This is a genomic window from Pseudarthrobacter scleromae (assembly GCF_014644515.1).
GTDB classification, from domain to species: Bacteria; Actinomycetota; Actinomycetes; order Actinomycetales; family Micrococcaceae; genus Arthrobacter; species Arthrobacter scleromae.
The window spans coordinates 1-91,459 of sequence record NZ_BMKV01000010.1; the positions used below are offsets into that span (position 1 = coordinate 1).

Sequence of the window (91,459 nt, forward strand, 5' to 3'; positions counted from 1 at the left end):
ACACACCCGACACCACCACCAGCACAAAAACACCGTGGATCGCTCCGGAGCAACTTCACAAACTTACCGGCTGCCTTCTCACTTGTCAAACCGGCGTCCGCGAGTCTCTTTAGCCAGAGGCTTGAGTGTCGGTTTTTCCGTCTGACTCCGTGGAGCAGCGCGGAAATAAACTCTACCACCACTTTTTCCAGAAGGCCAACCGGGCGTCGACCCCTGCCCCACACCCCGCCAACAGGGCATGAAAAAGCCCGGAATCACGCGGATTCCGGGCCTTTCCACGAGCAAGGGCTAACTTGCGGCGGAAGCTCCGGGCTTGAAGTAGGCGGCGCCCAGCGGAGGCAACGTGACGCTGAGTGTTGCCGGCTGTCCGTCCTGCCCCTTCTCCGTAGCCTTCAGCTCACCGGAGTTCAGAACACCGGATCCGCCATAGGTTGTTGCGTCTGTATTCAGCACTTCCGTCCAGGCCCCGGCTTCAGGTACACCAAGGGTGTAGCCAACGTGGGGTGCTCCCGAGAAGTTGATGGCGCAGACCAGCGGGTTGTTCTCCTTGTCCCAGCGGATGAAGGAGAGGACGTTCCGGTCGGCGTCTCCTCCGTTGATCCACTGGAAGCCGCCCGGCTCGTTATCGCGGGTATAGAGCGCAGGGGTGGATGCGTACAGCTCGTTGAGGTCCTTGGTCAGCAGCTGCAGTCCCTTGTGTGCCGGGATGTCGGCGAGCCACCAGTCAAGCCCGTGCTGTTCGGACCACTCCGCTTCCTGGCCGAATTCCGTGCCCATGAAGATGAGCTGCTTGCCCGGGTGCGCCCACTGGTATGCAAAGAAGGCACGCAGGTTGGCAAGCTGCTGCCAACGGTCGCCCGGCATCTTGCGCAACATGGAGCCCTTGCCGTGAACTACCTCGTCGTGGCTGATGGGCAGCAGGAAGTTTTCCGTGAAGGCGTAGACCAACGAGAAGGTGACTGTGCCGTGGTGCCATTTGCGGTTGACTGGCTCCTCGGCGACGTACTTGAGCGAGTCGTGCATCCAGCCCATGTTCCACTTCAGGCCGAACCCCAGCCCGCCGTGGCTGGTCGGCGCGGTAACACCGGGGAAAGCCGTGGACTCCTCGGCGATCATGACAGCGCCGGGGTGGGTCTTGTAGACCGTGGCGTTGACTTCCTGCAGGAAGGAGATGGCCTCGAGGTTTTCCCGGCCGCCGAAGCGGTTGGGCTGCCACTGCCCTTCTTCCCTGGAGTAGTCCAGATACAGCATGGAAGCCACAGCGTCCACGCGCAGGCCGTCGATGTGGAACTCGTCCAGCCAGTACAGGGCATTGGCCACCAGGAAGTTCCGGACCTCAGTGCGTCCGAAATCGAAGATCAGCGTGCCCCAGTCCGGGTGTTCGCCCAGGTTGGGATCCGCGTGCTCGTACAGGGGCTCGCCGTCGAACTGGGCAAGCGCCCAAGCGTCCTTGGGGAAATGGGCAGGAACCCAGTCCAGCAGCACACCGATGCCCGCCTGGTGCAGGGTGTCCACCAGGTAGCGGAACTCGTCGGGGTGGCCGAAGCGTGAAGTGGGCGCAAAGTAGGAGGTCACCTGGTAGCCCCACGACCCGCCGAACGGGTGCTCGGCCACGGGCATGAACTCCACATGGGTGAACCCGAGCCACTTGACGTACTCCACCAGTTCCTTGGCCAGTTCCCGGTACCCAAGGCCCAGGCGCCAGGAACCGAGGTGAACCTCGTAGACGCTCATTGCAGAGTTGTGCGGGTCCCGCTGGGCGCGGGCCTCCATCCACTCCTGGTCCTTGAAGGCGTAGGAAGGCTCCACCACCCTCGACGCAGTCAACGGCGGCACTTCGGTTCCGAAGGCCAGGGGGTCGGCCTTCTCCACCCAGTGGCCGGCCTTGGTCCGGATTTCGAACTTGTAGCACGCCCCTGCTACAACACCCGGGACGAAGATTTCCCACACTCCCGAGGAGCCCAGCGAGCGAAGGGAGTTTTCCCGGCCGTCCCAGGCGTTGAAATCGCCCTTGACCCGGACAGCCTGTGCGTTGGGCGCCCAGACTGCGAAGGAGACACCGTCCACATCCCCCATCGCGGACTTGTAATGCTGGACGTGGGCGCCCAGGACTTCCCACAGTTTTTCGTGGCGGCCCTCACCGATGAGGTGCAGGTCCACTTCGCCCACGGTGGGCAGGTAGCGGTAGGGATCGTCCACGGTGACCGGATCCGCGCCCGGGTACGTGACGGAGAGCCTGTAGTCGGGAACGTGTCCCTGCTGCAGCGGCTCGAGGACGGCGACCCACACGCCGTGTGCCTCATGCTCCATAGGGACCTCGCCTGCCGGTGTGAGGACGGAGATTGCTTCCGCGAGGTGCTTCACCGTACGGATAGTGACGTGGCCGTAATCGTCAAGGTGCGCGCCCAACACAGAGTGGGGGGCGTGGTGTTCACCGTTGGCGATCCTGCCAAGGGTGCCTTCGTCGACCTTCAGCGGCACCCCCGGCCGGTCAGTTTGTGCTGAGCCTGTCATTTCGTTACCTTCCGATGCTGCCCCGGCGTTGCCGCCGGCGCCATTGCTGCCCAGGAGCCGCCTGGAGGCGTTCACGGGGATCGCCAGCCAGTCGGGCCTGTTACGCATTTCATAAACTACTTCGTACAGTGCCTTGTCCAGCCACAATGCCACAAAGAGCGGCGACTCCCTGTCCACCGTTCCGGGAGTGACCCCCGCGTACCCGGCCAGGAAGGCCTCCGCGCAGTCGTCAACCCAGTTTGCGGGCACCTGCGCGCCCTCCTGTTCGCGCTGGGCCGCGCCGGCCGCGTAGTCGAAGGACCGCAGCATGCCGACGACGTCCCGCAGGGGAACATCCGGGACGTTCCGCTCGGCGACGGGCCGCAGCGGTTCACCCTCGAAATCGAGGATGGCCCACCGGGCAGGGCTTCCCGAATGCCCGGGAACCTGGAGTATCTGGCCCAGGTGGAGGTCCCCATGGATACGCTGCAGCGCGCCTGCGGGCGCATGGTCAAGGCGGTCCAGGAGCGCGTTCAAAGCGTCGTCGTAAGGTCCGACGGCGGCACCGGCTTCTGCCCACGCTTGGCGGACCCGCTGGGCTACTGCGGGCGCAATGACCTGTCCGGGTTGCGGCTCGGCGGAGTGCCCCAGCGCCTGGGCCAGACGCTGGTGCACAGTGGCCGTGGCTGCACCCAGGGCATGCGCTTCTGCCGTGAAGTCGGTGCCCGAGCGGGCGGCATCAACAGCAAGGCGCCATGCATCGCGGCCGCCGGCCAGGAACTCGTGCGCTACCGCCAGCTCGCCCTGGACGTACCGGGGCCCCTTGGCCGTGGTGGACGCGGGCAGGCCCTGGCCGAGCCACTCGCCGCGCACCCAGCCAAGGGTGGCTGGAACTTCAGACGTGCCTGCAGCCGTGAGGGCGGCACCCACCTCAACCTCGGGATTCGTCCCCTCCGAAAGCACGCGGAAGAATTTCACGATCGCCGCGGAGTCGCCGTCGTCCACAATGACTGAACTGTTGGACTGCTCACCGGACAGCACCTTCACAACTCCGCGGGCAGTAGGGAGCCGGAGCTCCCCGGGGACGCGGAAGCCTGCTGCAATGCCGTTGGGGGCCTTTTCCTCCTGCCGGATGAGTTCCAGCCAGCTGCCCACGAAGTCGGGGTCGTGGACGGCGTCGTAAACCCAGGTCCTGGACGGGTCCATCCCGGCGGCCTGGCCAACCAGCGCCCGCTCCATCCCGGCTGCCGGCGCGTGCCGGAAACTCAAGGGAACCTGGACAACGGCGGTCCGGGTGCCGCCGTCGGGCGTTTGTATGGTGACGCGAAGGAGGAACACTGCCAGCCCGGCGTGGCCGGACGGATCTTCCAGCCCGAGGCTGCCGGCCTGGGACATCTCGAAGTCGGGCGTCTTGACCGGGAACCAGCGCTGCCGTGGCAGCCATTCCTGGAGCAGGGCGGTAAGGGCGGGGGTAAGTATGGGCTGGTTCATATCAGTTCTCGATCGACAGAATCGGCATCGCCTGCGTGTACGGAGACGATGGGTTGGAAGCTGCTGAACGGATCCGCAGCCAGAAGAAGTCGTGGCTGCCGAGCGTCAGGGTGAGGGTTCCGTCCTCGCTGATGCCGGGGAACGGCTGGCCGCCGAACACGTCGCGCAAACCGCGCCCGGCGAACTGCGGGACCCGCAACTGGGCCGCCACCGGATGCTGGGAGAGGTTGAACGCACACAGGATGGCCTCCCCGTCGACGCCGGCCGAATTGTCCTTGGGCAGCTCGCGGAGGTAGGCCAGCACGGCGTCATGGTCCGCCTCAACGTGTTTGAAGGCACCCAGGCCGAACGCGGGGTGGTTCTTGCGGACACTCAGGATCTGCCTCGTCCAGCGCAGCAGTGACCCTGAATGGGCGGCCTCTGCCTCCACGTTGGCCATGGCGTAGTTGTACACCAGGGACTGGATGGGAGGCAGGTAGAGCTTGCCCGGGTCCGCGTTGGAGAAGCCGGCGTTCCGGTCCGGGTTCCACTGCATGGGCGTGCGCACGGCGTCGCGGTCTTCAAGCCAGATGTTGTCCCCCATCCCGATCTCGTCCCCGTAGTAGAGGAACGGGCTGCCCGGCAGCGAGAGCAGGAGCGCGTTGATCAGTTCGATTTCGGCGCGGGAGTTGTCCAGAAGGGGCGCGAGCCTGCGCCGGATTCCGATGTTGGCCCGCATGCGCGGGTCCGGGGCGTACCAGCCCAGCATGGCGGCGCGTTCATCTGCCGTGACCATTTCCAGCGTGAGCTCGTCATGGTTCCGCAGGAAGGTGCCCCACTGTGCCCCGTCCGGGATTTCCGGGGTGTCGTGCATGGTTTCGATAATGGGGGCGGCCTTCTGGTCCCGCAGCGCGTAGTACAGGCGCGGCATGATCGGAAAGTGGAAGGCCATGTGGCATTCGGGCTCTTCCTCCGTCCCGAAGTACTCCACCACTTCGTTCGGCGGCTGGTTGGCCTCGGCAATGATGACCCGGCCGGGGTAGCTTTCGTCCACCATGGTGCGGAGCTTGCGGAGGAACTCGTGCGTGGCCGGAAGGTTCTCGCAGTTGGTCCCTTCCTCCTCAAACAGGTATGGAATGGCGTCGGCACGGAAACCATCGATGCCCTGGTCGAGCCAGAACCGGACAACATCGAACAGAGCCTCAATGACCTTGGGGTTCTCGAAGTTCAGGTCCGGCTGGTGGCTGAAGAACCGGTGCCAGAAGAACTGGCGGCGGATGGGGTCGAAGGTCCAGTTGGATTCCTCGGTGTCCACGAAGATGATGCGCGCGTCTTGGTACTTCTCGTCGGTATCGCTCCAGACGTAGAAGTCGCCGTAGGGGCCGTCCGGGTCCTTTCGCGATTCCTGGAACCAGGGGTGCTGGTCCGAGGTGTGGTTGAGGGGCAGGTCGATGATCACCCGCACACCCCTCGCATGGGCCTCCGCCACCAGGCGCTTGAAGTCGCTGATGGTGCCGAACTCATCAAGGACCGAGTTGTAGTCCGAGATGTCGTAGCCGCCGTCGCGCAGTGGCGACTGGAAGAACGGCGGCAGCCACAGGCAGTCCACACCCAGCCACTGGAGGTAGTCAAGCCTGTCGATGAGTCCGGAGAAGTCACCGGAACCGTCGCCGTTCGCATCCGCGAAGGCCCTCACAAGTACCTCGTAGAACACCGCCTTCCGGTACCACAGCGGATCATGCTGCAGGCCCGGGGCATTTAACTCAAACGTGCTCTTTGGGGTGAAATGCTGGCCGGAACCCTGCGGGTTGAAATTCACTGATGCATTCTCCTCACGCGCAGGATGTGTGCGGGCTCGACATGCGGATCAAGGCGGACGTAGTTGTACTCGCCCCATTCCCAGCTCTCCCCGGATACGAGGTCATCAACGTGGAAGCCTCCATTGTGGGTCAGGTCCTGGGGATCGAGTTCCAGCGCGGCCAGGTCAAGCGAGACGGTGCTTTCCCTGGTTCCATGCGGATCAACGTTCACCACAATGATGAGGGTGTCCTTGGACCCGTCCGGAAGGGTCTTGTGCTTGGAATAGACCACCGTGGCGTCGTCGGTGCTGTGGTGGACCGTCAGGTTCTGCAGGTCCTGCAGCGCCGGGTGGGCGTGCCGGACCTCGTTAAGCCTGGTGATGTACGGGGCAAGGGTCCGCCCGGAGTGGGCGGCAGCGTCCCAGTCACGTGCCTTGTACTCGAACTTTTCGTTGTCGATATACTCCTCTGCACCTGGCCGGGCCACGTGCTCGTAGAGTTCGTAGCCGGCGTAGACGCCCCACAACGGGCTGGCCGTTGCCGCCAGCGCGGCCCTGATCTTGAACGCCGCAGGCCCGCCGAACTGCAGGTATTCCGTAAGGATGTCCGGGGTGTTGACGAAGAAGTTGGGACGGAAGAACGCCGGGGACTCATGGCTTACTTCCGTAAAGTACGCCTCGATTTCCTTCTTGGTGTTGCGCCAGGTGAAGTAGGTGTAGGACTGCTGGAACCCTGCCCGGCCGAGTGCGTGCATCATGGCCGGCCGCGTGAAGGCCTCGGCCAGGAAAACCACCCCGGGAACCTCTTTGTTGACCTGCGCAATTAGCCATTCCCAGAACCACACGGGCTTGGTATGCGGGTTATCCACCCGGAAAATCTTTACGCCGTGGCTTACCCACAGCAGCACAATCCGCAGAATTTCATTTGAGAGGCCCTCCGGATCATTGTCGAAATTCAGCGGATAAATGTCCTGGTACTTCTTCGGGGGATTTTCCGCGTAGGCGATAGAGCCGTCCACGCGGGTGGTGAACCACTCGGGGTGGGACTGCACCCAGGGGTGGTCCGGGGCGGCCTGGAGCGCAAGGTCCAGGGCCACCTCCAGGCCCAGCCCGTTGGCCCGCGCCACGAAGGCATCGAAGTCATCGAACGTGCCAAGGTCGGGGTGGATGGCGTCGTGGCCGCCTTCCGCTGCCCCGATGGCCCAGGGTGACCCGGGATCGTTCGGCCCTGCGATCAGCGTGTTGTTGGGACCCTTGCGGTGCTGCACGCCGATCGGATGGATGGGCGGCATGTAGATGACGTCAAAGCCCATGGCCGCCACAGCATCAAGCCGCTGGGCAGCGGTGCGGAAGTTGCCGGAGGTCCAGGCGCCCGTGGTGTGGTCCTTGACGGCGCCTTCGGAGCGGGGAAAGAACTCGTACCAGGCACCGCGCCCGGCGAGGTCACGCTCAACCAGCAGGGGGAACCGCCGGGACACGGTCACCAGTTCCCGGATTGGCTGGCGGGCAACAATGTCCGCCACCTCCGCGCTGAACCCGGCGCCCAGGCGTTCCTCGGTTGTCAGCGACGCATCAGCAAGCGTGCCTGCAGCCCGGCCCAGGGCTTCCCGGTCCGCTTCGTTCCGGGAGTCGTCGCCGGATGCCTCGGCCAGCAGCGCCGACCCTTCGGCTAGCATGAGCTCCACGTCGATCCCGGCGTCCACCTTCACCTCGGCATTGTGGTGCCAGGTGCCGTAGCGGTCGTGCCAGGCTTCGATCGCAAAGGACCAGTCACCGGCGTCCGACGGCGTGAGCACGCCTTCCCAGCGGTCCGTCCCCATGCCGCGTTCCCCGCGCGGCGGTGCGAGCCTGACCCGCTGGCGTTCGTTGCCTTCGGGGTCAAAGAGCACGGCGCTGACGCCCAGCTGGTCGTGTCCCTCGCGGAAGGCGGTGGCTCCCACCACGATTCCTTCGCCCGGCAGGGCTTTGGCAGGGAACTTGCCATCCTCCACGACCGGCTGCACGGCGGTGATCGGAAATCGTCCGAACCGCAGCCCGTCAGTGATGGGGCCCTTCGACATTTCCATTGATGCGGCACTGGTTCCTGATGTAGTCGTCACAAGCTCGACGTTAGCGAGAAATGGGCAGGAATGCTAAGGCTGCGCACTAAATTCGGCGCGTCAGTCGTCATTTCCTCCGCGCCATCTGTCATTTACCCAAAAGAGACCCGAAGCTGGTTCCGGCCGCGCATGTTGTCGGTTAGTGTGACGCAGGTGAAGGCAATCCGCAGATTTACCGTCCGTACAGTCCTCCCCGAGCCGATCCGTCCGCTGGCCCGCCTGGCAAGCAACCTGCGCTGGTCCTGGCACCGCCCCACGCGGGAACTTTTCGAGGGTTTGAACCCCCGCCTCTGGAAGGAAAGCGGCCAGGATCCGGTGGGCTTCCTGGGGATGGTGAGCCGCGAGGAATTCCAGCAGCTCGCTGCTGACCGCGCGGTCGTGGAGCGGGTAAGGGCAGCCGAGCAGGACCTGGACCGCTATCTTGAGGAACCGCGCTGGTACCAGGGCCTGGGTCCCGATGCGCCTGCGTCGATCGCGTACTTCTCCCCGGAGTTTGGCATCACCGAGGTGCTGCCGCAGTACTCCGGCGGACTGGGGATCCTGGCCGGCGACCACCTTAAGGCAGCCTCGGACCTGGGCGTGCCGCTGATCGGTGTGGGCCTGCTGTACCAAGCGGGCTACTTCAAGCAGTCGCTGTCCCGGGACGCGTGGCAGCAGGAGACCTACCCGGTCCTGGACCCGGACGGCCTGCCGCTCACACTGCTGCGGGAGCCTTCCGCGGACGGCATTGGCCGCCCCCTGCAGATCGCACTCCCCCTCCCCAACGGCAGGCGCCTGCTGGCACACATCTGGCGCGCCGACGTCGGACGCGTTCCCCTGCTGCTCCTGGACTCCAATGTCCCCGGAAACGACGACGCCGCCCGCAGCATCACCGACCGCCTCTACGGCGGCGGCGGCGACCACCGGCTGCAGCAGGAGCTGCTGCTCGGCATGGGCGGGGTCAAGGCGCTGCGCGCCTTCCAGCAGCTCACCGGCACTGCCGCTCCGGAAGTGTTCCACACCAATGAGGGGCACGCCGGCTTCCTGGGCATCGAACGCATCCAGGAGCTTATGGCCGGGGAGCAGGCGCTGACGTTTGACGAAGCCCTTGCCGCCGGGCGGGCTTCCACTGTGTTCACCACGCACACGCCGGTTCCCGCAGGCATCGACAGGTTCGAGATCGCCCAGATCCACCACTTCTTCCAGGCCGGCCTGGCACCGGACGTGCCGGTGGACCGCATCCTGGAACTGGGGCGTGAAAACTACGCTGAGGGCAACCCCTCGGTCTTCAACATGGCCGTGATGGGCCTTCGTCTGGCCCAGCGCGCCAACGGCGTGGCCAAGCTGCACGGGGAGGTTTCCCGCGGCATGTTCTCCGCACTGTGGCCGGGCTTCGACCACTCCGAGGTGCCCATCACGTCGGTGACGAACGGGGTGCACGTGCCCACCTGGGTGGACAGCCGCATCTCCAAGCTGGCCCGGGACCAGTTCGGCAGCGAGGCCGAAGCCAACGGCCGCTGGGACCTCGCCTATAACGTCAGCGACGCGGACGTGTGGGCGCTCCGGCGTGAGATGCGGTCAGCGCTGGTTGACGATGTCCGCCTCCGCCTCCGCGCTGCCTGGAAGAAGCGCGGCGCGGCAGATGCCGAGCTGGGCTGGACGGACAAGGTCCTGGACCCGGACATCCTGACCATCGGCTTTGCCCGGCGCGTGCCCACCTACAAACGACTCACCCTGATGCTGCGCGAACCGGAACGGCTCAAGGCGCTCCTGCTGCACAAGGAACATCCCATCCAGCTGGTCATCGCGGGCAAGTCCCACCCCGCCGACGACGCCGGAAAGAAGATGATCCAGGACCTGGTCCGCTTCACGGACGATCCTGCTGTCCGGCACAGGATCGCGTTCCTGCCCAACTACGACATCGCCATGGCCCGCACACTGTTCCCTGGCTGTGACGTCTGGCTCAACAACCCGCTGCGGCCCCTGGAAGCATGCGGCACCTCCGGCATGAAGGCCGCGCTCAACGGCTCGCTTAACCTGTCCGTCCTGGACGGCTGGTGGGATGAAATGTACGACGGCGAGAACGGCTGGGCGATTCCCACCGCCAACAACGGTGCGTCCCCGGAGGAACGGGACGACATCGAGGCCGCCGCGCTGTACGAACTGCTGGAAACGCAGGTTGCCCCGCGTTTCTATGGCAGCACGGTGTCCGCGGGCGCGGGTGCTGCGGGTCCCTCGACGTCGGAGGCAGAGAAGGTGCCGACGCACTGGGTCTCCATGATCAAGCACACCCTCTCGCACCTTGGACCGGCAGTTTCCGCGGAACGCATGCTGCGCGACTACGTGAACATCCTCTACCGCCCGGCGGCGGAGGCGGGGCGGAGCGCCTCCGCCAATTCCTACTCGCAGGCCCGCACCCTGGCGGCCTGGACGGCGAAGGTGCGTTTGGCCTGGCCGCTGGTACACGTGGAGCACGTGGACTCTGTTGGTGTGTCCGAGGATCCCCAGATCGGGGACATCCTCCAGGTCAACGCCTATGTGGCCCTGCACAACCTCACCCCGGAGGACGTCTCCGTCGAAGTAGCCTACGGCCGGGCCGAGGAGAGCGACAGCCTGACGGACATCACGGTCATGGAGCTGAAAATGCAGGAGGACCTGGGCAGCGGGCGCCACCTGTTCAGCGGTTCCCTGGTGATCGACCGCTCGGGACCGTTCGGCTACACCGTCCGGGTCCTGCCGCGGCACGACGCCCTCGCCTCCAAAGCCGAACTGGGACTGATCGTCAACGCCTAGACAACAGCAAGCGCCTACGCCCAGTGCCTGACCACCCGGGAGGACCTCATGACCGAACGCACGGTGGCCGATGTCATTGTGGAACGCCTCGGAACTTGGGGGGTCACCCGGGTTTTCGGCTACAGCGGCGACGGGATCAACGGTTTCATGGGGGCCCTGCGGAGGGCCGAAGGACGCGTTGAGTTCGTGCAGGCGAGGCATGAGGAAACCGCTGCCTTCATGGCAGTGGGCCACGCCAAGTACACCGGCGGGGTGGGGGTGGTCACCTCCACCCAGGGGCCTGGTGCCGTGCACCTGCTGAACGGGCTCTACGACGCCAAGCTCGACGGCGTTCCGGTAGTGGCTATCGTCGGGCAGCAGAGCCGCACGGTGCTGGGCTCGGCCTACATGCAGGAAATCGATCTCATGTCCCTGTTCAAGGACGTGGCTTCACAGTTCGTCCAGCAGGTCAACGTTCCGGAACAGCTGCCGATGGTCCTGGACCGGGCGTTCCGCACCGCCAAGGCGACCTCCTCGCCGTGCGTGGTCATTGTTCCGCATGACATCCAGTCCGCCCCGGCGCCGGAACTGGACCAGGAGCACGGCATTGTGGTCACCGCACCGTCGTGGAGCACGTCTGCCAAGACTCCCCGGGACAAGGACCTGGAGGTGGCGGCAGCACTGCTGAACTCCTCGCAGCGCGTTGCGCTGCTGGTGGGCCAGGGAGCCCGGCACGCTGTGGACGAGGTTGTGGCAATCGCGGAAATGCTGGGCGCCGGAATTGCCACCAGCCTGCTGGGCAAGCCCTATGTGGACGAGACCCTTGCCTTCGCCGCGGGCACCATGGGACACCTGGGGACCACCGCCAGCGCGTACCTGCTCGGCAACTGCGATGCGCTGCTCATTGTTGGCTCCAACGATCCATGGACGGAGTTTTATCCGCCGCCCGGGGCAGCGCGCGCCGTCCAGGTCGACATTGACGAGCGGAAAATCGGCAACCGGTACCCGGTTGAGGTTGGCCTGGCGGGTGATGCGGCGCTGGCGCTCCAGGCCCTGATGTCGCGGCTGCGCCCGCGTCCCCGCGGGCAGTGGCAAACGGACGTTGAGCAGGAAGTTACCCGCTGGCGGGCCTTGACTGAGGAACGGGCGGCCGTGCCGGCCGTGCCGGTGAATCCTGAACGGGTGGTCCGCGAGCTGAACGGACGTCTGCCCGGTGAGGCCTTGTTGAGTGTCGACGTCGGCAGTTGCGTTTACTGGTATGCCCGGCAGCTGGTGCTCCCGCCGGGTGTCCCGGCCCATCTGTCCGGGACGCTGGCCAGCATGGGGTGCTCCCTCCCCTACGGCATTGCGGCAAAACTCGCCCACCCCGACCGTCCGGTCGTGGCCCTGGCCGGCGACGGCGCCATGCAGATGGCGGGCATCGCCGAACTGGTGACGGTGGCCCACCGGTGGCGGCAGTGGACGGATCCCCGGTTCGTGGTCTGTGTGTTCAACAACCGGGAACTCACGGAGGTGACGTGGGAGCAGCGGGAGTCGGAGGGCGAACCACGCTTCGCAGCAAGCCAGGAGCTTCCTGACTTCCCGTTTGCCGGCTACGCCGACCTACTGGGCCTTAAAGGCATCCGGGTGGAGGATCCGGAGCTGATCGGGGACGCCTGGGACCAGGCCTTCGCGGCAGACCGCCCCGTGGTTATTGAAGTACTCACGGACCCCGAGGTCCCGCTCCTGCCGCCGTTCCCCGCCGGCAGGGAGAAGGCGGAAAACATGCGCAAAGGCCTGGCGGCAGAGGACGACGGCGGCCGGGCAACGGAACTGCTTAGCACCTACGTCTCGCATGAGGAGCGCGGCGGGTAACGCCGGGCAGCCGCGTTCAGAGCAGGACGGCGGTAACGGCCAGGTCTTTGCCGGCGTAGCGTTCAGCGTCCTGGAGGATTTCGCACATGATCCCGAAGGACCTGTCGCTGCGGAAGGGAGCGGCCACCAGCCATAGCACGGTAACGGGAGGATTGCCGTTGTCCGTGATGCTGTCCGCAAAGTCGTGCAGCGAATCGTTCAGCGCATCGAGGTTTACCCCGTAGTGTTCCGGGAAGTCCAGGACCTCGCCGAAGGCCTCCAAGACCGCTTTCCTGCTGTCCGCAGCGGGGACCACCAGGCTGCGGCGGCCGGCGTCGGCCACCTTTTCCTGCAGTTCCTCCAGGGTCCAGGTGTCTCCGGAGTAGATCTTCATGGTTCTGCTCAGCTGCCTTCCACAATGAACTTGAACGACTCGTAGTGGTCGTCGGTGTAGTACTTGTCGCCGCCGGCCCCGGCCACGATGCGGCGTGCTCCCCTGTCCGACTCGCCAGGCGTTGGCACGGTGTACTCACGGTAGTAGCCCCTGTCCTGCCGCGGCAGGATGCGTTCAAAGTTGCCGAACGTCTGGTCGTCCTGGCCGTAGCGGTACGGTCCGCCGGCACGAATCAGGTTAAGCACCCTGCGGCCCTCGGCCGGAAGCGCCGATTCCCTAACCTCCGGCAGGCCGGAAGGATTCTCCGGCGCGGCCATGGGCGGAGCCGGGGTTTGTGGCGCCGCCGGCTCTCCGGAAGCTGCACTCGGCGCAGGCACGGAACTGGAGGTGGCCTCCGGCGTCGCGCCTTCCGTCAGCTGGTCCAGGAATCCGGTGCCGCCGAAAGCAAGCAGCGCCAGTACCACCAGGCCAGTCAGCAGCAAGGGCAGGATGGAGCGATTGCGCATTCTCGTGGTCCCCGGGGCCTAGGTGCGGTAGATACTGATGGAATGGGCCTCGACGAGGTCCTTCTCCCCTGACGCAACCCGGCCGCCCTGGCGCAGCTCGTGGAGCGGCGAGGTGGTCAGGCGGAGCTCGAACATCTGAGGGTGGGTGCCTTTTGCGGTGACCCGGGGCAAGGAGATCTGGACGTCGGTGTTACTGCCGTTCACCACCATCAGGCCGGCGAGGGCGCCGTTGTCGGATCCGAGCAGGAGCTGCACCACGCGGTGATGGGGATCGTTCCAGCGTTCCATGGACATGGGATGGCCGTCCTGGTCGAACCAGTGGAGGTACGACTGCTCGTCCCGGACGGGGAAGTCGTGGGGCTGCGCGGCCAGGAACTCCTTGCGCAGGCGGATGTACCGCTTGGTGCTGCGGAGCATTTCGTGTGATTCCGGCGTCCGGGTCCAGTCCAGCCAGGCGATGGGGTTGTCCTGGCAGTAGGCGTTGTTGTTTCCCTGCTGGGTCCGCGCCAGCTCATCGCCGGCGGTGATCATGGGCACGCCCAGGGAGATGAGCAGCGATGCCATGAGGTTGCGGCGGGACTGGGCCCTCCTGGCCAGGATGACGCCGTCCTCCGTGGGGCCTTCGACACCATGGTTGTAGCTGCGGTTGTCTCCGTGCCCGTCCCTGTTCTCCTCGCCGTTGTCCTCATTGTGCTTGCGGTCGAACGAGACGAGGTCATTGAGCGTGAAGCCGTCGTGGGAGGTGATGAAGTTGACCGATGCCAGGCGGGAACGGCCGGAGGCCTGGAACAGGGCAGCGGAACCGGACAGCCCGTCCGCGAGTTTGGACAGGGACCCGCCGTGGCCCCCGGCTTCCAGGGCAGCCCGGTCCGCCAGCCAGAATGACCGCAGCGCGTCACGGAAGTGATCGTTCCAGTCAACCCAGCCGCCCGGGAACCGCCCGGTCTGCCAGCCGCCGTAGCCCACGTCCCAGGGCTCTGCAATCAGTTTGACGTCCGAAAGGACAGGGTCCGCGGCAATGGCAACGAGGAATGGGTGCCGGGGGTCAAAGTCGTTGGCTGCATTCCGGCACAGCGTGACGGCAAGGTCGAAACGGAAGCCGTCGATGTGGAACTCGTCCACCCAGTAGCGAAGGGAGTCCAGCACCATCTGGACCACGCGGGGTTCACCAAAGTTCAGGCTGTTTCCGCAGCCCGTGGTGTCCACGTATTTTCCGTGTCCGTCCGTCCGGTAGTACGCCTGCTCCCCCAGCCCGCGGAAACTGATGGTCTGGCCGTCGGGGCCGCCCTCCGCCGTGTGGTTGTAGACGACGTCGAGGATGACTTCCAGCCCTGCGGCATGGAGGAGTTTAACCATGCCCTTGAACTCGTCCTGGACGGCCTGGGGGCCGGCTTCCTGGGCTGCACGGGTGGCGTAGCCAGGATGCAGGGCGAAGAAAGCCGCCGTGTTGTAGCCCCAGTAGTTGGTGAGTCCCAGGTCCTGCAGGTGGGGTTCATCCATGTGGAAGTGCACGGGCAGCAGCTGCACCGACGTGATGCCCAGGCTGGTGAGGTGTTCGATGATGGCAGGGTGGGCCATGCCGGCGTAGGTGCCGCGGAGCTCCTCCGGAACATCGGGGTGGAGCATGCTTTGTCCGCGGACGTGCGCTTCGTAGATGATCGTGTTGCGCCACGGCAACCGGAGGCGTTCGTCAGTTCCCCAGTCAAAGTCCCCCGCCATGCGCACGCTGGTCAGGAAGCCATCGCGCTGGTCCACGGCCCTGCCGTACGGATCAAGCAGCAGCGGCTGGCCGCCGTCGTCATCAACGTCCGCGGTGGGCACGGCAAAGGGCAGGGACTGCTCGCTGGACGCCGCACGGAACCCATAGCGGGATCCGTACGGCAGGTCCTCAACGATCCCGTGGTGGACGCCATGGGTGACGTTGGGCAGCGACTGAAGCTTCCACTCCCCGCCAGGTGCGATGTATGCGATTTCCAGGCTGGAGACACCCGGCGCGTAGCAGGCCACGTTGGCACGCCCGCCTGCCCGGTGGCGTGAGCCTCCAGAATCGGCGCGCGGAACACTCACACCGAGCGGAACGGCCGTGGAGGCGTCCATGGTGGAAGCAGTGTCGAAGAGCGGCATGACCATCACCTAAATATTAGCCGCCAGCGGCACGTGTCCTGCCCGGACGCCTTGGCTGCGCCGGGTACTGCTCAGGGAAGGGATTTTGCAGCGGGGAGGTGCCCGCCCGCTCCTACTTGGCTGCCCGCTGCCGGGAGACTTCGTAGAGCGAGATGCCCACGGCCATGGAGGCGTTCAGCGATTCCATGGCGGAATCAATGGGAATGGACACGATCTGGTCGCAGTTCTCGCGGACCAGCCTGCTGAGGCCCTTGCCTTCCGAGCCCACCACGATGCACACGGGTTCGGTGGCAAGCGTCAGGTCAGGCAGGGAAACGTCGCCGTCGCCGTCCAGGCCGAGGACGAAAATCCCCATGTTCTTGAACTGCTTCAGGGCGTTGTTCAGGTTCGATGCCCGTGCCACGGGTACGCGGACTGCGGCACCGGCACTGGTCTTCCACGCCGAGGCGGTCACACCCACGGAGCGGCGTTCGGGGACGATGACGCCGTGGCCGCTGAAGGCGGAAACCGAGCGGATGATGGCGCCGAGGTTGCGGGGATCGGTAATGCCGTCCAGCGCCACGAAGAGCGGCGCATTGGAGATGTGCCCCTTCTTCCACTTATCGACCGTGTCTTCAGCCAGTTCGTAGGCATCCTGGTAGTCATAAGGCGGAATCTGCAGCACCAGGCCCTGGTGCACGGCGTCATCGGTCATTCGGTCCAGTTCAGGCTTGCCTGTTTCCAGCAGCGGGATGCCGCGCTCGGCCGCGAGCTTCAGCGATTCCTTGACGCGGTCGTCCATTTCGATGCGGATGGCGACGTGCAGTGCCTTGGCCGGGATGCCGGCGCGCAGGGCTTCCACGACCGAGTTGCGGCCGGTGACGACTTCCTCGGTGGCGCGGCCCTTGGGACCGGACCGGGCTGCCCCGGCGCTGCGGGCGCCCGGGTTGCGCTTGGCTGCGGACCGTTCCGAGAGCTGCTTGGCCTTGTGCGCTTTGTGGTACGGGCGGTCCTCCGCCTTGGGCGTGGGGCCTTTGCCTTCCAGGGCCTTGCGGCCGTGGCCACCGGTCCCGATGGTTGGGCCCTTCTTCGCTTTAACCGATCGGCGACCATTGTTGGCCATTGTGTTCCACCCTTGATTGTGTTGACTGAGTCTGCCTACCAGTCTACTGAACCAGGAAAAATCGCCCGCTCCGGAGCCAAGTGCCTGCGGGCGGCAACCCGGTCAGTCCCGCTTCAGGCTCCAGGTGGGACCGTCCGGCCCGTCTTCCACCACCACGCCGGCGGCGGCCAGGGTGTCCCGGATGGCGTCCGAGGCGGCCCAGTCCTTGGTGGCCCGTGCTTCGGCGCGGGCGGCGAGCTGGGCTTCAACGAGTACACCCAGGGCGGCGTGTTCCGTGCCGCCGCCCTCGAGGGGCTGCTGGACGGCGTCGAGCCCAAGGACTTCAGTCATGGTCATGACCGCTGCCAGGGCGTCGCGGCCGTCCTGGTCGGAGCCTTCGGCAAGGGCCGTGTTACCGGCGCGCACTGTCTCATGCAGCGCAGCCAGGGCCCGCGGGACGTTGAGGTCATCGTCCATGGCCTCGGAGAACGCCTGCAGCGCGCCGGCGGCGGTGCCGGTGTTGCCCTCGACGAGGCCGGCGCCGGATCCAAAGCGTGTAGTGGCTTTGGCAATGAACCCATCAATGCGTTCGACGGCGGCCGCGGCCTCCTGCAAGGAAGTGGGACGGTAGTCCAGGACGGAGCGGTAGTGTGCCTGCCCCAGGTAGTAGCGGACCACCCGCGGCGATGCCAGTTCGAGCATCTCGGCCGGGCTGATGGTGTTGCCGATGGACTTCGACATCTTTTCGCCCTCGTACGTCACCATGCCGTTGTGCATCCAGAAGCTGGCGAACGGGTGGCCTGCGGCCTGGGACTGGGCCATTTCGTTCTCGTGGTGCGGGAAGCGAAGGTCAAGGCCGCCGCCGTGGATATCGAACTCGGTGCCAAGGTATTTGGTGACCATTGCGGAGCATTCCAGGTGCCAGCCCGGACGGCCGGCGCCCCACGGGGAGGCCCAGCTCGCCGTCGTCGGCTCTCCCTCTTTGGAGCCCTTCCACAAGGCGAAGTCGCGGGGGTCCTTTTTCCTGTTGCTGAATTGGGCCTCGACGTCCGGCGCTGCCTGCATATCGTCAATGTTCTGCCGGGTCAGGGCACCGTACTTGCTCCAGGAACGCACATCGAAGTACACGTCTCCGGAGCCATCCAGGGCGGGGTAGGCGTGGCCGCGGTCGATCAGCTGGCTGATCAGGGCGTGCATCTCGGGGATGTGGCCGGTGGCGCGCGGCTCGTAGGTGGGCCGGGAGACACCCAGGGTGTCGTAGGCCTTGAGGAATTCCTGTTCGTAACGGTAGGCCAGCGCCCACCACTCTTCCTCGCGGACCGAGTCAGGTCCGGAGTCGAAGCCGGGTTCGAAGGATTCTGCGGACTTGGCCAGGATCTTGTCGTCGATGTCCGTGACATTCCGGACCACCGTGACCCGGAAGCCGCGGTAGGTCAGCCAGCGGGTGAGCTGGTCGAAAGCGATGGCTGAGCGGATATGGCCCACGTGGGGCATGCCCTGCACCGTGGCCCCGCAATAGTAGAGGCTGGCCTTGCCCTCGACGAGGGGCACGAAGTTCCGGACTTCGGCGGAGGCAGTGTCATAGAAGCGCAGGGTCACCGCTCCAGATTAGCTGATGGGAAGGTGCGGCCTTGGATACACCAAAGCGGTGGCCACTGCGGAGATGCCTTCTCCCCGGCCGGTGAATCCAAGGTGGTCGCTGGTGGTGGCCGTGACACTCACCGGCGCGTCGGCGGCGTCGCTCAGGACCTGCTGCGATTCCTCCCGGCGCGGCCCGAACTTGGGCCGGTTGGCGACGAACTGGACGGCAATGTTGCCGATCTCGAACCCGGCAGCGCGGACAATCCGCGCAGCCTCGGCCAGCAGCGTGGTTCCTGCGGCGCCGGCGAACTCGGGCCGGTCCGTTCCGAAGTGCGTGCCCAGGTCCCCCAGCCCGGCGGCGGAGAACAGCGCATCCGCAGCCGCATGGGCCACTGGATCACCGTCGGAGTGCCCGGCGAGGCCGCGCTCCCCCGGCCACAGCAGTCCGCCAAGCCACAGCGGGCAGGGCTGGTCTTCGGGGGCATAGGCGTGTACGTCCAGGCCGATGCCGGTGCGGGGAATAATCATTTCCGCAGGTTCCATTTCTAGCCTTCCACCCAGCGCGCACCAAGCGGGCCCTCCAGGAGCCCTTCGGCGAGGATGAGGTCCAGCGGAGTGGTGATTTTCAGGGATTGGGTGGACCCCCTGACCACGTGGACGGGGATCCCGAGCATTTCCACGAGCATTGCGTCATCGGTGACCGCTGCTGACTCGTTCTTGTCCAGGCTCCGCGCAGCCTCGTGCGCTTTCAGCAGCGTGTCGAGGTGGAACCCCTGGGGAGTCTGCACCGCACGGAGTTCCTCGCGGGGCGCTGTTCCCGTCACCACCTCCGGCGCCAGGTCGGCGTCCTTCCCCGTGGTGGCCGCGACTGTCTTGACGGTGTCCACCACCGCTACGGCAGGAATCACTGCAGCGGCCCCTGCGGCAAGTGCGTCAGTGACGCGGTGGAAGACCGACTCGGGCGTGAGGGCACGGGCGGCATCGTGCACCAGCACTGCCTCTATGCCGTCCATCAGGGCCGCCATGCCGGCGCGCACCGACTCTGCCCGGGTGGCGCCGCCGTCCACAATGGAAAGGAAGGGAGCGCCGTCGGCCAGTTCCTGCCGGAACTCCTCGCACAGCCTGCGGAGCGTATCCTCTCCGGGGGGCAGCGCGATGCACACCTGGCTGCCGGTTCCGGAGGCCACAATGCCGCGGAGGGCATGCATCAGGATAGGTTCGCCGCCCAGCGGAACCGCCGCTTTCGGGATGCCGTAGCCCAGCCTCTGCCCTGAACCTGCTGCCACCAGGATCACTGCGGTGACCGGGCGGGTGGGTGTTTCGCTCATGCGGACTAGCCTACGTCCCTGCAGGCCGCCGGCGCCTGAACACCTGGGGTTGAATCTTCAGGGGCAGGATTTTGGGCAAAAAGAAGCCCCGGCACCACGTGGGTGACACCGGGGTTCAATTCTTAGGAAGCCAGGACCTCGTCGAGAACGCTTGCAGCCTTCTCTTCGTCGGTCTTCTCAGCCAGCGCCAGTTCTGAAATCAGAATCTGCCGGGCCTTGGCCAGCATTCGCTTCTCGCCTGCGGAAAGGCCCCGGTCGTGATCGCGGCGCCACAGGTCGCGGACGACCTCTGCAACCTTGATGACGTCACCGGAAGCAAGCTTCTCCAGATTTGCCTTGTACCTACGTGACCAGTTGGTGGGTTCCTCCGTGAACTCAGCACGAAGCACATCAAATACGTGCTCCAGGCCTTCCTTGCCCACTACGTCCCGAACCCCAACAAGGTCAACGTTCTCTGCTGGAACTTCAATGGTCAGATCACCCTGGGCCACCTTGAGCTTGAGATACATTTTCTCTTCGCCCTTGATGGTGCGCATCTTGATTTCTTCAATCTTCGCAGCACCGTGGTGAGGGTAAACTACTGTCTCGCCGACCTCAAATACCATGTGGACATTTCCCCTTTCCCGCTGACCAGTTTATCACGATTCAGGCATATGACCGGCCGGGAAGAGGGCCGGGAACCGCAGAAATACGCGGAAAATAGGCCTAATCGGACCCCTCCACCCCCTTGACGAACACGGATAATAGTGCATGCAGGGGGCCTGAAGGAAGGGTGATGTGACACCGCCGAATCCTCGTTTGGCCCGCTTTGCGGATAGGCTATGCGTGATTAATGTTTCAAGACTCTTGAGGAGTACGCGACGTGCGTTTCACTGCGATGACCCGGGCCCAGCGCGGCAAACTGGCACTGACGGCAGCCGCCCTTGGCGTGGGCCTGCTGACGGCGGGCTGCGGGTACACCAATTCCCAGCAGACCACCGCCCGGTACCAGGCGTCTGACGGCATCATCGCCGACCTCGGTCCGCTGGAGCTGCGCAACATCCTGATCGTCTCCGCAGGCGAGGACCAGCCGGGCCGCCTGATCGGCGCCGTGTACAACTCCTCTTCCCAGGACGTGACCCTCACGGTCAACGGTGCGGAAGGTTCGCAGACCGAAGTTCCCGTCAAGGCCAACTCGTACACCCTGCTCAACGAGAGTTCCGACGAAGCCATCCTCAGCACCACGGGCGGAATCCCGGGCTCGCTCGTGGACGTCAAGATCAGCGAGGACGGCACCAACGTCAGCAACACGGTGAAGGTTCCCGTGCTGGACACCACGCTGCCCGAGTACAAGGAATACCTGCCGGCCGGGAGCACTCCTGCACCCACCTCTGCCAGCCCGTCGCCGTCGGAATCCGAAGAAGCCGCCGGGGGCGACGACCACTAGGCAGCCGCGCTGGCCGCCAGCAGTCAAGCACACAAAAGGAGGGGCCTGGCGGCCCCTCCTTTTGTATGTCATTCGTAACCTGTTTCCTGTCCTGCGGCACGTCCGCCGGACGCCGGCGCCGGCGCCTTACGGCTCGAACTTGTAGCCCAGCCCCCGCACGGTGACCAGGAACCGCGGGGCTGAGGGATCCGGCTCGATCTTGCCGCGCAACCGCTTCACGTGGACGTCCAGGGTCTTGGTGTCCCCCACATAGTCGGAACCCCACACACGGTCGATCAGCTGGCCGCGGGTGAGCACCCGGCCCGAGTTGCGCAGCAGCATTTCGAGGAGCTCGAACTCCTTCAGCGGCAGCAGCACCTGTTCTCCGCCCACGCTGACCACATGGCGTTCGATGTCCATCCGCACCGGCCCAGCCTGCACGGTGGAGGAGACGAGTTCCTCCGGTTCGCCCTGGCGCCGCAGTACTGCCCTGACCCTTGCCACGAGCTCGCGGGACGAATAGGGCTTGGTGACATAGTCGTCGGCGCCAAGTTCCAGGCCCACCACTTTGTCGATTTCGGCGTCTTTGGCCGTCAGCATGATCACCGGGACGCTGGACCGCTGGCGGAGCTGGCGGCACACTTCCGTGCCGGAGAGTCCGGGAAGCTGCAGATCCAGCAGCACCAGGTCCGCGCCGTTCCGGTCGAATTCGGTGATGGCGTCCAGGCCGTTGTCCACGACCTCCACCTCAAAGCCTTCCTTGCCCAGCAAATAGGACAGGGGATCGCTGAACGACTCCTCATCCTCGACAATCAAGATCCTGCTCAAGCTGTTGCTCCTCGTTCTGTTGCGCCGGCGGCGCCGGGTCCTTGGGTGACATGTGGCTCGTCCGGGCTCTTCCGGGAGCCCGCGGCGGCGGGGGCAGTGGGGGCGGAGGCAGGATCCGGCTGTTCCCCGCCGTCCTGGCCTTCCATTTCGGGAAGCCGGAGGGTGAACGTGGATCCCTGCCCTGGCTGGGACCACAGGGTCACCTCGCCGCCGTGGTTGGAGGCCACATGCTTGACGATGCTCAGGCCCAGGCCGGTGCCGCCGGTATGGCGGGACCGTGCCGAGTCCACCCGGTAGAACCGTTCAAAGACGCGTTCCTGGTCCTCGGGGCTGAGTCCCTCACCCTGGTCCGTCACAGAAATGGAGACCAGGCCTTCCCTGCTGCGGACGCCGATCCCCACCCGGGTGTTTTCCGGGGAGTAGCGGATGGCGTTGTCGATCAGGTTACGGAGCGCGGTGACCAGCAGGTCCTGGTCCCCGAAGACCTTCGCGTCGGTCCGCCCGCCCACCACGATCCGGATGTTCTTGCTCTCCGCCGGAAGCTGGGAGCGGTCCACCGCCTCGGCTATGACGGCATTGACGTCAACCGGCCTGCCCTGCTGCGCCACGCTGGCCCCCTGCAGCCTGGACAGCTCGATGATGTCCTGCACCAGTGCGGCCAGCCGGCCTGACTCCTTGTGCATGCGTTTAGCGAAGCGCCTGACCGCAAGTTCGTCATCCGCCGAGGACTCCAAGGCTTCGGCGAGCAGCGAAATGGCACCCACGGGGGTTTTCAGCTCATGGGAAACGTTGGCTACGAAATCGTTCCGGATCTCTTCGGTCCTGGTGATCTCCGTGCGGTCATCCGCGAGCAGCAGGATGTATTCCTCACCGAGCATCGCGGCCCGGATCTGGACGATGATGGTTCCCTGGCCGAGCGGGCCGCGGGGAAGCTCCAGCTGCTTCTCCAGGATGACGCCGTCGCGCCGGACGCCCGCCGTCATGTCCAGCAGTTCCTTGTGGACCACGGTGTGGCCGCGGACAAGGCCGTAGGCGTAGGCTGCCGGGCTGGCCCGGACCACGCCGTCCACGGCGTCCACCACCACGAAGGCGCGGCCGACGACGGCCAGCACCTCGGCAGCGCCCGGCGGCAGGGCCGGTTCTTCGGTGTCCACGTCCAGCAGTTGCCGCTGCCGCTCGCTGACCCGGTACGCGAGCACGCCGAACGTGCCGAGCGCCAGGCCGACGAGGCCGGCCACCAAGCCGATGAGCATAGGATCCACAGCTCCACCTTATGCTCTGGAAGACGCTGATCGGCGCGTCCGGGCCTCCTCTTGCGACGGTTCAACTAACGTTCACCTTCAAGGGCCTCGCCGTTCACCCGGCGCTGGCAGAGTAGCCAGTTGGAGTGCCGATTGGCGACGCGATTCCCGCTGCCCGGACTTGGGCCGGCGGGAGTTACAAGGAAAGGACGCCCACGTGCGTAAGGTTTTTCAGGAAGAGCTGACCCAGGTCGGCGACCAGCTCGTGGAGATCTCCCGGCTGGTCAGCGAAGCGATGGACAAGGCCACCACATCCTTCGAAGTGGCTGACGTGGACCTTGCGCAGGACGTCATCGCTGCGGATGCCCGCATCGACTTCCTGCAGAACAGCCTCGATGAGCGCGCCATCGACATCCTGGCGTTGCAGGGGCCGGTGGCCAGCGACCTGCGGATGATTGTGGGCTCGCTGCGGATGAGCGCTTCCCTCGAGCGGATGGGCGACCTTGCCCGGCACATTGCCCAGCTGGCACGCCTGCGCTACCCGTCCACTGTCATTCCGGAATCCATGACCGGCACCTTCAAGCGCATGGCCGAGCTGGACCAGGAAATCGCCGACAAGCTGACCGTCCTCCTGGAAACCCGCGACCTTGAGGTGGCGAGGGACATCCTGAAGGCGAATACGGCCATCAACGACCTCCACCTCAGCGTCTTCAAGGCCATCGCGGCACCGGAGTGGAATGAATCGCCCGCCACCACGGTGGATGTTGCACTCGCCAGCCGCTACTTCGAACGCTTCGCGGACCATGGCGTGTCAGTGGCCCAGAAGGTCACCTACCTGGTGACCGGCGCCTGGCAGCCCACCGGGACAGAACACAGCTAAACGCTCTAAACCCTCGGGAGTTTTACGGGAACAGACGACGGCGGGCTGGTCACCTGAGGTGACCAGCCCGCCGTCGTTGTTTAATGCCCTATTTCTTGCCCTGGTTCGCTACCGCCAGGATGGCCTGCTCCGCGGCTTCCGGGTCAAGGTAGGTGCCGCCAGGCTTGATCGGCTGGAAGTTCTCATCGAGGTCGTACACCAGCGGGATACCGGTGGGGATGTTCAGGCCGGCGATGGCTTCGTCGCTGATACCGTCCAGGTGCTTGACCAGGGCGCGCAGGGAGTTGCCGTGGGCCGTGACCAGGACGGTCTTGCCGGCTTTGAGGTCCTCCTTGATGTCCGATTCCCAGTACGGCAGCAGGCGGACCAGGACGTCCTTAAGGCATTCCGTGCGCGGGAGTGCGTCGCCCAGGTCCGCGTAGCGGGGATCGTGCGCCTGGGAGAACTCGGAGTCGTCGTCCAGGGGCGGCGGAGGGGTGTCGTAGGAGCGGCGCCATTCCATGAACTGCTCCTCGCCGTACTCTGCAAGGGTCTGGGCCTTGTCCTTGCCCTGCAGGGCGCCGTAGTGGCGTTCGTTCAGGCGCCAGTCGCGCTTCACCGGGATCCAGCCGCGGTCAGCCTTGTCCAGGGAGATGTTCGCAGTGTTGATGGCCCGCTTCAGCAGGGAGGTGTAGAGGATGTCCGGGAGAACATTGTTCTCAACCAGGAGCTCGCCGCCGCGTGCTGCTTCCGTGCGGCCCTGGTCGTTGAGGTCTACGTCCACCCAGCCGGTGAACAGGTTCTTGGCGTTCCATTCGCTGTGGCCGTGGCGCAGCAGAATCAGCTTGTAAGTCATGATTTTCATCCTAGCCGAGCGCTGCCGCCGCCTGCCCAGCGTTACAAGCCGGTCCGGTGACGCGCCACCTCCGGCTGCAGGGATAAGGTGGGGCCGTGGTGCAAAAAGCTGAACGGGTGACTGCCCCGCAGATTTCCGGCAGGAACAGCACCGGCAGGCCGGGCAGGCCGGTGGGCAACGTGACCCGCGGAACCACCAATCCCAACCGGATGCGCCGGGTGGACCGCTGGTTGGCCGGGCCTCAGGCCTGGCGGCTCCGGAACGCCGTCGATCCCCTGGTGGTGGACCTGGGCTATGGCGCGACGCCCGCCACCGCCGTCGAACTCTTTGACCGGCTCGCTGCCGTCCGCCCGGATGTGCAGGTCTTTGGAATCGAGATTGAGCCCGAACGCGTCCGCGCCGCCCTCCCCCTGCAACGGCCTGGCTTGAGCTTCCGGGTGGGCGGCTTCGAACTGCCCGTGCCGGGACGGCCGGTCCTGGTGCGGGCGTTCAACGTCCTGCGGCAGTACGAGGAAGCTGACGTTCCCGGTATCTGGCGGCTGGTGCAGGACCGCCTGAGCCCTGGCGGCCTGTTCATCGACGGCACCTGCGATGAGATCGGGCGGCGCGTCACCTGGGTGGCGCTGGACGCAGAACGGCCCCTGTCCCTCAGCATCTCTGTCCGGTTCGGCAGCTTCGAACTGCCCTCGGACGTTGCCGAAAGACTGCCCAAGGCCCTGATCCACCGCAACGTTCCCGGAGAACCGGTGCACGCCCTGATGCAGGCCATGGACCGGGCCTGGCTGGAGTGCGCGCCGCTGGCTTCCTTCGGGAACAGGCAGCGGTGGCAGGGCATGTGCCGGACGTTGCGGGACGCGGGCTGGCCGGTGCAGGACGGGCCCGCCCGGTGGCGGCTGGGCGAGTTCACCGTGGGCTGGGATGCCGTAGCTCCCCTGGCCTGACGGCGCCGGAAGCAGGGTTCCCGCGGGCAGGCTCCCTGGCCTAGCTAACCTGTGGGGCTTGTGGTGTGAAAGGCGCAGTCAGCCACGCGGCAGGCTTACCAGGGACCATAGGGGCCGGTGTTGCGGCTGCCGCCCCGGCCTGCGTCCTTGACTGCCGGCCGCACGTCCGCCAAGTAAACGGACGCGGCCACCACGGCCGCGAGTCCGAACAGGCCCAGCGTGCCGAAAAAGCCGCCTCCGCTGCTGAAGAACGAGATGACACCGATCAGGGCTGCTCCGCCGGTCAGTGCCAGCCAGAAAGCCTTGGTCCTCTTGCCCGTGGCCTCGAACGCGTTGGAACGGTGCCGGGCGCAGTCGGCCACAGCCCACAGCTCAAGGCCCAGCGCCACCAGGGCAAGAATAAAGAACACTGCCTGCTCTACAGGCCGAATAATCAGTTCACCGTCCACAAGCCCAGCCTAGCCGCCCAGCGAGTCCAGCGCCCGCTTCAAATCGGCCCAGAGGTCCTCCACGTTTTCGATTCCCACACTGAGCCGCACCAAATTCTCCGGAACGCTCACCGGCTCGGCGGTGTGCCGCCGTCGTCGTTCAATGAGGGACTCAACGCCGCCCAGGGACGTCGCGGGGAGCCACAGCTGCAGCGCGCGGACGAGTTTGTCAGCAGTGTCAGCGCCGCTCAGCCCTGCGGCAGGGGCAACCTGCACGCAGATGATGGAGCCAAACCCCTTCATCTGCGCCTTTGCGCGTTCATGGCCGGGATCCGCGGGCAGGCCCGGGAAACGGATGGACTCGATGGCCGGGTGTGCGCCAAGGCGTTCAGCCAACACCATGGCAGAAGCCTGGGAGCGTTCTATCCGCAGCGCCAGGGTCCGCAGGCCGCGCAGCGCCAGCCAAGCCTCGAAGGGTCCCGCAATCCCGCCGTGGATGGTCCGGTTGTGGAGCAGGGCCGAGCGGATGTCCGCGTTGGACGTCACCAGGGCGCCCAGGACGACGTCGGAATGGCCAGCCAGATACTTCGTCACCGAGTGCAGGACGACGTCGGACCCCAAGGCCAGGGGCTGCTGCACCAGGGGTGTGGAGAAGGTGTTGTCCGTGACGACGATAGCGCCGACGGCATGCGCCGCAGCCGTCAGGGCCTGGACGTCGGCGATGCCGAGCATCGGGTTAGTGGGGCTTTCCAGCCACAGCATGGAAGCAGCCCGGGCGTTGGGTCCGTTCGGTGCCAGGGCGGCCTTGACGGCATCCGTGTCGGCAATGTCCACGGTGCGCAGTTCGACGAATTCCTTCTGCGCCAGTTCCGAAGCCATCACCAAGGACCCGGAGTAGCTGTGCGCGGGCATCACCAGAACTCCCCCTGGGGGGATCAGGGAAAGGGCCGAGCTGACCGCCGCAAGCCCTGATGAGTAGAGCAGCCCCGGCAGCTTGGAACCTTCAAGCTGGCCGAGCGCTTCTTCGAAGGGATCCCAGGTGGGATTGGAATACCGGCCGTACCCGCGGTCGCCGTCCCCGAGGGCCCCGGTGCCAAAGTATGTGGAGGAAAGGACGACTGGGTGGTTGACCGGCTGGTCCCTTTCCCTGGGGGGACGCCCGGCCGCAACCACCACCGTTTCGGCTGAGAGCGCCGCGGCCTGCTGTTCGGAGAGACTCATGGTGAAAGCGTACTGTCCGTCAGCAGTCCCCCGGAAAGCTGTTACCCGCAGGTGCAGCACCCGGACTCCGTCCACAGGCCCGATCGGTTTTGTCAGCGGGGATCGGTACGCTTGATGGGTGAGCAAACAAAGGGCCGGGCTTTTCATCGCGTTTGAGGGCGGCGACGGCGCCGGCAAATCAACGCAGGCTGCCCGGCTTGCAGAAGCCATGGAATCCCGGGGCCTCACCGTCCTGCGTACCCGTGAGCCAGGCGGAACTCCCATCGGCGAAAAACTGCGTTCACTGGTATTGGATCACGGCCACGGCCACATCGATGCCCGCACGGAAGCGCTCATCTTTGCCTCGTCCCGGGCCGCGCACGCCACCCAGGTCATCCGGCCTGCCCTGGAACGCGGTGAGATCGTCCTGACGGACCGTTACATCGACTCGTCGGTGGCCTACCAGGGGGCAGGACGCGGACTGGGCGAGGACGCCGTACTGTCCCTTAATGAGTGGGCCACTTCCGGCCTGCAGCCCCACCTCACCGTCCTGCTGGATGTCGACCCCGCCGTCGGCCGCCGCCGCCGGACAGCCGGCGATGCTGCCGAAGACCGGCTGGAATCTGAAGCTGATGACTTCCATACCCGTATCCGGGAGGCCTTCCTGGAGATGGCCCGCAGCCGTCCGGAGTCCTACCTCGTGCTGTCCGCCCATCACCCTGTCGGAGAGCTGGCGGAACAGATTCTTGAACGGGTGGAAAGCCTCCTGGCCGCGCATCACAGCGTCCCGGCAGATGTTCTTCCGGGACATGAGCCGTCGGCAGGTGGCCGGCCGTGACGGTGTGGGACGACCTGCAAGGGCAACCCGCCGTCGTCGAACAACTGCGGCAGGCCTCCAGCGGCGAGGGGCTGACGCACGCGTGGCTTTTTACCGGCCCGCCGGGCTCCGGGCGCTCGAACGCGGCGAAGGCCTTTGCCGCGGCACTGAACTGCGACCAGGACGACGTCAGCCAGCGCGGATGCGGCCACTGCTCCGCCTGCCTGACCATCCTGGGTGAGACCCATTCGGACGTCACGTTCGTCCGGACCGAGAAGGTCACCATCACCATTGACGAAGCCCGGGAACTGGTGGCCACGGCCGGCAACAGGCCCTCGACAGGTCGGTGGCGCATCATCGTGGTGGAGGATGCGGACCGCATGGCCGAACGCACCACCAACGTCCTCCTCAAAGCCATCGAGGAACCCACTCCCCGGACCGTGTGGATGCTGTGCGCCCCGTCCCCGGCGGACGTCCTGGTGACCATCCGTTCGCGCTGCCGCAGCGTGGCTTTGCGGCTGCCGCCTGCCGCTGACGTCGCTGCCCTGCTGGTGAAGCGCGACGGCGTGGATCCGGCGCTCGCTGAGCGTGCCGCCCGGGCGGCGCAGAGCCATGTTGGCATTGCCCGCCGGCTGGCGCGCGACCCCGCTGCGAGGGAGCGCCGGCTGGAAACTGTCCGGTTCCCGCTCGGCCTGCGGGGCGTCACTGCTGCAGTGATGATGGCAGACAAGCTGGTCAAGATCGCCACCGCAGAGGCCAACAGTTCCAATGAGGAACGGGACGCTGCGGAGAAGGCCGCGCTGCTGGCAACACTGGGCGCACCGGAATCCGGGACGCTTCCTCCGGCCATGCGCAGCCAGGTAAAGCAGCTGGAGGACGACCAGAAGAGGCGGGCCAAACGGTCCATCACGGACTCGCTGGACCGGACGCTGACGGATCTTCTGTCCTTCTATCGTGATGTGCTGATTATCCAGCTGGGGAATGCCGTGGAGCTCGTAAACGTTGAGCTCAGGGGTGAATTGGAGGCGTTCGCCCACCGCTCCACGCCGGAGTCAACGCTTGCCCGGATGGATGCCATCAACAAAGCCCGCGAACGCATCACCACCACTAACGTTGCACCGCTGTTGACCATTGAGTCCATGGCAGCCAGCCTGATCTAGTCCTTCAAGGAGACCCGATGACTGCCCGCCCCCTGCCCGTACGCCCGCGATTCGCGGCGGTTGGCGTCCGTGCCCTCGGGGCCATGGTCCTGGCCATGGTCCTGGCGTCCTGCAGCCTCCTGAATGGAGAAGACCGCAGCCAGGAGGCCGCCACTGCCAAGGCCGACCCGTCGATCGTTGCATCTGCACCGGAAGGTCTTGAGGAGTTCTACTCCCAGGAGGTCGTCTGGGAGCCATGCGAGAACGAGTTCCAGTGCGCCAGCGTGACGGTGCCCATGGACTACGGCAACCCCGACGGCGAGACAATCCAGATTGCCGCGCTGCGGGCTCCAAGCACGGGAAAGAAAACGGGCAGCCTCCTGGTCAACCCGGGCGGTCCGGGTGCGTCAGGCTATGACTTCGTCAAGGATGCGGCCGGGACACATTTTTCCCAGGCTGTACGGGATTCCTACGACCTTGTGGGCTTTGACCCCCGGGGCGTGAAACGCTCAGCCCCCGTCACGTGCATGACCGACGCCGAACGGGATGCCGCCAGGTCCAAGATCTACGACCTCGAAACCGATGCCGGACTTGCCGAGGTCCTGGCGGACAACAAGGCAACTGCGGCCCAGTGCGAGGAGCAGACGGGTCCGGTGCTGGGGAACATCGATACGGTCAGTTCCGCTAAGGACGTGGACGTTCTTCGGGCCGTGGTCAATGATCCGAAACTCAACTATCTTGGCTACTCCTACGGCACGTTCCTGGGCTCAACCTACGCTTCCCTGTTCCCTGACAATGTGGGACGGATGGTGCTGGATGGAGCGCTGGACCCCTCCATCAGCAACGAGGAGCTGACCAGCGGGCAGGCCCGTGCCTTCGAGAAGGCAATCCGCGCCTATGTTGCCAGCTGCCAGGGGCAGGACGGATGCCCCCTGAGCGGGGACGTGGATTCCGGTGTCCAGCAGATCCGCGACCTGATCGCCGCGGTCCAGCAAACGCCGCCGACCGCCAAGGACGGGCGGGTGGTAAATGCCACCATGTTCGTCAGCGGCCTGATCACGCCGCTGTACAACGACCAAAGCTGGCCCGCCCTCACTCAGGCCCTGGAAGCGGCAATGACGGGAGACGTCAGCCTCATGCTGCGGCTCGCAGACCTGGGGGCCGACCGCTCTTCCAACGGGACGTATACGTCCAATTCCACCTTCGCCTTCAATGCCATCAACTGCCTTGACTACCCCATGGAGTCCGAGACAGCCGCCATGCGTGCGGAGCAGCAGCGCCTGATGCAGGACTCACCCACCTTCGGGTACTTCTTTGCATACGGAGGCACAAACTGCGTGGACTGGCCGTATGAGAGCGTGCGCACGCCGTCGCCGATGGAATACAGCGGCGGCTCCCCCATCGTTGTCATCGGCACCACCGGCGACCCTGCCACCCCGGTGGAATGGGCGTCATCGCTGCGCAAGCAGCTGGGCAACGCTGCACTCCTCACGTGGGAAGGCGAAGGCCACACCGCGTACGGCCGGTCCAACAGCTGCATCGAGGACGCCGTGGACAGCTACCTGGTAAGCGGCCAGGTTCCCGCCGACAACACGGTGTGCTGAAGGCCTCACCCTGTCCCGGCCGCCCATTTTGACCCGGGCGCGGGGACTCTATTACAGTTGACTCTTGCATGAAGCGCCCGGTTTTGCCGGAGATTCGTGCGGTGCTTCCTTAGCTCAGTCGGTAGAGCGTTTCACTCGTAATGAAAAGGTCATCAGTTCGATTCTGATAGGAAGCTCGGGATAAACCCCGGACAACCCATGCTTTAGGGGTTTCCGGGGTTTTTCGCTGGTTAAGCGGTAACCCCCTTTGAGGTCCACAGCCGGCGCTGGAATTGTTACCCGCGGACGCAGAGCTACCGTCGCAGCGTGTCCAGGCTACGACGGTAGTACGTGCGCTGCTGGGATGGCCGGTTTCCTTTGTTTCAGGCCGTCAGTAACTCACAGCGAAGACTGAGGCCTGCTCCCTGCCCGTCCGCGCCTGCCATTGCGCGGCCTGTTCGCTGGTCTCCGGGTTTTCAACCCCGTACGCGATCTTTTTACCGGTGCCCAGCTTGATGGTGTTGCGATGGGTGATGATCCCGGCGGGTATCTGCCTGTCCCCGCTGTTGCGGGTGTAGTTGTCCCGCGCCCCGAGGAAACTGTTGCCCGTGATTTCCACGTCCACAGGGACTTCCATGGAATAGGTCAACAGGTGCGTTCCCTTGCCGTCCCGGTCGGACCGGATGAGCGCAGCCCACGAGTAGCCGGCGTCAATGCAGGTGTTGTTTATGAACCTGCACCTAAGAAATCCCGTGCCGCCGCCCTTACCCCACAGTTCCAGCGACATGTTGCAGTTCTCAAGCCGATTGGATTCCCACGTAATGTCGGTCCAGCCTGCCGTGCCGGTACCCTGTGCCGACAGCGCGACGTCGTACGTCTGCCGGACCGCGTTCTCCCGGATCATGACCCTCGCCGCGCCCACGTATAGTTCCACCCCGTTGCCGTATCGCGTAGTTCCCGAGAGGGCAGAACCGCCTATCCACTCGATTTCGTTCCGCTGGATAACAACGTTCTTGCCGCCGGTAGTAACACCATGCGCTCCGGTGCCGCCAAGGTACAGGTCCTGCACTGTGGTATGCGAGGCCAGCCGCAGAATGTCCCGTTGAACGGAAATGGCCACGCCCGCCCCAGGGTTTACCCCCAAGCGAACGTACACGTACGTGGAGTCGCTGAAAAACTCCCAGTCTGCCGCCAACTCGGAAATAGCCCAACGTTTCCGGCCGTGAATCATGCCAGCAGCCTTCAGAAATCCCACGTTGGTGGAAGCCTCGGACGTGTTGCCCGAATACTGGCCACTGTTCGCCGCGATGTTCAGCTTCCAAATGTTCCCGCTGTACTGCGTCCATGCAGCCTTGCTCACCTTATAGCCCAGCAAGCGAGGCCGAGCTCCCTCACCGTACGCCCCGATAGTCAGCGTTCCTGAAGATCCGATCAGGGACGGCATATGGATGGACCCGTAAAAGTCGTCCCCGCGCTTGAACAGGACAATGGAGCCGCGTTGCAGGTCGCCCGATGCCATGGCTGAGCGTACCTTGGCAAGGGTGCGCCAGGGCGCCGTCACGCTTCCCGGATTACTGTCGGAACCTGATGCGCTGACGTACCGGACGTTTCCATTCGCGTACGCCGGAGCCGCGCCGGCCAGGGCCGTCGCGAAAAACGCCACCGCACCCTGAAGAATCGACCGCCGATTGACTCCCTGTTTTCTAGGCCGCTGTTCCCCGGCAACATATGCCCGCTTCCTGGTGGCGGAACGGACAATGATCCCGGTGAGGAACAGGACGAGTCCCAGCACGATGAAGGTCCACGTCGGCACAGCCACGGTGTCCATGACACTCTCACAGGTGCGTTCCCCACCGCCCATGCCCTGCAACGTCCCGTACGACGTGACCAACTCTTCCTTCGGGCCAACGACGCTTCGGCACGCCGATCCTGCACTCGCGAAACCTGTGATGAGACCAACAACACTCAGAATGGGGCCGATTACAATCAGCCAGATCCAGGCACGAGACCTCTTCGATGCCTGTGGAATGGTTTTAGACATGCTTCCCCCTTGAAAGCTTCCAATGATGCAGTGGCATCGTATCCGTGGCTGATCATGCAGGGTCCCGGGCGCGCCCAAGCCCGGGATGAACACCTTCGGAGGGCGTCTCTGACCAAGGAACGCCGGCGGAGGCGCCGCCGGAGGATAGCGGCATCAATCACCACGTCTTAGGTGGGCAGGGCACCGAAGCGTATGCCCTGGGTGAGGGTGGGGCATGTCCTGGAAACTTGCCTCCCCCGAGGGGATGGCGTGATGAGTACGCTCTGGCGCCTGGTGGCGCGCTCCTGCTGACCATCGTGGGCTCTTGGTCAAGGGCCGTGACGAGAACTGGAGCCCGCGCGGTTGCGGCAGTTACCACGGTCGGCCCAACAACCGGCGGCGTCATGCCGCCGGTTGTTGGGGCGCCTGTGCGTCGGGTATCTAAGATGGCGTGCATGGAAGACAAGGTCCTGGCAGAGATCGCCAACCAGCTCTACGCCGGGCCGCTGGAAGATTTTGTGGCAGCCCGGGCCAGTGCTGCCAAGGAAGCAGCCTCGGCGGACAAAGAGCTGGCGGCTGCGGTGCGGGCACTGCCGAAGCCCTCGGTTGCCGCCTGGGCGGTGAATATGCTGGCCCAGCACCAACCGGATGTCCTGGCCCAGCTGACGGAACTCGGCGGCAGGATGCGCGCGGCACAGGTGTCGCTGGACGCCGCGTCGCTGCGTGACCTGGGACGTGAGCGCCGCACTTCGCTCGCCGCCGCCGTCGACACCGCCCGTTCGGTGGCCCAGGAACACGGCCGGGCCATCAGCGATTCCATGGCAGGCGAGGTGGAGGAGACACTCCGCGCGCTGACAGCGGATGAGGGAGCAGCGGCGGCCGTGCGGAGCGGGCGCCTGCTCAAGACATTGCAGGCAGACGGCGTAAACGCCGTTGACCTGGACGGCACCGTGGCAGTCCCTTCGGTCATGCCGCCCGCCGCAGCGGCTCCCGCCTCAGCGCCACCGGCCTCCACTGGCAGGAACATGCGTACGACGGCGGCAGCGCCGCGACAGCGCATGCCGGACAAGCCGCGGCTTGAGGCGGTCCGGCAGACTCCGCGGCCCGCGTCACCGCCGGCGCTGGAAAGGGCCAGGGCGGCCCTAGAAGAAGCCCAGGCAGCAGAGGCCGGGGCGGCGCAGGCGGCACAGGAGCTGCAGGACCAGGCCGACGACATACGGACCGGCATCGCGGAACTGGTCCGGGAGACCGCAGATCTTCGTGCCCGGCTGAGGACAGCAGAAGAGCAGCTGGAGCGCTCAAAGAAGAAGCTGGCGGCCACCGTCGCCGAGGCGAAACAGGCGGTGCGGGCCGCGGACAAAGCCGAGCGGACGGCAGTCCTTGCACAGGAACGGGTCCTTCGGCTGGGCAACACGCGGGACTGATTCCCGTGATTGTCAGACCCCGGTTGCAGACTGGATTCATGGAAAAGCAACTGGTACAGGAATTTCACGTCACGTACTTCGACGCCGACTGCGGCCGGGCGCGGGCTGAGGTCTTTGACACCCTGGCAGAGGCGGAGCGCTTCGCCAGCCGGCACTGCGCCGGGGAGGACAGCTGGGCCGTCGTCGACGCCGTGGCCGTAGAGCAGATCCGCACAGCCGCCTGACCCGTTCCTGCTTAAACGCAAAGCATTAAACGCAAAGCGCCCCGCCTGTACAGAACAGGCAGGGCGGCAGTGCGCGGCTAAAGCCCTCGCGCGGGCGCCGTCTGGCGGCTACGCGAAGTCGGAAACAGCCGGGTCTGCGCCGATGCGGCCTTCGCCCTTGGCCGAGCGGTCAAGCGCGTTGATAGCCTCGATGTCGTCCGCATCCAGGGTTACCTCGAGAGCCGCGTAGTTCTCCCGGATCCGGGATTCGGTGACGGACTTGGGGATCACCACGTTGCCAATTGCGAGGTGCCAGGCGATGACGACCTGCGCTGGCGTGGCGCCGTGCTTGGCGGCAATGGAGGCCACCGTAGCGTCCTCAAGCAGCTCGCCGCCCTGGCCCAGCGGCGACCAGGCCTGGGTCAGGATGCCCTTCGAAGCACCAAACTCGCGCAGTTCACGCTGGCTGAAGTACGGGTGCAGTTCAATCTGGTGGATGGCCGGGACAACACCCGTTTCATCGATGAGCCGCTGCAGGCCCTCGGCGGTGAAGTTGGATACGCCGATGGACTTGACCCTGCCGCGCTTCTGGAGCTCGATCAGCGCCTTCCAGGTGTCCAGGTATTTGTCCTGCTTGGGCTGCATCCAGTGGATCAGGTACAGGTCCAGCGTCTCGAGTCCCAGCCTGTCCATCGATGCCTCAAAGGCTTCCAGGGTGGACTCATAGCCCTGGTCAGCGTTCCAGAGCTTGGTGGTGATGAAGAGCTGCTCCGGGGAAAGGCCGGAGCTGGCGATCGCCCGCCCTACGCCTGCCTCGTTGCCGTAGATCTTGGCGGTGTCGATGTGGCGGAAGCCCGCTTCAAACGCCTGCCGGACCACCTTTTCGGCGACGTCGTCCTCAACCTGCCAGACGCCATAGCCAAGCTGGGGAATCGTGTTTCCGTCATTGAACGTCAGTGTAGGTGAAAGTGTCATTCGACCATCCTGCCAAACCCCGGCGCCCGCCAGGAGGGAATGGGCCGGAAGTAAGCCAGGCGCTTAACCGGGAATATCCGCCTGCCGCGGTCCCGGGTCCTCCTCGCTGAGGTGGCGCTCGGCGTCGGCCACCTGCTGGAAGACGGACTCGGCGCGCCGCCGGACGGACGCCGCACCTACCGGGACCGGGCCCACGGCGAGCCGGAGCATGGCGGCCGCCTCCGCCGTGGTGGCCAGCGAGTTGCCGGCCTTGGACAGGGCACGGTGCACGCCGGCCAGGCCAACCGGAATGTCCAGGCCTTCATTCGGTGAACGCCGCTGCGCTTCCATGCACACGAGCCGTACCCTTTCGAGGAGGGCAGCCAGCTCGTTGGCTATCTCGAGCAGTTCACCGTAGAGCTGGTCGTCCTCAACGCCTTCCAGGACCTGGTGGAAGCGGTCCAGTCCCCGCTGGAAGCGGTCGTGGGCGCGGCGCCACAGCCCCTTCCCCAGTTCCGCATCATCCTTGCGCCCCTGCCTGGCGGCGCTGAAAAAGCCCAAGCGCACCCTTACAGGTATTGTCCGGGACCGTGGTCCGGGTCGTCCCGCTGGCCTGGCCGCGCGGAATTGCCGGAGCGCGAACCTGCGGCAGCCCTTTGCGGCTCACCGTTTTCCCCGATGACCACGCCGGGGGCAATCATGGTTCCTGGCGGCAGCTGGCGCAACTGCATCTGCGCGGCCGCGTGCTCGCGGGCCGCGTGCTGGGCGGCAATCGCCGTCTGGATCCCGTGGAACAACCCCTCGAGCCATCCCACAAGCTGGGCCTGGGCTATGCGCAGTTCAGCGTCCGAGGGAGTGCCGTCGTCGGAGAAGGGAAGGCTGATCCTGTCCAGCTCCTCCACCAGCTCCGGAGCCAGTCCGTCTTCCAGCTCTTTGATGGAGCGCTCGTGGATCTCGGCCAGCCTGCCCCGGGCAGCCTCATCCAGGGGTGCGGACTTCACTTCCTCCAGGAGCTGCCTGATCATTGTTCCGATCCGCATCACTTTGGCCGGCTCATCCACCAGGTCCTGAAGGTTGCTCCCCTTAGGCCTCATGCCCTCAGGAGGACCGGGGTGAGCGTGCACCGGCGGCTGCCGGTCGTCAATGGGAGTGCCTTCTACCGGGAGGTCCTCAGCTGGCTGAGTGTCTTGTGGATCGCTCATGCGTTCATACTCTCATGAGCGATCCACCCGCGACCCACCGGATGAACCCACCTGACGGTTTGTCCGCTGCAAGCTCAATCAGCAGCACCGGCCCTGCGGATTGCTGTCCTGGCGGTCTGTCCGGTCACGCCAAAACTCCCTCTCCGTGAGCGGCGCATCCACGTGGCCGGCCGCCCTATGGTGCTCCAGATACTTGGCGTACGCGTCCGCGCCCAGGACGCCGCCGACATACCGGGCGACGCCCCGGACTCCCCGCGTCAGCACAGCCAGTCCCGCCGCCCTCAGTGGTGGCCACCCCTTTCGAACCTGAGCTCCGCCGGCACCTTGTCCCACTCCGCCATCAGCTCCCGTTCGGCGGGTGTGGGGATAATTCCGGCAGGGGCGAAGACCCGCGACGGGAGGGCAGGGTCCTCGTTGTCCTGGACGGCGGTGCCGTCCGCGCGGTTGCGGAAGGCCCTGGCCGTGGCGAGCAACGCCGTCGCGATCACAATGATGCTGAGCACCACAAAGATCACGGAGAGCCAGCCCTGGATGGCCGTGTTCCGCACGACCGCCTCCATGGCCGCCACGGATTTCGCCGTCCCAAACTCCGTCTTCCCTTCTGCGAGGGCCTTGCTGAACGCCGCGTTGTTGGCGAAGTAGCCCACCGCGGGCGTGGACGAGAAGATCTTCTGGTAACTCGCGGTGATGGTCACCACGGCAGCGAAGCCGAGCGGCAGGGCAACGATCCACAGGTACTTGAACGTGCCGCGCTTCGCCACGATGGCAAGGCACACGGACAATGCGATTGCCGCGAGCAGCTGGTTGGCAATGCCGAACAGCGGGAACAGCGTGTTGATGCCGCCCAGAGGGTCGGTGACGCCCATCAGCAGCACCGCGCCCCAGGCTCCCACCATGATGGCGGTGCAGAGCCAGGCGCCGGGCCGCCAGGAGTGCTCCTTGAACTTGGGAACAAAGTTTCCAATCGAGTCCTGCAGCATGAATCGGGCAACACGGGTGCCGGCGTCCACAGCGGTGAGGATGAAGAGGGCTTCGAACATGATGGCGAAGTGGTACCAGAAAGCCATCATGGCGGTACCGCCAATGAACTGCTGCATAATGTGCGCGAGGCCCACTGCAAGGGTGGGAGCACCGCCGGTGCGGGAAACGATGCTTTCCTCACCGACGTTGGCTGCTGTCTGGGACAGGAACTCTGGGGTGATGTTCACTCCGGCCAGGCCCAGGCTGTTGACCCAGGTGGCTGCCGTTTCCACCGTTCCGCCGGTCAGCGCGGCCGGCGAGTTCATGGCGAAGTAGAGTCCGCGGTCGATGGAAATGGCGGCCACCAGTGCCATGATGGCCACGAATGACTCCATCAGCATGCCGCCGTAGCCAATGAATCGGGTTTGGCGTTCCTTCTCCACGAGCTTCGGGGTGGTGCCGGACGAGATCAGGGCGTGGAAACCGGAGAGGGCACCGCAGGCGATGGTGACGAACAGGAACGGGAACAGGGCCCCCGGGAACACGGGTCCGTTGTCCCTGCTGGCGAATTCGCTGAAGGCGGGAACAGTGATTTCCGGGCGGACCACAACGATGGCCAGCGCGAGCATCACGATGACGCCGATCTTCATGAACGTTGAAAGGTAGTCCCGGGGTGCCAGGAGCAGCCACACGGGCAGGATGGCGGCAATGAAGCCGTAGACAATGAGCCCCCACGCGATGGTGACCTTGTCCAGGCTGAAGATGTCGGCGCCCCAAGGGGTTTCGGCCACGATGCCGCCGCCGACGATGGCCGCCATCAGCAGGACGAACCCAATCAGCGACACTTCCATGACCTTGCCGGGCCGGAGGTAGCGGAGGTAGACGCCCATGAACAGGGCGATGGGGATGGTCAAACCCACGGAGAAGACACCCCACGGGCTTTCGCCCAGGGCATTGACGACGACGAGCGCGAGGATGGCCACGATGATCACCATGATCAGCAGGGTGGCTATGAGGGCCGCTGTGCCGCCAATGACGCCAAGCTCCTCGCGCGCCATCTGTCCCAGGGACCTGCCGCCGCGCCGCATGGAGAAGAACATCACCAGGTAGTCCTGGACGGCGCCGGCAAGGACGACGCCGATAATGATCCAGATAGTGCCGGGCAGGTAGCCCATCTGGGCTGCAATGACAGGACCCACCAGCGGTCCGGCCCCGGCGATGGCGGCGAAGTGGTGGCCGAACAGGACATTGCGGTCAGTGCGGACGTAGTCCTTGCCATCGGCCTTGTACTCAGCCGGGGTGGCACGGCGGTCGTCAGGCCGGGTGATGTAGCGCTCGATGACCTTGGAGTAGAACCGGTAGCCGATGAGGTACGTGCACACCGAGGCAAACACGAACCAAATAGCGTTGACGGTCTCACCGCGGATGATGGCCAGCATGAACCAGGCCAGGCCGCCCAGCAGGGCAATGCCGGCCCACAGCGCAATCTTTCCCGGCGTCCATTTCCGGTCTTCTGCCTCGCGGACTTCCTCATCAATGGCAGTCGGGGGCAGGGCCGGGTCGGTGGCCACCACGCCCCTTTCCCCGGATGCATTCCTCCGTTGATCAGGCGTTTCGGCCATGTCTCCTCCTTGAGATTGTTTCGCTTCTGCTGTGACGCACCCTACCAACCCGCAGCCCCATTCCAGAGGCGTTCTGCCAGGTGGCGCAGAAACGTGCGGTGAGCGGAGGGGAAGCGGCGACGAACGACGGATCAGCTTGGCGTCCCGGCCGCACCAACGCAGCGAAGGCCTCCGTCCGAACAGCTCGGGCGGAGGCCTTGGCTCATGGGAAAAGCGTAAAGCTGCTCCTTAGGCGTGTGAGTAGGTAAGGCAGTCAGCGTTGTCCGCACCGGGGCCGACATGCACCTCGGCGGCCTTGCACATCAGGTGGTCGTTGTGGACGCATTCAGAACGCTGGCAGGCGCCGACGTCGGCAAGGACTTTGGGCAGTCCGCCGTGCATGCCCGTGTCGATAAAGGTGGCGCAGTGCGCGTGGTTTTCGGCTCCGCCTACAGTGATGGCGGCAGCATTGCAGTTGGTGTGATCGTTAAAGGAACAGTTCGTTACGCTGCAGTCGGCCACGTGGGTTGCCATGAGCTTCCTCCAAGTTCCACCGCCCGGCCGGGCGGCTCCTGCACCCCACGCTAAACCTGTCCACTGCATTCAAAAAGACCCAATTGTGTTCCCTATTTCCCCTGCGCCTGCTGGATCATCCTCGCCTCGCACAGGTCCAGCCAGCGGACCTCCGCCTCGGTCTGGAAAATCAGGGAGTCCAGGACCATAAGCCACGCCGTATCAACGGCCCGCTGGCTCGAAGCAGTGTCCCGGCGGGCTTTGGTGTAGTCCTGCAGCGCCCGGACGGAGGCCAACCGCTGGCCCTGGATGATGGCCTGGATGTCGACGCCGGGCACGGTGACAGCGAGCGCCAGCTTGATGGCCAGCTCATTGCGCGGCGGGTTGTTCCGCTCCACCGGCGCCGCGAACCACTCCCGGATCTCCGCCCTGCCGGCCGCCGTGATGCTGTACACTACGTGGCCGTTCCCGTCGTCGCCGTCCCTGTCCACCAAGGCGTCGCGTTCCAGCCGGTCCAGGGTGGTGTACACCTGTCCAATGTTCAGCGGCCAGGTGCTGCCGGTGCGGTTCTCGAACTCGGTCCGCAGCTGGTAGCCGTAGCGCGGCTGGTCCTGCAGCAGTGCGAGGAGGCTATGGCGGATGGACATGCTGTTCCTTGTGCTCGGCGGGCAACGGTCTGCGGGGCGGAGCGCTTACATGAGTAGCAGGATCTTGCCCACGTGGTCTCCCGTGTCGAAGTACCGGTGGGCCGCACGCACCTGGTCAAACGGGAAGGTCTTTGCCACCAGCGGCCGCACCCGTCCGTCACTGACCAGCGGCCACACGGCGTCGCGGACGGCGTTCATGATGGCACCCTTTTCCTCCACGGGCCGCGGGCGCAGGGCTGTGGCCACCACGGCGGCCCGCTTCTGCAGCAGCTGCCCCAGATCGAGCTCACCCTTGGTGCCGCCCTGCAGTCCGATGACGATCAGCCGTCCATAGTCGGCGAGCGCGTCCACGTTCTGCTTGAGGTATTTGGCTCCGACGACGTCGAGGATGACGTCTGCGCCTTTGCCTCCGTTCTGGCGGCGGAGGCTCTCGGGAAAATCCTCTTCGGCGTAGTTGATGGCAATATCCGCACCCAGGAAGGCCTTTGCCGTGCTCACTTTCTCATCAGAGCCCGCGGTGGTGGCAACCCTGGCGCCGAGCGCCTTGGCCAGCTGGATGGCCATGGTGCCGATCCCGCCGGTGGCCCCGTGGATCAGGACAGTTTCACCCTCCTGCAACTGGGCCGTCATGACCAGGTTGGAGTAGACGGTGGCGGCAACTTCGGGGAGAGCTGCTGCGGTCACCAGGTCCACGCCGTCTGGCACCCGCAGGACCTGTTCGGCCCGGACGGCCACCTGCTGGGCGTAGCCGCCCCCGGCCAGCAGCGCCACCACTTTGTCCCCCAGGGAAAATGCCTTCGTGACACCGGGACCGAACCCGGCGATCCGGCCGGATACCTCAAGGCCGGGAATGTCCGAGGCTCCCGGCGGCGGCGGGTAGAAACCCCTGCGCTGCTGCACGTCCGCCCGGTTGAGGCCGGCCGCGACGACATCGATCAGCACCTCTCCGGTACCGGGTACCGGGGCCTCGACCTCGCGGACCTCCAACACTTCCGGGCCGCCCGGCTCCGAAATGTAGACGGCTTTCATGGAACACTCCCGTTTCTGACTGAATACTGCGTGCAACCAGTGTGCACCGGACACCTTCCGGACTCTGTTTTGTTGCAGGCAAGTGCCTATGAAACACTACTTGTTGAGGAAGGTTGTCCGAGCGGCCGAAGGAGCTAGTCTTGAAAACTAGTGTGCGGTAACCCCGTACCAAGAGTTCGAATCTCTTACCTTCCGCGAAAAGGACCCCTGTCCGCCAGCATGCCTGGCAGGCAGGGGTCCTTCGTTTAACCTGCGGCAGTCGCCGCCGGTCCTGACGTGGGCACCCATGACGGGAGCCGGTGCCCCCACGTAAATTGTTCTGACAACTTTCTGCAGCCCCCTTCCGCCAAAGCTACTGGCCGGTATCCTGTGTGATAGTCGGCACACTGGGGTAGATGCCGGCCACCACATACCGCCAACAGCATCACCGGAACCGGGGCTACTGGGGCTTCCGGCCGGTAGGTGGCCCGTTCCGCTGGGGAGCGTCCCGCCGAATGCACGCGCTATCAACCCTGCGTTCATTCAGCGCTGTTGTGATGTGCCGGATACCACTTGACCAGGAGCAGGATCCGGGCCCCTGTCCGTCGGTACAACCCGGACATCTTCCATCGGGTCCCCACCGGGACACCCCTATGAAAGTAAGAGCGGATGCATCACACACCTTGGAAACTCGCGCTGGGGACAGCGTTGTCGGCGGGGCTGCTGGCTCCCCTGGCAGCCTTTCCCGCAGTCGCGGACACTACAGCCGCGGGGGTCTCACCCGCGGCAGGCACATCCCCCGTTGTCATCAACGAGGCCTACCTCAGCGGCGGCAGCACGGGCGCCGCCTACAAGAACCGGTTCCTGGAGCTTTACAACTCCTCGGACGCCCCGGTGCGGCTGGACGGCTGGTCAGTCCAGTACCGTTCCGCAGCCGGGCTCGCAGCCCCCACCACCGTGGCACCCCTTACCGGCACCATCGCGGCAAAGGGTCATTACCTGATCCAGGGTGCCAGCAACGGAACCAACGGCGCCGCCCTCCCCACCCCGGACCTCGCGGCGGGCGGCCTGAACTTCAGCGGCACATCCGGCACCATCGTGCTCGCCAAGCAGCCCACCGCCGTCGCGCTTTCCACCGGTTCCCAGGTGGAGCCCGCAGGCGTCGCGGACCTGCTGGGCTACGGCTCCTCCAACACTTTCGAAACCGCAGTAGCCGCGGGCCCCGCGGGTACGGGCGACGCCAGGAGCCTGAACCGCAGCGGAGGCGCGGACAGCAACAGCAACGCAGCGGACTTCAGCCTCAGCACCACGATCAGTCCAACCCCAAGCGGCTCCACCGCCCCCGGGCCCGATCCCAGTCCGGCCCCCACTCCGGATCCGGCCCCCGTGCCGTCCAGCACGTCGATTGCCGAGATCCAGGGCACGGGTGCGGAAAGCCCCCTCACCGGATCAACAGTGACCACCACCGGAAAGGTCACCGCAGTCTTCCCCACCGGCGGGCTTAACGGCTATTACCTGCAGACACCGGGAACCGGCGGCGACCTGACGGCAGCGAACCATGCCGCGTCGGACGGAATCTTCGTCTACTCCCCCGCCACGGTGGCATCGGTCCAGGCCGGAGACCACGTGCAGGTGACAGGTGCCGTGGCGGAGTACTACGGGATGACCCAGCTGAACGTCACCGCAGCGGCCGGACTCACCAAGCTGGCCGAGGCCGCACCGGAGGTCAAGGCCACGCCCTTCACACTGCCCGCCGGCGAGGCCTTCCGCGAATCCCTGGAAGGCATGCTCCTGGCACCCCAGGGGCCGCTGACCGTCACGGACAACTACTCCCTGAACCAGTACGGCGAGATCGGCCTCGCCGGCGGAACAACGCCGCTGGTCCAGCCCACCGCCGTCGCTCCCTACGGCTCAACCGGGTACACCGCGACGGTGGCGGACAACGCCGCCCGCGGGATCAAGCTCGACGACGGCTCCAGCACCAACTTCCTCAAGGACGCCACCACAAAGGCGCAGGCCCTCCCCTACCTGACCACGGCCGACCCGGTACGGGTGGGCTCCCCCGCCACCTTCACCACCAATGTGGTGCTGGGCTACGGCAACAACGCCTGGAAACTCCAGCCGCTGACCCACCTAACGGAGGACAACAAGGCCTCCGTCCAGCCCGCAACCTTCGGGGCCACCAGGACGGAAGCTCCCGCAGCGGTGGGCGGCAACCTCAAGATCGCCTCCTTCAACGTGCTCAACTACTTCCCCACCACAGGGGACACGCTGACCGGCTGCACCTACTACGAGGACAGGGCCGGCAACCCGATCACGGTCCGCGGCGGGTGCGATGCCCGCGGGGCTGCCAACGCGGAGAACTTCAACCGGCAGCAGGACAAGATCGTTTCCGCCATCTCCAAGGCCGGCGCCGATGTTGTCACGCTGATGGAGATCGAAAACTCGGCACAGTTCGGCAAGAACCGGGACGACGCCCTGGCCAAGCTGGTGGACGCCCTGAATGTCGAGACGTCGGGCATCTGGGATTATGTCCGCTCGCCTGCCAACGCGCCGCCGCTGAGCGACGAGGACATGATCCGCACCGCTTTCATTTACAAAAAAGCCGTTGCGGAGCCCGTGGGTGAATCCATCATCCACAACGACACCGTGGCGTTCTCCAATGCCCGCAAGCCGCTGGCCCAGGTGTTCAAGCCCGTGGGTGGCGGTGCGGGGACAGAGTTCATCGCCATCGCAAACCACTTCAAGTCCAAAGGCTCCGCTGCCACGCCCGAGGACACGGACCAGGGGCAGGGCGCATCAAACCTGGCGCGCACAGCCCAGGCGAAGTCCCTGCTGGAGTTCACCAAATCCCTGCAGCAGTCCAAGGGCACGGACAAGGTGTTCCTGATCGGCGACTTCAACGCTTATGCCAAGGAAGACCCCATCAATGTCTTCACGTCTGAGGGCTACGTCAACCAGGACGAGAAGGCCCGCAACGCCGACGGCTCCGCCAAGCACTCCTACCTCTTCGGCGGCATGGTGGGCTCGCTGGACCACATCCTGGCCTCCCCCGCTGCCAATGCGGTGGTCACCGGGGCTGACATCTGGAACATCAACTCGGTTGAGTCCGTGGCCCTGGAGTACAGCCGCTACAACAACAACGTCACCAACTACTACGCACCGGACCAGTTCCGCGCCAGCGACCACGATCCCGTGGTGGTGGGCCTGGACCTGCAGTCTGCTCCCGCCGCGGTTGACCTGAACTTCCTGGGCATCAACGACTTCCACGGCAGGATCGACACCAACACGGTCCTGTTCGCGGGCACCATCGAGAAACTCCGCGCAGCGGCCGCCCCCGGCGCCACCGCCTTCCTCTCAGCCGGCGACAACATCGGCGCGTCGCTGTTTGCATCCGCCGTCGCCAAGGACCAGCCCACCATCGACGTCATGAACGCCCTGGACCTGAGGGCATCGGCCGTGGGCAACCACGAGTTCGACGGCGGTTGGGCCGACCTGCAGGACCGCGTCATCGCCGGCGGCACCAATGCCCGGTTCCCCTACCTGGGTGCGAACGTCTACAGGAAGGGCACCACCGAGCCGGCGCTGCCCGAGTTCACCGTCCTGGACATGAAAGGCATCAAGGTTGCCGTCATCGGCACGGTCACCCAGGAAGTACCCTCGCTGGTGACCCCCGCCGGCATCGCCGACCTTGAGTTCGGCGATCCTGTGGACGCCATCAACCGGGTAGCTGCACGGATCACCGCGGAGAAGCTGGCCGACGTCATCATCGTGGAAAACCACGACGGCGCCGGTTCGGGAACGGTGGAAGGCTCCACCTTGGAAGAGGAGGTGGCTGCCGGCGGTCCGTTCGCGAAGCTGGTCACCGAAACCTCCGCGGATGTTGATGCCATCTTCACCGGCCACACGCACAAGGAGTACGCCTGGGACGCGCCCGTCCCGGGCGCCGAGGGCAAGACCCGCCCGATTGTCCAGACGGGCAATTACGGCGAGAACGTGGGGCAGATCCAGCTCACCGTGGACACCGCCACCCGGCAGGTGACCGCGTACAAGGCCGGAAACGTGAAGCGCACCACGGATCCTGCCGCGGATCTGGTCGCAGCCTACCCGCGCGTGGCCGCCGTCGATGCAATCGTCAGGAAGGCACTCGCGGACGCCGCCGTCGTCGGCAACCAGCCTGTTGGTGCCGTCACGGCGGACATCACCACGGCCTTCACCACGGATGCCGCCGGTGTGGCCAAACGCGATGACCGCGGCAGCGAGTCCACCCTGGGCAACCTGGTGGCAGATTCCCTGCTCGCCTCGCTGCAGACCGCCGAACTGGGCGGCGCCGAGATCGGTGTGGTCAATGCCGGCGGTTTGCGGAACGAGCTCTACTACGCCCCGGACGGCACCATCACCTATGCCGAGGCCAACGCGGTGCTTCCGTTCGTCAACAACCTGTGGACCACGTCCCTGACGGGTGCGCAGTTCAAGACGCTGCTGGAGCAACAGTGGCAAACCAACCCGGACGGCACGGTTCCCAGCCGCGCCTACATCCAGCTGGGTCTGTCCAAGAACGTGAACTACACGTACGACGCCGCACGGCCGGCCGGTGACCGCATCACCTCCGTCCGGGTGAACGGGGCTGCGCTCGATCCGGCGAAGTCCTACCGGGTGGGTACCTTCAGCTTCCTGGCGACCGGGGGCGACAACTTCCGCGTCTTCACGGAAGGTTCCAACACCAGGGACTCGGGGCTGGTGGACCGTGATGCGTGGATTGGCTACCTGCAGGACAGCAGCCCGGTTTCGCCCGATTTCGCCCGCCGCTCAGTGGCCGTCACGAACACCACCGCCGCGGAGGTCAAGCCCGGCGAACCGGTCAATCTCACGGTCTCCAAGCTGGACCTGACCTCCTTGGGCAGCCCGGTCAACAAGTCCCTCACGGCAGTGTTTACGGACACCGCCGGGGTTGTGACCGAGCTCGGGTCCGTGCCGGTCACGGCCGGTTCCGCAACGGTGGACCTGCCTGTCCCGTCGGGTGCCGCCGCCGGGCCGGGAATCCTGGTCCTGACCGCGGCGGAATCGGGCACGAGGGTCACGGTAGGGGTCAAGGTGGCAGCAGCCGACCCCGCTGAACCGGTTTGCACCAAGCCGGTCAAGCCCTCACGGCCTGCAGACCTGGCCGGCCAGCTGAACTACGGCCAGGCCATGGCCGCCTACCGGGCCTGCCTGCGCGGCTGACGCCCCGCCTGGACGTGTGAAAGGTCCGGAAAACCACCGACGCTCTCTCACTTAAGGCACCATTTCCCCAGATGCTCTCTCACTCGTGAGAGAGCATCTGGGCTTTAAGCGCATCAAGTGAGAGAGCGTCCGGGGCGGTTACAGCCCCAGGATGGCCCGGGCGATCTCGTCGGCGTCCCGTAGTGTCCGCTGACCACTCCGGTAGGGGTGCTGCCCGGGCTGCACGGCTTCCGCGGCGATGGCTGTTCCCCACTGCGAGGACGAGAGCTGCAGGCCCAGCACATAGAGGTTCTCCGTCACGGACCCGTTCGCCGCCACCGGCCGGTAAGGGTGGGGCACCACATCCAGGCCCGTGGACTGCACGGGTGCGCCCTCCGCCGTCATCATCAGCCGCGGCCTGGCGAGCCCGTCCGCGAGCAGCTGCTCAAGCACCGGCGACTCGTTTGCGGACACCCTGTTGCCGGGCGCGAGCGCCTCCACCATGGTCCTCGCCGTCACCGGAGGTCCGTCCACCCAGGGGGACGCGGCGGTGAACACGGCGTTCCTGCGGTCCACGCCGAACTTGGGGTCCGGCCCCACGAAGCTGACAATCCCGGCCCTTGCCAGCGCAGCCAGCTGCTCCGAGCGCAGCGCCGGCGGCCCGCTGGCCAGCCCTTCCACGAAGGACTCAAACCAGCCCCGCAGCCCGGCGACCCATGACTCGTCGGTGATGCCGCCGTCGGCCACTGCTGTTTTCAGGACCGCCCGGCCGCGGTGCAGGGCGCCGATGGCCATCTTCACCGGATCATCCTCGCCGAGGGCCGAGCGGCGGGCGTCGTCGAGCAGGTATTCGACGACGGCGGCGTCAAGCTGTGTGCGTGACGCGAAGGAACGTCCGGCCAGCGGCGCTGCCAGTCCGGGCAGGTCGAGCCGGTGCCGCGGGCCCACGTGCACGGCCAGGACGCTCTCGACACTGTCCTCCCACTTGGCAGCGCTATGGGCATGCGGGTGCAGCGCCTCTTCAAGCGCGGTCAGGAAAGCAGCGGTATCGGGAACCGCGCCGGGCTGCGAGCGCACCAGGGTTGAGTAGTACGCCCAGAGCGTGTCGCGGTGCAGCAGCGGCCAGAGGTCATGGTCGAACCCCGGCCGGATTCCCGCGGTGCGGAAGCGTTCCAGGGCAGCGTCGGCGAGGTACCGCAGGGTGACCGACGCAGGATAGTAGCCGGCGAGCGCCGCTTTGGCCCGGTACGGCGTCCCCCGGCGTGAGGCGGCGATGATCAGCGGCTCCTGGCCGGATGGTTCGTAGTCCAGCTTCCCGCCTTTGCTGACGAACTTCCCGCCGCGGCCCTCGGTGAGCTGGCCCATGGCGTCAAAGAAGTTCAGGCCCATGCCGCGGACCAGGACGGGCCGGCCGGCGGGGATGGCCGCCCAGTCCACGTCGGCCGGCACCGCGGGCGGCAGGTACCGCAGGCCCAGTTGTTCCGCCGCGCCCTGCAGTTCACGCTGTTCCGGGTTCAGCCGGGACGGGACGTGCCCCAGGGCAAGCACCACGGCGTTGGTGCGGAACGTGGCTCCCCCCGCCAGGCCGACGTCGAACGTTCCGTCCGCTGCCCGGCGCACCGATTCAGCAGACGTTTCGTGGAATTCAATGGTGACGCCGTCGGGGGCCTTCTCCGTCAGCTCGTCCAGTGTGCAGCGGAGGTACCGGCCGTACAGGGCCCGGCTGGGAAAGTCACTGGATTCGAGGACGGCGAGCTCAGCCCGCTCATCCGGGGTGAGGGACGGCGACGGGTGTGCCTGCTGCTCCGCCCGCCACTGGTCAAAGGTGGTCCCGGCGACGGGCGCGGCCAGGGCAGGGTCCTGCGGAACCAAGGTGGGATAGAAGGACTGCGTGTTCATCAGGTACAGCCGTGACTGCTGCGGCTGCCACACGTGCCCGGGCCCTGCCGGGTAGGGGTCGATAACGTCGATGTGGAGCTGCACGGCGCCAGTACCGTCCGTGGCCAGGGCGGCCGTGTGGGCGAGCAGGCGTTCCAGAACGCTGGTGCCCCGGGGACCTGCACCGATGATGGAGGTCCGGATGCTCTGCGTTTTTTCCACGGCATCCAGCGTACGGGCTGAACGCGTGACTTGCCCGCCGGCAGCTAAGTTGTTTGGATGGCCCAATGACCACCACTGCAGCTGATTCAGCGCCCGAGCCCGTCGACGAGAATGTCTGGCTGGAGGAGATCTACGGCGAAGAGCAGCTTGCCTGGGTCAAGGAGCAGAACTCGCGCACCGAAGACCTCCTGGACGATGCGGACTACGCCGGCCTGGAAGGAAGCATCCTGGAGGTACTGGACTCCACGGACCGGATCGCCATGGTGGGAAAGCGCGGGGACTGGTACTACAACTTCTGGAAGGACCGCCACAACCCCAAGGGCCTGTGGCGGCGCACAACGTGGGAGAGCTACTGCACGGATTCCCCGGAATGGGATGTGCTGCTCGACGTCGATGAGCTGGCTGCGGCGGAGGGCCAGGAGTGGGTGTTCCACGGCGCTACTTTCCTGCGCCCCGGCGCCGGGGCGCCCTACCGGCTGGCGCTGCTGGCACTCTCCCCTGATGGCGGCGATGCGAACAGGTACCGTGAGTTCGACGTGGAGAGCCGGTCCTTCGTGGATCCGGCCCAGGGCGGTTTTGACCTGCCGACGGCGAAGGGCAACGTTTCGTGGCTGGACGCGGACACGCTGCTGGTCGCCTCCACCGCGGATGGGCTGCCGAAGACCGCCTCGTCCTACGCCCGGACGGCGGTCACCTTGAAGCGCGGCGCGGAGCTGGCCGGCGCGCCCCTGCTGTTCGAGGTTCCCGAGCAGCACATGATGGCAGTGGTGGCACACGACTCCACTCCCGGATTCGAGCGGACCTTCGCCGTTGACTACATCGACTTCTTCAACCGCAGGAACCTGGTGCTCCGGGACGGTGGGTGGGTGCAGATCGATGTGCCCACCGATGTGAACGTCAGCGCGCACCGGGAGTGGCTCCTGTTCCGGCCCCAGCAGGACTGGGTGATCGACGGAACCACCTACCCGGCCGGTTCACTGCTTGCCTGCGGGTTCGAGGACTATCTCGCCGGCGCACGGGAGCTGGCGGTGCTGTTCACCCCCGACGCCCGCACGTCGCTGCAGTCCTGGAGCTGGACCCGGAACTTCCTGCTGCTCAACCTCCTCAAGGATGTTTCGTCCGAAATCCGGGTCCTTGATCCTTCCCGCCCGGTTGACGGTCCGGGTGGCGCCTGGGCCGCCACGCTCCTCGACGCCTGCCCGCCCCTGCACGATGTCAACGCCTACGCCGTGGACGATGAAGACGCGGAAGCGTCCGACGGCGGCGCGGGTGACGACTTCTGGCTCGTCGCCACCGGGTTCACCACTCCCACCACGCTGATGCGCGGCACCCTGGAGCGGACCTCAGACGGGACGCCCGGCGTGGTGAGCCGGCACGCCGTGGTGAAGGCGTCGCCGTCGTTCTTTGCAGACGCCGATTACGAAGTGCAGCAGCATTTCGCCGTGTCCGAGGACGGCACCCGTGTTCCCTACTTCCAGGTGGCCCCGCGGGACCTGGCGCTGGACGGGCAGAATCCCACTCAGCTTTCCGGCTACGGCGGGTTTGAGGTGTCCCGCACGCCGGCCTACAGCGGCACGGTGGGCAGGGCCTGGCTGGAGCGCCGCACCTCTCTGTCTGCCGGCGCTGACGGAGATGCTCCCCACTCCCGCGGCGGCGTCTACGTGGTGGCGAACATCCGCGGCGGCGGCGAGTACGGGCCGGCATGGCACCGCGCAGCCCTCCAGGAGAACCGGCACAAGGCCTACCAGGACTTCGCCGCCGTCGCCCGGGACCTCATGTCCCGCGGGGTCACCTCGCGCGAACGGCTGGGCTGCGTGGGCGGATCCAACGGCGGGCTGCTGGTGGGCAACATGCTCACCCAGTACCCGGAACTGTTCGGCGCCGTGTCCTGCGGCGTGCCGCTGCTGGACATGCGCCGCTACACGAGGCTTTCCGCCGGCCACTCCTGGATTGCCGAGTACGGCGACCCGGACGTCGCCGAGCAGTGGGAATACATCAGGACCTTCTCCCCCTACCACCTGCTCAAGGACGGGGTGGAATACCCGGAAACGTTCATCTGGACCGCAACTTCCGATGACCGGGTGGGTCCGGTCCAGGCGCGCAAGATGGCCGCCCGAATGCTGGCCATGGGCATTCCGAACGTGTGGTTCCATGAGGCGCTGGAGGGCGGGCATGCTGGAGCGTCCGACAACCGGCAGGCAGCCGCTCTCCAGGCACGGAGCCAGCACTTCCTATGGAAGGCCTTGGCAGGCGGCCTGGCGTAGCGGTGGGGCTGGACCTGCGGCGGGCGGAGCCTGCCGACGTTGAACGGCTGGCGGAGGTCCACGTCCGCTGCTGGCAGGAGACCTACCGCGGGATGCTGTCCGACGGGTTTCTCGCCTCCCGGGTCCCGGCCGACCGGCTGCCTCTCTGGCGGCACCTGCTGGAGTCAGCCGAACCGGGGGTTGTGTGGGTGGCGTCCGACGGCGGAACTTTGGTTGGGTTTGCGGGCGTCCACCACGTGCCTGCCGGGGATACGACGCATGCTGCCGCACCGCCGTCGTCCGGAGACCTGGAACTTTGGGGACTGTACCTGTTGGCGTCCCACCAGGGGCTTGGCCTGGGACGCCGCCTCCTTGAGGCCGCCCTGGGCACCAGCGCGGCGAGCCTGTGGGTGGCCGCGGACAACGGGCGCGCCATCGGCTTCTACCGGCACTTCGGCTTCGAACCGGACGGGGCCGCGGACACGATCCCGGACTGGGAACACCTCCGCGAAATCAGGATGGTCCGGGGCAGGCAGCCCCGGCAGTGACGCGGGCCCCAGGCAACTGCGGGGTGCTTTGAGGAGTGCTGCGGGCGGGCAGGTGATCCGTTTTGCACTGCATGGCCCGTTCTGCGTATCCTTGGTGGGCTAGGAATAGCAATTGGAGACGTGCCAGAGCGGCCGAATGGGCTTCACTGCTAATGAAGTGTGGGGCACAACTCCACCGGGGGTTCAAATCCCCCCGTCTCCGCGTTTTGGCCCCGGTCCTGGACCGGGGCCTTTTTGCGTTCCCGGGGTCTTTGGGATCCCTGGCTTTTTGTGCTCCCGGGACTTTATGTCCGGTTCCTGCGTCCGGGGTACGGACACCGGGGGCCCCGCATGTTCTGCCGGTGGCAGGATGAACGGATGGCAGCAAGCAACACGGTGGATGGGACGCCCGGGACCGCTCAGGCATGGAGTCCCCGCCTGGCCCTCCTGGTGGCCGCCACCTTCTTTATGGAATTCCTCGACGGCACCGTCCTCACCACTGCCATCCCCAATATCGCTGCCGACTTCCGGGTGCCGGCCCCGGACGTCAACATCACCATGACGGCATACCTGCTGACAGTGGCCATGGGCATACCGCTCAGCGGCTGGCTGGCGGAACGGTTCGGTGCCCGCCGGATCTTTTGCCTTGCCATCGCCATTTTTACGCTGGCTTCGCTGGCGTGTTCGCTGAGCCAGGACCTCGCCGCGCTCACCCTCAGCAGGATAGCCCAAGGGTTCGGGGGTGCCATGATGGTGCCGGTCGGAACCCTTGTGGTCCTTCGCGGGACGCCCAAGGCCGAACTGCTGCGCGCCACTGCGTTCCTGGTGTGGCCCGGACTGCTGGCCCCCGTCCTGGCTCCGCTGGTTGGCGGGGCCCTGACAACATACCTGTCCTGGCACTGGATTTTCCTGATCAACCTTCCCCTGGGTGCAGCCGCATTCCTGGCGGCTCTCCGGCTGGTGCCCGCAGGAGCGGGCGATGGTGGGCGGCGGCTGGACTGGCTGGGGCTGGCCCTCACCACGCTCGGCGTGGGGGCACTGGTGGTGGGCCTCGAACTGGCGAGCACGCATCCGGACGCTCCCTGGGCTGCCATGAGTGCCGCATCAGGAGCGGTTGCCCTGGCGTGCGCCGTGCTCTGGATGCGCAGGGCCCGCAATCCACTCTTTGACCTGGGGGTTTTCAGCACCTGCACATTCAGGGCGATGGCAACCGGTGGGTTCGCCTACCGGCTGACTATCAGCTCCGTTCCCTTCCTGCTGCCGCTGATGTTCCAGGCCGGGTTCGGCTGGTCCCCCCTGCAGGCCGGAGCCATGGTGGCTGCGGTCTTTATCGGCAACATCGGCATCAAGCCGGCCACAACTCCCCTGATCCGGCGCTTTGGCTTTAAGGTGATGCTCGTGTTTGCCTCCTTGGCTTCCGCAGCGACCTTCGCCCTCTGCGCCCTGCTGACCGCGGACACCCCCGGGCCGCTGACCTTCGCACTGCTGGTCTGCAGCGGGGCCTTCCGCTCCATCGGTTTCTCCGCCTACACCTCGGTCCAGTACGCGGACATCGCCCCGGCGCAGCTCACCTCTGCGAACGTGGTCTCAGCAACACTGGTCCAGCTCGCTGCCGCCGCCGGAATCGCCGTTGGAGCCCTGCTCATCCGGCTGTTCGACGGACTCAGTGCTTTCCCTTCCGACGCCGCCGGCCCCTTCCGCGGAGCATTCCTCGCGATGGCGGTGCTGATGCTGGCGAGCACCGCGGACAGCCTGTTCCTGCCGCGGCACGCCGGCGCGGAAGTCAGCCAGCGCAGGGCCCAACGGGTCTGAACCAGCCCGGCCCTGGCCGGTGTGCTGCACAGCGGGCTACGGGTGAGCAGGTCCGGCGTCACCCGCTGGTCCTGGCATCTCCCGCGTCAGCCGGCCTGCGCCAGCACCAGCGGAATCACGGTCCGGCGTCAGCCGGCCTGCGCCAGCACCAGGGGAAGGACAGCTCCCGCACCTGCCTGGCGAAGCGCCCGGCCGGCAACTGTGAGCGTCCACCTGCTGTCCACGATGTCGTCTATCAGCATTACGCTGCCGCCCTGCAGGGAGCCCAGCGCCGCCTCAAGTTCCGGCCCCACCACCAGGCGGTCCCACACCCCAGCCAGGCGGTAGGCACTGTTGCCGCCGCTGCTTCCGGTGGGACCCCCGTGGGCCAGCTGCAGCTCTCCCAGGTACGGGATGCGCCCGATCTCGGAAATGCCCCTGGCAAGGGAGCCCACCAACTCAGGCTTGCCTCGCGAGGGGACGCTGACAATGGCTGCAGGCCGTCCCGCCCCGCTCCAGCCGGGATTGCGTGAGTCTCCGGCGCCCCACTCGCGCAGAACCTGGACGCAGGCTTGCAGCATGCCCGGATCGACCGGCCGGTCTGCGGCGCCGGCCGCGAACAGCTCGCGCAGTGCACCGCCCCAGCCAAGATCGGTCAGCCTTGCCAGGACGCGCCCCTCTGCGAGCCCCTCACCGGGTTTGAGCTTTCCCTTCACCGGAACTCCGAGGCGGTCCATTCCGCTGGGCCACTGCAGCCGCGCCTCCAGCACGCCGCCCGCCCTGCTGAGGGTCTGGCTGGCCGCGGCCGTGGCCTGCTCCGCGATGTCTGCCCGGAACCACTGACCGGCGCAGTTGTCGCACCGGCCACAGGCGTGGGCGGTCTCGTCGTCCAGGACTGAGGTGATGTACTCCATCCGGCAACCGGCCGTGTCCTGGTAAATCACCATGGAGTCCTGCTCGTCCACGCGGGCTTCAGAAATGCGCTGGTACCGCTCGGCGTCGTATATCCAGGGCTGGCCGGTGGACCGCCATCCGCCACCTACGCGTTCCACTGCCCCGTCCACCGACAGGACCTTGAGCAGCAGTTCCAGCGGGGTTCGGCGAAGGTCTACCCGTGCTTCCAGGGCAACTGTGGAAAGTGCGGTGCCCGCCTCTGCCAGGGCGGTAAGGACGGCCGCTGCCTTCTCCTCAGAAGGCATGGAGGCGGTGGCGAAGTACTGCCAGATGTCGCGGTCCTCGGCACCGGGAAGCAGCAGGACGTCGGCGTTGGCCGCCCCTCGGCCCGCACGCCCCACCTGCTGGTAGTACGCAACGGGGGAAGAGGGCGCGCCGAGGTGGACCACGAAGCCCAGATCGGGTTTGTCGAAGCCCATGCCCAGGGCTGAGGTGGCCACCAGGGCCTTGACCTGGTTGTCCTTCAGGAGCTGCTCTGCCCGCTCCCTGTCGGCGGGGTCGGTGCGGCCCGTATAGGCAAGCACTTCGTGGCCGGCCTCGGCCAGCAGCCGGGCCGTGTCCTCCGCAGCGGACACCGTCAGGGTATAGATGATTCCACTGCCCGGCAGGTCCGCCAGATGCGTCAGCAGCCAGCCAAGGCGCTGTTTGGCGTCGGGGAGGGACAGGACGCCCAGCCGCAGGGAGTCCCGGCCAAGCGCACCGCGGATTGTCAGGACGCCGGCCCCAAGCTGCTCCTCGATGTCGTGCACCACCCGCGAGTTGGCCGTGGCGGTGGTGGCGAGCACCGGGACCGTATCCGGCAACTGGGTAATCAGGTCCGCGATCCGGCGGTAGTCGGGGCGGAAATCGTGGCCCCAGTCGGAAATGCAGTGGGCCTCGTCAATCACCAGCAGGCCGGTCCGGCGGATCAGTTCCGGCAGCTGGTTTTCGCGGAAGGAGGGGTTGGTCAGCCTTTCCGGCGACACCAGCAGGACGTCCACCTGGTCAGCGGCGAGCTGTTCGCGGACAGTGTCCCATTCCAGCTGGTTGGCGGAGTTGATGGCCACTGCGCGCACCCCGGCGCGGGCGGCGGCAGCCACCTGGTCCCGCATCAGGGCCAGGAGGGGCGAAACGATGAGGGTGGGCCCGGCGCCCCTGCGCCGCAACAGCAGGGAAGCCACGAAGTAGACTGCCGATTTTCCCCAGCCGGTGCGCTGGACAACCAGGGCCCTCCGGCCGCCGTCGACCAACGCCTCGATTGCTTCGAACTGGCCCTCGTGGAAGCCTGCCGTCGGGTTGCCGACCAGCTCGCGGAGAACCTCGAGGGCCTGTGCATGCGTTGCTGTCGAGGGAGGGCCGTCGGTGGTTGCAGGTTCAGAAAGCCCGGTTTCAGAAAATGCTGGTTCGGAGAGTGCGGTTTCGGCTAAAGCTGGTTCAGGAAATCTGGCGTGCTGGTTATCGACCATTGATTCAGTATCCCAGCCACGTCCGACACCCAGGAGCACGGCCGCTGCCATGTGGATTTCGGACGCCAAGGGGGCCGAAGGCCATTACTCCAGATGTGCTTATCCACAAACATAGCCCTCCCTCAATTGCCGAGATCCGGCTGCACCGTAAGATAAAGCCCGTGACTAGCGAACAGACAACGGCTTTTGACCTTTCGGCATCCTTCAAGGCGTACGACGTCCGGGGCATCGTAGGCGAGTCCATCACCGCCGAAATCGTCGAAGCCGTGGGGGCCGCTTTCGTGGACGTCCTCAAACTCGAAGGCCAGACCATCCTGGTGGGCGGCGACATGCGCCCGTCCTCCCCGGACTTCAGCAAGGCTTTCGCCAACGGCGCGGCCACCCGTGGCGCCAACGTTGAGCTGCTGGACCTGATCTCCACAGATGAGCTCTACTTTGCCTGCGGTTACCTGAACCGTGCCGGCGCCACCTTCACCGCAAGCCACAACCCCGCTGGCTACAACGGCATCAAGATGTCCAAGGCCGGCGCGGTGCCTATCTCCTCCGAGTCCGGGCTCAAGGACATCCAGGCGCTGGCCGAGCAGTACCTCAATGCAGGGTCCATGCCCGCTGCCGAAAAACGCGGGCAGATCGGCGTCCGGGACGTGCTCAAGGACTACTCCGAGTACCTCCGCAAACTGGTGGACCTTTCCGGCTCGCGGCCGCTGAAGGTCGTCGTGGACGCAGGCAACGGCATGGCCGGCCTCACCACCCCCGCCGTGCTCGGCGACACCTTGCTCCCCAAGCTTCCCCTTGACATCATTCCCCTGTTCTTCGAGCTGGACGGATCCTTCCCCAACCACCCCGCCAACCCGCTGGAGCCGGAAAACCTCCGCGACCTGCAGGCGGCAGTGGTGGAGCACGGCGCAGACATCGGCCTCGCCTTCGACGGCGACGCCGACCGCTGCTTCGTGGTGGACGAAAAGGGCAACCCTGTGTCGCCGTCGGCCATCACCGGAATGGTGGCGCGCCGCGAAATCGCCCGTGCGAAGGCACAGGGCGAAGCGACACCCACGATCATCCACAACCTGCTCACCTCACGCGCCGTAGCAGAGCTCGTAGAGCACGACGGCGGCCGCGCCGTCCGCACCCGCGTGGGCCATTCCTTCATCAAGGCCGTCATGGCAGAGGAAGGCGCGGTCTTCGGCGGCGAACACTCGGCCCACTTCTACTTCCGCGACTTCTGGAACGCTGACACGGGCATGCTGGCGGCCATGCACGTCCTGGCAGCCCTGGGCGAACAGGACGGCCCCCTGTCCGAACTGGGCCGGGAATACGAGCCCTACGTCAGCTCCGGTGAAATCAACTCCGAAGTGGAGGACAAGCCCGCTGCCGTAGAGCGCGTCCGCGCAGATTTCGCCGGCGAGGACGTCACCATCGACAGCCTGGACGGCAGCACGTTCACGGCCAACGACGGCAGCTACTGGTTCAACCTGCGGCCGTCCAACACCGAGCCCTTCCTCCGGCTCAACGCGGAAGCCACGGACCAGGCCACCATGGAACGCATCCGCGACCGGGTCCTGGCGATTGTCCGGGCGTAGGGCCGCATGACGGAAAGCACGGGGCCCGCAACTCAGGAACAGGGTTCCGGCCACCAGGACTCCTGGCGGGACTCAGTACCCGAGGGCACGGCCACGGACCTGGAGAACCTCCTGGGGACGGGCGTCAGCGCCGCCCAGGAACAACTCCAGCGCAACGGCGGCTTCCTCCCCTTCGCGCTGACCGTACAGAACGACGGCGAGGTGCGGCTGGTGGCGGTCTCCCCGGCAGATGCCGGCGAAGGTTCGGACGGGGATTTCGACGCCGAGGCCATGATCGGCGACCTCACCGCCCTGCTGCAGCAGAACCGCGAAGACTTCCGGGCTGCCGCCATCGTGTGCGACATCCTGCTGGTTGAGGAGGACTCCGACGCCATCCACGTGGCAGCTGAGCACCGCGACGGATCTGTTTTCGCAGCCGTGTTGCCCTACGCGGCCAACGCCGGGACGCAGACGTGGGAATTCGGCGAACTGGCCGCCGATGCCAGCGAGCCAGCCATCTGGGTGGACTAGACCGGCGACACCCTCATGAAGATTAACGCCTTCGCCGACGTGAGCCTCCGGGCCTTGATGGTGCTTGCGGCGGCTCCAAGTGGTGCGTTGCTGACAACACAAAACATTGCCGACTCGGTGGGTACCCCCTACAACCACGTCAGCAAAGCGATGACGAAGCTCCGCAGCCTGGGACTGATCGAGGTGGTCCGCGGCCGGACAGGCGGCTCCCGGCTCAGCCACGCCGGCCGCGTTGCCACCGTTGGGCAGGTCCTGCGCCAGCTCGACACCCGGACCGACGCAGCGGAATGCGTTGCCCCCGGCGGCAACTGCCCGCTGATCAACGAATGCAAGCTCCGCGCCGCGCTGGCACGGGCCCGCGAAGCCTTTTACCGGGAACTCGATTCCGTGGTGATAGCGGACCTCCCGGGTTCCCGCCAGATGGCCCCGGTGTTTGACATGATCGGACTGCGCCCGGGGCTCTGAAACCCGCTGCATCTGCACGAGCTGCCCTGCGGCACCCCTTCCGAAGACTCTGTTACCACCCGATTTGCGTCAAATTTCTACAAGCTGTAGAACTTGGGTAAGAAAACTTGCATTTCGAATGCAGGTATTCGCGAAGGCCGGACGAAGGCCCCGGTCACTACCCTCAGGAGTTCCCATGCTCTCGGAAAAATCCCGCCCCGTCATTGAAGCAACCCTGCCCCTGGTGGGTTCACGGATCGGCGCCATCACGCCCAAGTTCTACGCCCGCCTCTTCGCCGCCCACCCCGAACTCCTGGACGGCCTCTTCAGCCGCTCCAACCAGCGCTCCGGCAACCAGCAGCAGGCGCTGGCGGGCAGCATCGCCGCCTTCGCCACCCACCTTGTGAACAACCCGGGCACCCTTCCCGAGACCGTCCTGTCCCGCATCGCCCACCGGCACGCCTCCCTGGGAATCACTGAGCCGCAGTACCAGGTGGTCTACGAGCACCTGTTCGCTGCCATCGCCGATGACCTGGCCGAGGTCATCACACCGGAGATCGCCGAGGCCTGGACCGAGGTGTACTGGCTGATGGCCGACGCCCTGATCAAGCTCGAGAAGGGCCTCTACGCCGCGCAGTCCAATGACAGGATGTGGATGCCGTGGCGGGTGGCAGCCAAGGCCCCCGCCGGTGCGGGCTCCATGACCTTCACCCTCGAGCCGGCGGATGACACGCCCGTCACCGACGCGCTGCCCGGCCAGTACATCAGCGTCAAGGTAACCCTGCCGGACGGCCTCCGCCAGGTCCGCCAGTACTCCCTGTCCGGCGAGGCCGGCACCAGCCGCAGCTTCACCACCAAACTCGACGACGGCGGCGAGGTCTCCCCCGTGCTCCACAACAGCGTGCAGGTGGGCGACGTCCTGGAGATCTCCAACCCCTACGGTGAGATCACCCTCAAGGACGGCGACGGCCCGGTGGTCCTGGCGTCGGCAGGGATTGGCTGCACCCCTACCGCCTCCATCCTTCGTTCACTCGCGGAGGCCGGATCCGAGCGGCAGGTGCTGGTGCTCCACGCGGAAAGCACCCTGGACAGCTGGGCACTGCGCAGCCAGATGACGGACGACGTCGAACGCCTCGATGGTGCCGAGCTGCAGCTGTGGCTCGAGCAGCCGGTGGCGGGCGCAAGGGAAGGATTCATGTCCCTGCGCGAGGTGGACCTTCCCGCCGACGCGTCACTGTACCTGTGCGGCCCGCTGCCGTTCATGAAGAACATCCGCAACGAGGCCATCAACGCGGGCATCCCGGCCACGCGGATCCACTACGAGGTCTTTGGCCCGGACATCTGGCTGGCCAGCTGATCCATTGCTCCGTCCTTGTCGTTTTGAAGGTAGAAAACGACCAGTACGTGGGCCCACGCCTGGGCCCACGCTACCGAGGGGCCCCAATCGAGCTTGCGAGACTGGGGAGGTAGCGGGGAGGGTTCCCTGGCCGAGCTTGCGAGGTTAGGGTGCCGGTGGGGAGCACTCGATGGGGAAACGACGGCGGCGCCGCACCTTTTCTCGAAAGGTGCGGCGCCGCCGTCGTACTGCTTGTCCCCCGGGGATCAGCTGTGGTCAGCCATCCGCTCCTTGAGGGCGTCAAGCTCGGAGCGCAGGGCCTCCGGGAGTGAATCGCCGAACTTTGCGTACCATTCCTCGATGGAGGCCAGCTCGGCATCCCATTCCTCGCGGTCGACGCGGACGGCGTCTTCCACGTGGGCGTGGGTGAGGTCCAGGCCGGTGAGGTCCAGCGAGTGTCCCGCCGGCACGAAGCCGATGGGGGTCTCGATGGCGTCAGCCTTGCCCTCGATGCGCTCGATGGCCCACTTCAGGACGCGTGCATTGTCGCCGAAGCCCGGCCAGGCGAAGCCGCCGTCGGCCGTGCGGCGGAACCAGTTCACCAGGAAGATGTGCGGCAGCCGCTCCGGTTTGGCCTTGCCCGAAACGCTGATCCAGTGCTTCAGGTAGTCACCCGCGTCGTAGCCGATGAACGGCAGCATGGCCATGGGGTCGCGCCGGAGCACGCCAACCTGACCTGCAGCGGCAGCCGTGGTCTCCGAGGAGAGCGTGGAACCCATGAAGATGCCGTTGGTCCAGCTGCGGGCCTGGGTTACCAGCGGAACCGTGGTCTTGCGGCGGCCGCCGAAGAGGATGGCGGAGAGCTCCACACCCTCGGGGCTGTAGTATTCCTCGGCCAGCATATCGATCTGCGAGATCGGGGTGCAGAACCGGGAGTTCGGGTGGGCTGCCGGCTTGTCGGAGTCGGGCGTCCAGGAGTTGCCCTGCCAGTCGGTCAGGTGCGCGGGCACCTCGTCCGTCATGCCCTCCCACCACACGCCGCCGTCGTCGGTCAGTGCCACGTTGGTGAAGATGCTGTGGCCCTTGGCGATGGCACGCATGGCGTTCGGGTTGGTGCCCCAGCCGGTGCCGGGGGCCACGCCGAACAGGCCGGCCTCCGGGTTGGTGGCACGCAGTTCGCCTTCCTTGCCGATCCGCATCCAGGTGATGTCGTCACCGAGGGTCTCGACCTCCCAGCCCTTAATGGTGGGATCCAGCAGGGCCAGGTTGGTCTTGCCGCAGGCTGACGGGAAGGCAGCGGAGATGTAGTACTTCTTCTTCTCCGGCGAGGTCAGCTTGAGGATGAGCATGTGCTCGGCCAGCCAGCCTTCGTCGCGGGCCATGACCGAGGCGATGCGCAGGGCGTAGCACTTCTTGCCCAGCAGGGCGTTGCCGCCGTAACCGGAGCCGAAGGACCAGATGGAGCGCTCCTCGGGGAAATGGACAATCCACTTGTCCGGGTTGCACGGCCACGAAACATCCGCCTGGCCGGCTTCGAGCGGCGCACCCAAAGAGTGCAGCGCGGGGACGAAGAACGCGTTGGTCTCGGTCATCTTGTCCAGCACGGCGGTGCCGATGTTGGCCATGATCCGCATGGAGGCCACAACGTAGGCGCTGTCCGTGATCTCCACGCCGTACTTGGGATCCTCTGCGTCCAGGTGGCCCATGACGAACGGGATGACGTACATGGTGCGGCCGCGCATGGACCCGGAGAACAGGCCGCGCAGCTTTTCCTTCATTTCGGCGGGCGCCATCCAGTTGTTGGTGAACCCGGCGTCGCGCTTGTTCTCCGAGCAGATAAAGGTCTGCTCTTCAACGCGGGCCACATCGGCGGGATCGGAGAAGGCCGCAAAAGAGTTGGGGAACAGTTCGGGGTTCAGCCGGGTCAGTGTCCCTGCTGCCACGAGCTCGTCAGTCAGCCGGGTGTTTTCCTCTTCGGACCCGTCCACCCAGTAGATGCGGTCCGGCTGCGTTAGCTCTGCAACCTCTTCGACCCACGCCAGCAGGCCGGCGTGTGTGGTGGGTGCTTTCTCAAGCAACGGCTTCTGCGCCAGATCGCCCATTTCGGTTCCCTTTCTTGGGGTACATCGGTGTGAGCTAAATGCTATGGTCCGGACCACTGCCGTTTTAGGGACGTAGGCTGATCTTTTGAGGCCACAAAAATGGAATTCCGCGGGAAATCAAGGAATTTCGATGTCAAGATTTGAATTTAAGTGACGAAGGTCACCTATACCGGTCTAGTTGCGGAGATTACATGCCTCCCGATTTGTCATGGCAGCCACCCCTCGCGTAAAGTAATTCGAGGTTCAGGGAGAGCGGTTCTTCTCCAGGACCACGAGATGCGCCCATAGCTCAGCTGGATAGAGCGTCTGTCTACGGAACAGAAGGTCAGGGGTTCGAATCCCTTTGGGCGCACCAATCAGGTCCGCTCCGGTTCGCCGGGGCGGACCTTTTGCGCTAAGCAGCGCTGCGAACGTCAAGCAGCGCAACTTACGGTGGGCGGCGCGACGTACGTTGGGCAGTGCGACGGGCGGGCAGCCCGGATATCCGGCGTTTCTTACACGGCGGACACGGAACACCCCGCCGCCCCCGGGCGTAGGCTTTCCCCATGATGCCCGAGCCTGTTGAGCAGGAATTTGACGTTGTTGTTATCGGCGCCGGCGCCGTGGGAGAAAACGTTGCGGACCGCGTGGCGCAAGGCGGCCTCTCGGTGGTGCTGGTGGAAGCGGAACTGGTGGGCGGAGAGTGCTCCTACTGGGCGTGCATGCCGTCCAAGGCGCTGCTTCGGCCCGGGACTGCACTGCATGCGGCCCAGACAACGCCGGGCGCCAAGGAAGCTGTCACGCGGACGCTTGACGCTGCAGCCGTCCTCAAGCGCAGGGACTACTTCACGTCAAACTGGCAGGATGACAGCCAGGTCGCCTGGGTCAAGGATTCCGGGATCGACCTCATCAGGGGCCACGCCTGGCTCCCCGCCCCTCAGAGCGTCCAGGTCGCGGGCCTGGACGGAACCTCGCACCGGCTGCGCGCCCGCCACGCAGTGGTGCTGGCCACCGGCTCCATGCCCAATACTCCTCCCGTTGAGGGGCTCGAGGACGTGCAGGTCTGGGGAACGCGGGAGGCTACGTCCGCAAGCGAGGTACCCGAGCGGCTGGCGGTCCTGGGCGGCGGTGTAGCCGGGACCGAGCTTGCCCAGGCATTCGCCCGCCTCGGATCTGCGGTGACGCTCGTTACGCGCAGCAGGCTGCTGGGCAAGTACCCGGAGGAGGCCGCCAGCCTTGTGGCCGCGGGCCTCCGCGCGGATGGTGTGGAACTCCACCTTCACACCGAGACCCAAAGCATCAGCACCAACGACGACGGCACGTTCAGCCTGCGGCTGGGCGACGGGACCACCGTCACGGCGGACAAGGTTCTCGTATCCACTGGCCGGCACCCCGCGCTGGAGGGCCTGGGCCTGGAGAGTATCGGCGTCGAACCGGATGACAGCGGCCGGCTGGCCATCAGCACGGACAATTCCGGCCTGGTGCAGGGCGTACCCGGCGACGGGCCCTGGCTGTATGCGGTGGGTGACGCCGCCGGCAAGAACCTTCTGACGCACCAGGGAAAGTACGAGGCACGGGCCACGGGCGACGCCATCGCAGCCCGCGCCAAGGGTGAACTGAACGGCGCACCGGAGGACTGGAGCCGGTACTCCCAGACAGCCAACCAGCACGCGGTACCGAATGTAGTGTTCACCGATCCTGAACTGGCTACTGTGGGCCGCACGGTGGAGGCCGCCCGCCAGGACGGCTTCAACGCCTCCTCAGTGGAGCTTCCCATCCAGGTGGCGGGGTCCTCACTGCATTCGGAGAACTACGAGGGCTGGGCCCAACTGGTTGTTGACGAGGACCGGCAGGTGCTCCTGGGGGCTACGTTCGCCGGGCCGGATGTGTCCGAGCTCCTGCACGCCGCAACCATCGCTGTGGTGGGCGAGGTGCCATTGAACCGCCTATGGCATGCGGTGCCCTCCTACCCGACCATCAGTGAGGTGTGGCTGCGCCTTCTTGAGAAGTACGGTCTCTGAAGGACGGCCCGCTGGGCCTCTATTTGAACTGACCGGTCAGTTTAGTTAGGCTGGGAGCAGATGCATTCCGCGAAAGGCCAATCTTGCTCTCAGCACAACGGCTCTCTGCCCATGGCCGCAGGGATCCCCTCCTGCCGGCAACTTCGCTCCACGTCCGGCGCGGCGAACTCCTGCTGGTGACCGGCGGGCGGCAGGACCACCGGACGGCGCTCGCCCTGCTCCTCAGCGGGAGAATGAAGCCGTCCGAGGGGTTCATCAGCTGGGACGGCAGCGAGCGGCTGAAAGCGCGCCGGCTGGCGAGCGCCCTGGTGGACTCCCCCGGCGTCAACGAGCCCGAACAGCACCTCAGCGTGCGCGACCTGGTTACCGAGGACCTGGCCCTGATCCCGCGCCGCTACCGGGGCGCCCTGGTGAGCGGCCCCTGGCTGAAGGTGAACAGTTTCGAGGACATCGCGGACCTGTGGACGGAACAACTGGACCCTGACAGGCGGATGGAACTCCTGACTGCGCTGGCCTTGGCGAACCCGCACACGGACCTGCTGGTGGTCGACTCCCCTGACCGGCACACCGCCGACGCCGCTAAATGGCTGCCGAGGCTGCAGCGCCTGGCGTCCGACGCCGGACGGCCGCTGGCCGTCGTCGCCACCGTTGCCGCCCTCCCGCCCTCGTGGGACGGACCCGCCGCCGCTATTGGCAACGCGGTCCCCCTTGAATCCCCCACGCGTGAAGCCCCCACGCGTGGGGATGGCGGGGACCAGGATGCCGCCAAGACTACTGAACTCGAAACCGAGGTTGCCACGTGACGGTACTGCGGCTGGCCCGCTCCGAACTTAAGCGCATGACCGCCGGGCTGATGCCCAAACTCACCATCCTTGCGCTGACCATGGTCCCGCTGCTCTACGGGGCGGTGTACCTGTACGCAAACTGGGACCCGTACGGCAACCTGGACAACCTCGATGCGGCCCTGGTGGTGGAGGACGCGGGTGCCACAACCAGCGACGGCACACGCCTTGAAGCCGGGGCAAAGGTGGCCGAGAGCCTGGCGGACGGCAATGTTTTCCACTGGGTCCCGGTGGCTACCACGCAGGAGGCGGACCAGGGGGTCAGCAGCGGGGACTACGCCTTCGCCCTGAAAATACCCCAGGACTTTTCGGCGAACCTGGTATCCCCTGGCAGCTTTGATTCCGCCAGCCAGGCCATGCTCAACGTCACCACCAACGATGCCAACAACTACCTGCTGAGCACCATCGTGGATAAGCTCACCACCGCAGTGCACAGCACGGTGGCCACCGAGGTGGGCGAGGAAACCGCAAACCAGCTGCTGACGGGTTTCGGGACCATCCACTCGCAGATGGTCAAGGCAGCGGACGGCACCAGCCACCTGGCCGACGGCGTTGCTGAGCTACGCGACGGGGCTGCCACCCTCCACGACGGCACCTCAGCCCTGAGCAGCGGAGCCGGGGAGCTGTACGCGGGCCAGGTTAAACTCCGGGATGGAGCGAGCCAGCTGACCGACGGCGCGGGCCAGCTCAGCAGCGGCCTGTCCACGCTTAAGGACAAGACGGCCACGCTGCCCACGGACTCCCGGACGCTCGCTGCGGGGGCTGCACAGGTGGCTGCCGGAAACGCGCAGCTGAACACCAAAGTGCAGGATGTCGCAGCCCAGCTGGATGCCGCTGACCAGGGGCTCCTGGAACGGGTGGTGGGATCGAACAGCAGGCTCGTCGCAGAAGGCGTCCTGACCCAGGAGCAGGCGGACAGGATCGTGGCGGATCTTGACGCCGCGGCCGGTTCGAGTCCGGTGGCAGCCGCCAGGACGAAGATCCAGGCAGATGCGGCACAGATCCAGCAGCTGGCCTCCGGCGCCGAAGCCGTGAGTACCGGCGCTGCCCAGCTTGCTGCGGGCACGCCCGCCCTGAGGGACGCCGTTTCCCAGGCTTCCTCCGGTGCCGACCAGCTCCACACCGGGGCGGCCGCGCTGGCCACCGGCCAGCAGGCGGCCCTCGACGGCGCAGGCCGGCTGGCCGAGGGAGCCCGCAAGGTGGACGACGGTGCGGCCCGGCTGGCGGACGGCACCGTCACGGCGGCGGACGGTTCGCGGACCCTGGCGGATGAGATCGGCAAGGGCGCCGGGCAGGTGCCCAACCCGGATGATGCCCAGAAGAGCAACCTGTCCCGCGTCATGGCCGACCCCGTTGCGGTCAGCAACGTCTCGCAGGCCAAGGCAGAGTCCTACGGTGCCGGGCTGGCGCCGTTCTTCCTCACCCTCGCCTTGTGGATCGGCATCTTCATGCTGGTCCAGGCCATGCGTCCCATTACCCAGCGGGCGTTGGCCTCCAATGCCCCGTCCTGGAAGATCGCCGTTGGCGGCTGGCTGCCGTTCCTGGCGGTTTCGGTGGTGCAGGCAAGCCTCCTCACCCTCGTGGTAAACCTCGCCCTGGGACTCGATCCCGCGCATCCTGTGCTGATGTGGCTGTTCATGCTTGCGGCGGCCATGGCGTTCAGTGCGATCATCCAGGGCGTTGTTGCGCTGCTTGGGTCGCCAGGCAAACTCGTGGTGCTCATTCTGCTGGTCCTGCAACTGGTGTCCTCGGGCGGCACGTTCCCCTGGCAGACCACGCCGCAGCCGCTCCACGCAGTGCATGAAATCCTCCCCATGGGCTACGTGGTGACCGGCATGAGACACCTCATTTATGGTGCTGACCTGTCCATGATCGCCCCCACCGTTTTGGGCCTGGCGGGCTACACCGCCCTGGGCGTGGCCATGTCCACGCTGGCCGTGCGCAGGAACAAGTACTGGACACTGAAGACGCTGAAGCCCGAGATCGCGGTATGAACACCGGATCGCCGGGACCAGTGAAGACCCTTCGACCCGCCAGGACCACCGCCACCCGACAGAAACTCTTCGACGCCTCCATGGAGCTCATCGGCGAGCGGGGCGCAGCGGGGGTCACCGTTGATGAGATCGCAGCTGCCGCGGGCGTCTCCAAGGGGACCGTCTACTACAACTTCGGCAGCAAATCGGAGCTCATTGCGCAGCTGCTCCGCCACGGAGTGGACATCCTGAAGGCACGCCTCCAGGATGCACCGGGCCAGGAGGCCGCGGCCCAGGGGGCAGCCACCGCCGTGTCCGGGGACCCCCTGCTCGCGATGGAGGCAATGATCGGACAGGCCCTGGACTTCATGTCCGAATACCCGTCCTTCGCCCGGCTCTGGGTCAGCGAGAACTGGCGTACGCCCAGTGAGTGGCAGGGCACGTTCGCTGTCCTGCGGGGCGAGCTGCTGGCAGTGATTGGGGAGGCAGTGGAAAGGGTGGCTCAGGCCTACCCCGTGGACAGCACCGTTTCGCGGGGCAGCCTCGAGACCGCAATCTTCGGTGCCTGCTTTGTCGTGGGTCTCGACCGCCAGACGTACCACCCTGAGCGCACCCGTGACCAAAGCGTTGCGGCAATCATGGCCATCATGCGCGGCTACGTGCTGCAGCAACCCGGTCCTCGGGGATGATGGAGCGTATGGGGAAAAGCGGAAAGTTCGCGGTCATTGCGGGCATTGTTGCGGCCGGCCTGCTGGTGCTGACCGGAATGACGCTCGCCGAGCCGGTGTTCGTGGCGTTCCTCGGTGTCCTGGCGCTGGCGTGCCTGGCGTGCATTATCGAAATCCTGAACCGGGGACGCCGCTTTGCCCTGCTGGCTGCGGGCGCCGGAACCAGCTTTACAGTGGCTTTCTCCCTCGCGTTTGTCAGCACGTGGGAGCTGGCCTTTGCCGGCGAGCCCTCGGTCTTCGGCACACCGCTCCCCACCGGCGACCCGGACAACTACTTCTTCGGCGCTGCCGCTGCAGCCCTGGCAACACTCTGTGTCCTGTTCCTCGGTGCGGCCTGGCCGCGGGGGCGCCGGCTGCGCACAGCGGCCAGCAAAAGCAGGCAAGGGCAGGGCAGGCCACGAAGGGGCGCAGCGGGGAACAGACGCACGACGACGGCGGCCCGCCCGGCTGCCAAGGGTCCGGCCCAGCGCAGGCCGGCAGCGCGCGCAGGCGGTGGAGGCACAGGCATCCAGGGCGAAGGGGGCCTCCGCGCACCTGCGCGGGTGCCTTCCGTCCCTGCCAGGCGACCGTCGTCGTCGGCCTCTCCAGCCAGGAATCCGTCGTCGGCAACGGGCGCGAAGCCCGCGCCCCGGCGCTGACCCCAGGCGGCAGGGTCGCCGCAGTTGGTAGGCGAGTTAATGCGCGCGGGGGACCTTGAACCTGGTGATGCGCGCGTCCTGCCCGTCCAGCTCCGCCCATGACTTTTCAGTCTCAAGGACTGTGAGGGCGTTGGTGGGGTATCTGGTGGCGGCGTCCATGTAGGCGTCGTGGTCTGAGTCGCGCGAGGCCAGGTGCATGGCAAGGTCCTGCACCCCGGGCAGGTGTGAGATCAGCATCAGCGTGGTGACTGTATCCGGAACATGGTTGATGACCGTCAGCATCCGGAGCGCCGACGCAGCGTACAGCCCGTCCTCAAGCTTGGGCGTGGGCGCCTTGTCCCCCAGCTCTGAGCACACCCACGTGCAGGTCTGCCTGGTCCGCAGGGCACTGGAGCAGAGGATGAAGTCCGGCACGATGTTGTGCTTGAGCAGCCACCGGCCGGCAAGCGGAGCCTCGCGGTGGCCCCGTTCCTCCAGCGGACGCTCGTGGTCAGCCACCCCGCCCGGCCAGTCAGCCTTGGCATGCCGCATGATCACAAGCCGTCGAAGATGGTGCTCACTCATGGCCCCAGCCTAGCGAACATGCCAAGAGCCGCGGAGGCACATGCCCCTGCAGGGCGGCTGAGGTGAATGCTAGATCGAGTATTCCGGAGCGGCCCAGACAACAACTTCGGGGTGCTCGTAGAACCGGTACCCCTGGCCGCGGACTGTGCGCACGGTGTTGGCAAGGCGGCCCAGCTTGGAGCGGAGCCGGCGGATGTGGACGTCGATGGTGCGCTCGTTGGGCACCTCTTCGGCGTTGCGCCACAGCCCCTCAAGGAGTTCGTCGCGCCCTACGGTGCGGGTGCCGTTCTCCACGAGGTAGTTCAGGAGCTCGAACTCCTTGAACGTCAGGTTGAGCGACTCGCCATCCAGGTGGACTTCGCGGCGTGCCAGGTCGATCAGGACGCCGGACGGACGCGGCTCCTGTGCCTGCGACGGACGTGGGGCCTCGGTGCGCTGGCGGGCGTTGACGGTGGGGTCACCGAAGGTGGAACGGACGACGTCGAGCGCGGAACCCGGTGTGCCGGCCGGGGCAACGGCAACTGCTGCGTAGCTTTCGGCGCCGGACACGAGGGACTGGGCGTAGGCGCGGATCTCCTGGGCCAGCTTGGCGATGGAGGTTCCGGCCGCTGCCGCCGTTTCCTCGTCAATGCCCATGTAGAGGACAAAGCCGCGGGCAACGTTGTCGTTGGCTACGGGCCGGACAGTGTTTGGACCGGCCACCACGGGAGTGGGGACGGTCATGGGTGCCGCCTCTGCGGGCTGGACCGCACGGAGCTGCCCGTAGGAGCTGGGGTTGAAGCCCTGCGGCGCGTAGCCCTGGGAGGGGAAGCTGCTTCCAGATGATGATGGAGCCAGGGCGGGTCGCGGTCCAAACCCGGGGCGGAGGCCCGAGGGCTGGCCGGCCTTGGCGGCGTTACGGACAGAAATGTGGACGTATCCGGATGCAACTGACATGGAATGCTTACCTCAATGTGAATGGCCGTCATCGCGGCCCGAATGCTGGGAATCCCCGCAATGCGAACTGGGGAGGGGCGCCCGACGCTGGGCTGGGGGCGAATGCCTAAGAACTTCGGAGGGTGGGAAGGTCAGGCGTGCATTCGACAACAGCGCATGTCGGCAGCAGCGGATGTGCTGGGCCAATATTCTGCGGCTGCAGGTGCTGTTGAGTTCTTGTTCACATTGGAAGTGTGCAGCGTAACAATGGCAACTTGCAAGTAACAATGGACGCGATCGTCCGCATAATGAGACAGATTCCGCGATAGTGCTCCAAATCACAATTCTGGACGCTGTAAAAAATAACGGTTGTTATCCGGCATTCTGCCTTTTTATTGGTGCTGGACAGAATATTGTTCGATCGAAGTGGGGCCAGCGGTAGATTCGTTCACCAGAGCGTCTGATAGCGGAATCTCGCTCTTCGCCCTGGTGGCGTGTCCAGCCGCCCTTGTTTTTGGACAGAAAAAATTGGGCACTCAGCGGCTAGATTTCATTCGGGGATCTCAAAGTGCCGCCGTTTGCACGTCCATGACCGGGCGGCCGCGAGCGCTCAACCTGCACCCTTGGAACCCTCCGCCGGCCCAGCTCGCTAGGCTGGGATTCACAGCTTGCGCACAGGAACGGCATAGCCGGGCTTAAACCATTGATCGGAGAGTTGTTCCATGGCCACCTCCCACTCCATGACAAACAACCTCCCCACGCTCACTCATCCGGACGGCTCCCCCATCAGGGCACTGGTGGTGGATGACGAGCCGAGTCTTTCCGAGCTCATGAGCATGGGGCTGCGCATGGCAGGCTGGTCCGTGGCAGTTGCCGCCGACGGTCCCGGGGCAGTGAAAATGGCCAAGGACTTCCGCCCGGATGTGCTGGTCCTGGACGTCATGATCCCCGGTTTCGACGGCGTCGAGGTCCTGGGCAGGATCCGCGCCTTCGCGCCCGAGGTTCCCGCTTTGTTCCTCACTGCCAAGGATGCAGTCCAGGACCGGATCGTTGGCCTCGCGGCCGGCGGGGACGACTACGTCACCAAGCCGTTCAGCATGGAGGAGGTCCTGCTCCGCCTGCACCGCCTGGTCCAGCGGTCGGGCGTGGCCGCGATGGACACCGCCGACCTGGTGGTGGGAGACCTGGTCCTCAACGTTGACACCCGTGAGGTGACCCGCGCCGGGGAAGAGCTCCAGCTGACGGCCACCCAGTTCGAGCTGCTCCGCTACCTCATGGAAAACCCCAAACGCGTCATCAGCAAAGCGCAGATCCTGGACCGGGTCTGGAACTACGACTTCGGCGGCCAGGCCAACATCGTGGAACTCTACATTTCCTACCTGCGCAAAAAGGTGGACGCCGTCCACCCGCCGATGATCCACACCGTGCGGGGCGCCGGGTACGTCATCAAGCCGGCGGAGTAGGAAAGCGATGGCGTCCGCGCACAATACGGAGCCGCAGCCCCGGAGCTGGCTGAAGCCCGGCACCTGGCACCTGCGGACCCGCATTGTCCTCCTGGCCATGACCCTGCTGATCGCCATTTGCGGGGCGGTTGGCGTGGCGAGCTATGCCTCGATGGACGCGTTCCTCACCCGGCAACTCGATGAGCAGCTAAGCCAGGCCGCAGCCCGTTCCAACGATCCCGGCCGCCCTCCCTCGGGCGGCTTTAACGGCCGGGATCCCCTGGACGCCCGCGGCCAGAGCGTCGGAACCCTTAACGCCCGGATCCTCAACGGCCAGGTCAACAGCGGCGGTTTCCTCACCTCGAATACGACGCGCTCCCCCTTGTCCACGGAGGACAAACAGGTCCTGCTGGCCCTGCCAGCCAACGTGCAGCCGGTGGACAGGACGCTGTCCACCGGCGACTACCGGCTGGTGGCCATCCAGACCAACTTTGGTGACGTCCTGGTGACAGGACTCCCCCTGGCCGCCAAGGAGAGTACGCTCGCGTCCCTGGTGTGGACGTTCGTTTTCGTCTCACTGGGCGGCCTTCTCCTGATCGGCCTGGTGGGAACCGTACTGATCCGCCGCACCATGAAGCCCCTTGAGCAGCTCTCGGAGGTTGCCACCCGCGTTTCAAAGCTGCCGCTGGATGCCGGCGAGGTGGCGCTTGCGGTGCGCGTGCCGCCGTCGAACTCCAATCCCGCAACGGAGGTGGGCAGCGTGGGCCACGCGCTGAACCTGATGCTGGACAATGTGACCAACGCGCTGCAGGCACGGCAGAAGAGCGAAACCAAGGTCCGGCAGTTCGTGGCGGACGCTTCCCATGAGCTCCGCACGCCGCTGACGGCCATCCGCGGCTATACGGAACTGATGCGGATGACGGAACACTTCACTCCTGACGGGGAGAAGTCGCTGGCCAGGGTGCAAAGCCAGTCCCAGCGGATGACTGCACTGGTGGAGGACCTGCTGCTGCTGGCGCGGCTGGATGAGGGCCAGCCTTTGAAGCTCAGCGAGGTGGACCTGAACCAGCTGGTGGTGGAAGGCGTCAGTGATGAAAAGGTCATGGCGCCCGGGCACACCTGGCGGCTGGAGCTCCCCGACGAGCCTGTTGTGGTGGAAGGGGACCCGTCCCAGCTGCGGCAGGTGCTGATGAACCTGCTGTCCAACGCGCGCAAGCACACGCCGCCGGGGACCACCGTGGTCACCGGGGTGGGGAAGACGCCGGAGGGTGCCGCGGTGGTAACGGTAACGGACGACGGCGGGGGCATTCCGCCGGAGTTCGTGGACCAGGTCTTCGCACGCTTCGCCCGCGCAGACGCAGCCCGGACAGGCAAGGCCAGCGGGCCTGGCGTATCCGGCACTGAAGGAACCAGCGGCCTGGGGCTGTCCATCGTGGAATCCATTGTTGAGGCCCACGGGGGCAAGGTCACGGTGACATCACAGCCCGGCCGCACCCAGTTCGCGCTTCAGCTCCCGCTTGCGCACGGAGAGACGCAAGACGGCGCGCCGTCAGCGTGATCCCTGTTACCAAAATGTGACTTAAGCGCTGCTCTCCTGTACCGTCGATTGGGTGCGGTTCCCGTTCGGGCCGCATATCCGGATGACGCCAAGCTCTGCCGCTTCCCGGATTCCGCTTGAGCATAGGCAGAGGCGGGGGACCCAACAGTCCCGGGCACTCAACTGCCCTTGGGGTTAAGCCAGCACGTGATCTTTCCGTGTGGCCGGATGCCCTCATCCGAACCCGACAGCTAACTCCGCAGGTGTGAGAGGCGATCCATCATGTCTAAGTTCCTTACTAAAGCACGCCCGAAACCAGGCTCTGAAGCCGGTGCCCCGCGCACGTCAGGCAAAACTCCGTCCTTCGGCCAGCGCGCTGCGATCCTCGCAGCGTCCGGCGCCCTTCTTGTAGGTGTTGGAGCCGCGGGCCAGGCTACCGACACCGCAGTGCAGGTGGCAGCCACGGAGACTCAGGCGGCTGAGGCACAGTCGAAGCTGAGCATCGAAAAGAGCGAAATCCAGGCGAACCCGGCCCCCGCTCCTGCGGCTGAGCCGATCAACGTGGTCCCGCAGGCAGCCGAACCGGCCCCTGCTCCCGCTCCCGAGCCTGCACCCGCGCCGGCCCCGGAGCCTGAACCCGCACCTGCGCCTGCCCCCGCTCCGGAGCCTGCACCCGTCGTCGCGGTCAACGACCCCGCAGGGGCACAGGCTTACGCCGCCGGCCAGCTGGCCTCCTACGGCTGGGCCGCGGACCAGATGCAGTGCCTGCAGACCCTGTGGACCAAGGAATCGGACTGGACCACCACGGCCACCAACCCGAGCAGCGGCGCCTATGGCATTGTGCAGTCCCTGCCTGCCGAAAAGATGGCCAGCGCGGGCGCCGACTACCGCACCAATTACCGTACGCAGATCAATTGGGGCCTGAACTACATCCAGGAGCGCTACCAGTCGCCGTGTGGAGCACTGAACTTCCACTACGCCAACAACTGGTACTAAACCGAAGCAGCTTTCCCCTCGCGGTCCAGCGCGTCCCGGCCCGGGATGTACTGGACCGCCCACCGGTTCCCGTCAGGATCGGCGAAGTACACAAAATGGCCCCAGTCCTGCACGTCCACATCGCTGACGTCCACCCCGTTGGCCTTCAGCTGCGCATGGGCGGCCTGGATGTCATTGACCACGAGCTGCAGGTTTGAGCCTGTGCCGGGCGGCGCATCCGTGAGCCCTTCCCCTATGCAGATGGAGCAGGCAGACCCTGGCGGGGTCAGCTGCACGAACCTGATGGAGTCGCTGGGCCGCGCGTCGAAATCGGCGTTGAAGCCCACCTTGTTGACGTAGAAGTCCTTGGCCCGGTCCACATCAGACACGGGCACAAAAACGAGTTCCAGTTTCCAGTCCATGCGCACAGGCTAAGCCTTGCGGCGGGAAGCGGGAAAGGCTTGAGTCCTAGCCTGCGATGCCGTACAGGCGGTCGCCTGCGTCTCCCAGGCCCGGAACGATGTAGGACTTCTCGTTGAGCTTCTCGTCGATGGATGCCAGGACGATGGTGACGTTTGCGCCGGAGAGTTCTTCCTCCAGCTTGGCCAGGCCCTCCGGCGCGGCGAGCAGGCAGATGCACGTGACGTCCGAGGCGCCACGCTTGAACAGGAACTTGATGGCTTCGCGCAGTGTTCCGCCGGTGGCAAGCATGGGATCCAGCACGAAGATCTGCCGGTCGGTGAGATCCTCGGGGAGTCGCTCGGCGTAGGTGATGATGTCCAGGGTTTCCTCGTCACGGGCCATGCCCAGGAAGCCCACTTCAGCGGTTGGGACCAGCTTGGTCATGCCCTCCAGCATGCCGAGGCCTGCACGAAGGATGGGGACCACCAGCGGGGTGGGCTTGGTGAACGCGGTGCCCACGGTCGTGCTGACAGGAGTTTCGATGGTGACGGGCTCGGTGCGGACTTCTCGCGTGGCCTCGTAGGCAAGGAGGGTCACCAGCTCCTCCGTCAGCTGCCGGAAAACCGGGGACGGAGTGTTCTTGTCCCGCAGGACGGTGAGCTTATGGGCGACCAGCGGGTGGTCCACAACGAGAGTGCGCATGGGTCAAAACTATCACCCGGCCGCCGGGCCGCTCCCCTGCCGCCCGCTGCCCGTTCCCGACTGGGAAGCGCCGTCGTCGACCCTCGGCGGGGCACCGCCGTCGTTCTCCTTCGGGGCGGTACCGGTGGTGCTTTCCTCGACTCCGGAGTGGTCCTCGCGCAGGACCGGATGTTCGAAGGTGGGCGCCGGGCCTGCGTGTTCACGCCGCCGCATCACATGGAACAGCCTGTGGGCCAGGATCACGATGCCCACCCACGCCAGCCCCAGGAACCAGCCCGCCATGACGTCCGTCATCCAGTGGTGTCCCAGGAAGACCCGGCTCAAACCCATGGCGACGATGAAGATCGTCCCCACCGTGATGGCCGCAATCCTGGCCCAGAGCACCTGGAACTGCAGGCACATGAGGTAGATCAGGACGCCTATCACCACGGTGGTGTTCAGGGTGTGGCCGCTGGGAAAGGACGGCGAGGTCTCGAAGGGCGGGACGGCCTCGGAGTGGTCCGGACGGGTCCTGCCGACAAGCCGCTTGCCCAGGGTGGTGGCCAGGGTGGAGACCAGGGCTGCCCCGCCCACCAGAACAATGGGCCGCCACGTCCTGCTCAGGAAGGTCAGCCAGGCGGTAAGGATGCTCGCCAGGATGGGCATGCCGATCCCGCCGCCGACGTTGGTGAAGCCCGTGGCGAAGGCGTCTACCTCGGGGTTCCGCAACGACTGCGAGTATTCCAGCGCAGGAATATCAAGGCTCGCCAGGCCTTCCTCGTCCACGACGTCCGAGTAGACCTCGGCGCCGAGGAGCGCCAGGGTAATCACCAGCGATCCGCCGATGATCATGGTCAGCCACAAGGCGGCGTACGGCTTGATCCACTTGTCCACACGGTCTCGGACTGTGCTCACTGTGCCTCCCGGCGGATGTGCGTCACGGGCTCTGGGTATCCTTCGAAACTATCATTGAGCCATGGTCTCCGCAGATAAGAAACACCACGCGTGGATGGGCCTCGCCCTCGCCGAGGCCCATCGCGCCCTCGACACCGAGGACGTGCCCATCGGGGCCGTGGTCATTGGGCCCGACGGCGCAGTGCTGGGTTCCGGGCGGAACCAGCGGGAAGAGCTTGGAGACCCCACCGCCCATGCCGAGGTAGTTGCCATCCGCGAGGCGGCGGAACGGCTGCGCCAGGTTTCCCTGCTCGACGGCGGCAGCGGAGACGGCTGGCGGCTCGCCGACTGCACACTGGTGGTCACCCTCGAACCCTGTGCCATGTGCGCCGGAGCGATTGTCCTGGCACGAATCCCCCGGGTGGTCTTCGGTGCCTGGGATGAGAAAGCAGGAGCTGCGGGGTCGGTGTTCGATGTGCTCCGCGAGAGGCGCCTGAACCACTGGGTTGAGGTGTATCCGGGCGTGCGCGAGGCCGAGTGCGCCGCCTTGCTGCGTGAGTTCTTCGCCGGGCACCGCTCGCGGCTCTGATTCACGCCCAGGCTGTCAGCGTCATCCCCTGATTGCGGCCAGCACGTGGGCCGCCGGCTGTTCCCAGCCCGGCAGGGCTCCTCTTGCTTCCAGCGCCCGTGCCCGCCAGGCATCCCGGGTCCCGGCATCTTCCAGCCAGTGCCGAAGTGCCTGGGCCAGCAGGGCAGGATTTGCAGGATCATCATCCGCCGGGAAGGCTACCTTCGCGCCCGGAAGCGCGCCGCCGTCGTCGTCCTTCCCCGCCGTTCCCAGGCGCAAGGCCTCGACGGCGCCTGTGCCATCGCGCACCACTACGGGGATGCCGCGGGCGAGTGATTCGGTGACCACCATGCCGAACGCCTCGGCACGGGACACCAGGAGGCTGAGGTCCGCCCCACGCCATTCGATTTCCAGTGCTTCACCGGCCAGCTCACCGGTGAACTGGATCCGCCCGTCCATTCCGTGCATTTCTACTGCGGCTTTAACCTTTTGTGCGTAATCCCCGTCTGCCTGGTCTGACCCGACAAACGACGCTGTCCACTCAAGGTCCTGAAGCAGTGCCAGCGCGGAGACCGTGAGCAGCTGGTCCTTATTGGGCAGGAGCGCAGCCACTATGACCATGTGGGGCGGCGCGGACCCCTCGGCCAACGGCGCAGGGTCGGTGCCTGGGAGTGCGACCTTGAGCCCATGGAGTCCGTGGCGTTCTTCCAGGACTTTCCTGGCCCAGGTGCTGGTGCACACCACGCCGGTGGCAGCCCGGAGGGACCGTGCTTCACGCTCGTGATGTTCCGGGGCAGGCATATGCACCAATACCCATGTCTTTCGTCCGGCCTTGGCCGCGAATTCGAGCTCATCCGGCGCGCCCATGGCAATGAGCCCGTCGACAAGGGTCACGGTACCCGGTTGTTCCGCGTCGCGTCCGGTTTCCCACGCCCCGAGGACGCTGCCCAGCCGGCGTCGGGCGTGGGCACTGGCGTAGGGCCAGGAGCCTTCCACGGGGAGCACCTCCACGTCCACTCCCAGGACCTTCAGCCCCTGCACCAGCCGCGCGTTGTAGATGTTTCCACCGGAATGATGGTGGATGTTGCCGGGAACCAGCAAGCGGATGCGGTCCATGGGATCAGGCGGCTGGAAGGTCCAGCGAGTAGGTGGCCCAGGCGTCCGGGTTCTCGCGCAGGGTGACGTCGATCCCGGCGAGCTGGCCGCCGTCGTCGTCATCCTTCAGCTTTTCCGCCACGGACGTGGCAACGTACTCCGCCAGCGCTTCCGTGGTGCTGAGCTTGCCCGCGAAATCGGGGTGCTCGTCCAGGTTCCGGTAGTTCAGGCCTGCCAGCACCTCCTCGATCATGCTCCCGGCCGCGCCGATGTCCAGCACGATCGCGTCGTCGTTGAGCGTCCGACGGCGGAAGCTCACCTCCGCAACAAACGTTGCCCCGTGCAGGGCCTGGGCCGGCCCAAAAACATTGCGCGGAAGGCTGTGGGCGATCATGAAGTGGCGCCGGACAGTCAGGCTGAACATGGTTTACCTCTGGTCTTCTCGGGCGGGGTTCTTGGCGTTTTCGGGGGTTTCGGGGGTTTTGTCGCCGGGGTACTCAATGACGTGGCACAAGGCGTCGAGGTTGCCGTCAGCGAGGTCCTGCACCACGCCCGGCAGTTCGGCGAACGGCGACGTGCCGGTGAGGAACACGTCGAAGACTGGATCCTTCAGCAGGGAGACGGCGAGGTTCAGGCGACCGGCGTTGGTCCTGCGGTGCCTGCGCGCCCGTGCCACCACTCCTACCTGGCTTGCCCTGATGGACAGGCGCCGGGCGTGGAAGTCCTCCCCCAGCGGCAGGGTGACCCCGCGGTTGGCGTACCAGGACATTTCGATGACGTCCGCTTCATCACCGGCAAGCTGCAGGCTCCGCTCCAATCCCTCCTGCGAGGCCGAGCAGTGAAATACGATGTCGCAGTCGGCGAGGGCGTCATCCGGATGGGCAAAGTCGACGCCAAGGATGTCCGCCAGTTTTTTCCGTCCCGGGTCGAGGTCCACGAGTTGCAGGCGTTCCAGGGGAAAGGTCCTCAGAAGGGTGGCCACCATGCCGCCCACAAGGCCTGCGCCCACCACCGCGACCCGGTCTCCCAGGCGCGGGCCGGCCTCCCACAGTGCGTTGACCGCAGTTTCCACCGTTCCGGTGAGCACTGCGCGGGAGGAGGGGACGTCGTCGGGGATTCTGGTGAGTGAACTGACGGCTGCCACGTAGCGGTCCTGATGGGGGTTGAGGCAGAAGACGCGCTGCCCCGGCCAACCTTGCGGCCCTTCCTCGACGACACCCACGGACAGGTATCCGAACTTCACCGGCCCCGGGAACTCACCCTCCTGGTGGGGAGCCCGCATCTCCTGGGCCACCCGGGGCGGGACTGCGCCGGCGTGGACCACCATCTCGGTGCCTTTGCTGATCCCGGAGTAGAGGGTACGCACCAGGGCTTCGCCTGGGCCGGGCGCGGGAAGGTCCTCAGTCCGGAGCTCGCCGTGTTCCTTGGCCGTTGTCCAGTAGGCGGTTGCGTGCGTGGGACTGGTTTGATGAGTCATCTTGCTGATGAATCTAGCCCTCCTGGCGTGTACCGCGAAAGTTGGATGGTCCCCTTGTGGGTGAAGGCCTGCGCAATTGCCGCCAGAACGGGAATTGTCTTGCCCTTCCGAAAGGGAACCGTACTGCCCGTTCGGAACAGAACCGTAGTGCTCTTCCGTGGCCGCCAGCAGATGGTCATCACCCCGCCGCGCCCTCCATCAGGGGGCGGCAGGAACTCCTTCGCCAGCCACCACCCACCAGGCCTCTTCGGACAGCGGGTCCTTCGGCTGCCGGTATCCGGGCAGGAACCAGTCAGCAAAGGTGTCCTCGGGAAACTCGTCGTGGGGAAACAGGCTCTCGAAGGCAAGATCGTCTGCAGAAGCCCTGACTTCGGAGAGGTAGCCCGGAAACTGGCGCCGCTGCGGGAGTTCATCAGGCGGAGGCACGGCCTCGGAAAGATCATCAGGGATCCTGAGCTCTGCCACGGAGGCCGACAGGGCAGACTCCGGCCAGTGGGGTGGTTCCCAGTCCTGGTGTTCGCTTTTGTAGTGGCGTCCGGTCGGCGAGATCCAGCCGGGTGGTTCGTCCTTGGTGGCTGGTGTCGGTTCCCAGCCGCTGGTGTGCCGCAGTCTGTGGTGTTTCGGGCAGGGCTGCCCCAGGTTGCTGATCCCGGTGGTCCCGCCGTGGTGCCAGGCGAGGATGTGGTCTGCCTCATTATCCAAAGACGGGTTGCTGCAGCCGGGGAACGGACACCGGCCGTCCCGCATCCGCAGCCAGCTCCGCATGGCTTTGGTGACCCGGTAGCTGCTCCTGCCGATCTCCAACGGCGCCCCGTCCCGCGGGTCGACCAGGACGCGGTGAAAGGAGTCTGCTCCGTGTGCAACCAGGTCCCGTGCCATGGACGGCGGAACGGGGCCGAACCCGTCCAGCACCGCCGGCTCCTCCGTCAGGCCCATCAGCGAGAACACCGGCACGGTGACCAGGACCTGGGCCCGGATCCCCGGGGAAAGCAGGCCAGCACCGGTTCCTGCGCCGGCTCCGTCGCTGTCGCTTGCTTCCTCGCCGTTACCTGCACTGTTGTCTGCATGGAAGGTTGCACTGGTTCCGCTGGTGAGGATGGCTTGGGCGAATTTGTCGGTCCGGAGTTGGGTGAGGGTGCGGGGTTCGTTGGGTCCTTGTGCGGCCCGCGCGAGAGCGTTTAGGCGGTTCCAGCCTGCCAGAGCCTGGTGCGCGGGCAAACAAGCGGAGAGCCATGCCATGCCGTCCTGGTCAGGCCGGTATTCGACCCGCCGGTCCGCCGCGGCCTTGATATGGCGCTTCTCCAGCGACTCGGGATGGTGGCGTTCCCGCCACGTCCGGGCCTTGGCCTTGAACCGGTAGGCCGGCATCTCCCCGATCGTCGCCGCACCGGCCGGCCGTGGCGTGTCCGGGTCCAGGAAAAACTTCTCCAAAGCGGCTGCTCCGGCCCGGTCAAGGCCCACGGTCTGGTTCACCATTTCCCGGGCGTGCTGCCAGGAGATAGAACCGCCCTGCAAAGCGGCGAGGGTTCGGGGCAGGATCGTGGTCAGGGCGTGGGACTCGGCCAACAGGGCGCCGGCGGCGCGGTCACCGATGGCCAGTGCACAGCCGACCTCGGCCACCAGGCTCCGGTCCTGGGCCGTTGCCTCCTGCGGGGAGGACGGCGGACCGTTCAGCACACTCGTGGCGGCAGCCAACACCTGAACCGCCTGCGCCTTCACCGCCGCCAGCTTCGCCTCCGACCGCGCCACCCCGGCAAGGACATCCAACGCCCCATCAGCAACCCGCTGCAACGGATCATCATCAACCCCACCCCCAAGACCGGAAGCAGGCGACCCGGAAACAGCAGCGCCAGAAACAGGCGAACCGGCAACAGCAGCGCCAGAACCGGACGGACCGGAAACAGCCGCACCGCCGCCCGCGAGCACGGCCGTAAAAGCAGCCACAGAAGCGTCAACCGCTGCCTCCGCCTCCACCACCACCGGATTGCCTTCCATAAATCCATCTTCATGCGAGGGTCTGACATTTAAGGGGTCCGGTGCACCCCGGCTGAAAAGAATTGTAAAAATCTTTTCCGGCCTCTTTGCCAGGGCAGCGGGAGCTCCTCCCGACAATCCCGTTTTGGGGATGCACGCCTTGCTCCGGTACCCTATTGAGGTTGGTGACGTGTCCGAGCGGCCGAAGGTGCAACACTCGAAATGTTGTTTGGTGTCAAAGCCAACGTGGGTTCAAATCCCACCGTCACCGCCATGTAGCGAGGCCCTGCTTTTCCTGATAACTGAGGAAGGCAGGGCCTTTTGCTTTGCGCTGAAGGCGCAGAATCAACGGGCGCTGCAGATCACTTGCCCATCAGCGCCCGTGAACTCCTCAGCGGGGTAGGTATGTTTACCGCATGGACTTCAAAGGGGGATGCTGATGAGCACCAACGCCGTCGGAAGGAACCACTGGTTGGCATTGGCAGCCACGTACGGGCTCACCCTGAGCATTGTGGCCATGGCAGATTGGCCTTGGCCTCTGTTCGTAGGTGGAGCCTTCATCCTCATCGTCGTCCTGCGCAGCGTCCGGTACCGCCAGGCCGGCCGGAAGACCCAAGCCGGGCTTGCCGGCCCCGGTCCCGGTGCCGGTGCCGGTGTTATCGGAAGCCTTTTCGGAGCCGGGGCACTACTCATCCGCGGCACGCCGGCAGCCACCTGGGCTGGGCCGCTGCTGGGTGTGATCGCATTCCTTGGACTGTTCCTCTACCTCCAGCGGTTTGCCCGCACCTAACGCCAAGCGAGCGAATCAGCCGCGCGTCCAGTTCAGCCCACCGGCAGGTTCAACGAGGGAGCGTGTCGACGACGAGCGATACGACGAGCGAGCGTTACGACGACGGCGGGACGGCAGCGTTAACGAAGTCAGGCCCTGGACACTGTCCAGGGCCTCACTTCTGGCTCGACGCCGCTACGCCGCTGCCTTCTCGGCAACACGCTTGGCGGTAACGGAGGGAACGCCGTCGCCATCCTGCCCGTACAGCCAGTCGTTGTACTGGAAGTTGTTGTCCTTCCGGCTCTTGAACAGCAGGTTGCGGAGGGTGCGGGCCAGGCCGGACACGTGCCAGGACTCGCCCCACACGCGGGCGGTGCGCTGGACGCGGGCGGTGCGCCCGGCGCGAACATCATTGAACTCGCGGAGGGCCACATCCCACGCTTCGGGCCTGATTCCCTCGCCTGTGAAAACAGTGCCGACCGTGGCATCCTGCAGCGCTGCCGCGTCCTCAAGGGCCTGGCAGGCGCCCTGGGCCAGGTACTGGAGCATGGGGTGCGCGGCGTCGCCCATCAGCACCATCCGGCCGGCAACCCAGTTCTTGATCGGGTCGCGGTCGTACATGGGCCAGCGGATGCCGGTGGCCAGGTTCTTCAGCGCTTCCTGCACAGCCGGGACGCAGTCCTTGTAGGCGGCCTCGAGCTCGTCCACTCCCCCGTACTGCTCTTCGCCGCGTTCGAAGGACGGCGACTTGAAGACTGCCACAGTGTTGAGCAGTTCGCCCTTGCGCAGCGGGTACTGCACCAGGTGGCAGTCCGGCCCGAGGTAGACGATGACGTCCTCGAGGTCCGCCTTCGGGGTGTTCTCAGTGATGGGAACGGTGCCGCGGTATGCAACGTAGGCCGAGGACACGGGCTCATCATCGGCAACGAGCGGGCGCAGGGTGGACCGGAGGCCGTCGGCGCCGATCACGATGTCGGCTTCGAAGTCCACGCCGGCCAGGGTGTGTGCCACGCCGCGGCCGCCCACCGTTTCCACACTCTCCACCGTGACATCGTTCACCAGCTTGACGCCCGCCGCCTCGCAGCCCTCCAGCAGCACCCGGTGCAGGTCGCTGCGGTGGATCACCACGTAGGGCGCGCCGTAGCACTCCTCGAATTCCCCGTTGAGGGTCTGGCGGGTGAGTTCCTCGCCGGTGACGGCGTCGCGGAACACCAGGTGTTTGGGCTGGACGCCGATTTCCAGCGCCTTTTCCAGCAGGCCCCAGCGCTTGAGGACGCGGGAGGCGTTGGGCGCCATCTGCAGCCCGGCGCCCACCTCGCCGAATTCGGGGGCGCGCTCCACCAGGGTCACGTTGGCACCGTTCTCGCGCAGTGCGAGGGCGCCGGCCAGTCCGGCCATTCCCCCTCCGATCACCAGGACATCGGTGGACGTGGCGTGCTCAGACATTGCTAACTCCTGTTGTTGGGATTGAGGGGGAAGTTGAGAGTTTTGATTTGAGGTTGATGCCGACGGCGGCCAGCAGGACTGCTGCGATGCCGGCGGCACCTGCGAAGGCAAGGAAGTTGGAATTGACGCCCAGCCCGGCAGCCAGCAGGAGGCCACCCACCTGGGGAGCTACCACGGCGCCAATCCGGCCCGTGCCGAGCGCCCAGCCAAGTGCCGTTCCCCGCAGGTGGGCGGGATAGTGGCTGGCTACCGCGGCGATGATGAGGCACTGCGTGCCGTGGGTTCCGACGCCGGCCAGGACCAGCATCAGGTAGACGATGGAGACGGAGGGCCCGCTCACCAGCACCACCAGCGCGACGGCGGCGACGGCGGCTGCCGCGATCGCCGTCGGAATCGGTCCGAAGCGAGTTCCCGCCCAGGCGGTAATAACGGATCCGGCCACGGCACCGAGGTTCAGGGCCAGGGCGAAGGTCAGGGCGGAGCCCAGGTTGTAGCCCGCCAGCTGCATGAGGTTCGGCAGCCAGGTCCCCAGCCCGTACCAGGCGAAGAGGGTGGCGATGGTGGCAACGGCGAACAGCATGCTGATGCCCAGGTAGGGTGCGCGGAGGAGCAGGGCGAAGCCGGAGGGTTCCTTGGCCGCGACAGTCTCCGTGGCGGTTTTGGAGGCTGCCTTGCCGGCGGGCGCCAGGGTCTCCGGCAGGTACTTGAGCCCCAGCGGCACCACGATCACCAGGGCCAGTACGGCCACCAGGAACATCGACTGCCAGCCAAAGGCCGGAATGAGCTGGATGCCAACAAGGGCCGCGATGGAGCCGCCGATCGGAACACCGGACATCATCAGGGTGGCCACGATGGACCGCCACTTGGCGGGGACCAGCTCCGCAACCAGGGCATTCGCGGACGGCACCAGGCCGCCGAGTCCGATTCCGGCGAGGAGCCGCAGGGCTCCAAAGACAGCGGCGTTGGGGGCGAAGGCACAGAGGACGGTGAAGATGGAGAAGACGATGGCGCAGCCGAGGATGGTCCTGCGGCGGCCCCACGAGTCGGCCATGCGGCCGGCGAAAATCGCCCCGATCATCATGCCCAGGAAGGCCATTGAGCCGACCGTCCCGGCGGTTGCCTTGGTCAGGCCCCAGCCGGTTTCGGTGATCAGGGAGGACTGGACCGTGCCGTACACGATGAGGTCGTAACCATCGAAGACCACCAGCAGCCAGCACACGAGGACTGCGGCTGCCGAGGCCTTCGAGAACCGGCCGTGCACGTCATTGGACGTGGGGGCGGAGGCCCCCGGCGAGGACCGCTGCGTCTCTGCAGCGGGAAGTGTGTGATTCATCCCACTACTGTCATGGCCACCGAAGATGAACCACAATACAATTCTGATGTGCAGAAAAACCCGCTTCCGCAACCAGCCTCGACGACGGCGGCACGCAAGCCTGTACAGAAAAAGCCTGCACAGAAAAAACCAGTGCAGAAGCGGCCCACATACTCCATCGAGGCGGTGGACAACGCGCTGCAGCTCCTCCAGCTCCTGCGCGACGGCGGGACGCTGCGGCTGAAGGACGCCGCCGAGGAGCTGGGGGTGGCTCCGTCCACCGCCCACCGGCTCCTGGCCATGCTGGTGTACCGGGGCTTCGCCGTGCAGGATGAAACCCGCCGCTATGTTCCCGGTCCTGCCATGGGAGTCGGCCCGGCCGGGCTGAGCTGGACCAGGCTGCTCCGTTCGCTGGCCCAGCCCCACATGGAGCTCCTCTCAGCCCAGCTCAACGAGACGGTGAACCTCATGGTGCGGGTGGGCACCAAAGTCCGCTTCCTGGCAACAGTGGAGGGCAACAACGTGCTGCGGGTTGGCGACCGCCAGGGAACGGTAATGCCCGCGAACAGGACCTCCGGGGGCAAGGCCATGCTGGCGGAACTCGAACCGCACATGCTGGAACAGCTGTTCCGCAGCAACAACGCCGAAATTGGCGGGGACACCATTCCCGACGACGAGTATCCGAAGTTCCTGCGCGAGCTGGAGTCCATCCGCGGCAACGGCTTCGCAGCCAACTTCGAAGGAACAGAGGACGGCGTCAGCGCCCTGGGGATGGCGCTGCACAACCGGCACGGGCAAGTGGTGGGCGCCCTCAGCGTCGCCACCCCCGCCACCCGCTTCCGCGCAGTGTTCGACGCCGGACTGGTCCCCGCCCTGAAGGAATGCTGCCGGCAGCTTGAGATCGATATCGTCGCGAATCCGGCAGAGCCGGACTAAAGGCCGCACCATCCCGCCTGCACCGCAGCGGCCCGGAATTCTGAACAGCAGAATATGTTGGAGCTCACACCCCGTCCTTCCGTAGAGTCAGGCCACGCCAAAGAACTGTTCTGACCTACAAAGGAGGCCCACGTGTCCATCAGCGCCGAGAACACGACCCATGAATCTGTGGCCGCGGGGATCACCGCTCCGGAGCCCACTCCCGAGGAGGCTGCCCAGCTGGAGCAGCTGTACCGGGATTTCGATAAAGAGAACCTGATTCCGCTGTGGACCGAGATCGGTGACCTGATGCCGATGGTCCCGTCCCCGAAGGCTGTGCCGCATGTGTGGCGGTGGAGCGACCTCTACCCGCTGGCCGCCCGTGCCGGTGACCTGGTGCCGGTGGGCCGCGGCGGCGAACGCCGCGCTATCGCCCTTGCCAACCCCGGCCTTGGCGGCACCGCTTACGCAACCCCCACGCTGTGGGCAGCGATCCAGTACCTTGGCGGCCGCGAAACTGCGCCGGAACACCGCCACTCCCAGAATGCGTTCCGCTTTGTGGTTGAGGGCGAGGGTGTGTGGACCGTGGTGAACGGGGATCCGGTGCGGATGTCCCGCGGGGACTTCCTGCTCACCCCGGGCTGGAATTTCCACGGCCACCACAACGACACCGATGAGCCGATGGCCTGGATCGATGGGCTGGACATCCCGTTCGTGCACTACGCGGACGCCGGGTTCTTCGAGTTCGGCACAGAACGCGTCACCGACGAGGCCACCCCGGACATTTCCCGCTCCGAGCGCCTCTGGGCCCACCCCGGCCTGCGCCCGCTTTCCGGCCTGGATGACACCACCAGTTCCCCCATCGCCGCGTACCGGTGGAAGTACACGGACGCGGCCCTGCGCGAGCAGCTGCTCCTGGAGGACGAGGGCCACCCGGCCACCGTGTCCCAGGGCCACGCCGCCATCCGCTACACCAACCCCACCACCGGCGGGGACGTGATGCCCACCATCCGGGCCGAGTTCCACCGCCTCCGCGCCGGCGCCACCACCGAAACGGTCCGCGAGGTGGGCTCCAGCGTCTGGCAGGTCTTCGAGGGCTCCGGCTCCGTGGTCCTGGACGGCGAAACCCGGACCCTGGCCAAGGGTGACCTGTTCGTGGTCCCGTCCTGGGCCGCCTGGTCGCTTCAGGCCGAGAGTGAATTTGATCTGTTCCGCTTCAGTGACGCCCCCATCTTTGAGCGCCTGAACTTCAACCGCACCTACATCGAAGGACGCACCAAGTAATGAAACTCCTCACCCTCCGCACCTCTGTTGGGGACAAGACAGCAACGACGGCGGTCCGCCAGGACGGCGATACCCTCACCGAAATTCCCGGCTTCGCCGATGTCGGGGCCCTGCTGCAGGACCCCGCCTGGGAAACCACCGCGAAGGCGGCCAACGGCGCAACGCACGCCCTCGACGGCGCGGCCCTTGCCGCCGTCGTGCCTTCCCCGGGGAAGATTATCTGCGTGGGCCACAACTACCGCAACCACATCAAGGAGATGGGCCGGGAAGTCCCCGAGTACCCCACCCTGTTCGCCAAGTACGCCGAGTCCCTGATCGGGCCCAACGACGACCTCGCCCTGCCCCAGGAATCGGACACCGTGGACTGGGAAGCCGAACTCGCCGTCGTCATCGGCAAGCAGGGCCGCCGGATCAGCGAGGCCGACGCCGCGGACCACATCGCCGGCTACGCCGTCCTGAACGACATCTCCATGCGCGACTACCAGTTCCGCACCATCCAGTGGCTGCAGGGCAAGACCTGGGAGAAGTCCACCCCGTTCGGCCCGGCCCTGGTCACCAAGGACGAATTCATTCCCGGACCGCTCATGACCTCCGCCGTGGACGGCGACGTCCAGCAGTCCACCCCCACCTCGGACCTGGTGTTCACCCCTGAATTCCTGGTCTCCTACATCTCCACGATCATCACGCTGAACCCGGGCGATGTGATCGCCACCGGCACCCCCGGCGGCGTGGGCCACGCCCAGGACCCCAAGCGCTACCTGCAGGAAGGCCAGGTCCTGGTGACCACCATCGAGGGCCTGGGCCAGCTGAAGAACCGCGTGGTCAAGGAAGCCTGATGGTTGCCCGCCACGACCGGACCACCGACCCGGCGCTCCTGGACGCACTGCTCCAGGCGCGCCGGGGCACCGCGTTCTTCGCCCGCAAGCTCAACGAGCTTTCCGACGCAGAGCTCGACGGCGGCACCCTCCTCCCGGGCTGGACACGCCGCCATGTCGTGGCACACGTGGGCTACAACGCCCGCGCCATCGCACGGCTGATCGAATGGGCAGCCACCGGCGTCGAAACCCCGATGTATCCCTCACCGGAGGCCCGCAACCACGAGATCGATTTCGGGTCCACCCTGTCCCCTATCGCCCTGCGGCACCTCTTCGACCACTCCGCCGTGCACCTGAACGTGGAGTGGCGCGACCTACCCTCAGACGCCTGGCACCACAGGGTCAAGACCGCCCAGGGACGCCTTGTCCCGGCGGAGGAAACCGTGTGGATGCGGACCCGGGAAGTCTGGATGCACGCCGTGGACCTGGACAACGGTGCCACTTTCAGCGACATCCCGGCCCCCGTCCTGGAACGCCTGCTCAGCGACATCACCGGAGCCTGGCACACCCGGGGCACCGACACCGGGCTCCTGGTCAAGGTGGACGGTACGGATTTGGCGTTCGGTGACGTGGGCGCGGCTGACCCGACGACCGTCACCGGGCCGCTGCCCGCCGTCGTTGAATGGGCTGCCGGCCGCGGTTCCCGCGGCGTCACGGCCACCGGACCGGGCACTACCGAAGGCACCCCCGCCGCACCGAAGTGGATCTAGGCACCTCCACGCGGCAGCAAAAAAGAGAAAGCCCCTGATGGAGGGGCTTTCTCTTTTTGCGTTCCCAGCCTGTTGCCGGCTACTTCTTCCCGGCCTTGCCAGTGGTGAAGGGCAGAACGAGCCGGGAGTGGTGGGCGGCGTCGCGGTAGATCTTGTGAGTGACGGGCCGGCCAACCGGGAGGTACCACCTGCTCTGCGACGACGGCAAAGGGCAGTAGCCGAAAGACAGCTACTGCCCTTTGCCGGAGCCCTTCCTAGAGCCTTGTGTCGAAGGAACCGCAGAACACGTTGTCGTTGAATGTGCCCTGGAACGGGGACTTGCCCTGGATCTTTTCGATGGTGGCCCGGATTGCCTCGCGGGACCCGGCGTGGGCGTGGATCGCCGTCTTCACCATGGGCACGTCAATCAGGTGGTTCGGCTGGTTCAACGAAACGAACTGTGTTTAACGACCTGCTGGCCATTGGGATGCTCCAGCGCCTCCGAGCAAGGGGCATTCGCGTGCCCGAAGACATGAGCATCATCGGTTCGGACGACATCTTCGGGGCAGACTTCTGCAATCCTCCCCTGACCACAATATCGAGTCCCATCGAACAGGCAGGGCGCGTGGCAGTCTCCATGTTGCTGTCCCAGCTCAACCCGCTGCCAGGAAGGGGAGGCAGGAAGCATGCGCTCATGCCTACGCACCTGACAATCAGGCGGTCCACAGGACCGGCACCGCACTAAGCGGCGCACCGTCAAGGGACGGGTTGCCAACGGGTCCCCCTGAAACCCGCACGAATTGAGACACTATGCCGCCTAAAAGCACTGTGCCGCGGACTGAAATCGTGCAGCTGCCTTTGTAAGGGATTCCATAATCGGGGCGACTCCTGCTGGATACCATGAGTTGACCGGACAGAGCCGTCCGGTGGGATCGATGCAGAAGGACACTCATGGCTGCGGTGACGGTGGACGATATCCTCTCGGATCTCCCCCTGGGTTTCGCCAGCCTGGTCCTGCGGCCGGCGTCGTCCAGCCCTGCCATCGAACGGTTCCTGATCGTGGACGCCGACGACGAAGCGCCGGACTCCGCAGCCGCTTTCGTCCTGCTGATCGGGGTCCGCGGCCGGTCCGCCCTGCCGGCGCTGCGCCGGCTCCTGAAGAAGGACCCTCCGCCCGTAGTGGCCGTGAAGGGAAACCGCGATGAACTGACCGAGGCCGAGGAACTCCTGCGCGATGCCGGCACCGGCCTGCTGCTGGTGGATCCCGGCGCGGACTGGGACCGGCTGCTGTCCATCGCCAAGGACAGGATCCAGCCGCCGAGCTACCAGAGTGAAGTGCTTACGCTGCTGGAGGAGGACCTTTTCGCCATCGCCCAAACCACGGCACGCCTCACGTCCAGCCATGTGGTCATCGAGGACGCGGCGAACAAGGTGCTGGCGTACTCCACCGTCTCCAACGACATCGACGAACTCCGCAAGGCATCCATCCTGGCGCGCCGCGGACCCCGCAAATACGAGCTGCTGCTCAAGGACCTGGGCGCCTACCGCGAGCTGCACGGAACCCGGCTACCTGTCCGGGTCCCGGCCCGGCCGCAGGACGGGCTGCGCGAACGCGTGGCCATCACGCTTTTCGCCGGCGACCGCATCATGGGCTACATCTGGCTCCAGGAGACCGGGGCCGGCTTCGGGCCCGACGTCGACCATGTGCTGAAGGGTTCCGCTGCGCGGACCTCCGCCGAACTGATCCGGTACCGCAACCAGCAGTCGGTGCACATGCGGGAAGACCGCGTGGCACGGATCCTGTCCGGCCCGGCGGAAGCCGCGGCCAGCGCCCACAGTGAAAAGCTCCCGGCGGAGCGCCCGGCTGCCCTGATCCTGATTGGCATGTCTGAGGCCGAAGCGCAGGCCGACGATGCCGCACTCAAGCACGGCGAACTCGCCAACCTGGCGTCCATCCACGCCGCTGCCTACAAGGCGTCCGCGGTGGTGGGCCAGTTCAAGGGGGAAACCGCCGTCGTCATTCCAGGCCTGCAGTCTGCCGCGGCCGAACCCGGGCTGCGGAGCCTCGCGGAGTCCATCATCAAGGACGCACGGAAGCACCTGGGCATCAGCCCCTTTGCCGCCGTGGGACCGGTGGTTCCGGACCTGCTGTCCATCCATTCGGTGACCCGCATGACCGAGGCCCTCCTGGACTGCGTGGGCCGGTCCGTAGATACGTCCGTAGGCTCAGTGGACGATTTCGAGGGCGAGATCCTGTTCCGGGAGGCAGTCCGGAACTTCTCCACCTCCACGTTCCGCCACCGCAGCCTTTCACGGCTGCTGCGGGAGGACGGCGAACTGGCCGAAACCCTGCGGGCGTACTTTGACGCCGCGCTTGACGTCGCCGCCTGCGCGCGCCGGATGCAGCTGCACAAGAACACCGTTTACTACCGGATCAGCAAGGCGTCGCGGGGCACCGGCCTGGACTTCAGCAACCCCCGCGACGCGCTGGTGGCCCTCCTCCACGTCCAGGAGTTGGCCGGGACCCCTTCCAACGAAACCTCAGGCAGGAAATGACAACAACACTCCAGGCACCGCCTCTGGGACCGCTCCTCGACGACATCGTCCTGCGCCACCGGCCGGAACGGGAATCAGGCAGCATCCCGGGAAACATTCCCCTCCTGGCAGCCGTCCCTTTTGACAGATTCGGCATCGCCGTCGCCACCACGTCCGGAGAAGTGTTCAGCGCCGGCGATGCAGCCGTGCCGTTCTCCATCCAAAGCATCTCCAAGGTGTTCACCCTGGCCATGGCGCTTCGCGGAGACAGCACAGGATCGCTGTGGTCCCGCGTCCTGCGGGAACCCTCCGGCACACCCTTCAACTCCCTGGTCCAGCTCGAGGTGGAGCACGGCATCCCCCGGAACCCGTTCATCAACGCCGGCGCCCTGGTGGTCACGGACCACCTGATGGACAAGGCGCCCGACGCCGCCGCCAGGCTCCTGCAGTTCCTCACCGCGCAGGCATCCAGCAGCGGGCCCGCTATCGATGAGGCAGCGGCAGCCGGCGAACTGGCCAACAGCAGTCGGAACCTGGCGCTGGCCCACTTCCTGAAAAACTTCGGCAACTTGCACCACTCGGCCGAAGCGGTGGTGGAGAACTACGTCCGGCAGTGTTCCATCATGATGACCTGCGCAGACCTGGCCAAAGCCGGGCTGTTCCTGGCCCGGGCGGGGCAGGGAACGCTGGGTCCCGTGCTGTCCCCCAGCGATGCAAAACGCGTCGGTTCCATCATGCTGACGTGCGGCATGTACGACGCCGCAGGCGAGTTCGCCTACCGTGTAGGCCTTCCGGGAAAGAGCGGGGTGGGCGGGGGAATCCTGGTCATCGTTCCGGGCGAGTGCGCCATCTGCGTCTGGAGTCCGCGGCTGGACGCCAAAGGCAACTCGCTGGCCGGTACTGCCGCCCTCGCCGACCTTTCCGACCGCACCGGCTGGTCCGTTTTCTGACCCGCGCGCGCCGTAACGCCCACTTCTTTCCCTCCCAGCAGGATCTTCTCCGTATCGAAAGGATCACCCATGCCCATCAACCCCAAAGACGAGGTTGTACAGGACCACAAGGTCGCACCTGACCACGTGATCGACGGTGGTCATGCCCATGCTTCTGAGTCGGCGTTGCATGCCGAGGACCAGGGCTACCACAAGAATTTGAAACCCCGGCAGATCCAAATGATCGCGATCGGCGGCGCGATCGGTACCGGCCTGTTCCTGGGCGCCGGCGGCCGGCTCAACGCCGCAGGCCCGTCCCTGGTCATCGCCTACGCCGTGTGCGGGTTCTTCGCGTTCCTCATCCTCCGCGCCCTGGGCGAACTGGTCCTCCACCGGCCCTCCTCGGGCTCGTTCGTCTCCTACGCCCGCGAATTCTTCGGCGAAAAAGCCGCGTTCGTCTCCGGCTGGTTCTACTGGAT

Annotated in this window: 75 protein-coding genes, 5 tRNA genes, 1 pseudogene and 1 riboswitch; of the genes and pseudogenes, 41 read left to right on the forward strand and 40 right to left on the reverse strand. The window is 65.9% G+C overall.

The genetic code is table 11. The features are described from left to right. Window positions 1-288: 288 nt before the first annotated feature. The 3 genes from IEX33_RS18475 to IEX33_RS18485 are packed head-to-tail and all read right to left on the reverse strand — an operon-like array spanning window position 289 to window position 7,821. Entirely contained in the window at window positions 289-3,984 is a 3,696-nt protein-coding gene (locus IEX33_RS18475; RefSeq protein ID WP_188732358.1) for a 1,4-alpha-glucan branching enzyme, read from the reverse strand. A gap of 1 nt (window position 3,985) precedes the next feature. After that, complete coding sequence (treS, locus tag IEX33_RS18480; protein WP_104189103.1) at window positions 3,986-5,782, reverse strand: maltose alpha-D-glucosyltransferase; 1,797 nt, start codon at window positions 5,780-5,782, stop codon at window positions 3,986-3,988. Next, window positions 5,779-7,821, reverse strand: a complete 2,043-nt coding sequence (locus tag IEX33_RS18485) for an alpha-1,4-glucan--maltose-1-phosphate maltosyltransferase (protein WP_188732411.1) — start codon at window positions 7,819-7,821, stop codon at window positions 5,779-5,781. Before IEX33_RS18485 ends, treS begins: the two co-directional genes overlap by 4 nt. 192 nt (window positions 7,822-8,013) lie before the next feature. Between IEX33_RS18485 and glgP the strand changes: the two genes are divergently transcribed. Continuing rightward, on the forward strand, window positions 8,014-10,632 hold the full coding sequence (glgP, locus tag IEX33_RS18490) for an alpha-glucan family phosphorylase (protein WP_181038194.1): 2,619 nt from the start codon (window positions 8,014-8,016) through the stop codon (window positions 10,630-10,632). A 48-nt stretch (window positions 10,633-10,680) separates the two neighbouring features. Further along, window positions 10,681-12,465 (forward strand): thiamine pyrophosphate-requiring protein, encoded by a 1,785-nt coding sequence (locus IEX33_RS18495; RefSeq protein ID WP_188732359.1) that lies wholly within the window; start codon window positions 10,681-10,683, stop codon window positions 12,463-12,465. A 16-nt stretch (window positions 12,466-12,481) separates the two neighbouring features. Here IEX33_RS18495 and IEX33_RS18500 read toward each other — a convergent pair whose 3' ends face one another. The 8 genes from IEX33_RS18500 to IEX33_RS18535 all read right to left on the reverse strand — a co-directional run bounded on the left by IEX33_RS18500 (window position 12,482) and on the right by IEX33_RS18535 (window position 20,063). Next, window positions 12,482-12,838, reverse strand: a complete 357-nt coding sequence (locus IEX33_RS18500) for a barstar family protein (RefSeq protein ID WP_188732360.1) — start codon at window positions 12,836-12,838, stop codon at window positions 12,482-12,484. An 8-nt stretch (window positions 12,839-12,846) separates the two neighbouring features. Then, window positions 12,847-13,344 (reverse strand): ribonuclease domain-containing protein, encoded by a 498-nt coding sequence (locus tag IEX33_RS18505; RefSeq protein WP_188732361.1) that lies wholly within the window; start codon window positions 13,342-13,344, stop codon window positions 12,847-12,849. A gap of 18 nt (window positions 13,345-13,362) precedes the next feature. Continuing rightward, on the reverse strand, window positions 13,363-15,474 hold the full coding sequence (gene glgX / locus IEX33_RS18510; RefSeq protein ID WP_188732362.1) for a glycogen debranching protein GlgX: 2,112 nt from the start codon (window positions 15,472-15,474) through the stop codon (window positions 13,363-13,365). A 106-nt stretch (window positions 15,475-15,580) separates the two neighbouring features. Then, the gene (gene rlmB, locus IEX33_RS18515; RefSeq protein WP_066273821.1) at window positions 15,581-16,570 is read right to left on the reverse strand and encodes a 23S rRNA (guanosine(2251)-2'-O)-methyltransferase RlmB; all 990 of its coding nucleotides are present in this window, start codon (window positions 16,568-16,570) and stop codon (window positions 15,581-15,583) included. Window positions 16,571-16,672: 102 nt separating this feature from the next. Then, entirely contained in the window at window positions 16,673-18,148 is a 1,476-nt protein-coding gene (gene cysS, locus IEX33_RS18520) for a cysteine--tRNA ligase (protein ID WP_188732363.1), read from the reverse strand. A 9-nt stretch (window positions 18,149-18,157) separates the two neighbouring features. Further along, a complete protein-coding gene (gene ispF / locus IEX33_RS18525; protein ID WP_174178758.1) occupies window positions 18,158-18,658 on the reverse strand; it encodes a 2-C-methyl-D-erythritol 2,4-cyclodiphosphate synthase in 501 nt (166 codons plus the stop codon). A gap of 17 nt (window positions 18,659-18,675) precedes the next feature. Further along, window positions 18,676-19,458, reverse strand: a complete 783-nt coding sequence (gene ispD, locus IEX33_RS18530; protein WP_188732364.1) for a 2-C-methyl-D-erythritol 4-phosphate cytidylyltransferase — start codon at window positions 19,456-19,458, stop codon at window positions 18,676-18,678. Between the two features lie 122 nt (window positions 19,459-19,580). After that, window positions 19,581-20,063, reverse strand: coding sequence for a CarD family transcriptional regulator (locus tag IEX33_RS18535; RefSeq protein ID WP_011690592.1), 483 nt, complete (start codon window positions 20,061-20,063; stop codon window positions 19,581-19,583). A 257-nt stretch (window positions 20,064-20,320) separates the two neighbouring features. Here IEX33_RS18535 and IEX33_RS18540 point away from each other — a divergent pair, with 257 nt between their 5' ends. Next, window positions 20,321-20,884: a hypothetical protein gene (locus tag IEX33_RS18540; protein WP_377090083.1), complete on the forward strand. Its 564-nt coding sequence runs from the start codon at window positions 20,321-20,323 to the stop codon at window positions 20,882-20,884. 126 nt (window positions 20,885-21,010) lie between these two features. Here IEX33_RS18540 and IEX33_RS18545 read toward each other — a convergent pair whose 3' ends face one another. Both IEX33_RS18545 and IEX33_RS18550 read right to left on the reverse strand, forming a co-directional pair. After that, complete coding sequence (locus IEX33_RS18545; RefSeq protein WP_066273817.1) at window positions 21,011-21,691, reverse strand: response regulator transcription factor; 681 nt, start codon at window positions 21,689-21,691, stop codon at window positions 21,011-21,013. Further along, on the reverse strand, window positions 21,688-22,944 hold the full coding sequence (locus tag IEX33_RS18550; RefSeq protein WP_188732413.1) for a sensor histidine kinase: 1,257 nt from the start codon (window positions 22,942-22,944) through the stop codon (window positions 21,688-21,690). The genes IEX33_RS18545 and IEX33_RS18550 overlap by 4 nt, the downstream gene beginning before the upstream one ends. Window positions 22,945-23,149: 205 nt before the next feature. Between IEX33_RS18550 and phoU the strand changes: the two genes are divergently transcribed. Then, window positions 23,150-23,812, forward strand: a complete 663-nt coding sequence (phoU, locus tag IEX33_RS18555; RefSeq protein ID WP_188732365.1) for a phosphate signaling complex protein PhoU — start codon at window positions 23,150-23,152, stop codon at window positions 23,810-23,812. A gap of 88 nt (window positions 23,813-23,900) precedes the next feature. Here the strand turns inward: phoU and IEX33_RS18560 are convergent, their stop codons facing one another. Continuing rightward, window positions 23,901-24,647, reverse strand: coding sequence for a phosphoglyceromutase (locus IEX33_RS18560; RefSeq protein ID WP_066273814.1), 747 nt, complete (start codon window positions 24,645-24,647; stop codon window positions 23,901-23,903). A gap of 95 nt (window positions 24,648-24,742) precedes the next feature. Between IEX33_RS18560 and IEX33_RS18565 the strand changes: the two genes are divergently transcribed. After that, window positions 24,743-25,588 (forward strand): O-methyltransferase, encoded by an 846-nt coding sequence (locus tag IEX33_RS18565; protein ID WP_188732366.1) that lies wholly within the window; start codon window positions 24,743-24,745, stop codon window positions 25,586-25,588. A 95-nt stretch (window positions 25,589-25,683) separates the two neighbouring features. On the opposite strand, the gene IEX33_RS18570 is transcribed toward IEX33_RS18565, so the two are convergent. Beyond that, window positions 25,684-26,037 (reverse strand): DUF2516 family protein, encoded by a 354-nt coding sequence (locus IEX33_RS18570; RefSeq protein ID WP_188732367.1) that lies wholly within the window; start codon window positions 26,035-26,037, stop codon window positions 25,684-25,686. A gap of 9 nt (window positions 26,038-26,046) precedes the next feature. Continuing rightward, window positions 26,047-27,237 carry a trans-sulfuration enzyme family protein gene (locus IEX33_RS18575; protein ID WP_188732368.1) on the reverse strand — a complete coding sequence of 397 codons (1,191 nt, stop codon included), beginning with the start codon at window positions 27,235-27,237 and terminating at the stop codon, window positions 26,047-26,049. A gap of 118 nt (window positions 27,238-27,355) precedes the next feature. Between IEX33_RS18575 and tmk the strand changes: the two genes are divergently transcribed. The 4 genes from tmk to IEX33_RS18595 all read left to right on the forward strand — a co-directional run bounded on the left by tmk (window position 27,356) and on the right by IEX33_RS18595 (window position 30,952). Next, complete coding sequence (gene tmk / locus IEX33_RS18580; protein WP_188732369.1) at window positions 27,356-28,054, forward strand: dTMP kinase; 699 nt, start codon at window positions 27,356-27,358, stop codon at window positions 28,052-28,054. Then, complete coding sequence (locus tag IEX33_RS18585) at window positions 28,051-29,193, forward strand: DNA polymerase III subunit delta' (protein ID WP_188732370.1); 1,143 nt, start codon at window positions 28,051-28,053, stop codon at window positions 29,191-29,193. The genes tmk and IEX33_RS18585 overlap by 4 nt, the downstream gene beginning before the upstream one ends. Before the next feature lie 17 nt (window positions 29,194-29,210). Beyond that, window positions 29,211-30,776, forward strand: a complete 1,566-nt coding sequence (locus IEX33_RS18590) for an alpha/beta hydrolase (RefSeq protein ID WP_188732371.1) — start codon at window positions 29,211-29,213, stop codon at window positions 30,774-30,776. A 103-nt stretch (window positions 30,777-30,879) separates the two neighbouring features. Then, window positions 30,880-30,952, forward strand: a tRNA-Thr gene (locus IEX33_RS18595). A gap of 194 nt (window positions 30,953-31,146) precedes the next feature. Here IEX33_RS18595 and IEX33_RS18600 read toward each other — a convergent pair. After that, on the reverse strand, window positions 31,147-32,583 hold the full coding sequence (locus IEX33_RS18600) for a hypothetical protein (protein WP_188732372.1): 1,437 nt from the start codon (window positions 32,581-32,583) through the stop codon (window positions 31,147-31,149). Window positions 32,584-33,230: 647 nt separating this feature from the next. Between IEX33_RS18600 and IEX33_RS18605 the strand changes: the two genes are divergently transcribed. Together IEX33_RS18605 and IEX33_RS18610 are read left to right on the forward strand one after the other, a co-directional pair. After that, a complete protein-coding gene (locus IEX33_RS18605; RefSeq protein WP_188732373.1) occupies window positions 33,231-34,199 on the forward strand; it encodes a hypothetical protein in 969 nt (322 codons plus the stop codon). 38 nt (window positions 34,200-34,237) lie between these two features. Further along, on the forward strand, window positions 34,238-34,423 hold the full coding sequence (locus IEX33_RS18610) for a hypothetical protein (RefSeq protein ID WP_188732374.1): 186 nt from the start codon (window positions 34,238-34,240) through the stop codon (window positions 34,421-34,423). Window positions 34,424-34,531: 108 nt separating this feature from the next. On the opposite strand, the gene IEX33_RS18615 is transcribed toward IEX33_RS18610, so the two are convergent. The 8 genes from IEX33_RS18615 to IEX33_RS18650 form a co-directional block, all read right to left on the reverse strand. Next, window positions 34,532-35,377, reverse strand: coding sequence for an aldo/keto reductase (locus IEX33_RS18615; RefSeq protein ID WP_188732375.1), 846 nt, complete (start codon window positions 35,375-35,377; stop codon window positions 34,532-34,534). Window positions 35,378-35,440: 63 nt separating this feature from the next. Next, complete coding sequence (locus tag IEX33_RS18620) at window positions 35,441-35,917, reverse strand: hypothetical protein (protein WP_188732376.1); 477 nt, start codon at window positions 35,915-35,917, stop codon at window positions 35,441-35,443. Between the two features lie 8 nt (window positions 35,918-35,925). Next, window positions 35,926-36,558, reverse strand: a complete 633-nt coding sequence (locus tag IEX33_RS18625) for a bacterial proteasome activator family protein (protein ID WP_104189065.1) — start codon at window positions 36,556-36,558, stop codon at window positions 35,926-35,928. 78 nt (window positions 36,559-36,636) lie between these two features. Continuing rightward, on the reverse strand, window positions 36,637-36,828 hold the full coding sequence (locus IEX33_RS18630; RefSeq protein WP_188732414.1) for a YbdD/YjiX family protein: 192 nt from the start codon (window positions 36,826-36,828) through the stop codon (window positions 36,637-36,639). 11 nt (window positions 36,829-36,839) lie between these two features. Next, window positions 36,840-39,140: a carbon starvation CstA family protein gene (locus IEX33_RS18635; protein ID WP_188732377.1), complete on the reverse strand. Its 2,301-nt coding sequence runs from the start codon at window positions 39,138-39,140 to the stop codon at window positions 36,840-36,842. 228 nt (window positions 39,141-39,368) lie between these two features. Further along, window positions 39,369-39,653 carry a DUF1540 domain-containing protein gene (locus tag IEX33_RS18640; protein WP_104189059.1) on the reverse strand — a complete coding sequence of 95 codons (285 nt, stop codon included), beginning with the start codon at window positions 39,651-39,653 and terminating at the stop codon, window positions 39,369-39,371. A gap of 92 nt (window positions 39,654-39,745) precedes the next feature. Next, window positions 39,746-40,279, reverse strand: a complete 534-nt coding sequence (locus IEX33_RS18645) for a PadR family transcriptional regulator (RefSeq protein WP_188732378.1) — start codon at window positions 40,277-40,279, stop codon at window positions 39,746-39,748. Between the two features lie 45 nt (window positions 40,280-40,324). Beyond that, window positions 40,325-41,308 carry an NAD(P)H-quinone oxidoreductase gene (locus IEX33_RS18650; protein WP_188732379.1) on the reverse strand — a complete coding sequence of 328 codons (984 nt, stop codon included), beginning with the start codon at window positions 41,306-41,308 and terminating at the stop codon, window positions 40,325-40,327. 107 nt (window positions 41,309-41,415) lie between these two features. Here IEX33_RS18650 and IEX33_RS18655 point away from each other — a divergent pair. Further along, window positions 41,416-41,503: transfer RNA gene (locus tag IEX33_RS18655), tRNA-Ser, on the forward strand. Window positions 41,504-41,956: 453 nt separating this feature from the next. Further along, window positions 41,957-46,510 carry an ExeM/NucH family extracellular endonuclease gene (locus IEX33_RS18660; protein ID WP_188732380.1) on the forward strand — a complete coding sequence of 1,518 codons (4,554 nt, stop codon included), beginning with the start codon at window positions 41,957-41,959 and terminating at the stop codon, window positions 46,508-46,510. A 138-nt stretch (window positions 46,511-46,648) separates the two neighbouring features. Here IEX33_RS18660 and IEX33_RS18665 read toward each other — a convergent pair whose 3' ends face one another. Then, window positions 46,649-48,589: an FAD/NAD(P)-binding protein gene (locus IEX33_RS18665; RefSeq protein WP_188732381.1), complete on the reverse strand. Its 1,941-nt coding sequence runs from the start codon at window positions 48,587-48,589 to the stop codon at window positions 46,649-46,651. A 65-nt stretch (window positions 48,590-48,654) separates the two neighbouring features. On the opposite strand from IEX33_RS18665, the gene IEX33_RS18670 reads away from it, so the two are divergent. The 4 genes from IEX33_RS18670 (at window position 48,655) to IEX33_RS18685 (ending at window position 53,171) form a co-directional block, all read left to right on the forward strand. Next, entirely contained in the window at window positions 48,655-50,853 is a 2,199-nt protein-coding gene (locus tag IEX33_RS18670) for a prolyl oligopeptidase family serine peptidase (protein ID WP_188732382.1), read from the forward strand. Further along, window positions 50,823-51,380, forward strand: coding sequence for a GNAT family N-acetyltransferase (locus tag IEX33_RS18675; protein ID WP_188732383.1), 558 nt, complete (start codon window positions 50,823-50,825; stop codon window positions 51,378-51,380). The genes IEX33_RS18670 and IEX33_RS18675 overlap by 31 nt, the downstream gene beginning before the upstream one ends. A 114-nt stretch (window positions 51,381-51,494) precedes the next feature. Further along, window positions 51,495-51,582 (forward strand) — tRNA-Ser (locus tag IEX33_RS18680). Between the two features lie 155 nt (window positions 51,583-51,737). Beyond that, window positions 51,738-53,171, forward strand: a complete 1,434-nt coding sequence (locus IEX33_RS18685) for an MFS transporter (RefSeq protein ID WP_188732384.1) — start codon at window positions 51,738-51,740, stop codon at window positions 53,169-53,171. Window positions 53,172-53,299: 128 nt separating this feature from the next. Here the strand turns inward: IEX33_RS18685 and IEX33_RS18690 are convergent, their stop codons facing one another. Next, window positions 53,300-55,549: a RecQ family ATP-dependent DNA helicase gene (locus IEX33_RS18690; protein ID WP_229675453.1), complete on the reverse strand. Its 2,250-nt coding sequence runs from the start codon at window positions 55,547-55,549 to the stop codon at window positions 53,300-53,302. Between the two features lie 161 nt (window positions 55,550-55,710). Between IEX33_RS18690 and IEX33_RS18695 the strand changes: the two genes are divergently transcribed. The 4 genes from IEX33_RS18695 to IEX33_RS18710 all read left to right on the forward strand — a co-directional run bounded on the left by IEX33_RS18695 (window position 55,711) and on the right by IEX33_RS18710 (window position 59,440). Next, on the forward strand, window positions 55,711-57,129 hold the full coding sequence (locus IEX33_RS18695; protein ID WP_188732385.1) for a phosphomannomutase/phosphoglucomutase: 1,419 nt from the start codon (window positions 55,711-55,713) through the stop codon (window positions 57,127-57,129). A 6-nt stretch (window positions 57,130-57,135) separates the two neighbouring features. Continuing rightward, window positions 57,136-57,639, forward strand: coding sequence for a hypothetical protein (locus IEX33_RS18700; protein WP_104189041.1), 504 nt, complete (start codon window positions 57,136-57,138; stop codon window positions 57,637-57,639). Between the two features lie 15 nt (window positions 57,640-57,654). Beyond that, window positions 57,655-58,104 (forward strand): RrF2 family transcriptional regulator, encoded by a 450-nt coding sequence (locus IEX33_RS18705; RefSeq protein WP_188732386.1) that lies wholly within the window; start codon window positions 57,655-57,657, stop codon window positions 58,102-58,104. Window positions 58,105-58,279: 175 nt separating this feature from the next. After that, window positions 58,280-59,440, forward strand: coding sequence for a globin domain-containing protein (locus tag IEX33_RS18710; protein WP_188732387.1), 1,161 nt, complete (start codon window positions 58,280-58,282; stop codon window positions 59,438-59,440). Between the two features lie 245 nt (window positions 59,441-59,685). Here the strand turns inward: IEX33_RS18710 and IEX33_RS18715 are convergent, their stop codons facing one another. Beyond that, complete coding sequence (locus IEX33_RS18715) at window positions 59,686-61,521, reverse strand: phosphoenolpyruvate carboxykinase (GTP) (RefSeq protein ID WP_188732388.1); 1,836 nt, start codon at window positions 61,519-61,521, stop codon at window positions 59,686-59,688. A 278-nt stretch (window positions 61,522-61,799) separates the two neighbouring features. On the opposite strand from IEX33_RS18715, the gene IEX33_RS18720 reads away from it, so the two are divergent. The 6 genes from IEX33_RS18720 to IEX33_RS18745 all read left to right on the forward strand — a co-directional run bounded on the left by IEX33_RS18720 (window position 61,800) and on the right by IEX33_RS18745 (window position 67,702). Then, window positions 61,800-61,876 (forward strand) — tRNA-Arg (locus IEX33_RS18720). Between the two features lie 190 nt (window positions 61,877-62,066). After that, entirely contained in the window at window positions 62,067-63,521 is a 1,455-nt protein-coding gene (locus tag IEX33_RS18725; RefSeq protein ID WP_188732389.1) for a dihydrolipoyl dehydrogenase family protein, read from the forward strand. 83 nt (window positions 63,522-63,604) lie between these two features. Then, the gene (locus IEX33_RS18730) at window positions 63,605-64,324 is read left to right on the forward strand and encodes a P-loop NTPase family protein (protein WP_229675454.1); all 720 of its coding nucleotides are present in this window, start codon (window positions 63,605-63,607) and stop codon (window positions 64,322-64,324) included. After that, window positions 64,321-66,357 (forward strand): YhgE/Pip family protein, encoded by a 2,037-nt coding sequence (locus IEX33_RS18735; protein ID WP_188732390.1) that lies wholly within the window; start codon window positions 64,321-64,323, stop codon window positions 66,355-66,357. Before IEX33_RS18730 ends, IEX33_RS18735 begins: the two co-directional genes overlap by 4 nt. Continuing rightward, complete coding sequence (locus IEX33_RS18740) at window positions 66,354-67,025, forward strand: TetR/AcrR family transcriptional regulator (RefSeq protein ID WP_188732391.1); 672 nt, start codon at window positions 66,354-66,356, stop codon at window positions 67,023-67,025. The genes IEX33_RS18735 and IEX33_RS18740 overlap by 4 nt, the downstream gene beginning before the upstream one ends. An 8-nt stretch (window positions 67,026-67,033) precedes the next feature. After that, entirely contained in the window at window positions 67,034-67,702 is a 669-nt protein-coding gene (locus tag IEX33_RS18745) for a hypothetical protein (protein ID WP_188732392.1), read from the forward strand. Between the two features lie 36 nt (window positions 67,703-67,738). Here the strand turns inward: IEX33_RS18745 and IEX33_RS18750 are convergent, their stop codons facing one another. After that, entirely contained in the window at window positions 67,739-68,266 is a 528-nt protein-coding gene (locus IEX33_RS18750) for a SixA phosphatase family protein (protein ID WP_066273784.1), read from the reverse strand. 69 nt (window positions 68,267-68,335) lie between these two features. Beyond that, a complete protein-coding gene (locus tag IEX33_RS18755) occupies window positions 68,336-69,202 on the reverse strand; it encodes a winged helix-turn-helix domain-containing protein (protein WP_104189022.1) in 867 nt (288 codons plus the stop codon). Window positions 69,203-69,903: 701 nt separating this feature from the next. Here IEX33_RS18755 and IEX33_RS18760 point away from each other — a divergent pair. From IEX33_RS18760 to IEX33_RS18770, 3 genes are all read left to right on the forward strand, one after another. Continuing rightward, window positions 69,904-70,644: a response regulator transcription factor gene (locus tag IEX33_RS18760; RefSeq protein ID WP_188732393.1), complete on the forward strand. Its 741-nt coding sequence runs from the start codon at window positions 69,904-69,906 to the stop codon at window positions 70,642-70,644. Window positions 70,645-70,651: 7 nt separating this feature from the next. Further along, window positions 70,652-72,181: a sensor histidine kinase gene (locus IEX33_RS18765; RefSeq protein ID WP_188732394.1), complete on the forward strand. Its 1,530-nt coding sequence runs from the start codon at window positions 70,652-70,654 to the stop codon at window positions 72,179-72,181. 93 nt (window positions 72,182-72,274) lie between these two features. Continuing rightward, window positions 72,275-72,437, forward strand: a riboswitch (cyclic di-AMP (ydaO/yuaA leader). Window positions 72,438-72,442: 5 nt separating this feature from the next. Next, the gene (locus IEX33_RS18770; RefSeq protein WP_188732395.1) at window positions 72,443-73,156 is read left to right on the forward strand and encodes an aggregation-promoting factor C-terminal-like domain-containing protein; all 714 of its coding nucleotides are present in this window, start codon (window positions 72,443-72,445) and stop codon (window positions 73,154-73,156) included. On the opposite strand, the gene IEX33_RS18775 is transcribed toward IEX33_RS18770, so the two are convergent. The 3 genes from IEX33_RS18775 to IEX33_RS18785 are packed head-to-tail and all read right to left on the reverse strand — an operon-like array spanning window position 73,153 to window position 75,133. Continuing rightward, window positions 73,153-73,557, reverse strand: coding sequence for a glyoxalase superfamily protein (locus IEX33_RS18775; RefSeq protein WP_188732396.1), 405 nt, complete (start codon window positions 73,555-73,557; stop codon window positions 73,153-73,155). The genes IEX33_RS18770 and IEX33_RS18775 overlap by 4 nt on opposite strands. 46 nt (window positions 73,558-73,603) lie before the next feature. Further along, window positions 73,604-74,239: a uracil phosphoribosyltransferase gene (upp, locus tag IEX33_RS18780; RefSeq protein ID WP_013599856.1), complete on the reverse strand. Its 636-nt coding sequence runs from the start codon at window positions 74,237-74,239 to the stop codon at window positions 73,604-73,606. A gap of 12 nt (window positions 74,240-74,251) precedes the next feature. After that, the gene (locus IEX33_RS18785; protein WP_229675455.1) at window positions 74,252-75,133 is read right to left on the reverse strand and encodes a phosphatase PAP2 family protein; all 882 of its coding nucleotides are present in this window, start codon (window positions 75,131-75,133) and stop codon (window positions 74,252-74,254) included. Between the two features lie 61 nt (window positions 75,134-75,194). On the opposite strand from IEX33_RS18785, the gene tadA reads away from it, so the two are divergent. Beyond that, entirely contained in the window at window positions 75,195-75,701 is a 507-nt protein-coding gene (gene tadA, locus IEX33_RS18790; protein WP_188732397.1) for a tRNA adenosine(34) deaminase TadA, read from the forward strand. A 21-nt stretch (window positions 75,702-75,722) separates the two neighbouring features. On the opposite strand, the gene IEX33_RS18795 is transcribed toward tadA, so the two are convergent. From IEX33_RS18795 to IEX33_RS18810, 4 genes are all read right to left on the reverse strand, one after another. Continuing rightward, window positions 75,723-76,796, reverse strand: coding sequence for a glycosyltransferase family 4 protein (locus IEX33_RS18795; RefSeq protein ID WP_188732398.1), 1,074 nt, complete (start codon window positions 76,794-76,796; stop codon window positions 75,723-75,725). 4 nt (window positions 76,797-76,800) lie between these two features. After that, a complete protein-coding gene (locus IEX33_RS18800) occupies window positions 76,801-77,199 on the reverse strand; it encodes a 6-pyruvoyl trahydropterin synthase family protein (protein ID WP_188732399.1) in 399 nt (132 codons plus the stop codon). 3 nt (window positions 77,200-77,202) lie between these two features. Beyond that, window positions 77,203-78,252 carry a zinc-dependent alcohol dehydrogenase gene (locus tag IEX33_RS18805; protein WP_188732400.1) on the reverse strand — a complete coding sequence of 350 codons (1,050 nt, stop codon included), beginning with the start codon at window positions 78,250-78,252 and terminating at the stop codon, window positions 77,203-77,205. A gap of 198 nt (window positions 78,253-78,450) precedes the next feature. Further along, a complete protein-coding gene (locus IEX33_RS18810) occupies window positions 78,451-80,247 on the reverse strand; it encodes an HNH endonuclease signature motif containing protein (RefSeq protein ID WP_188732401.1) in 1,797 nt (598 codons plus the stop codon). 163 nt (window positions 80,248-80,410) lie between these two features. On the opposite strand from IEX33_RS18810, the gene IEX33_RS18815 reads away from it, so the two are divergent. Further along, window positions 80,411-80,500: transfer RNA gene (locus IEX33_RS18815), tRNA-Ser, on the forward strand. A 165-nt stretch (window positions 80,501-80,665) separates the two neighbouring features. After that, window positions 80,666-81,016, forward strand: coding sequence for a hypothetical protein (locus IEX33_RS18820; RefSeq protein ID WP_188732402.1), 351 nt, complete (start codon window positions 80,666-80,668; stop codon window positions 81,014-81,016). A 174-nt stretch (window positions 81,017-81,190) separates the two neighbouring features. On the opposite strand, the gene IEX33_RS18825 is transcribed toward IEX33_RS18820, so the two are convergent. Next, complete coding sequence (locus tag IEX33_RS18825) at window positions 81,191-82,441, reverse strand: FAD-dependent oxidoreductase (protein WP_188732403.1); 1,251 nt, start codon at window positions 82,439-82,441, stop codon at window positions 81,191-81,193. Next, window positions 82,434-83,774, reverse strand: coding sequence for an MFS transporter (locus IEX33_RS18830; protein WP_188732404.1), 1,341 nt, complete (start codon window positions 83,772-83,774; stop codon window positions 82,434-82,436). The genes IEX33_RS18825 and IEX33_RS18830 overlap by 8 nt, the downstream gene beginning before the upstream one ends. Before the next feature lie 48 nt (window positions 83,775-83,822). Between IEX33_RS18830 and IEX33_RS18835 the strand changes: the two genes are divergently transcribed. The 4 genes from IEX33_RS18835 (at window position 83,823) to IEX33_RS18850 (ending at window position 87,537) form a co-directional block, all read left to right on the forward strand. Then, on the forward strand, window positions 83,823-84,689 hold the full coding sequence (locus tag IEX33_RS18835; protein ID WP_377089643.1) for an IclR family transcriptional regulator: 867 nt from the start codon (window positions 83,823-83,825) through the stop codon (window positions 84,687-84,689). A gap of 132 nt (window positions 84,690-84,821) precedes the next feature. Continuing rightward, window positions 84,822-85,952: a cupin domain-containing protein gene (locus IEX33_RS18840; RefSeq protein WP_188732406.1), complete on the forward strand. Its 1,131-nt coding sequence runs from the start codon at window positions 84,822-84,824 to the stop codon at window positions 85,950-85,952. Next, window positions 85,952-86,788, forward strand: coding sequence for a fumarylacetoacetate hydrolase family protein (locus IEX33_RS18845; protein WP_188732407.1), 837 nt, complete (start codon window positions 85,952-85,954; stop codon window positions 86,786-86,788). The genes IEX33_RS18840 and IEX33_RS18845 overlap by 1 nt, the downstream gene beginning before the upstream one ends. Continuing rightward, window positions 86,788-87,537, forward strand: a complete 750-nt coding sequence (locus IEX33_RS18850) for a maleylpyruvate isomerase family mycothiol-dependent enzyme (RefSeq protein WP_188732408.1) — start codon at window positions 86,788-86,790, stop codon at window positions 87,535-87,537. The genes IEX33_RS18845 and IEX33_RS18850 overlap by 1 nt, the downstream gene beginning before the upstream one ends. 254 nt (window positions 87,538-87,791) lie before the next feature. Here IEX33_RS18850 and IEX33_RS18855 read toward each other — a convergent pair whose 3' ends face one another. Next, window positions 87,792-87,965 (reverse strand): hypothetical protein, encoded by a 174-nt coding sequence (locus IEX33_RS18855; protein ID WP_229675456.1) that lies wholly within the window; start codon window positions 87,963-87,965, stop codon window positions 87,792-87,794. Between the two features lie 11 nt (window positions 87,966-87,976). Between IEX33_RS18855 and IEX33_RS18860 the strand changes: the two are divergent. The 4 genes and pseudogenes from IEX33_RS18860 to IEX33_RS18875 all read left to right on the forward strand — a co-directional run. Next, window positions 87,977-88,261: pseudogene (locus IEX33_RS18860) on the forward strand (substrate-binding domain-containing protein); the annotation flags it as partial. A gap of 206 nt (window positions 88,262-88,467) precedes the next feature. After that, the gene (locus tag IEX33_RS18865) at window positions 88,468-90,072 is read left to right on the forward strand and encodes a PucR family transcriptional regulator (RefSeq protein WP_188732409.1); all 1,605 of its coding nucleotides are present in this window, start codon (window positions 88,468-88,470) and stop codon (window positions 90,070-90,072) included. Further along, window positions 90,069-91,001 (forward strand): glutaminase, encoded by a 933-nt coding sequence (locus IEX33_RS18870; protein ID WP_188732410.1) that lies wholly within the window; start codon window positions 90,069-90,071, stop codon window positions 90,999-91,001. Before IEX33_RS18865 ends, IEX33_RS18870 begins: the two co-directional genes overlap by 4 nt. 69 nt (window positions 91,002-91,070) lie before the next feature. Further along, window positions 91,071-91,459 (forward strand): amino acid permease (locus IEX33_RS18875; protein ID WP_229675457.1); only part of this gene is annotated, 389 nt, incomplete at its 3' end.

Coding starts and splice junctions, on each gene's coding strand:
- IEX33_RS18475 (WP_188732358.1), bottom strand. CDS start 3,984: ATGAACCAGCCCATACTTACCCCCGCCCTTACCGCCCTGCTCCAGGAA.
- IEX33_RS18485 (WP_188732411.1), bottom strand. CDS start 7,821: ATGTCGAAGGGCCCCATCACTGACGGGCTGCGGTTCGGACGATTTCCG.
- IEX33_RS18495 (WP_188732359.1), top strand. CDS start 10,681: ATGACCGAACGCACGGTGGCCGATGTCATTGTGGAACGCCTCGGAACT.
- IEX33_RS18500 (WP_188732360.1), bottom strand. CDS start 12,838: ATGAAGATCTACTCCGGAGACACCTGGACCCTGGAGGAACTGCAGGAA.
- IEX33_RS18505 (WP_188732361.1), bottom strand. CDS start 13,344: ATGCGCAATCGCTCCATCCTGCCCTTGCTGCTGACTGGCCTGGTGGTA.
- glgX (WP_188732362.1), bottom strand. CDS start 15,474: ATGGTCATGCCGCTCTTCGACACTGCTTCCACCATGGACGCCTCCACG.
- rlmB (WP_066273821.1), bottom strand. CDS start 16,570: ATGGCCAACAATGGTCGCCGATCGGTTAAAGCGAAGAAGGGCCCAACC.
- ispF (WP_174178758.1), bottom strand. CDS start 18,658: ATGATTATTCCCCGCACCGGCATCGGCCTGGACGTACACGCCTATGCC.
- ispD (WP_188732364.1), bottom strand. CDS start 19,458: ATGAGCGAAACACCCACCCGCCCGGTCACCGCAGTGATCCTGGTGGCA.
- IEX33_RS18535 (WP_011690592.1), bottom strand. CDS start 20,063: ATGGTATTTGAGGTCGGCGAGACAGTAGTTTACCCTCACCACGGTGCT.
- IEX33_RS18550 (WP_188732413.1), bottom strand. CDS start 22,944: ATGCTCATCGGCTTGGTGGCCGGCCTCGTCGGCCTGGCGCTCGGCACG.
- IEX33_RS18560 (WP_066273814.1), bottom strand. CDS start 24,647: ATGACTTACAAGCTGATTCTGCTGCGCCACGGCCACAGCGAATGGAAC.
- IEX33_RS18575 (WP_188732368.1), bottom strand. CDS start 27,237: ATGAGTCTCTCCGAACAGCAGGCCGCGGCGCTCTCAGCCGAAACGGTG.
- IEX33_RS18590 (WP_188732371.1), top strand. CDS start 29,211: ATGACTGCCCGCCCCCTGCCCGTACGCCCGCGATTCGCGGCGGTTGGC.
- IEX33_RS18600 (WP_188732372.1), bottom strand. CDS start 32,583: ATGGACACCGTGGCTGTGCCGACGTGGACCTTCATCGTGCTGGGACTC.
- IEX33_RS18605 (WP_188732373.1), top strand. CDS start 33,231: ATGGAAGACAAGGTCCTGGCAGAGATCGCCAACCAGCTCTACGCCGGG.
- IEX33_RS18610 (WP_188732374.1), top strand. CDS start 34,238: ATGGAAAAGCAACTGGTACAGGAATTTCACGTCACGTACTTCGACGCC.
- IEX33_RS18615 (WP_188732375.1), bottom strand. CDS start 35,377: ATGACACTTTCACCTACACTGACGTTCAATGACGGAAACACGATTCCC.
- IEX33_RS18625 (WP_104189065.1), bottom strand. CDS start 36,558: ATGAGCGATCCACAAGACACTCAGCCAGCTGAGGACCTCCCGGTAGAA.
- IEX33_RS18635 (WP_188732377.1), bottom strand. CDS start 39,140: ATGGCCGAAACGCCTGATCAACGGAGGAATGCATCCGGGGAAAGGGGC.
- IEX33_RS18640 (WP_104189059.1), bottom strand. CDS start 39,653: ATGGCAACCCACGTGGCCGACTGCAGCGTAACGAACTGTTCCTTTAAC.
- IEX33_RS18645 (WP_188732378.1), bottom strand. CDS start 40,279: ATGTCCATCCGCCATAGCCTCCTCGCACTGCTGCAGGACCAGCCGCGC.
- IEX33_RS18650 (WP_188732379.1), bottom strand. CDS start 41,308: ATGAAAGCCGTCTACATTTCGGAGCCGGGCGGCCCGGAAGTGTTGGAG.
- IEX33_RS18660 (WP_188732380.1), top strand. CDS start 41,957: ATGCATCACACACCTTGGAAACTCGCGCTGGGGACAGCGTTGTCGGCG.
- IEX33_RS18670 (WP_188732382.1), top strand. CDS start 48,655: ATGACCACCACTGCAGCTGATTCAGCGCCCGAGCCCGTCGACGAGAAT.
- IEX33_RS18675 (WP_188732383.1), top strand. CDS start 50,823: ATGGAAGGCCTTGGCAGGCGGCCTGGCGTAGCGGTGGGGCTGGACCTG.
- IEX33_RS18685 (WP_188732384.1), top strand. CDS start 51,738: ATGGCAGCAAGCAACACGGTGGATGGGACGCCCGGGACCGCTCAGGCA.
- IEX33_RS18690 (WP_229675453.1), bottom strand. CDS start 55,549: ATGGTCGATAACCAGCACGCCAGATTTCCTGAACCAGCTTTAGCCGAA.
- IEX33_RS18700 (WP_104189041.1), top strand. CDS start 57,136: ATGACGGAAAGCACGGGGCCCGCAACTCAGGAACAGGGTTCCGGCCAC.
- IEX33_RS18705 (WP_188732386.1), top strand. CDS start 57,655: ATGAAGATTAACGCCTTCGCCGACGTGAGCCTCCGGGCCTTGATGGTG.
- IEX33_RS18710 (WP_188732387.1), top strand. CDS start 58,280: ATGCTCTCGGAAAAATCCCGCCCCGTCATTGAAGCAACCCTGCCCCTG.
- IEX33_RS18715 (WP_188732388.1), bottom strand. CDS start 61,521: ATGGGCGATCTGGCGCAGAAGCCGTTGCTTGAGAAAGCACCCACCACA.
- IEX33_RS18725 (WP_188732389.1), top strand. CDS start 62,067: ATGATGCCCGAGCCTGTTGAGCAGGAATTTGACGTTGTTGTTATCGGC.
- IEX33_RS18740 (WP_188732391.1), top strand. CDS start 66,354: ATGAACACCGGATCGCCGGGACCAGTGAAGACCCTTCGACCCGCCAGG.
- IEX33_RS18745 (WP_188732392.1), top strand. CDS start 67,034: ATGGGGAAAAGCGGAAAGTTCGCGGTCATTGCGGGCATTGTTGCGGCC.
- IEX33_RS18750 (WP_066273784.1), bottom strand. CDS start 68,266: ATGAGTGAGCACCATCTTCGACGGCTTGTGATCATGCGGCATGCCAAG.
- IEX33_RS18755 (WP_104189022.1), bottom strand. CDS start 69,202: ATGTCAGTTGCATCCGGATACGTCCACATTTCTGTCCGTAACGCCGCC.
- IEX33_RS18760 (WP_188732393.1), top strand. CDS start 69,904: ATGGCCACCTCCCACTCCATGACAAACAACCTCCCCACGCTCACTCAT.
- IEX33_RS18765 (WP_188732394.1), top strand. CDS start 70,652: ATGGCGTCCGCGCACAATACGGAGCCGCAGCCCCGGAGCTGGCTGAAG.
- IEX33_RS18770 (WP_188732395.1), top strand. CDS start 72,443: ATGTCTAAGTTCCTTACTAAAGCACGCCCGAAACCAGGCTCTGAAGCC.
- IEX33_RS18775 (WP_188732396.1), bottom strand. CDS start 73,557: ATGGACTGGAAACTGGAACTCGTTTTTGTGCCCGTGTCTGATGTGGAC.
- upp (WP_013599856.1), bottom strand. CDS start 74,239: ATGCGCACTCTCGTTGTGGACCACCCGCTGGTCGCCCATAAGCTCACC.
- tadA (WP_188732397.1), top strand. CDS start 75,195: ATGGTCTCCGCAGATAAGAAACACCACGCGTGGATGGGCCTCGCCCTC.
- IEX33_RS18795 (WP_188732398.1), bottom strand. CDS start 76,796: ATGGACCGCATCCGCTTGCTGGTTCCCGGCAACATCCACCATCATTCC.
- IEX33_RS18800 (WP_188732399.1), bottom strand. CDS start 77,199: ATGTTCAGCCTGACTGTCCGGCGCCACTTCATGATCGCCCACAGCCTT.
- IEX33_RS18805 (WP_188732400.1), bottom strand. CDS start 78,252: ATGACTCATCAAACCAGTCCCACGCACGCAACCGCCTACTGGACAACG.
- IEX33_RS18810 (WP_188732401.1), bottom strand. CDS start 80,247: ATGGAAGGCAATCCGGTGGTGGTGGAGGCGGAGGCAGCGGTTGACGCT.
- IEX33_RS18820 (WP_188732402.1), top strand. CDS start 80,666: ATGAGCACCAACGCCGTCGGAAGGAACCACTGGTTGGCATTGGCAGCC.
- IEX33_RS18825 (WP_188732403.1), bottom strand. CDS start 82,441: ATGTCTGAGCACGCCACGTCCACCGATGTCCTGGTGATCGGAGGGGGA.
- IEX33_RS18830 (WP_188732404.1), bottom strand. CDS start 83,774: ATGAATCACACACTTCCCGCTGCAGAGACGCAGCGGTCCTCGCCGGGG.
- IEX33_RS18845 (WP_188732407.1), top strand. CDS start 85,952: ATGAAACTCCTCACCCTCCGCACCTCTGTTGGGGACAAGACAGCAACG.
- IEX33_RS18850 (WP_188732408.1), top strand. CDS start 86,788: ATGGTTGCCCGCCACGACCGGACCACCGACCCGGCGCTCCTGGACGCA.
- IEX33_RS18865 (WP_188732409.1), top strand. CDS start 88,468: ATGGCTGCGGTGACGGTGGACGATATCCTCTCGGATCTCCCCCTGGGT.
- IEX33_RS18870 (WP_188732410.1), top strand. CDS start 90,069: ATGACAACAACACTCCAGGCACCGCCTCTGGGACCGCTCCTCGACGAC.